The following is a 115343-nucleotide window of genomic DNA, read 5'->3' as shown; positions in this document are numbered from 1 at the left end:
CAAGCGTATGTTCCATGCATTCTGACTCCTATGACTTCCGATCCGGCCCTTACATTTCCGGATGCACACCGATTTTCCGTTTCATCACCACTTCCGTCCCCCATCCCGGATGCGACCTTACTTCCAGCTCATCCATAAACGCCTCCATAAACGAAAACCCCATCCCCGACCGCTCCAGCTCCGGGCAGGTCGTAAACATCGGCTCCATCGCCTTCTCCACATTTTCAATCCCGACGCCGGTATCTTTTACCGTCACCTGAAACACCTTCTCCTCCAGATCCAGCACACACTTCATCTGAATTTTACCTTTTTCCTGCCGGTATCCGTGAATCATCGCATTCGTAACCGCCTCCGAAATCGCCGTCTTGACATCCGCCACTTCCTCCACCGTCGGATTCAGCTGCGCCAGAAACGCCGCCGCAGACACCCGCGCAAAACTCTCATTGCAGGGACGGCTCTCAAATTCCAGCGTCATCGTATTCCACCGCATCTTCTCTTCTGTTTTCATCCTTTCTCGCATCATCCCATTCCCCTTTCTGCCCACTCCCCGTCCAAAACCTACTTCCACGTCTTCTCCTCTTCCACCTCAATCACCCGCGTCACCCCCGACATCACCAGAATCCTCCGCATCCGCTCTCCCACATGCACCGCTCTCACCTTCCCGCCAATCAGCTCCATCTCCCGAAACCTTCCCATCACCAGTCCAATCCCCGAACTGTCCATAAACACCGTCTTCCGAAAATCAAACACCACCTCCCTCACATTCCTCTCCACCAAAATCTCCCCCGCCTCCTCCCGAAGCCGGTCAGCCACAAAATGATCCACCTCTTCCGGAAGCCGAATCGTCATCACCGCATCCTTCACCCAAACACGATTATCCATTTCCCATCCTCCCTCTTTCCTGTCATAAAATAAAAAACACAAAAGATTTTTCGCCGTAAAGCGAATTTCATCTTTTGTGTTTTATCTTCTCACTTTTATACTTTTTTGCCCTTCGTCCCACGCACCCTCCGCGTAGTCAGTGGTATCAGCCCGACGAAACAGCGCCGCATCTCCTGCGGCATTCTGCCCCGTGGGCGTCCGTCCTCACTATTCCTCCGTCTTCACAGTCCCCCCCAGCGCCTCAATCTGCTGCTCGGCCTTAGTAGCCTTCTGGGTTCCCGGGAACTTATCGATGATCTCCTGGAACACCGAAATCGCATTATCGGTATCCCCACTCAGCCGATACGCATGCGCCAGATAGTTAAGCACCGTATAGTCACTGTCGTTGATATTCTTAGCCTTCGAAAGCTTATCAATCGCCTCAGTGTAATTCGCATCGTCAAATGCATTCACACCCGACTGCGAAAGCTCCTGGAACATAGACGACTGCATGCTCTTGTAAATAGTGTCATACACAGCCTTTGCGTCCACAGAAAGCACCTCCGGGTTGACCTCGGTCAGTGCGTTTGTTGCGTTGCTCGTGTTGCCCTGCTGCTGCGCTTCCACAGCCTTTAAAAGGTTCTCGTAGGAAGCCGCCGTATCCTGTGCCGTCTGGATCTGCTGCTGCGCAGAAGCCGTCGTTTCGTTCAGAGAATCCACCTGGCTCTGGAGCTGGTTCAGCTGGGCCTCCTGGCTCGCCATCTTGCCGCTGTATTCCACAACCTTCTCGTCCGCCTGCCGGTTAATTCGCTGCGTATTCGCCGGCCCGACGAGAAACCACACAACCAGTGCGCCGAGCACCAGTCCAATGCCGATATTCAGCATGGTAGCCGCCGTCGATGTCTCGCGGAACGTCGGCGGAATAATCACCGTATCGCCGCTTACTACCCGCTCTCTTTCGTCCTCCCGCTGCTCTTCCGTCCGCTCCCTGCGTCCGAACCGCCTCGGCTCCAGCGACGTCTGCGTACCCGTCTGGAAATCAACCTCCTTCAGGAAACGAAGCGTCGTCGAGTTCGTCTTGTCAATTTTCGCCGCCTTTTTCAGAATCTTCCGCGCTTTCTCATACTCACCCTTGTGAATATAAATCAGCGCCAGCAGATGATATCCCTTGATCAGCTTCGGATTCTGGTTCAGAATCTTGCGCAGCTGGATCGCAGCCACATCCTCATTGTTCTCGCGGCAGCATTTCAGCGCACTGTTGTATTTCTTGATCGTCTGATTGATCATATCCAGCTTCGCCTGCTCCGCCTGCAGCGTCGCAATATACTCCGTCGCCACATTATTCTCCGGCATAATATTCTTGCTGATGATCCACTCACTTAACGCCGCAACCGCTTCACCCGTCTCAAAATAGACAAGGCCTAACAAGTTCCGCGCATGGATATTGTATTTGTTAAACTTCAGGCTCCGCCGCAGCATATCGATCGCTCCGGAAAGATCCCGGATCTCCGCCTTGTCGAGGCCCAGATTGTAGTACATATTCGAAAGAGAAAAACATTTTCTCTGTACTCTCAGGTTAAAACCACAGTTGGGACAGATCTCCATTCCGACGTCCACAACCGATTTACAATTCATACAGTTCATTCCGGCACCTTACTCTTCCTTTTCCGCTTCTGTCTCGTTTTCCTGTTCCGGCTTGTCGTTTTTCATCATTTCTTTCAAAATGTCGATCACATCCGTCAGATCACGGCTGTAAATCGCATCCTCCACCTCATCCACATCGAGACACGGTTTAAACTTCTTCAGTTCTTCTTCGTAATTTAACATAAACAAAAAATTCCTTCCTGTATTCACTAACCATTCCGCTTTGCAAGATATGCTTTCAGTTCGCCCGCCAGATACAGAGAACCCACGCAGAACAGCATGCCGCTGCCCTTCTTTTCCAGTGCCTTCTCATACGCTGCCCCGATCTCCGGTTCCGCGCAGACATCCGTGCATCCTGCTTTTCTGAAGTCCTCTGCAAGCACTTCCGCCGGTACGACGCGGCTTCCGTCGATCTGCGTTGCAACAACATGGGACGGATGGATGCCCTCGCAGATTTCACCGATCATCTCATGATAGTGCTTGTCTGCAACTGCCGTGAACAGAATCGTGATCTCGTTTTCTTTCGCAAAATAGCCTGCCGTGCTGACAAACTGTGCAATGCCGTCCTCGTTGTGCGCGCCGTCGATGATGACGCCCGGCGCAGCCATTTCCATACGGCACGGCCATTTGATCTTCGAAAGGCCTTCCGCAAGCACGTTCTTAGGAATGTCGTGCACGTCCTGCAGAATATGCATCGTGTAGAACGCAAGGCTTGCATTCATCATCTGGTATTTTGCCACGTACGGAATCGCAAGCTCTGCTTTTTCGCCGCCTGGGTATGCAAAGGTAAAGGTGATGCCCTCGCGGCTCTGTGTTTTCATCTCATAGAACGACGGCTCCATCGGCCATGCCGGGCTTCCCATCTCTTTCGCCTTTGCGGCAATGACAGAAGCCGGACCTGGCTGGCTGGCGTCGTAGATTACCGGGACACCGGCTTTGATGATGCCGGCTTTCTCTCCCGCAATCGCCTCGAGGGTGTCGCCGAGATACTCGGTGTGGTCGCGGCTGATGGACGTGATGATGCATGCCAGCGGCTTTTCGACCACATTTGTCGCATCCAGCCGTCCGCCAAGGCCGGTCTCCATGACCAGGTATTCCACGCCGGCTTCTTTGAAAATCAGCATTCCCATCAGGAACAGCGTCTCAAAATAGCTCGGATGGCCTTCGCCCTCCGCCTCGTATTCTTTGGCTGCTTTTTCCACTTTGAGAAATGCGTCGAGAAACTGCTCATCCGACACATCTTCCCCGTTGATCTGGAACCGCTCGTTGATGCGTACAAGGTGCGGGGAGGTAAAAAGTCCTGTCTTTTTGCCGCCTGCAAGCAGCATCGCATTCAAGTACGCGCAGACGCTTCCCTTTCCGTTCGTGCCCGCCACATGGATAATTTTGATCCCTTCCTGCGGATTCCCAAGGCGCGAAAGAAGCTCCCTCGTATGTTCCGGCGGATGCTTCACCGTAAATTTCGGTATTGTTTCGATATAATCAACTGCTTCTGTATAATTCACTTTATTTCACCATTCTTCAGTATTTTAGGGCTGCTTTCAAACCCTAGTATCATTATAATCGAGTGACCGGATATGTCCATAGCAATTTTCAAAATTTTGTCCCGACTTTTCGACTTTCCCCGTAAAAAGATACAGTGGGACGTCAAAATCCGCCCCACTGTATGATCTTTCGGACACTCTTTTTAATTCTGCAGACCGCCGTCTTCGGCCGGTTTATCGCTGTTTTCTGTTTTTGACGGCTCAATCTTGTCGCCTTCGCCCTCCGGCGCACCGGACGGCGCTGCCGTCAGTTCATCCTGCGGCGCAGTGCTCGTATTGGCATTTTCCTGCGTCACATCCGTTTTCGTGCTGTCCGGGTTCGGCGTCGGTGTCGGTGTAGATACCGGTTTTGGTTCTTCATACGTCTTCGGTTCTGTCCTTGTCAGCACCTTTTTCGTCGAGCTGTTGCTCTGCTGCGCGATTGTAATCTGATCACCGTCTTCCAGGGTCAGACTATGCACCATCAGAATCGACGGGCTGACATAAACGGTATCCTGTATCTCCTCGTTGACTTCCACACGGCTCGACGCCGTAAAGTTTTCTCCGTAAAAATACCAGGTATCTTCTCCGGATTTTTCGATTCGTTCCAGCGTTACCGGCAGAACACCCATCTGCAGCTGCACACGCTCATACGGTGTCTCTCCGTCTTCTCCGTAAACGTACCGTTTTCCATACAGCATATCATACTGCAGCACCTCGAGATCCACCTGATAATTCTTCGTATTCCGTCTCGTCTGATGATACCGGAAAATGGTTCCGTCATGAATTCCCACACGGTTCATAACCTCTGCTGCAATCTGGTAGGAAGCAATGTTTTCCTGTTTTCTTTTCAGTCCCATATTATCCCAGATTACGTATTCGGTCTGATACAAATAGCGGTTCTCCAGATCTTCTACTTTCAGTCCCATCGTTGGCAGATGGTCCCCGTACATCACAAGTACCACCGGCTCCGGATAATCCGCAAGCTTTGTCGTCAGCTCTTTGACAAATTTGTCCATCTCATGAATCTGATTTACATAATATTCCCAGGAGTAATTATTTTTTTCCCGGTCTTCCGCGCCTGTCACTGTAATCTCCGGATCGTCAAGCACCGGCTCTGTCGGATAATCACCGTGGCCCTGTACCGAAATCGTATAGATATAATCCGGTTCGTCTGTCGCATCGAGCGTTTTTATGATCTCTTTTGTCAGAATATGGTCTTTTACCCATCCTGTCGCCGTCACATCCGAGATATCCGGCATATATTCCTCCGAGGTAAAGGTATCAAAACCAAGACGTGAGAATACACTTCTTCTGGAATAGAAGTTTGCTTCATTGTTGTGGATCGCATGGGTCGCATAGCCAAGATTCTTTAAAACATACGGCGCACTCTCACAGGTCTCCTCTGAAAGCACCGATTTGTACGGATACTCACCCGCTCCGAAATACCGGAGGCTCATGCCGGAAATAGTTTCAAACTCTGTGTTTGCTGTTCCGGCTCCCACCACCGGCACGCGGAGATAACCGGAAGAATAATCCTTCATCAGCTGCCGGTAATACGGGATCGGATCCTCGGAAATGTTGAGGAAATTAACCAGCTCCGGATCGAAAAAGGACTCCAGCTGCAAAAAGATAATATTCGGTTTTACCGTATCATCCTCTTTTTGTTCGCCTTCACTCGTCTCAATCTGTTTCACGAGCTGTTCGGAATAGCCGTTCGGCTCTGAAATTCCCGTATCAAACAGGGTGACTGCCAGACAGTACGGATAGCCGTAATCCTGGTAGGCAAATGCGATGTTGACGAAATAGCTGGAAAGCACACGCTTTGCAAGCGCCAGATTCGTTGCTCCCGTAAAGAGTACAATTACCAGAGCAATTAACGGCACATTCAGATACCAGCGGATTTTCCCCTGAAATTTCGGTCCTTTGATCCAGACCCATACAAAAAATGCCAATAATGCCACAAGGGCTGCTACGACGAGGATCATGGTACCTTTCGACAGATACTTCGTCACGACCTTTGCGCCGTCACTTAAATTCCGCAAGTCCGGTCCGGTAAACGGCGTGACGCGGTTTGCCAGAATCACACCGTTAATGATGCCGAGCAGCAGCCAGAAACAGCTCATCACCAGCCGTACCAGCACACGTCTGCGGAACAGATAAACTACCATAAAAGTAGTGAAGATCAAAAATGCATTGTACAAAAAGACCCATGGGCTTTCCACCATGTAGCTCCATGCAGATGCCAGCGAATGGCGGGAAAATGCTTCAATCACCAGATACAGAATACAGCATCCCAGGGCCTGCAGCGGCAAAGAGAGCCAGTTGCAGACTTTCACTACGGTTTCCTTGTTTCCATGCAGTTTTTTTCCTTTTTTCATTTATTTTTTCAGCTGCTCCAATCTTGTCTGAACCTGCTCCATCATCTGCTGATAGTTCGCCAGTTTTTCTTTCTCTGCCTGAACTTTTGCTTCCGGAGCTTTGTTGATAAAGTTCGGGTTGCCAAGCATGCCGTTGGAACGTGCGATCTCTTTTGTCAGACGCTCTTCCTCTTTCGTAAGGCGGGCGATCTCTTTTTCCAGGTCAACCAGCTCGGCAAACGGAATGTAGATCGTTGCCTGCGGGATCACTGCGGATACCGCATCGTCTGCGATGCCGGCTTTGTCTGCCTGTACGTGAACTTCGCTTGCTCCTGCCAGAGTTCCGAAGAATACAGCACCGTTTTTGAAGGTTTCCTGTACAGCAGCATCTTCCGTTACAACGAATACGCTTGCTTTCTTTGACGGCGGTACGTTCATACTGGTGCGGACACCACGGATGCTTCTTACCGCCTCTTTCATCATCTCAACGGCTGCCTCATCCTCTGCGTATGCAAAGTCTTCGGTCTCTTTCGGCCATGCGGCGATCATGATGGAATCCTCGTCCGGATTCAGTGTGCAGTAGATTTCCTCTGTGATGAACGGCATAAACGGATGCAGCAGCTTTAATGCATTGCCAAGAACGGTTTTTAAGGTCCACAGTGCAGCGCCCTTCGTCTCGTCGGTCTCGCTGTACAGACGCGGTTTTACCATCTCGATGTACCAGTCGCAGAACTCCTCCCAGATAAAGTCGTAAACCTTCTGTACGGCGATACCGAGCTCGTAGCGGTCCATGTTGTCCGTTACTTCCGTTGCCAGCGTGTTTACCTTAGAAAGAGTCCATTTATCTGCCAGTGTCAGTTTGTCTTTTGGCATTTCAGACGGAACTTCTGCTTTTTCCAGGTTCATCATGATGAACCTGGAAGCGTTCCATACTTTGTTTGCGAAGTTACGGCTGGCTTCTACACGCTCCCAGTAGAAACGCATATCGTTTCCAGGTGCATTACCGGTCATCAAAGTCAGACGGAGAGCATCTGCACCGTATTTGTCAATGACTTCGAGCGGATCGATACCGTTTCCGAGGGATTTACTCATCTTGCGTCCCTGGGAATCACGAACGAGTCCGTGGATCAGTACGTGGTGGAACGGAACCTGTTTAGTCTGCTCCAGTGCGGAGAATACCATACGGATAACCCAGAAGAAGATGATGTCGTATCCGGTTACGAGTACGTCAGTCGGATAGAAGTAATCAAATTCCGGTGTTTTCTCCGGCCATCCTAACGTGGAGAACGGCCACAGAGCGGAGCTGAACCAGGTATCCAGGGTATCCGGGTCCTGGGTGAGATGGGTGCTGCCGCATTTCGGGCATTTTTCCGGCATTCCACCTCTTACAACCGTGATCTCGCCACAGTCATCACAGGTATAGGCCGGGATACGATGACCCCACCAGAGCTGACGGGAAATACACCAGTCGTGGATATTGTTCAGCCAGTTCTGATAAATCTTGCTGAAACGATCCGGGATGAAGTTTACTTCCCCGTTCTTCTCTGCTTCGCTGGCAGCGGCAGCCATATCCGCCATTTTTACAAACCACTGTGGTTTGATCATCGGCTCTACGGTTGTCTTACATCTGTCGTGAGTTCCTACGTTATGAACGTGATCCTGAACCTTTACCAGAAGACCAAGCTTTTCGAGATCCTCTACCATGGCTTTTCTTGCCTCGTAGCGGTCCATGCCGGCGTATTTGCCGCACTTGTTGTTCATGGTTCCGTCATCGTTTAAGATGTTGATCTCTTCGAGGTTGTGGCGTTTTCCTACCTCAAAATCGTTCGGGTCGTGTGCCGGTGTAATTTTAACGCATCCAGTTCCGAACTCTTTGTCTACGTAAGCATCTGCGATAACCGGGATTTCACGGTCGGTCAGCGGCAGTTTCAGCATTTTTCCTACAATATCGGTGTATCTTTCATCCTCCGGATTGACAGCTACGGCAGTATCGCCGAGCAGAGTCTCCGGACGGGTGGTTGCGATTTCTACGAAGCGGCCTTCTTCTCCAACTACCGGGTAGTTGATGTGCCAGAAGTGGCCTGCCTGCTCCTGATATTCAACCTCTGCATCGGAGATGGAAGTCTGGCATACCGGGCACCAGTTGATGATGCGGCTTCCTTTGTAGATCCATCCTTTTTCATACAGACGGCAGAATACTTCTTCTACGGCTTTGGAGCATCCCTCGTCCATGGTGAAGCGTTCTCTCTCCCAGTCTGCGGAGGAGCCGATCTTTCTTAACTGGCTGTTGATGCGTCCGCCGTACTCTTTCTTCCACTCCCAGCAGTGCTCCAGGAATTTTTCGCGTCCGATTTCATCTTTGTCGATGCCCTGCTCTTTGAGCATATTGGTAACCTTTACCTCGGTTGCAATCGCCGCATGGTCGGTTCCCGGCTGCCAGAGGACTTCATATCCCTCCATCCGTTTGAAACGGCAGAGAATATCCTGCATGGTGTTGTCGAGTGCATGGCCCATGTGAAGCTGTCCGGTTACGTTCGGAGGCGGCATCATAATGGTAAACGGTTTTTTGTTCGGGTTTACAGTGGCGTGGAAATATCCTTTATCCAGCCATTTCTGATACAGTCTGTCCTCGAGTCCTTTCGGATCGTAGGTCTTTGCGAGTTCTTTGCTCATGAGATCCTCCTTTTATGTTTGGTGTATTGTGGTATTTATTCCCGCAGAGGCTTGTCTTAAATCAAAAACGCCCTTCACATACACATAACATGCATGCAAAGGGCGAAAATTCCGCGGTACCACCTTAATTTGTATCTCGTTTCGGAGTCTGTAACGTGACTCATGCGTGAGAACCTAATCATCACATCTTCTGTGCTTTTCAGCTCTCCGGTTCAGAAGCTACCTTCCATGACCACCTTCCCGGACAGCCTTTCAGCCGGTGAACCGTCCTCTCTTTTGGGGCCTGCCATGTACTCCTCTTCCTCATAACCTTTTCTTTTTCTGTTGGAATAGAAACTGCATTTATCATAATCGCGTTTTTTTATTTTGTCAAGCCGCCGCGGGCAAAAACCTTTCTTCTTATGGAAGTTTTAAGATTTCACGCGCTTATTTTCGGTGAATCCGCGATGCACAGTACTGCATTTCTGCGCGGCCGTACGACGCGTAGCGGACCTGTTCTTTCGAAAACGGCTTCGCATTGCTTGGCCGTCCCAGGTTTTCGCCGTGGATCACCTGATCCACAAGGTCGATGAGATCTGCGAGAACACCGAGGCTGAGCGGATTGTAAACCGGATGCGCCGTCGATTCAAACACCTGCGTGTGATGACCGCCGAAGAATTTCATGCGGCCGCCCTTTTTCACCAGCCACGCCATCAGACCAACCAGACCATCATAATACTCTTCCAGGCTCGTTCCGCCCGGCACCTGCATCCAGACACCGCAGCCGCTTCCGATCGCATCTCCGGTGAACAGGTAATTCTGTTTCGTCTCCAGCACAACAACGCTGCCCGGCGTATGGCCCGGTGTCTGACAGACGGCCAGCTCTGTGCCGCCGAGCGGAATCACGGAATCGGTACGGATGTCATGAATCTCCTCCCACGGTTTTAATTTTCCCGCTGTCAGCATCACAAGCGTCTCTGGATCCATCTTCTTTTCATCGTGGCACATGTACACCTCATCAAACTCATCCATGTGATACATGTGATCCGGATGCGCATGCGTGATGACCAGCAGAAGCGGCTTGTCCGTCAGCTCACGGATCACCGGCAGAATCTTTGTGCCTGCCGTAATGCCGGTATCAATGACAGCCGCTTTTTCTTCACCTTCTACTACATAGAACGATGAATTTCCTGCGTCCAAAATACAGTAAATTTTTTCCCCGATTTCTGTTACCTGAAAACCCTCCATGATGTAAAACCTCCTTAAAATAATAATGTACCCTCGGAGTCTTTCTGTGCTTGCTTTTTTCCTTTCGGCAATTCAGTGCCCCGCATTCTCTTCCCCGATGATAATCGAAAGCAGCGTATGATCCAGCATGATCGTGCGGTTCCACGGATTGAAAATCACACCGCTGATCTCCTTTGTTTCGGATGCCATGTGGATCAGCTGTTCCAGGCTCACGAGAAACGTGGATTTCACGCTGCCGGCGCCCTTTAATTCCTCATCAAAGCTCGTAAACGCGGCCCACCAGACTTTTCCGTCTGCGCTCTTTACCGTTCCGATCCGGATCTGATCGTCGCCGGATGGCGGTTCCACGGAAAGAATCGCCTGTCCGCCCTCTTTCATTCTGCGTCGGATCACCGTCAGCACGTGTGCCAGCAGTTCCGGCGTCGGCTCCTTTTGCAATTCCAGAATTGCTTCCTCTATCTTTTCATTCCCCTGCAGACCTTCGTCTTTTGGAGTATCTGTTTCTTTTGCCATTGCTCTTATCCTTTCTTTTTCGCTTTTCCCACACAGAATCTGTGTACCATCATCCCCGGCAGCTTCGGCACTTCCGATGACATTTACTCTGCGCCTACCCAGATGCCGTCTTTCCCGCAGAATCTGCGCTCTTTTGATAAATCCAAAACGTTTTCCATCCGCTTTAAGATCTGATCGTACTTCCCTTCCCGCATCAATGCAATCGTCACCTGATCCGTTCCGATCTGCAGATGGCGGAAGCCGCGTTTTCCTTCCTCCGTCCACGGCAGAGTCAGCTCCAGTTCAAAGCCGCCGCTGCTTCCGTACAGCTCACCCGGCTGTTCGTCCGCAAACAGCTCGAAAAGCGGCTGATAATATGCTTTGAAATAATTCTCCTCTGGAAACCAAAGTGTCCCGTCCCCGGTCCGCTCCGGCTCTTTTACAACGGCATTCAGATAGCCTCTCTCGTAATACGTCATGCACGCCGCGCTCTTCGCCAGCGGATTTTCATTGATCTTCTCGATCTCCGACGCCGCCCGGCATCCGTTTCCAAAGGCCGCCTGGCTGTTCTCGCTCCTGCCGACCGGCTCCCAGACGCTCCATGCGTTCTGCTTTCCGTATCCGATCAGATCCTGGCGGTATGCACCGTTGTATTTTACAAATTTTTTCTCCCCCGGCTGCTCGATCAGGTTCAGCGGTACCATACAGTCAATTCCGTACAGCTTCTGCGCAATCAGCCGCGTGTAGATGATGCCGAGATAATGACAGATTGCACTGCGCTCCGCCGTGTCGAGATACATAATCTGCTCCGCTTTTACCAGCTGGTCGCCGCGTGTTTCGAGCACACTCTCCACCATCGCAATCCGTGACTGCAGCTCCGCCTTCCGTTTTCCGCGGTAGCGCGCCGACAGACGGCCGTACGGCATCGTGCTTGCAAGAACCGCGTGCAGCAGCTCCAGATTCGTGTATTTGATCATAATATCTTTCTTATTTAAACCGAGCTCTGCGTCGGTATCGACTTCCGTCACATTGATGATATATGTTTTTTCTTCGGTCAGTATCATTTGTTTTGCCTCTCTTTTTCAGTACTCTCTTCCATGCTCCTTCAGCCAGCTCTGCCACACTTTGTAATCGGGAATCTGCTGTGCCACCACCGCGTAAAACCGCGCGGAATGGTTCATCTCTTTCTGGTGCGCCAGCTCGTGGATAACGACGTAATCCATCACGCGCTCCGGCATCAGCACCAGTTTCCAGTTGTAGTTCAGGTTTCCGGCGCTGCTGCAGCTGCCCCAGCGGGTTTTCTGCTCACGAATTGTGATTCTGCCATACGTTACGCCCATCTCTTTTGCAAAATGTGCCGTCTTTTCCGCCAGCATCTGCGCCGCACGTTTAACCGCCGCTTTTCGTTCTGCTTCCGTCAGACGGTTCGCTGCTTTCTGCTCTGCGGCCGCCAACGCTTTTTCCCGGTGTGTGTGAATCCAATCCTGTTTTTCTTTTAAGAATGCTTCGATTTTGTATTTTGCCATCCGTTTCGGTGCGCGCACCACCACGCTTCCACCCGCTTTGACCTGGACGGCGAGCGTTTTGCGGGCGGAATACACGATCTCATAGGGAATCTGTTTTAAAATCCGTTCTGCGCTGTCTTTCTGTTCCATTTATTTTTCCTCAAAAGCTGTCTGTTTTACCATTTTTTTACCTGTTTTTCATTATACCTTTTTCCCGGCGGAAACGCAATCGGATTGCTCACAGAAAAAAACGCGAGCAGAATCACCGTTTTTCTTCCGGCAATTCTGCTCACATTTTTCTTTCTCTTATTTCAGCTCAATTTTTTTCTGCTTTCTTCGGATGCACAGCCTCACAAATAAAATCGCCGCCTGCACACAGAGAATCATCACCAAAATTCCAATCATGGACAGCGCTGTTGCCCCCAGTCTGATCAGTTTTCCCATTCTTTTTTCCTCACTTTTCTTTCTATCGTGCCAGAACCGGATCGGCTGCCGCATCCCACAGCAGGCTGTCCGTCTCACTTTGTTCCAGGTATCCATATTTTACCATTGCCGCCAGCACCTGCTTTTCCCGCTGCAGCGCCAGATCCGCGTGGCGCGACGGCGCGTAGGCGGACGGTGCATTCGGGATTCCGGCGAGGAGAACGGCTTCGCTGTCGGTCAGCTCCTGCGGTTCTTTCCCGAAGTAGCCAAGCGATGCTTCTTTCAGTCCATAGTAGCCATCCCCGAAATAGATGGTATTGATGTACAATTCCAGAATTTCTTCTTTCGAGAGCTGCCGTTCCACATAGAGTGCCGTCCACGCCTCTGCCGCTTTCCTGGCAAATGTCTTATTCTGATCGTAATACATGTTTTTTACCAGCTGTTGTGTGATGGTACTGCCTCCCTGCTCCGGTTTCATCACGCGGATATCATGTACAACGGCCCGCGCCATGCTGATCCAGTCTATCCCGTGATGTGTGTAATACCGATGATCCTCAACAGCAAGCACCGCTTTTTTGTACAGATCCGGCACCTGTTCAAGAGAAGCCCACTGTGCTCCGCTTCTGGCTTCCTCTACTGCCTGCGCGAGCGGCTTTTCCTTCACTGCCTTCTGATAGGAAACATATCCCTGGATTGCCCAGAACATTCCGGCCGTCAGCAGGATCAGGCAGAAAAATGCCAGAAAACCTCCAACCATTTTTCCCGCTGTTCCCCGGTGTTTTCGTGTTCTTTTTCTCATGGTTTCAAACCCCTTTGTTGTTCTTTCCTGCTTTCTATCCTACCATATCTCCCTTAACGCCTTCTTGCCTCTTTCTTAGGAATTCATTAAAATTTTGAAACTGTATGAAATGCATTTTGCACGTTTTCAAATAACCGCTGCTGCTGCGGAATACTTTAACCGAATCAGGCAAGTAGCGAAGCGGATTGCGAATATCCGCTTGACAAAACAGAAAAAGACAGACACCTGGCAGATTGTCAGGATGCCTGTCTCTTGTTTTTATCTTTTGGTTTTTCAGAAACGCTCTGTGATTATGCTGCGGTTCCGTAGTTCATTACATGAGCTGCTGACAGTGCTTTTCGAACGGCTACACCGAGAATTTCAGCTACTACAACGGAAATCACATCTTTTACGATGTACGGAACGGAAACTGCAAGGAACGAAGCCGGGATCGTGTTTCCTGTTACAATGGAAAACTGTACCACACCGAATGCGTGACATACCGCAAGACCTGCGATTCCAAGAACGAATGGTTTGCCCGGGAAGCCTTTTTTAATTCCGGCACCGCAGAGCATTGCCATCGGAATAAATCCGAAAATAAAGCCGCCGGCCGGTCCGAGAAGAGCGCCGAAGCCACCGCTCATGCCGGCATAAACCGGAACGCCGATCGCGCCGAGGATCAGATAAAGAGCGGACGATGCACCTCCCAATTTCCAGCCAAGCACGTAGCCGCAAAATGCCATTGCAAAGGTCTGCAGCGTCACCGGAACGCCGGTCGGAAGCGGAATCGTCACAATGGACAGTACCGCAAGCACTGCCGTCATCATGCCGGTCAGTACAATCTGTTTTGTTGTAAGTTTTGATTTTTTCATGAATGTAAGTCCTCCTCGTAGGTTCTTGTATGCAATTCTTTCTGTCTTTGAATTGTTAACCTTGTTACAATATAGGTTAATATTTCATTTTTGTCAATCTCTTTTTTAAAAATGCAGAGAGTTCTGCTACGATTCTGTTACACTTCCTGAAAATAGCGGTCACCCTCTTGTTTTCTGTTTTCTTTCTATGGTATACTATATAGTCTCGGAGTTTTTCCGGGAATTTTCACCCGATACAAACGATGAACTTTTACCTCATTTGAAAGGAGATACCCTCTATGAAACCTTCCGAAAATCCTCTCGGCTCGGAACCGGTCAGCTCTCTTTTGCGGCGTTTTGCGATTCCGAGCGTCATCGCGATGCTCGTCAGCGCCCTCTATAACATGGTAGACCAGCTCTTTATCGGTCACAGCATCGGCGTGCTCGGAAACGCAGCGACCAACGTAGCGTTCCCACTCAGCATGGTCTGCACATCCATCGGTCTGCTCTGCGGCATCGGCGGTGCTGCAAACTTCAATCTCTGCATGGGCAGACGAGAGCCGGAGCACGCGAAATCTTATGTTGGAAGTGCCATCTCCATGCTGGCAATCCTCGGTGTGATTCTCTGCGTTGCCGTTCAGCTTTTTCTGCGCCCGATGATGCTTCTCTTTGGTGCAACACCGGACGTCATTGATTACGCCTGTACTTACACCAGAATCACCTCCATCGGCTTCCCGTTTCTGATCGTCACAATCGGCGGCTCCAACCTGATCCGCGCGGATGGCAGCCCGAAATTTTCCATGCTGTGCAACCTGGTCGGCGCGATCGTCAACACGATTCTCGACCCGCTGTTCATCTTCGTTTTCCACATGGGCATGGCAGGTGCAGCGCTCGCCACGATCACCGGACAGATTTTATCGTTCGCGCTCGTTGTCTTCTATCTGCGCGGTTTTAAGACGCTGCCGCTCTCTCTTTCCGATCTGAAACCGAACATGGCCTGCTGGGCACGGATTGCTGCGCTTGGTGCAACTCCTGCGTTCAACCAGGTGGCAATGATGGTCGTTCAGATCGTTATGAACAACACACTGACCCACTACGGTTCCAATTCCGTCTATGGAAGCGACATTCCGCTTGCATGCGCCGGCATTATTTCAAAGGTGAATATGCTGTTCTTCTCCTTTGTCATCGGCATTTCCCAGGGACTTCAGCCGATTGTCAGCTTCAACTTCGGTGCGCAGAAATATGACCGCGTGAAGGACGCCTATAAAAAAGCAGTTTTTGCGGCGACTGCCATTTCCATCGTCGCCTTCCTCTGCTTCCAGTTCTTTCCGCGCCAGATTATCGGCATTTTTGGTTCCGGTTCAGAAGAGTACCTGCATTTTGCAGAGCGGTACTTCCGCATTTTCCTGTTTTTCACATTCCTGAACGGTATCCAGCCGGTCAGCTCGAATTTCTTTACCTCAATCGGAGCACCGAAGAAGGGTATTTTTCTTTCGCTGACGAGACAGATTATTTTCCTGCTTCCGCTGCTGCTGATTTTTCCGTATCTCTTCGGCATTGACGGCGTGATGTACACTGCACCGATTGCAGACCTTGCAGCCGCATCAGTCAGCATCGTTATGGTCGTGCGGGAATTTAAGATTATGGCAGAACTACAGAAGGCTGCCGCCTGAAAACAGTTTTTTTCCTGTAGTTTCCGCTCGTTTTTACTGCGCTGCGGTCGCCAGAGTCTTGCTACAGATCATTGCCGTGTAAACAGGAAAGAATCCTGTCCGGAAAGTAAAAAATCGTATGCTGTTGCTTTTTCCACAACAGCATACGATTTTTTTATGTGTTATCCACACTTTTCTTTATTTATTCACATGCATCCACATCAGTCCATGCGAAGAATCATGGTCAGGATTCGTTTTGCACAAAGAGCGATTTCGTCGCGGGTGATGTATCCCTTCTCAAATGCCTCCTGTACGCGCTCCTCGTATCCGTTTGCCATCTTGATATCATTTCCGGCTTTTGTCTCGCGGTAATGCTCGCCGTGTGTCCACCAGTCGGTCGTTACCATTCCCTTAAAGTCCCACTCACCGCGCAGAATACCGGTCAAAAGATCCTTGTTCTCAGATGCCTGAACGCCGTTGATCAGGTTGTAGGACGACATGATTGTGTATGGATCTGCCTCTTTTACGATGATCTCGAAGGCTTTCAGGTAAATCTCACGCAACGCACGCTCGGAAACGCGGGAATCGCTGTCTTTTCGGTTTGTTTCTTTGTTGTTGCAGCAGAAGTGTTTCACACTTGCCCCGATATGCTCGGACTGCATACCGCGTACCATTGCCGCACCGGATTTTCCGGCCACAAGCGGATCCTCGGAATAATACTCGAAGTTTCTTCCGCAGAGCGGGCTTCTGTGAATGTTGACAGCCGGGGTTAGCCAGATGCCGATATTGTTTTCTTTGACTTCCTCTCCGCCGGCTTTACCGATCTCTTCGATCAGCTCCGGATCCCAGGTGCAGGCAAGCAATGTTGCACACGGCCATGCGGTCGTGTTGACGCCACACTGCGGCTGAATGCGAAGGCCTGCCGGTCCGTCTGCGGTCATGATATTCGGGATGCCGTACTCAGGCAGATTTCCCATGCCAAACGTGTTGGCAACTCCTGTGTTCGGCTGGCCGCCGAGCAGATGAATAAGTGCTTCTGTCGGAAGCTTATCTACAAACTCGTCGAGCGTTTCTTTTCCTTCGACCACATTCATCAGGTTCGGATTCGTCTTTGCTGCCTCCATAAGCTCGCCAAAACTCTTTCTCTCCTGTGCTTTGACTGCCGGGAGGAAACCCTCCAGAGTCAGCTTATCCTGACGCTCCAGTCCTTCTTCCTCGACAGGGCCGTTATCGGTCGGAAGCGCTTCGTAGGTTCCATCCGCAAGGAGACGTTTTTCCAGCTTATGCGGAGCGGCAAGGCTGGTGTACTGTGCAGTCACTTTTGCCTCTGCCAGATCGTAGGTGAAGTCCAGTTTCTTCGCATCTCTTACATTGTTTCCAACGTAGAAAACGTAGCTTCCTGCCTCAAGAACATAGGCAGATTTTGCAACCTTTCCAAGGTCATCAAAAGATGCCATATCTTCCACTGTAAAGGAAAGAACGACTCTCTGTGTCTCGCCTGGCTGCAGCAGTCTTGTTTTCCGGTAAGCGCCAAGCTCTTTGGCCGGTTTGCCAAGCTTGCCCTGCGGTGCGCCGTAGTAGAGCTGTACAACTTCTTTTCCGGCACGTTTTCCAGTGTTGGTAACAGATGCTTTTACAACAATCTTTCCGTCCTTCTCTTCTGCACCCAGAACCTCTGTCTCAAAGCTGGTGTAGGAAAGGCCGAAGCCGAACGGATAATTGACCTTCTCCGCTGCGCCAGGAATCGTCTCGAAATAACGGTAGCCAACGTAGATATCCTCGTTGTAATCCACGTAATAAACGGATTTATGGAAGTTCTCGGTGGATGGATAATCCTCGAGGGTTGCTGCGTAGGTATCAACCAGTTTACCGGATGGGTTGACGTCGCCTGTTACAACGTCCGCTGCCGCGAGGCCGCCTTCCATGCCGCCCTGCCATGCCATCAGCACCGCCGGAATCTCTTTGCAGTCTTTGAACCAGCTGGTATCAACCATACCGCCGACGTTCATGACAACGATGACATTTTTAAAGTTTGCTTTTACTTTTTCTACCATGGCTGCTTCGCCGTTTGTCAGGCAGAAGTCGCCGTTTTCGAAGATGCTGGCGCTCAGCTCGATCTGTTTTTTCTCATCCTCAAACAGCTCATAGCCTTCCTCGGTGATCTGGCATTTGCGGTCCCAGCCCTCGCCGGAGAAGCGGCAGATGGTGATGATTGCGGTATCGGTATATGCTTTTGCTTTCTGTACCAGCTCGTCCGGTACTTCCGGCTCTCTTGTCATGCCCGGTACCGCACCTGCAGCATACTGTTCTTTTACATTTTTCTCATAGAATTCCGGAAGTTCATGGAACAGAGAAACCTCCCCCTCGGCTTCTTTGATCTTCATGCCTTCGTAGAAGTTGCGGATATACTCGACCGTAACGTCACCGCTTCCGCCGCCGCCTTTTACGTAATCAATCGTTCCTTTTCCGAATAAGGCTACCTTTGTGCCTTTTGCGAGCGGCAGTGTGTCGTTCTCGTTTTTTACCAGAACCATACCCTCGCCTGCTGCTTTTCTGGAAAGTGCGATATGTTCAGCGCTTCCTGTTACCCTTTTTCCGTCTTTTCCCAGCGGCAGAACCGGCTGGTAAAGACTTCTCTGCCATTTACCCATTTTAAGTTTACCTCCTTATGATCTGGTGCGCCGATCGTTTCCCGAACGCGCCCCATTCTGTCTCTATGATACGAAGTTTTGGATGGGATGTCAATTTATTTTTCAGCATTTTATCCTGTTTTTTGTTTCTTTTTCTTTCAGTTTTATTCTATTTTACCAATTTTTTCAGGCACCAGTCGTTTTCCTTCCTTTCTCTCAAAATCTTGATCCGCAGGCGGATGCTCCGTCTGCGTCTCCCCGATATTTCTGCTGCCTGCCGCCTTCCTGTTATATCAGACACTTTTCTCCTTTTGTGGATTGCCCGAAATATAACAGCGTTCTATACTAGAGCGTGTCTGAAAAATCTCGTGATCCTGTTTCTTTCGGAGATACAACAAAAGAATGGAGTTTTTCTTATGAAGGTACTGATTTTATCCTGCAATACCGGCGGCGGCCACAATGCTGCGGCCTCTGCATTAAAAGAAAGTCTGAATTTCTATCACCACGAAGCCGAGGTTCTGGATCTGATGAGCCTCGGGCGAAAGCATACCTCCGCACTGGTCGGCGGAGCTTATGTGAAGCTTGTCTCCGTTTTTCCGGCCGGCTTCGGCGCACTCTATCAGCTTGGTGAGCTGGTACGGAAATTTCCCTGGAAATCCCCCGTTTACTATGCAAATGCGCGGCTTGGAAATGCACTTGCAGATTATATTGATCAAAACCATTTTAATGCCGTTGTCACCACACATCTTTATCCGGCGGAAACACTGACCTGGATGAAACAGAAAGGACGGCTGACGATTCCCTGCGTTGCCGTTGCCACCGATTACGCATGCATTCCGTTCTGGGAAGAGACGAACTGCGATTACTATGTGGTTCCGCACAAGGATCTGATCCCGGAGTTTGCATCCTGCGGTATCCCGGAAGAAAAACTGCTTCCTCTCGGTATTCCGGTGCGGCCCGCATTTGCGCGCCCTGCATCCAAAGAGGATGTGCGCCGCCATCTCGGTCTTCCCGAGAATGCTCCGCTGTTTCTCGTCATGAGCGGCAGTATGGGATTCGGCAAAGTGCATCTGCTCGCACATGAACTCGTTTCCCGGCTGGAAAACGGCGAACAGGCTGTGATCATCTGCGGAAATAATAAAAAACGGATGCGTTCGCTCCGGCTGCAGTTCCATAAGAACCCAAATGTACATATCATCGGTTTTACACGCCACGTTGCGGAATATATGGCCGCTGCCGATGTGCTGTTTACAAAGCCCGGGGGCTTAAGCAGTACCGAGGCCGCTGTGCGGCGCGTTCCGCTCGTCCACACTGATCCGATTCCGGGTTGCGAAACAAAAAACCGTGCTTTTTTTGTCTCACGCGGAATGTCCGTGACCGGCGCACATCAGAAAGAGCTGGCAGAGGCCGGTATTTCGCTTGCCTGCGATGATGCACGTCAGATTGCGATGCGCGATGCCCAGCATCAAAACAGCCATCCGCAGGCGGGAACGTCAATTACACACCTTTTGGAAAAATTAGTTTCGGAGTAACTGCTTATGATGCTTACTGCTTATCTGTTTTATAGTTTCTTCGGGTACCTCTCGGGCAGCGTACTGTATTCGTACCTGATTCCAAAATACTTCTGCCACGTGGATGTCCGAACTGTGAATGAAGATCAGAATCCAGGCGCCTTCAACGCCTTTTCAGTGGCTGGACTGCGGATTGGACTGCTCTGCGTCCTGTGCGATATCGGGAAGGGATTTCTGCCGGTGTTTCTGGCGGCGCACAGTTCCGCTGTTTCGATGGGTTCCTGGATTTTCGCCCTGATTCTGCTCGCCCCGGTGGCCGGACACGCATGGCCGTTTCTGCAGCCTGCGAAAGGCGGAAAGGCGATCTCTGTCTCGTTCGGCGTGCTGCTCGGCCTCCTGCCGGATCTGCGGCCGGCGCTTCTTCTGGCAGCGTTTTATCTGACGTTTTCGTTGATTCTCATTATCCAGCCACACAGTCTGCGCTCGATCGTTTCGTTCTCCGGGTTTGCCGTTGCCGCACAAATTTCCCGCTTTCTTCCGTCCGTGCGGCTCGGCAGTCTGCTGGTATCACTCGTAGTGTGCTTCCGCCATCTTTTCAGCCTGCGGGAGCATGAGACCGAAAATGCTGCATTTACAATTCAGTCTTTGTCTGCTAGAATAAGGAAAAAGCAGAAAAAAGAATAATATTTACAGTTCATTTAAAACAGCGGCAAACAATTTACTTCAGGAGGATTGACACATGATTTCAGAAAAAATGGTAACTCTCGGCACAAAAAAATCGGTAATCCGCGAGATTTTCGAATACAGTAAAAAACGCGCTGCCGAGATCGGCTCAGAAAACGTCTTTGATTTCAGTATCGGAAACCCAAACGTGCCGGCTCCGGCCTCCGTTCATGAGACCATCAAGGAGCTGCTCGATTCCAAAGACGATTACTATCTCTTCGGCTACACCTCCGCGCAGGGCGATGCCGATACCCGCGCCGCCGTTGCAGCCGACCTGAACAAACGCTTTGGTACCGCGTTCCATGCCGACAACTTCTATATGACCTGCGGTGCAGCCGCTTCGCTCCGCATCGTCCTTGGCGCTTTAACCGTTCCGGGCGACGAGTATATCGTATTTACCCCGTACTTTCCGGAATACCGTGTTTTCATCGAATCTGCAGGCGCAGCCATGATCGAAACGCCGGCTGATTCTTCCACGTTCCAGATCGACTTTGACCGCCTCTCGGCCGCTGTCACAGCGCACACCAAAGGTGTTTTCGTCAATTCCCCGAACAATCCGTCCGGCGTTGTCTACACCGAAGAAAACATTCAGAAGCTCGCTGCTTTTCTGGAAACAAAATCTGCCGAATACGGTCATCCGATTTATCTGATCGTTGATGAACCGTACCGCGAGCTTGTCTACGGAGACGTGGAAGTTCCGTATCTGACAAAATATTACAAAAACACGCTGGTCTGCTACTCCTACAGCAAATCCCTCTCCCTGCCTGGCGAGCGTATCGGCTACGTTCTCGTTCCGGATGAGGTCGATGATGCAAGAACCATCTACGCAGCCGTCTGCGGCTCCGGACGCGCCCTCGGCTTCGTCTGCGCACCAAGCCTGATCCAACACGTCATCGCCAAATGCGCAGGACAAGTTTCTGATCTTTCGGTCTACAAAAAAAACCGCGATCTGCTGTATGATTCATTAACCGCCTACGGCTTCACCTGCGTTCACCCGGACGGTGCTTTCTATCTCTTCATGAAAACTCCGGAACCGGACGCGTATGCATTCTGTGAGAAAGCGAAAAAATACGAACTTCTTCTTGTACCCGGCGATGACTTCGGTGCACCGGGATTCGTACGGATCGCGTACTGCGTTACCACTGCACAAATTGAGCGGGCACTGCCGGCGTTTAAGGAACTGGCGGGAGAGTATTTTGGATAATTTTTCAACTGTCAACTTTTCTTAAATAGATGTTGGGGTCAAAAGGCTTTTTGACCCCTTTGACCCCGGTATCTTACATATAGTAAAAAACGGACACTGCTTCATCTTTGAAACACAGCGTCCGTTTTTCTTTTATTCTCCTACATCCTGTTTTCCAATCACAACTTTACATCTTTTCTTCCACATCCCTGTTCTGACACACGCATACCGCTCGCTTTCGATGATCTGTTCCATCGCTGCCGCTCCTTTCTTTTGAGCTATCTCAATCGCATAAGGCGGGCAGGACTTGAACCTGCATTCTGTGCCTTATCCTCTACGAAAAATTTGCTGTACGTTCCACAAACATGAAACATTTTTCTGCACAGGTTTTGCCCGTTAAACTACCGCCTTATTTTCAGCCACATTTTTTGTGGATACTGATGTGTATCAAATGCTGTTCCACTCTGACTTGCTTTATATCATCGGTGGAGATGCTATTTTCCTGCCTCAGCCTTCTCTCTAAAGCTCAGGATTTCCTTCAGAGACCTTGGTTCATAATTCATCCATGGCTTCATACATCCCACATTGTATGCCTGCGGTCTGCACTCATAAATGTGTCTGCTGCATTCCTGCTTTCTGCACGTCTCTGTTCTTTTTGTGAATGTCCGTGCTTTGTTCTGTATATACTATATTACATATTTTCGATTTTTGCATTTAACTTCTGGTTTAATTTTTCATGTGATATGTTTTCTGGTTTTTCCCAGCTCCACACAGTACTGTCCAGACCTGATTTCCCTTTGGACAGTGCCTTTAGCTCTTCCACGCAGAATTCCGTCGCGCGTACGATGTACTCGTTGGCCATTTGTCTGGTAAGGATGGACAATTTCTCTTCTTTTCTCTGGACGAATTCCCCGCGGACTTCTTTTATAAGACCTTTCACATCGAATTCAGCAAGCTGTGCCAATGGCTCTTCTGTAAGATCCAGCTCCTGGATCATTTCCTGGGAAAGGCCATATTTTTTCGAAACATATTCATTTAATATCTCGTAGTCCCGATGCAGTTTTTCTACATTTCCAGGAACGCTCGAATTCCAGCCATGCTCCCCATACATAAATCTCCGATATAGCATATCCTGGATCAGATGAAGATAATAGCCGAGATATAAATCATCCTTCTCCATGTATTTCCCGTATCTGTCGCGGAAACATTCGAGATCGTATGTGTATCTGGTATTTTCGCAGATTTTCTTCTTTAAATGGCTATTTCCCGCCACCGCCCCATCCGGCAGAATCACCCCAAGAAACAGGCGGTTGATATCTCGAAACGAGACTTCCTTTCTCATCTCCTGTACAATTGCCAAGTGAATCATGCTTGATGCCATAGTGTCCTCTTTTCCTTTATTCTTCTACATTCTATTTTCCAATATCAGCTTTACATCTTTTGAAAGCTTTCTATCCATACTGCTAACTTTAACATTTTCATGCCGCATTTCCAGTTCTGACGCATGCGTACCGCTCGCTCTCAATCACTTTTTCCATCGATTTGACCGGTGTGCTGTCAATATTGTTCAGGAGATTCTGGAATGTCGTAACCGACTGGCCGCTGTATAGCTGGACACCTTTTCTCCGACTGTCGGCATGGAAAATATCGTTTCGGCTGTCTACATTCCAGAAAATAATATTCGGCAATTGGTAGCCGCAATACTCGTACTTTTCTTTCATATGATCATAAAACATCCAATTGCGGTCTCCGCATCTGTCGATCTCCATGTCAGATACAACGATCAGCGCTTTCGGCATTTCTTCCGGCGGTACATCGTGATCCATCGCTGTTTCCAGAACCCGCTCAAATGCAGCCTGAAGATTAGTATTCATCCCCCATTCCGTACGCTCGACGTATTTGATTTTCTGCAACAGGGTTTCCCCTCTCAGAGAAACAAATTCCGGCTTCTGGCTGAACGTCATGAAAAGATTGTGGTAAGCGCCCCGGTTCCGCTCTGCAAAGTAAATAGCAAGACCAATGGATGTCGCCAAGGGTCTTCCACTCATGGAACCGGAAACATCTGCAATGACAATTGCATTCGTTTCCTGCGCCACATAATCCGGCAGCTGCCTCCACTGCGCCTCCAATACCTGATTCCATTGACGTCCATACAGAACTTTTTCCACGAGATCGTACGGGTACAGCGTCTCCGCATGAATCTTTTCTTTTCCATCCAGTGCCTTCGCCAGATACTGGTTAAAACGCTTTTCATCATGTTTTCGAAATGCGTTCCTGTAAATCATCATGGCTCTTCCGGAGACCTCCGGGTAAACGATCTCCTCCCACTTTCCTTCTGACATTTTCACTTCCAGCACACCGATATATTTCCGCAGGGAACGGACGATTCTTTTGAAGTTGTAAACCGGATAGCCGAGTTTCTGCGCCGTCAGAATGCCGAGTTTTCTCGTCTCCGTATTTTTAGAGTCTGCCGTTTTGATCCATTTAGCAAGCAGGGAAACGCTTTTTCCCTCCTGGAAGTTTTTCAGATCTGCTTCCAGCTGCTGCTTCATGGCACTCCACATCTCGTCCTCAACGCCAGTTCCGATCAGGCAGTACCAGTCGTCAAAACGGCCGAAAACACCAATCAGGTCAAGGTTGGCAATGACTGCCTGCGGATGGTACTCGGCAAGATACTGTAGTAGAATCCGAAAGACACGTCTCTCGCCGAGACCTTCCCGGATATCACGCGCATAAAACAGGATTTTCAATGCGAACAGCGGGTCTGCCTGATATGCTTCCGCAAACAGAAGCTCAATTCTTTCCGGATCCGCTCTGCGCAGGGATCCAATTGTCGCAAACAGATCCAGCCGCGCATCGCCGGTTGTGTTCCGTGCTGCTGCTCCATTTTCTGTATAAGTTTTTGTCGCCTGCTCCCGTATCCATTCTGCAAAATCCATCGCTGCCGCTCCTTTCCTTCGTTCCACTGTTTTCTCCAGACATCCTTTTCTGGATCTATGGACTCCATTCTTTCTCGTTTGCTCTTCTGTTTTTTCTGAGTGAGGGCCGGATTTGAACCGGCATCTTCGCCATTACCACTGGAAAAAAGTTTGCCGTTACGGTCACGCACATGACCGTTTTTTCGCGCTCTTTCTTTTAAGCTACCTCACTCGCGTAAGGCGGGCAGGACTTGAACCTGCATTCTGTGCCTCCCTATTCTCCTAAAAAGTTGCTGTGTGTTCCACAAACATGAAACATTTTTTCTGCACAGGTTTTGCCCGTTAAACTACCGCCTTATTCTGTTATTTTAGTGTTTCTGTCTTCTGTCTCCAGCTCAGGATTTCCTTTCGGGATCTTGGTTCATAATTCATCCATGGTTTCATGCATCTTTTCCAGATCATTTTCTGTAATAGCATTTTTCCCATTGATTTTTTTCTTCCCGATTCGGATTCCAGGGTCTCTCACCGTAAAATTTCCAGTCGCAGATATCCCATATCTCAGAAATCTTTCGAAATGCTTTTGATTTTCCCCACAGTGTTTTCGCCCGTCGAACCCTCTTATTTGCCGCGTGCTTTGCCCAGCGGGAATTTTTGCATCGTCCTTTGCTGACAGACGTTTTTTTACGGCTCCGGCTCATCTGCTTACTCCCCATCCAGAATCCTCTGATAGAGAAGTCTGCCTTCCTCACCGGCAAGCCGTCCGCAGATTTCTGCCCGCTCGGCGATAACAGGGATCTGAATATGTGCTTTGGCATCTGCCGTCTGCAGCAGCATCAGGTTTTGAAACATCGCAAAGCTGGCCATTTTTGTGTGGCGTCTGACGTGCTTTAATTTCACACTGACATGATCATCGTGGTATTTCACGTAATAAAGAAGTTCCTGTACATCGAAACACGGAATCACATACCCCTGCCGGTCCAGCTCCGGGATCACGATATCGCGCACGATTTCCATGCTTTTTTCGGGATGACCGTAGTAATGCATGTCCGGATCACACTCGCGTTTTCCCCTGCACTGCGCTTCAGGCTTTCCGATATCGTGCAGCAGCGCCGCCAGATAGACCATATCATTTTCCATCCTCCGCGGAAGATTGCAGACCACATGGAGGGAATGCATCCATAAGTCATACTGATGTGCACTGTTCTTCTGATCATAGCCGAACATGGTTCGTACAGCCGGAATCAGTGCTGCGATTTCTTCTCGTCTCACATCCATCTCTTCCGCAGTTTCTGCTGTTTTCAACACATTCAACAGCTCGCTTAACTTCATGTGCTCATTCCCCCTTTCTGGTCTTTTTGTGAATATCTGTGTTTTGTTATGTATAGATGTTGGAGTCAAAAGGTTTTTTGACCCCTTTGATACCAGATTGCTACGTGCTTTGCACTCCCGCAATCTTCATGTATATACTGTATCACATGCTTTCGTTTTCTGCACTTAACCGCTGGTTTAATTTTTTTTTGCTGATTTTTTATGCTGTTCGCCCGGCACAGAATCCGATCTGCCGGCTCTGTGGTTTCTTTTTCAGGCCGATCATCTCGAAATCGTCCGCCGTCAGAAGACAGGCCTCCTCTTTTTCCAGCGTACCATTCTGATGTTCCCGAATCAGGCGGTCTGCCTGGCGCATGATAGCGTGATCCAGCAGGTTTCTGACAAACCGTCCATTACCGTAATTTTCTTCCCGGCATGCATCGGCGCAGATGGAAAAGCATTTTTCCCTTGTTCTTTCGTCCATCCGGTATTCCGATTTTTCCAGCATCAGATCCAGAATCTGCATCAGTTCTTCCGGTGAGTAATCCGGGAAATTCAGGTGAAAGGCAATGCGGCTTGCAAGACCTTCATTCTGCTCCAGAAACTCCTTCATCTTCTCCGGATATCCTGCAAAAATGACAATGACCTCATCCCGGTAATTCTCCATCTCCTGCACAATGGTATTGATTGCCTCGGCGCCATACGTGCGGTTGTCTTCTACAAGAGAATACGCCTCATCGATAAACAGAATGCCGCCACGCGCCGCCTGAAATTTACTCTCAACAATCTGTGCTGTCCAGCCGACGTACTTTCCGACCAGATCCTGCCTGCCGCACTCTACAATGTGGCCATATTTCAGCACTTCCTCTTCCTTCAAGACCTGGGATAGCAGACGCGCCACGGTTGTCTTTGCTGTCCCTGGATTTCCGGAAAACAGCATATGCATGGATGACTGAACCCCCGGAAGACCCATCTGTTTCCGCATCTTCTGCATCTTGGCCGCCGCCAGGATCTCATCTGTCACTTTCTTTACCTCCGACAGGCCTACCATTTTCTGCAGCTCCAAGTAAGGCTTATCTGTCTTCTTTTTCAGTTCAATTTTGACCAGGTCTTTTTCCTTATAGACCTTGTAGATATGGGTTTTCAATCCGCGGCCATACCAGCGGTTGTAAGCGTTATAAATATCCGAAACCGAATACAGCTTCTTCTCTTTCGGGAGATACTGCGTCAGCTCGTCTATCGTGTAATCGTGATACTCCGTTTTCTCCGCCAGACGTTTCAGATAAGCAGACGCCCGCTTCAGATCTCCCTGGCCTTCCTGAATCTGAATCAGATCCGCATTGGAAAGGATTTCCGCTATCGTATCATCCGATACACTGCGGTTTCCGGAAATATCTACAAAGATAAATAAGGTAGAATTTCCATACTCATTCAGCTTATTCCCAAGTGCTTTCGCCAGATCATAGTTGCCGGTGGCATACATTCCGGTACTCTTTTCGCCTTCCAGACTTAAGATCACCGTACCACCTTGGGCACCGGAGAAAATATTGTCAAAATTTCCTTCCCGTTCTGCTTTATGTGTCATCTTCTGTACATCATAAGCCCTGCCGCTCAGCAGTCTCTGATTCTCCAGAAGGGCTGGAATCAGAATATCAATCATATCATCCGCAGCCGCTTTGTCACCGGCTGTGATCAGATAATGCACGGGATGCCCAACAAAACGTTTTTCATTTTCCGGAGCATAAATCCGCTCCATCTCTTCATAGAAGCTCTCCGATGCCATAATTTCCTGCATCTGCTCCGCCTGCTTTTGTCTGGTTATGTTTTGAGCGGTATAAATCCGTTCACTTACCTGATACGCAACAGGTTCATAATAGCTGTGCTCCGGTTCCGTAGCAAGCTTTAAGTCCTCCTTCATTGACCGGATGTAGCACTCCGTCCAGTTATTCCGTTCTGTCCGGACCATTTCTTTGTAAAACTCATCACTTGTGATCTCCTCACATGCAAGCAGCTCCATTTCCGGCAGTATCTTCCGAATATAATCCACACATTCCCGCGGATCCACTTCCATTTCAAGTCCAGCTACAATCGTCATCTTATCCTTCCGAATATCACTGATCATAATGAAAAACTTCTTTTCTGTACGGTAGGCTGTGTAAAATTTACTGTTCCATTCCGCAATGTCACTTCGCCGGGGATAGAGGCCCTCATATCCTTCCTTCGTTGTACCTTCCTGGTCCAGATTCAGTTTTGAACAGTCTGCCGTGTATTTATAAAGAATCATTCGATGATACCTCCCTGGTCCTGTCCGGTTTTTTTGTATTCCTTGAGTATCTTATCTGCAAGTATTTTCTTACTGTTTCGTTTCCTGTTTTTCAGTCTCTGTCTTTTCCGTGTTCGGCTTTTCCAGCAGAAAATAATGCAATACCAGTGCACCGTCATACAATAATGCCGTTCCAATATAACCATCACGTGATAGAACATGCCCCCAGTCATGCCCTGTTCCGATCGCCATTACCAAAAATGAGTTCTTTTTCCCGCTGATCAAGCATTGTTCCTCCGCATCTGCCTGATACCACATACACGGAGTGCCATACTGCATGTCTATTTTTAAAACTGCTTTTCTTGCTGCTTCCACCGTTGAAAACGGCAGTTCCAGCAGCCGGACATCCATAGTATCTTCTGGTAATTGTTCTTTGTAAATCAGCATTTGCTTTCCTCCATCCCTACGAACTCCTATTGTTCCGATTCACTGTTTTTTGAAACCGGAACATTTTATTATCTTTTTCTATCTGTCATCTTACCACCAGCCGTATTCCGTATGTGGACAGGTTCTTGTCTATACGAAAACCAGACAATTTTCTGGTTTTTCTATTTCTCCATAACAGGTACTCACTTCTTTTTTCTTCTGCATTTCTGTACAGTATTTCGATACCGGAATAACAGCTACAATCACAACACGTTCTTTTTTCTCACATTTTTTCAGCAGACCAATCATATACCGCAGCTCTTCTTTTCTGTCGGTAAAGTTTTTCCTGCTCGTCATCATCGGCACTTCATCAATCACAAAAACAGAAATTGCTCCATTCTCTGCTTTCTGCGCTGTGATTTCTGCCATTCTCTCCACCATTATCGCTGGTGTATCATCAATTTCTATCTTGGAAAGCTCCTCCTGCCCGTACATGCTCTGTAGAATCTTCCACATCTCCTTCTTTTCATGCTGCAGTGAAAAAAGGAGAACTCCATCCTCGCTGGTTTTTCGCTCTTTCCAGCCATATGCAAACGCTTTTTTCGTTTTTCCGCTCGCCTCAGATCCCGCCAGGAAAATCATCCTTCTTTTCCCCCATCCTTTTTCTCTTATCTATGCTTCCGGATATAGTTCTCACTGAACTGCTTTTCCCGTTCAATCCATTCCTGCGTTCTCTTCTCGAGCACAAATGGAAGTTCTCTCCAGATTATCCTGAGCTGTTCTTCTGTGATTTCCGGTACTTTCTTTAAAATTGCATCCCGCAGATACACACCGCCTCCGCTGCAGGAATCCGGGAAACAGTTTTCTTCGCTGATAGCATCCAGAATTTCTTTATAATGCTTTCGATACATCTGATATGCCTCGTAATGCGCAATGCGGTTTGCATGGTCTTCCATTCTGGATTCCTCTTCCTGTTTCAGAATTGTTTTCCTGTTGATTCCGCCACTGTTCACGTTGGCATAATACATCGCGTATTCTTTGGCTTCTTCCAGACTCTGGAATGTGCGGAGAAATCTGCCGAAATTGTGAATATCACCATCCGAAAACGTGATCCAGTCATAATATGCCAGCTCTGGTGGGAAATGATTTTCTTTTCCGTAAAGCTCTGCACATTCCTGTCTGCTGACGGAATGATAGTCCCACGGACCGATGATATCATCGTAATCCTCACAGAAAAGAATATACGCTTCTATCTCTGCATCACTGTCAAACAGCATAGGACTGCTTTCCTCGTACTGATACAGAATTGAGTATTTTACACCCTTGATTTTTTCGTCATCCCTTCTCATCAGCAGTGCGTAAACACCCATCTCGGGATTGTCCGGAATATTGTTCATATGCATCGGTTTCCAGTCAAATTCGTTCTCCGTCAGCTTGTCTTTTTCCCATGTTTTCTGATGCTCCGCCATTTCCTGTTCTATTTTTTCCATGTAAAGAACGCTTCCAATATAATCATACCGTTCCAGATGATCCACACCAATTGCCAGTCCTGCCAGCTTGGGTCCATACAAATACCAGAACTTTTCATTTGTCTGTTTCTCCTCTGCAGCCGCTTTGCTGTAAGCATCCAGAATATCTTCCCGGATCAGTGCATTTTCTTTCTCCAGATATTTCCATCTGTGATCTTCTGCTTTGTATTTGTAATGCCAGCCAATTCTTTCATCGGTCGTCTCAAAGATCGGAAAAAGCTCGTCGCATTTGTAAAATGGTGTCTCTTCAAAACCGAAAAAGTATACTTTGCCGTCTTCGCTGACCAGCCATACACAGCCCGGGCCTCCCATTCCAGAAGGATGTTCCTTCTGTGCAAACACAACTGTTTTCCAGAAATCTTCTGTTAAATCCGGTAAATCAAAAGTATGATCTCTATCCATATGTCTAGCCTTCTTTCCTTTTTGTTGAATGAAAAATGTTTGACTACTCTGTTCCCAGCTCGTCCCAGTTCACTCGGCCCCAGCGAACTGGAACATTCACAGCTCTCATTTAAAATTTTGCTTCGCAAAGGGAGGGTTGCTCACATTTGAATCACATTCTTACGCATCGAAACAGTAAGTGTTTCACTGCTGTGTGAACAGTGACCTGAGATCTTCTCTCAGCTGATTAGAAAGCACAATTACCATCTGCTTTCTGCGAATAGTTTCATACTGAACATCCATCCACGTTTTTTCAGCATGCGGACACTCTTCCATTCCGATGCCGTACACATACATATCATCGTATTTCTCCGGTATCTCACTCCGATATTCATAGTATTCAGATGACCAGTCATTTCGATTTACGATAGAAAAATGTCTGCCGATCTGCAGATACGGTTTTAGGTCACGGAACAAAAGCTTCTGTTCCACACTCCGTTTGATATCCCGCGGTTCTTCCGAAATCATAAGTTCCATCGCAGGTTTCATTGTATCATCTTTGCTGCACCAGCATTCTCCTTCCGGTTCCGGCAAAGCCATATAGACATCTCTGGAAAATTCCACATCCACCATTCCGACTCCATAGATGTAAAAGCCAGCATATTTCTGTTCCGGAATGTCTGACATCATCAGATAATCGTGGTAATAACCATCCTCAAAACAGATGGATAAGCGGACATTGCGTGCAACATATTTTCTCAGTTCTTCAAATTTAATTGCCATCAGAAAACTCTTCCTTTGTCAGTACCAGTTTTACTACTTCGTGTGCGAAAAAATTATCTTCTTTTTCGAAAATGTTACCCAGCACAACCATGATCGGGCCGTCCTCTACTTCTCTGAATCCCAGCTTCCGCAGCAGGCTGATCGTTGGTTCATTTTCTGTCTGGGTCGTCACATACAGCTTATCGACGAAAAGATTCTTTCCGTTTGCAGAAACCCCATCACCAAAGAGCTGATTAATCAGCTCTCGGCTGGCTTCTTCACAGTAGCCGTTTCTTCGGTATTCTCTGGCGATATAAAATTCAATTTCGTATTCGTCTTCCATTTCTCTATGTACGCCTACGTAACCAATAAACTTGTCTTTCTGCTGTTTGGGAAAAATGGAATAGGTGCAAAGCTCATGATCGGTTCTCTCAAAGTAGTTGGCAAACCCCATCACATGTTTTTCGGATGGGCTGACTCCGCAGAATATGTAGAAGTCGCCATCATCCCGCAGCATTTGTAAAAATGCCTCGGAGTCTCTGTCCGTCCGGCTTGGGAGAAGGAATAATCTTTCAGTTTCGATTGCAGATCCTGTGTTCATTTGTGATCTCGTCTCCATTCTTTTGTACGTTGACTGTGAGTTTTCATGTTTCAGGAGTGAGGGCTGGAATCGAACCAGCGACAATAGATCTTTTGCTGTACCGACCACACCCATGATCGGCTTGGTTTCTCTGCTCTACCATGGCTGAGCTACCTCACTCATATTTCTCTTTTAACTTTTGTATTCCTTATGTGATTCCACTCCGTCAGGAACCAGCCTGCTCCGCCGGAATATCTCCGCCGGTTCTTCTGCGATCTCACTCCAGCCGGCTTTCAACAGGAATTCTTTTGTTACGTCTGCTTCCTGAATTGCGAAAAGTTCGTTCAACGTCATATCGAGTTGTTCCTCCTGATCTGTTCGGTATTCTGATGCATCCGCCGGTGTTCTGATGTACTCCTATTATTCCACTTCTCTCCGGCATTTGCATTGAACTTGTGGTTTACTTTCCGGGTATGCCTTATCTTATCATGGAACCGTTCCTGCATGTGGACACTCTTTTGGCCACTTCTTCTGTTGCCTTTCTTTTACATCGGGAAGTTTCTGTCCATTACCAGATTCTTGTTTTCTCAATTGCCGCAAGAAATGCCAGCATAGAAATTCTATTATTGGTCAGTGTACCGGATTCCGACAGAAAATCATAAATCACTGTGCATTCCTTTCTTTTCAGGACAGCTTCCGCCAAGGTATACAAAGCTTTCACAAATTCCTGCTCGGCACGATAATATTCTTCTAAGGCTTCTTTATCCTCACGTCCGTTAACCGGATCAAAACATGCCCTCACATACGCTGCTCTGGCTGCTTTCCGCTGCATCTCAAGATATTCTGCCTGCACCTGATCTGCGATTCCATCCAGTTCCTTTTGCAGCGTGTTGTAAATTTCATTCAGCTCCGTGCGTTCGTACTTCTCTTTCGTGTCGTAAGGCGGTACCTTTGTTTTCCATTGGGATGCCAGTTTGAAGCTTTTGTTTTTCAAATCGACAACATACGCATAGCGTGGACGCATGGTTCCACTCCACAATCCGGTTCGCAAAAACGGATGATTGGAATAGAAAAATTCGTAGGAACAGGCTGAAAAATCAGCCCCAGGTTTATCATATTTTTCCTGGTTGTATTTATGTTTAAACATAATAAGGGCTTTATCTTCTACCGTGGCGTCATACAGAAATCCGCCATATGGATCGTCTAATCTTTCCTCTCGCAGCCACCGGACATCAAACGGAGCGCGCGTCAGAAATTTCATTCCTACATCGCCCCACCACATCGTGTCGTTTGTATTGTGGAAGAAATGACCATAGATGCGGATGTCGCGGTAAAAATTGTCGGTTTGCGGTGTGATGATTGAAGAAACTTGTTTTGCCAGATCATTTACATTCATAAAAACCTCTTTTTTATTTTTTAAGCTATGCACTAATCCCACCATAATGTAATCCTCCCTGTTCTGCTGATTGTCTCGATCTGCTGATTTTCTTTTCCGTTTACAATTTCTGCACAAAGCTCCACCGTTTCTTCTGTAATCTCGACCGCCTCCTTTTTCGAAATCCGACGATCACTTTGAAAGGTCAGCGTATCATGCGAAAGCTCCACCAGCTTTAATCCATATTTTTCTTCCCATCTTTTTGCCACCCGTCCCATGGTTTCGCTGTCCGGGCAAGAATTGAAATCGCCCCAATACCTGCCCAGACAGCTGAATATCTCATATGCATGCGTCACATCAAAATTCACCCGGATGCCTTCCGGTTCTTTTTCTTTCTCCCGGAAAATCCATTCATCTCCGCTGCATGCCCTTTGCAGATGCTTTTCCTTCCAGACACACAACTCCATAGAATCCATCTCACAGATAATTGTCGTCATATCTTTCGCCTCCACCATATTTTTATTTGCATGTCCTTTTCTTATGCTTTTCGGCTCTGCATGCTCTTATTTCCTTCTTTTCCACCTTCCCACCGCTGTTCGCATTCTGGCGCACAGCCTCTTTCAGGATTGCCGCTTTAAAGGCTTTCGGTGTGCTTCCCATCCATTTGCTCATCTCTAATACGCAGTTATATTTTTTGTAATCCACTTTTTTAGCCATTTTTCTTTCTCCATTCTTTGTACTCATTTATTTCGCTGCATTTCCAAAACAGCTCTCAAATCACGCATCCGGAAACAGATCGTATTTTTCATTTTCGACGAAACCATTTTCTCTGAGTTCTTTGATAAACCGAATGGCTGTTTCAGCTCCCCATTTCCCCTGCAGAAGCATCATAAGCGGAATGTGAATATCCCGGAACTGTCCAAGCGGCCATTCGAACATATGCCGTTCTAATACATTCATCCCACTAAGCTGCAGCATTTCTTCTTCAAAACGCTCTTCATACGCAAAATCAAAATACTCCGTATCTACCCAGAAACGGCCGCCGTTGCCAAGCTCTCTGTTTACTTCATTGGCAAACAAAATGCAGTTCTCCATATTCCACTCATTGATCATGATGGGATGAATGAACCACAGCAGGCGGATCTGATCATTTTTCAGCACCTCCATCGTACCTTGGATTTCCAGCGGCGGAACCAGATTATTTTCATTCTCTAACAAGTAAAACATGTGCCATGCTTCCGGGTACATCTGACGCACTTTTGATGTGTTGTCCTTTTTTATTACACGAATGCCAAATAGCTCCCTCTCGCGTTTTACAATTCTTCCTACGACTTCCATGCTCTCTTTTTTCATATGTTCTTCCTCCTGTATTGATACTACATGTAGGTTCAGATACTGCACAGACTGAAGTTCTGTGCAGTATCGTATCATGATTCACTGTCCTTCTGGTGTCAGATTTTTGTCCGAACTGCCGCACTCTGAAATTTATGGCTCTTACATTGCCAGATATTGCTCTGCCATGCAGCACAGACTTTCCTCGTCAATGACCTCCAGGAAGGCATCTTCATCCCCGTATAACGCCTTGCCAATATGTTTGATCGCCTGAATTCCAACCATAAGCTCCTCTTCCTCCGGGTATTGACAATAGTTTAACAATCTCCGTATTGTCTTGAGGCTCACTGATTCATCCTCTTCAATATATTCTGATAATTCTATATCCCGCAGGATGCTGGAGGCTACAAAATTATATCTTCTTGCCGTTGTCATGAATCTTTCTGTATTGAACCAGAAACTGATACCATCCTTGTTATCCCGCAGGACATTCGAGAATTTCTTCAGCAGATGGGCTTTTTGAATGGTTGTAACTTTGATCCGCTCCCGTTTTGCCTTGCCCGGGGTATGATAAGCATCTTTCTTAGTAAATTGAATTTGTTTTCCCATTTTGTCCCTCCAACTTTTTTCTTCTGATCTTGTCTTTGTTGTGGGAGAGATATCCCGACCGAAATCGACAATATCTCTCCGCCCTGTTTCACGGCCTTATCGTTCGAGATAAGGCTTTAACTCACTCTCTGCAAACGTTTCGATCTTCGCATCCAGTTCTGACAGCTTCTCCATAAATCGAACCATCAGCTTTTGAAATGCCTGCTCCGACTTTATTTCCACAATTCCTTTCTCATTGCGCTTTGCTTCCTCTTCGGAAAAGATCTCCGTCGTATCTTCAAATACATATGGTTCAACGACCTGATCCATGAAGTTCATCATTGCCTTGTATACTGCTGTCGGCAATGCAATTTTCTTCACCTCGATCATATTGCGAATGTCGTAATATACGTTTTCATCCTCAATATCCATGTCGCTGACAAATTTTCTGAGTCTTTCATAGCACTCCATAATCTGCTGTTTCTGAAAATCAGTTGTTGTATTCATGATCTTTCTCTCCTCTTCATTCAGTTTAATTGGTTCAGCTGTTCTTTCCCGCAGTCCACCCTCCGGTAATTCCAGATATGCTTCCAGCTGTTCCAGCAAGCCTGGAATTCTCGGATCTGGCCCATTTGATGTTGCTCTTTCCCAGTCCTTTACCGTATTATGTGATATCCCAAGTGCGTCGCCAATCATCTCATGAAGCCTTGCCTTACTGGGTACTGCTTTCCCCTTGAATTCGCCCGTTTTCTTGATCAGATTGAGTACGGTTCTATATTTTGCATTATCAAATTTCATCATTTCGCTTCCTCCTTTTTCTTTAATCCGCGATTTTATCATACAATATTTGTTCCTTCTAAAAAGGGTAGGAACAGTGTGAGCAAAAAGGTAAGCAGTTTTCCTAACATTTTCATTCTCCTCCTTTCCTTTTGCCCCATAAAAAGTGTAACCGCTGCATCAGCAAACATCTTGCCACACAACGGTCACACTTTTCCGGGGGTGTTATTTTTATAGTCTACAGCTTCATCAGATTTACTTTTTCTGATCTTTCTCTGTACTAAGATATCCCTTTACGATCGCATGGTCCGGAAATCCAGGTTCCACGGATACTCTTCGGCGGTGTTCTTTATCATGGGTTTGAAAATCTTTCCCCCACGGATACGCAATCCGATCGCGCCTTACAAATTCTCTGTCATAATCTCCAAGCTCAACTACAATATCGCGTGTAATCAAATGATCTTCTGCAAATTCATATGCATATCCTCTGTCTGCGTGTTCCTCAAAGATGCTTTGACCGCATGGCGTGTGTCTCTCGAATCCACCCTGTGAAAGAATATGGTCAACCACTTGCAGATTCCAACTTGTCTCCGTTGTCTCCCGCCGCAGGTTATTGCAGTCTGCAATCATAAGCACTGGATTTTTCTTTTCCTTTGCCTTATTCACAACAATTTCCAGTTCTTCGGCACGCTGGCTGTAATCCACCATTCGAATCCGAAATCCGGCAACGGTAAGAAGCTGTCCGTTCTGGTCTTCCAGATCCACCAGCAAGAAGTTCGGATGATTGTTTTTCATCGTCGTAACCACCGAATCATCCACTGCAAGAAAAGTGTATACGTCCTTCTTCCAGAGAATTCCAACTTCATTTGTTCCATCATTCTGCGTGACTGCATGCTGATATCCGGCTCGCTCCATCTCAGCCCAGAAATAACCAATCGTGCTGTGTTGAAACAGTTCTGTTAACACAATAATGTCTGCATTCTGGTCGATCAGTTCATCGATCACAAACTGTGGAATCCCCTTTCCCATACCACTACGCTGATTGATGTTCCATCCAATTACTTTGCTCTTCATTTGCTTTTCCTCCATTTGGTTAAAATAATTTTACATAATCCAGAAATACCATCGTCTCCACAGCCGGCGTTCCGGCTGCGAACCGAGCATGCTCTATCCCCTCGGTAAGCAGCAGCCGCTCCCAAAGTTTTGGATAACTCTGGAAATCAAATCTGCAATCATCCAGAATCACATATTCTTTGATCTCTGGATGTTCTTCCAGGTATGCTGCAATTCCGGCACCTCTTTTGTACATCCTGTCCTGCGTGTGTCCCGATATAATCAGGCCATATCGGGCGAGCTTGGAAACCAGATATCTGTAATCTTCATCTGTGGGTTCTAGTTCCTTCCAGTCAGATGACAGAACGATATCCGCTCCGCCAAACTTGCTGATTGTCTTTGCCAGAACCTCCACGCGCGCATCGTCAATTCCCTGATATCCTTTTGGGGTTTGCTGGACGGTGGTCCTGGTATTCAGGACGCCATCGACATCCAGAAATACTACAAAGTTTTTATGTTTTTTGCCCATTTGTGTTCTCCTTTCCCTGCCCTTGCAAAAAAGCAGCCGAATAGATCAAATCTATCCGACTGCTTTTCCGGGGGTGTTGTTTTTATTGTTTTAATTATCTGGTGTTTTTATTACCATTCACTGCAGTCCTTATCGTATACTTCTTCTCGCTCTTCTTCTGTGTACGATGACAACCACTCACTCTCCACATCATTTCGATCAACAATTTCCTGATCAAAACTGCCTCGATGACCGCAGTTCAGGCATTCATATTTGTCGCAATCAGATTGACTCACGACCAGACCGCCTTTGAAACCGCAATTCGGGCACTCGTGTTCATCCGCATATCGCTGTGCCATTAAATACACATTCAGATTTAACTGCAGTTCTTCATATTCGGGATTTTCAAATAACTTAGAATTTGACATGTTGGATGTCCTCCATTTCTTTATTTTCCCCGAAAAATAGTCAGCATCAAATCCTCTGACAAAAATTCCGGGGGTATTATTTTTATTGTCTTGTATTATTTTTGTCTTCTTTTTCACACTGGACAGACAGTACACTGGCTGTATTCTGTTGTCTTTGCTTCTATTCTATTTTTCTACTGTCCACAATCATTTTCATGCACCTCTCTTTCCTGTAAGATTTTCAAAATAATACTCCATTGCACACTGCGTTAAATAGAAATGGTTGAATTCAGACATTCTTAACACGCACGATCAGAATGCATGCAGGCTCAAATTCGACAAGTTCTTATTTTGCTGAAAAATATTCGACAAATTTTGATTGTCGTCTTGTAATATTACTTTTCCGGGGGTATTATTTTTATAGGGTTTTCTGTATCAAGAAGGACTCTGTAACTTTAACAAAGCAGAATTTAGGGAGAAGCGAATATGAAAAAGATTTTTTCAGAGAATATTGAGTTAATAACCACCTTTTACAATTCGGATCTTTACAAAAAATTTTTATTTGGAAATACAAAGGCAATAAAAAGAACAATTGAAGCAATCTATAGAGATCCAGATATGCTTGATAAAGCGCTTATATGTAAGGCAGAAGAATATAATACTAAATTTAAGGACCGAAAAATAAATTTATGCTTCGCACCAGATGGAATTTGCGGTTGGAAAATATTATTTGATGTGTATAGTGTTAATGGTGATAATAGTTGGATTGAAAAATATGAGGCAATACGTGGTTCAAAATATGGAGAACTGTATTTTCCGTGTAAAATAGATCAAGAAGGACACAAGACAATAAACATTGAGAGAAATGTGTTATTAGGGGATAGGATAGATATGTTTTTGTATGATCTTAAGCTGAAGATTGACAATAAAGATCCCCAAAATTGTAAATTGAGTTATAAAAATCAATACAGCAAACAATTCCTAAAATATTATCAAGATCTAAAATACGGGTTCGAACAATATATAAATGATTTTGGTTTGGGCGAATTTGTAAAGAAAGATGAATTTAATAAAATCGCTATTACTAATCTGGCTACTGGAAATGCTGTTGCGCAAAAAGAATTTGATTCTTTTACTTGGTCAAATAGATATGGAATGACGAAAAAAAGAAAAAACATGAAATGTTATTTAGACAACTTAGTAAAAATATGTAATAATGCTCAAAATCAAAATTGATACCTATAAATGAGCAAATTTGAAAAATTGTACAAAACTATGCCACTGACTTTACAAAGGAATCAAAATCAAGGCATTCCTTTGCGCATTAGAAAAGATACCTATATTTTTCCATCTGGATAATATTGCTAATTTTGTGATATCCGCATTCAAAAGAACAGAATTTACCATTTCCTTCCACACACATATAATGTTCCAGCGACATCAGCAGCCAATACCTTCGGATTCCCTGTGCAGAACGGATCTGGTAACTGTCCAGTGCCAGTTTCGTCTTGCATTGACGGAAAATACTTCTATCGGCCACCGGCATACGTAATAAGCTAGAATCTCATCCGTTGATAAGGATGCATCCGTGCTGAGAAACACAGTCGAATTCAAGGTGTCTTTCTTTTATGCAAAATCACGAACTTGCTCATTTATAGTAAAAAATACAGTTTTGTACCAGCAAATGTTTTCCTATCCGAAAAAATGAAACAATAAATATTAAATTCCACTATCGCAACCGTTGATTGGACGCACTTTCCACCAAACACCTATAGACACTACAAAATTGAGGAGATAACATATGTCCGATACCAAGCAAATAATCATAACCCTCAACGCCAAATCTCTTTTTGATTATTTTCCCAAAAAGCCCGCTGAAAATGATCAATGTTTCAAACTGGATTTTTCCGACCCCGTTCACAGCTACGTGGTCACACAGGAAATCACGCGAGAAGATTGTCCTCTTTTTCATCAGATTTATGAAGTTTTGAAGAAAAGACAGGGCTCTTCCTTTCAGGTCACGGAGAAAACTTTATATGATAAATTCCTTATCGTTGATTTTCAGGATATCTTTCTTTCCTTTGAAAAATCTTCCGATCCCAAATGGAAACTAAAAGATCAGGAATTTCTTCAGAAAGATGCGCAGGATCTGATTGAGCATGGGTTTGATCTTTATTTTCCAGATTCTGACAACGCTGTCCATATGTCTGCATTTGATAAGAGTGGAAACATGACCCGTCACAGTAGGATTTCGTTCATTGATGAAACTCTCTACGACGAATTAAATTTCCGCCTCAATTTAGGAATTGATTTTTTCGGAAATAAAATCAAAATAACAGAAAGTAAATATTATGCCTACCGGGGATTGTATCTGTCTTCTTCCAAAAGAATTGATTCTGAAAAATTACGTCTTACTCCTGAGACATTTGTAGTTGTGCAGGACGAACGGATAGCCTCCGGTAAACGTGAAAACAAACCAGCGACTGGATATAATTATCAGCGGAATGTCCCCTTATTAACAGCAGAAAAAACAACGGATTCAGATGAAACAATAGATTACCAATTTTTAAAACCGAAAACGGAAGAGTTTTTCTATGTAGATACTCCTTTCGATGGTTCTGGCTTTATCACTCCAACCTATTCATGTTATGTCAATACTTCTCTTGGAACATCCGACGCAACCTCTTTTCAAATAAGGCTCCCCTTTATAAAAGGAATGCTTCATGAGGTTGATGTTCACGCATTTTTAAGGGAACATAACAGCGATAACGATTCACACACAAACTTGTATACTGATGCCTTTGGATTTAAACGTGACCTGTATAAAGCCCATGTTTTTGTTACCAAAAGTATGTTTAAGGCATATAGCTGGTTAAAGCAGTATTGTGAAGCTGCAAAAAAAGAGGGTAAAACCATTGATCCGATGGAATTTTATTGCAATGCATTAAAAAAATACGACCATGCATTATATATTTCGGGTACTAATTTACCTTATGGACAGTCAAAATATACGCATTTAAGCTATCAGATGATTAATACCCTTGATTTTTCTGAAACACAATTTGAGCATATTTTAAACAGCCATTGCTCCTTTATTAAAAATCCCATTAATTATTTAAAAAGTTGTGATGGTCTGCTGGATACTGAAAACATGGTCAGTGACGATGAGGCAAATGACACGGATGAATTAGAAAATATTTTTGCTGACACTGAATCGCCGGTATGGAAAAAGGCTCTCTTTAAGAATCCTGCTCTTGCAAATGATATCTATATAAAATCGCAATTGCAGAACATTCAAAAAGGGCTTTTAACAAAACTGGTGAGCGGAAAACTGCTTGTAGAAGGCCAAACACGGTATTTGTGCCGGGATCTGCTGCCATTGCTTGTAAGCCTGCTGGAAAAAGAGACCGATATGGGCGGCTTTTTCACATACTATTTATTTGATCGGTTCTATCTTCCTATGACCTCAAATCAACAGTTAGACAAAAAATGGGATTATCTTTCCTATTATGCCTTTTTCAGAAGCCCGCATCTTTCAAGAAATGAACAGTTTATTATGCGGCGTTTTACAAATACCGATGAAGTGCATTACACAAAAATAGGACATGTAAATTATAATTCCTTTAAAAAGCATCTTAAAGTTTATCAAAAATATTTCGGTAAATTAACTGGTATTGTTATGGTTCCACGAGGTTCCGTTGCTCCTTTATGTTTAGGCGGCGCTGATTTTGACGGCGATTTGGTTAACGTTATATTTGATCAGGATGTTGTAAACGCAGTTGCATCTGGATGCTACGATACAGAAACGTATCCATACCGTATTCTTCCCATTATCACAATTCCTGCTTTGGATTCTCCTGCTGTTGAATTAAAGGCACATGTTCCATTCGAACATATCAAAAATACCTTTTCCAACCGGATCGGACTGATTTCCAATGCATCCATTTCCATTGGGCAGACCGAGTATGGCAAACCGTTAAATTCATCATCAAATTCCACGAACCAGGTACTTGTGACAAAGCCAAATGCTTCATCAGCTCCTGTTCCTCCTTCGTGTGAACATTGTACCTTATTGACCGGTTTGGAAATTGATGCAGCCAAAAATGGAAAGCACCCTAATTTAGATCCCATTCTAAAGGAGCAAACGCATCAGAATTCCTATCTGACGTTTTTGAAAAAATGGAAACAGTTGCGCTCAGAAGAAAATTATTATTTCAGCAATTTGACTGTCAAAAACAGTAAATCTTCCAACGAAGAGAAGTTCACGATTTCCGCAAAGGATTGTCGGACAAACGCAACTTTTTCTGTTCCAGATTATGGAACCTGTATTAACAAATTGCCTGGCCGTTTTAGAGATGAATTGGAAAAATACAAAGCGAAAGAAAAAGTCCGCGATAATACCTTAAAGTTGTTCCTTGTGCCGAAAAGAACATCTGCTAAAAATAGTGCAGCGATCAAAATTTTTGAAACGCAATGCCGTGAGATTTTATCCACGCATTTCTTTTACATCCATTCTCTTCTTCCTATTATAAGAGAAGAAAAAAAAGAGGTTTTCTATGCACCGGAAAATCTTCAGAGAAATTTGTTTCAAATTTATGATGAAGAAACTGCGATTCAGCTTCAAAGAATTGCGGTTCCAGCCTTAAAAAGTAAAATACAAGAGCATATTACGGAAAGCAATTCCATTCAGGACATGCGCACGCGTCTTCTTCAGGAGCAATGGCTTCTTCAGCCTTCTGATCATCGTGGAAAGGCATTGGAGTACATCATTGGAAATGGATTCAAAGAAGCTTCCCTTGATGAAACGGAGCGAGAACTGCTGTTTCATTTTTATCAGCAGGGATACAAAACGTTATGGTTAATCCTTTCCTGTATAAAGGTGCCAACACAGGATGCCCCTTTTGATGTTCTAAAAGAAAAAGCGATAAAACAAATGGAAAAGTCAGAAGAGAAAAGAAAGGCAAAAAAGGCTCCTAAGGAAGAACTTCCGCCCATCTCTTCCTATGTGGCTTCAAATTCGGACTTCATCAGACACCTGGACAACGCTGCCCGTAATTTTTACGTGAATAATGATGCAAATGCACAACGCAAGCTCTACCGTATTTGTCTCCGCGAACTGGAAGAACTGATTGACCATTCATCTGTCGATATGGGACAGCTTATTACCACATTGCATAAGCTCACAAGAACAAGCTCTGAAAACCGGAATTTCTTCTGGGATGCATTTGTGTGGGAAGATATCGATTCTCATTTGAAAGGAAGTGATACTACATGTTGAATGAAAGAGCGGAATTCGAAGCATATATAACAAATCCCGAATCAAGCTCGCCAAGAATTCAGCCTAAATTACTTACTGGAAATTTCAGTACGGACTGCGGTTTATATGGAATTGAACAGATTCTGGTTGTACTTGCAAGAGGATATATTTTTGACACTTACCGTGAAGATGAAATTTATTCAGATGGGTTTGTTCGCCCTGAACTTTTGAGTGATGCAAAACTCTTTTTACAACGCTGGCTTGGCTTCCATTTTGATCATGCGGATTCTCCGGAAAGTAATCCCACTTCCCGCCGACAAACTTCAAATGGGACAGACTATTTTCGTGTGGCAGACGGATGGTTTAAAAAATATTGGATGGCACATTGTGAGAAAAACGAGAAGGAAAAAGAAATTCTTTGGAAGAACCTGGAGAGCAAATGGACCGAAACTTTGTCCGTCAACGATTATCGGGAAAATCAAATAACATTGAATTCCGTAATTGCCCAGGCACTCAATCGTGGGTCATTAAAAGAACAGTATTTGATCTTTCGGAAAGATCCTTCCGGCACTCCTGTGAAAAATAAAAAAGAACGTTTTTCTTATTTATACAGTCTGAAGGCTGGCAATGATGGTAAAATACACACGCTGTACGAAAAAACACGTGAACGCTTACTCAAAAATATAGCCGCGTATCTCTTAAGTCAAAAATACCATCCCAAAGGTCAAACATTTGTACTGCTCTATAGAGGTCAGCTCCTCAACTGGTATGGTATTGATGATGCGAAAGGGGCGCGAAGCATCTGGTATTTCCCACGCTGCGTATGGGGGCTGGAAACGAAGGAACAAATTATGGAAGCTTACAGCCGAGAAAGTCAATGGAACTTTATCAAATTTTCTGTCAACCAGGCATTTCTCTCCTATTTTGACTTTCACCTGATTGATCCATCACAGGCTTGTGATGTTGATACGTCTAAATATTGGATTCTCCAGGATATGGGGCATGGGAGCAAGAGTTTGAGATGCTTGAAAGAGTAATCGAGAAGGTGGCGGTATCTTGCCGCCACCCTTTGATTACGCGGCTGTGAAAAAAGTCTCGATTCAATGGCATCGGTAGTATAAATCACCGTTCTGACCGCCATTAAAAATCAAAAAATTTGGTAAACTGCGTCCTTGTTATCTTTCCAATATTCATGTTTGAGAACTTACGGAGGATTTCTCAGCAATGCTATCAATGTTAGACTTCAATAGCTCATTTAATTTATTAAGAATCAACTCATAAGATTTGAACTCGTCCTCTTTAATAATATTTTGTTTTTTTAAATTTTTAAGTCTAATTTCCCAGAACTCAGTTGCTAATAACAAAAAGTTGTAAAACTCTTTGTAAGTACGAATGGCACTTTTCCCACTATCAATTAATTTTGATACAAATTCCTTAGGTATTCCATAAAAAGTCAAACAAAATCTGTTTTCATCATCCATTTCATCTAAAAACTCTTGTAAAGATAATTGATTACAAATATATGCATTTTGAGTGCCTCTATTTACTATTGGAGCGGTTACACCTTCGTAATATTTACTAATAAGCCACACAAAAGAATCAAACCGATCATCTGCAAAATTTTTTTTAATAATATTCAAACCTCCTGTTTTGGGCAGAATACTTATATTCATTGGCGAATAAAGTAACTCTGATAACAATTCATTTAGTTTATTAAATTGTGGTTCTGGTTCTTTCTTAATTATACTTCCCAACATTGTAAAACGTTTATCATATTTCAACTTAACGTTAAAGCATACATCTCCGTTAACTAAAATTTTTGTGTTACCAACGGTATATTTTTTATCTTCATAAGAAAGGCTTTTTCCATAATATTTTTCATAAAATAACCATGCATTGGCATCTGAATCATTTTTAGGTTTATCCATAGAAATATCTCACTATTCTTTTCTTGCGTATTTAACAAGGTTCCGTAATTTTACTGACTTTATTGCATAATCAATACGTTACATACATTTTCAAAACAAAAGTAACTCTTTGACTTTCAGCCACTTTCATGGCAAAGCCGTGACTAATTCAAGTTATATGTATTCTTTATTTCCATCACAACAATTTTCCCCTCCACATCATAAACATAAAAATCATGCACAAATTTTGCCAATCCACATTCTTTCAATTCATCCGTAATTTGCTGCGCTTTCTCCTGTGTAATCTCTTCCTGATACAGATACCCAACATACTCTTCATACTCAAATCCTCTTTTTTCAAAGAACTCCAAAAGCTCTTTCTGCACTTCCTGCGGATTTTTTCCTGCCTGTCTGATTTTTGCTAGATCTGTATTTATTTTTATTCTGGATCTCTTTTGAATCATTTGTTTTCCTCTTTTCCTGGCTGTTTTACCTACTCTGCCGCAAAGGTTTCGTCCTTGAAAAGTTCTGCCCAGGCAACAACTTCATCTGTATCAACAATCATCCCACCTGAGCCAAGATTTGCGTAAAAATACTTCTCAGCTTCGTTGTATCCGCCAATGGTCCATTCATATTCATCTTTTGCACTTTTCCATACCAGAAAACACCATGTGCCATCCTTTGGTAATCCTTTTTCCGAAACAAGATGCCATTTTTGTACGCTCAAATTAAAATTCATTTTCTTCCCCTCCTCCGCGTATTGAAGCTTTCTTGAATAATAACCACGAAAAATATCTCCTTAGTCAAAGTGGATATTCTCAATCCGCTTCGCTACTTGCTTGATTCGGTTAAATGAGACTGTCGCGATCTGTATAAACACTAAGACAGTTTCTTTGTATCATCACAATGTTCTTACTCAAAGTATGTCGCACTTTCCGTTATTCTGCAAGCGAAAACAAGAAATTTCTCTACAACTTTATCACAATACTGTTCTCATATTTTCCATCATAAAGTATTTCTCTTCTGTCCGCCTAATTTGTTCTGATGCATTTTATTCTGCATAATATTCTTCCCCTGTATCCAGACAAATCACCGCCAGTCTTCCATTATTTTCGCCTGCTCCGCAGTCAATCGCAATGTGATTATTTTTCTTAAAGATATATCCGGGTCTGCTGTTTCCAAGAATATTCTGCGTAGGGGTGTGTCCGCTTACCACAGTAATGTTTTTGAAATATGTGATGTCAAAATCGGTTCTTTTCCACACAAGTTCTTCCACGGAATACTCCGCAAGCCGCCTTGATTCCGAAAAATGTTCCAGCCCTGCGTGAATCAGCCAATATTCCCCATTATTTATGATTTTCTTCCCATACAGACGAAATGATTCTATATACTCCACTACCTGTCGACGCTCTTCCTGCGGAAGTTTCAAGAACTCCTGAATTGTGCTGATTCCGCCGTTCAACGTCCATTCTGCAAAAGACTGACGTGCCTGTGATGACAGTTTATGAAGAAAGCCATTCGAAAGTTCCGGTACCAGAAGTTTCAGACACGGAAGAGCCATGAGCTCATGGTTGCCCATAATGGGAATGATATTAGGATTTGTCATCATATATTGCAAGATCTTCATGGAAGCCGATCCCCGGTCGACTACGTCACCCAGTACATAGAGTGTATCATCTTTTCCAAGGGGTATCTGCTCCATCAGGTTCCTGAACAGCTCATATTGTCCGTGAATATCACTCATCGCATAAATCATTTACTTTTTTCCATCTCTCTTACAAGATCACAAAGTTCTTCTTCCCAGTCGCTGATTTCCGAATACCAGATACATCCATACACACCTGGAAGTTTCATATTTCTTGAGGAACATACAATAATGTTGGTTTGATTTCCCTGCTCCTGCAGAATCTGAACTAATTTTTCTCCCGCTTCTGTGTCGCTGATGGCTCCTGACCTCATTGGAAAATGCATATCTGTGATGATCAGATTGAACGGCTCTCCTGCGTTTTCTGCATCTTTCAACATTTTCAGACCATCTTCCACATTAGCCACCTGTTCAACCGATGCCACACCACAGCGATTACCTAATATTTTTCGAATTGCATTTGCCTTATAAACACTGTCCTCGAAGTTCAGAACTTTCATATTCTACAGCCGTCCCTCTCATTTTTGTTGTTTGTGCTTTTCATACGCTCGTATCTTCTGTTCGTTTTTGTGTTCTTTCAGAACACCATTTAAATTCTATTTTCTACCTCCAAGCACCTGATTGAATGTATCATAATTCAACGTATCGTTTCTGCCGCAGAACACCGCATATTCTATCGTTTCAAAATAGGATGCATATTTTTCCTGTACGCTCCGAAATGCCCGTGCTACAATTCTCGGTGGGTTACAGAAAGCGCCACAGCCAAACGCGCCTAAAATCAGAACTTCCGCTCCGTTCGATGCTGCCGCCTGAAAAACACGTTCCAGTCTTTGCATCTGAAGTTCGTACAGTGCTTTCTCATTAATCTTAACCGGCGCATTTCCTGCAGACGGGTTCATGGCATTGCTTGGTTTCTTTCGGAGATTCGGGGCTGCGCAGGTAATGATGTCTACCTGATACCAGTCTTTTTCTTCCATTCGTTCCGGCGCAGAGGTGTCGGTCTTAAATACGACGACTCCCGGTGTATACAACAGATCATCATTATAAAGTGGATCGCCTGCTTTCCGATGCGGTTGATAGAACTGATGCCACATCGTTTTTGTATCCAGGCATGGATAAAGTGTGCTGCATCGGCAAAGGCATTCTTCCTGTGCTGTGCTTCCCCGTGTTACACCGCCGCCTGGGTTGGTTGCAGAGGCGAAATTCAGGACGCAAGCCTGCTTCCCGGCTTTTGCATATGCAGAGGCGGCTTCGAAGCTTCTTTTGGATGAAACAATCGTTTTGCAAGGTGATTTTCCAGGTTCTGGAAGCGTAATTGCCTGCGATGGAACATACAGCTTTTGGTTCTGAATCGAAAACTGAACTGCCTGCTGGAGCTTCTGGTTTGCTTTTATCAAATCCATAGAATCTTGAAATATCGCGATATTATTACTTCTTCTGTCCATTGCAATTCTCCTTCCGTATTCCAATCATACAATGCTGTTCTGCTGAAAATTATACACCTTATCCTCCAGCTTCGTCCAGGCTTTTACATAGTCCGCATCGATAAAGCAGCCCCTTGCCTGTCGGAATGCACCTGGCTGCTTGCCGCCTTCCGTGGCATATAATCCTGTATCCCAGCAGCCTGCTGATAAGCTGTTGTCTTTCAGGATCAGTAAGCATACCTCGAAGTCATTTGGATAATCGCCATCCTTTATGTAGTGGAATCCGGTGAATGTAACGCGAATATTCTCTGCCATGTTTGCTGTCTTTTCTTCCATTTTTTTCTCCTCATGATAGGCTTTTTCTTTTGAATATTGCCATTTTATCTCATATCGAACGGAAAATGTTGACAGAAACTTGTCTGTATATAAAATTCAGGGCAATATCTCTGCCCTGAATTTTATAACAAATTGTAACTATTCAGAGCCCCATCTCGATTCCACTTACGCTGCATCTCTTCTTCCATCACACAACACTGTTTTAAATGAAATGCAATTCCATACTGCACCATTTTTTTATAGCCCTCCTGCCACAGTGTCTGCGTATAATCTTTATCCCGAATCTGCTCCAATGCCTTCCGGCAATCTCTTTCCAGATCTTTTTTCTCATCTGTATACTTCACTTCTATCACAATTCCTGTTTCTGCATCTCCAGTTTCAATTACAATATCGCTGAATCCTTCTCCCGATTCTCGATTGGAAGATACACGCCAGTCATTTTTATAGCTTAAGATTCCAAGCAGAATTCCATGATAGAAATTTTCTTTCAGTGATTTCCGCACAAAGGTATCGCGTACGCTGACCGTCTTCTGCAAATACAAATTCAAAAGGCTTTCCACCTCTGCTGATTTTCCCCCAAGCAGTGCCTGGCAAAACTGTTCTGCCATTTTTCCGTCTTTTTTCACTTCCTGCTGAAACAGTGTAAGAATCCGTTCTGTTATGATATTTCGAATTTCCCGGTTTGGAATTGCAAGGCAATAGCGGCCATCGCTTTCTCTTCCGCGCTGTGTCAGGTATCCAGTCATGAAAAGTGTACTCCACAGATGATCCATGGTCGAATACAGGTCATTGTAGGTAACCATTTCATCGATTTGTTTGATCACTGTTTTTCCATTTATCAGCCATTCCAGTTCTGTTTTTGTGAGCATATCCGGTTCATTGATACTGTCGATAAAATGATGAATCACACTGTTCCCGCTTGTATTCATCCAGTAATTTTCCGGCTCGGCCTCTGGATTATGAATATGATCATTGCAGTAATTCACAACATCCCACGGACAGTACACATCTGCTTTTCCGAATCGGTATCCGTCATACCATTCTTTTACCTCGTCGTATCGGTTATCCATTTCATAGTCATGCAGCATGGTCTTTACTTCTTCATCTGTAAAACCGAAGGTTTCATCAAATTCTGTATTTGTAATCGAATATACTTTGAAATTGTTCAGTCCGGTAAAGATGCTTTCTTTTGCAATGCGCAGGCAGCCCGTCAAAACGGCAAAGGCAAGACTACTGTTTGTCTTTAAAACATTTCCGAACATATTTCGAAGCAGCAATACCATTTCATCATAATATCCATTTTCATGGGCTTTTGCCATCGGAACATCGTATTCGTCAATCAGTACAACCACTTGCTGTTCATAGTGAACTTCCAACAGTTCTGTCAGTTCCTGAAGACTGCTGGTAATGGTGTCTTCTTCCATATTTCTTGTCAGAAGTTCTAAAAAAAGTGCTTTATCAACCCGGCTCAATTTGTCGCTTTCCAGAAGAAATTGAAATCTTCTTGCCTCACGATTGATTGTTTTTATGAGCTGCGCACGGGCTTTTTCATAGGAATCGGCATCAATTCCTTTTAAGCTGATGGAAATAACGGGATATTTTCCCATATATTGTTCACAAATCTCTGTATTCTTAGAAATCTTCAAGCCGTCAAAAAGTGCTGGATCCGTTCCAATTTCAAAGAAATGCTGAATCATACTCATATTCAGGGATTTTCCAAAACGGCGTGGGCGCGTAAAAAGCGTGACCTCACTTCCGTTATTTAAAATCTGTTCTATGAGGGAAGTTTTATCTACATAATAGTAATTTCCATTGCGAATCTTTTTAAAGTTGTCAATCCCGGTCGGGAGTTTTGGATTTCTCATCTTGAAACCTTCCTTTCCAACTTTTGCGGCTTTTGACACCTGCGACTGTGCTTATGTTCTGATCTCTATTTTAGCTGGTTTTATTTGCTTTGGCAATGGTTCTTATCGGTTTCTAATCTATCCAATTTTTTATGATCTTATATTGGCTCCTGTCACTAAAAAGAGCTGAATAGGAAAGCAAAATAAAAGCATTAAACTTTTCCTATTTAAATAGTTTAATTAATATTTAATTTAAAATATTAATCCCAAAGCCAATCGTTCATATTTCCTTGATAATTTCCATTGGAATCATATGAATTTCCTGTATTTGGATCGTAATAATCATTATATTCATTGCCTTTTTCATCAGTCCATCCACCATACCATTCATTATGAATATCACTTGAGCTTCCGCCAGATGAGCTTGACCCACCACTGTAATCATTTCCAGAACTAGAAGATCCAGAATCACTATAGCTAGAACCACCTGAATAATCAGAGCTTGAACTTCCACTACTATAACTATAATCATTACTATCATCATAACTATAGCTAGAACCACCTGAAGATGATCCAGAACTCTGTTCAGCAGCTTTTCTTTCTGCTTCTTCCTGTGCAGCTTTAGCAGCAGCCTCTTCCTCAGCCTTTTTCCTTGCTGCTTCTTCTTCAGCCTTCTTTTTAGCCTCTTCTTCAGCTTTCTTACGAGCTTCTTCCTCGGCTTTTTCAATAGCAGTTACTCTATCATTGTATTTTGTTACATAATCATCAATCGTACTGTTATATTTGTCAAAGCTGTCCTGCTCAACGGTATTATAATTTTCGAAGTCATTTTTCAAGATATCTTTGAATGTCGTAAATTCGCTGGTAGCGTTTTTGAGTGCTTCCTTATCGTCCACTTTTTCAACATCATCACCAATTTTATCCGCAATTATTTTGATCGTGTCGTCATATTCGGAGACAAAGGAATTCTTCATCTGCGCAATAATTTTTTCATAGTGTGCAGAACATTCCTCATAATCGCCTTCTGTCTTTTTATACTTTTCCGCACTCTCCATCTCTTGTTTCAATGCTTCCAGTTTTTTATTTCTGTCTTCTTCTTTTTCAAATCTCTGATATTCCCCATCAATCTCACTGTTTTTTGTCTCAATTGCCTGTAAGCGAAGCTCCTCCTGATGACGGTCATACGCTTTCTTTGCAAAAACTCCAATGACACAAATGCAGACAATCGCAATACCAATTACAGCAAGCATGATGACTGTCTTTTTGTTTTTGTTCTTTGTTTCCATCTCGAAACACTCCTCCTTTTTCTTTCTGTTTCCCGAAAAATCCATGTTTTCTATGTTCTTTTCCATATTTTTATTGATTTTTCGTTACTCATTTTTTCATCACATTCATTATATCGCAGCTCGTTTTTCTTTACTATTTCTTTTTATGTAATTTCCAAAAAATCCTCACTCTTTGATCTCACAAGATTTTAAAATAACACTTTCCTTCCATCTTATCTTACGTGATGTTGAAATACCCCGGAACACAGTTCATCTCTTCCTGCCCTCCGGGGTATTGCTTAATCTAATTCAGCCACTTTAAAGCTCTTCAAAATGCGAATCACCTGTTCTTCTTCTTTTTCTGTAAATGTACCGTCTGGTGCTTCTGCGATAAATGCAACTGGTGTCGGATAGTCAAAAGAAAATTCGTCTACGTCCCCAGCCTGACCTGCAAATTCAATCTCGCCAAGACGGGATGTCGGTATCACTGCGAACAACGTGCTGTCTACAGGAACATAATCATCATCAATGCCAGCCATCATCTCGCCTGTGATATGTACTCGTGCTACCATAAATTCGCCAAGATCTGAACAGTCACGATCGGTTCCCCATGGATATCCAGGCACAAAATTAGAAGTGTCTGCCTGTGAAACCTGTGCCTTCAGCATATCACGCGAATAGCCGCCAAGCGCGCCTTGGCAGTACCAAAATGAAACGGTAACACCTCTCTCGTTTGTCAGAACAACGTTTTCTCTGACCGCATCCATGGGACCGCCAACTTCCTCCGTCTGAATTTCCCAGCCTTTTGGGATTTCAAACTGGAATGCCGTGCTGTCACACTGATTTACTTCTCCATACCGTGTAACATAGATATCTCCCTGCTCCCCAGTTTCCGTCCATTCCATATCCTTCTGCCAGTCTGCACTTGACTCCCAGTGTTTTGACCAGATTGGATCAAAGGTCCGGTCAAAAAGATCTGTTTCCTGCATTTTTTTATCAATGACCGGGATATCAACCACTGCTTTTCCTTTGATTCTCGGGCTGATGGAAAGCTCCAGTGAGCCCGCATATCCACCCAGGTCGTCCTTCATGGATACCTTTGCCTGGCCTTCTGCTTTTCCAACTGCTCCGCCGGAAAGACTCAGGCCAGCGCTGTCATATAATTTTGCGCTCAGCCGGATGTCAATGTATGCTTCCAGCCTTCCGTTCACCTCAACCGTACTCCACTCAAGTCCGTCTGAATTCAGATTTCCTTCTTTGACTTCTTCTACTTTGCCTGTTCTGCTGTCATACTGGAATCCCTGGGTGCTGTCGGCTGTTGCACCGTAAGAGCTGTGAATACCGCCCTCCAGACTTCCCGCTGCCCCGACAACGGCTTCCAGATGATTTGTAATAACAATCGGTACAATACCGGCGTTGAACTCGATATTCGGCAGTTTTCGTTCGTAAACGGTTTTTTCCTTTTCAAATTCTTTCTCGCTGTTTGCGCCGCATTCCAGGGAAATACCGGCTTTGCTCCTTACTGCAATTCCACACTGGACTTCACCGTCTTCGATATCAATCTGAAGTTCCAGCCAGCATCCCCATCCTGCCTCTCCTGAAAACTGAACGGGTTCTTCTTCAACATTGATTGAGACACTGTAATCGTAATCACTGTTTTCTTCCTCTGTCTCTTCTTCCGATTCATCTTCGGACAGTCTTTTAATAATATAAGCGCTGTTATTTCCTGTTTCACTTGCACCATCCTCCGTCAGCCGGAACTGTTTGATAATATGTGCCTTTTCGAATACATCCAGCAGGGTCGCCGGCTCTGTTTCTACCCGGTAACCCTGATTCGTTTTTTCTATCTGCACTACTTTTCGAATAAATCCAGAAGGCGCTGCACTGATTTCTCCCGCAACAAGAACATCTCCGGTCTGGTAACCAGGATCTTTTTCAAAGGTGAGACTGTTGTCAGAAACTTCCGTTGGCTGATCTTCTGATTTCATCTCATTGGTAATCACCTTTACATTGTCTTTTACAATGATGTCAGGATCATCCGTACTGTTTTCTGCTGTGCTCTCATCCGATGTGCTGTTTTCCGATACACTTGTATTCTGTTCTTCCGGATTCTGTTCCGGCTTTGTACTCTTCTGTGTATTTTGAGCTGCAAAAATTCCAAACAGAATCAATGCCAGAATGATTGTGCCTGCCAATACTGCGCGGATCCATTTTTTCATCTGTACCTGCTCCTTATTCTGCCTGTCAAAGCGGATATTCGCAATCCGCTTCGCCACTTACTTGATTCGTTTAAAATGTGGTGCATCAGATTTACTGATTCACCACATTTTAAACTTCTTTGTATTACGGAGTTACCGTTTCATCTTCTGCCACGTTTTCATCATCTGGCTCTGATTCTGATTTGGATACTGCTTCACCAGGTTCTGCTACTTCCGACTCCGAAATCACGCTCTCTGCAGTTGTTTCCGGTAATGGAGTTTCCTCAACAACCACTTTCTGCTCTGGCTGTTTTTTGTTTCGTACCTTTCCAGCGTACATTTCAATCTCTTCTGTGTCATCCACATCATCCATTTCCTGATCAATTCCACCGATGGTGTATGGGTCATTCTGATATTCAAGCGTGTTTACAGATTTAATGGTTTTGGTCGCTCCATCGAAATCGAAAACATGCCATAAGGTTCCTGGCTGATTTGTCGGAATCGTGTATGTTGCAATGTTTTTGCCTTCGAGGTAAACCTGAACTTTTGCTCCGGAAAGAGACATTTCATTGGCCACTTCACTGTAACTGTTGGTATAATCGTGTACGAAATAGCTGAACTTTTCGTCTGCTTTTACGTTACGTACTGTAATGGTTTCCGGACCATAACTACTTGTATCATCTACGTCTAAGTTTCCAACAGAATTTCCTTCGAAATCTGTCTGTCCGAACCAGATATGATACGGTTTGTCCGACGAGTAGCATGCAAGATGAGAATCCAGATCCCACGGCTCTTCGCCCCAGGTTAATACGATGCGGAGTTCTCCTGCGGTTTCACCGTCCCCATCTCCCGGTACAAGAACAATATTTGCTGTTTCAATCTGGTCTCCCGCTACTGTGATATTTTTGTAATTCGTCACATAGCCTTCTTTGCTGATTTCAAGCGTATAATTTCCATTTTCCATTGAAAGAGTATAGTCTGCATTTTCAAATACTCCTTCTGTCACAGCATCACCCGTTTGATTGTTCCAGCCTTTGCGTACAATGTAGGCTGTTTCTGTAATACCATCTCCCGTGACTGCATCGGTTATCGTTCCCTCTACAGAACCTGTATTAAAATCATCATGGCGCTCCACCATATAGATATCTTCTACATATCTGATTTCACTTTTCTGAACCAGAACTTCCGCAACCTTGTACGTCTGATAAGACGTTGCGGATACTGTAATTTCATAAGTTCCATCCTGCAGATTTTTGGTGCTGTACTTGCCAAACACATCGGTATAGAGAATTCTTTCTGTTTCTGTTCCTTCCTCTCTCCAGGCTCCAGCTCCTCCTGAAAAAACAGCAATTTCATTTTCCTCTGTTTCAAGGTTCCAGGCTCCATGGCTTCCGCCTCCACTGCCGCCTCCGGCTACGCTGTTTCCACCATTGCCGCTGCCTGCTCTGACTTTTCTGGAAATTCTGACTCTCGCGTTTTCTATCGGCAAACGTGTTTTGCTCGAGTAAACATATCCTGTGATACCGCCGCTGGCGTACGTACATTTTTCAACGCGGACTCCATTTTCCTTATGCATTTTTATTCTCAAGTTGTTGTTTTCATCATTTTGAAGCGGTTTGAATTCCAGATCAAAATCGAAATATTTCTTCAATACATCTCCAAGCAGGGAATCTGTATCGAGTCCATTTGTTGAGTATGGATATACCTTGATATCCTCGCATGCGAGACTTCCATTTTCTAAATCATGGTATGCAAATTCTGCCTCAACGCCTAAGCCTAAATCTGCATAATAGCCTGCTAAATCAAAAACACTGTACAAAGTCAACAGACCTTTTATGCCAATACCGCCTTCCATATTTCCCTTTACCTCAAGGGTATCAACACCATGATGAAAATCGAAAATGCCTCTCCATGTTCCATCTTTATATTCAAATCCCTGTGTTGATTCAACGCTATATGAAATATGTAAGGATCCATCTGCTTTGTATGAACAGAAAAGTACAACATCAAAGGTAAAACCGGTAGCCCCTATTGTAATTGGAAAACGCATTAATTCTACCTGACCACTGTCAGCAAATTCTTTTTCCGCCGTAATATCTTCATTTGCATTTTCCGTGACAGCAAGTTTAAGTTCATTTACCGAAACACCATTTACTCCAACGTCAACATTTACAACGCACAGAATTTCAGGAATTTCAAAATCAATTTTTCCTTTTCCTTCATCATTCGAACCAATATTAAATTCAAAATTCTTTTCGTAGCCAACATCAATAACACCACCTGCTCCTATATTAGCCTGTGTTGCAATTCCGTATTCATCCGTGTCGGCAGCTCCTCCGATAAGTGCTGTACCGCCTCCGACAAAATCAATTTTGCTGACCACTTCCCATAATTCTGGCTTTATGCATGTCAGAATCAGTTTCTCGCCATCCTCTGTTACCGTAGTTGCTTTGAGCGCGATACCTGAAATATAAACTTCATTCGCAGGAAGGATCATAACACTTCCTTCTCCGATTTTTTCTGTCTCGGTTGTTTTCGGAAGTGTAACTGTATAGGTTCCATCCGCATTCTCTACAACTGTATAATCTGTGATATTTTCCAGTTCTTTTTTCAATACACCATCTACGTACTGTGTATTATCATGCGGCTCTTCACCAATTGTTGTGTCTTCCTGTCTGATTTCATCAATTTCACAGAAAATCGATTTAACATCTTTCTTGGAAAGCAACGCATGCGGCTGGAACTGGTTTTCTGTATTTAATTCCAGAAATCCTTTCCCTACTGCAATTGCTGCTTCATTTTGATATGTAATACTATCCCAATCCGTCCAACTGTTCGTATCATACGAATGTATTCCATTGAATCCCATTGCATGTACTGCCGTATAAGCCGCAAATTCACGTGTTGCCGGTTCATCTGGATAGAAAAACGGGATATCCTGCTCCAGATCTTCGATATCCGGTGGCGGCAGGATTCCATATTTCTCTGCGATTTCGATTGCTGCTTCATACGCATTTCCTGCCGTATCCGCATAATAATGGTTTAAGGAATCCGGATCTGTATCCAGGTTCATTTCAACCTTTTCAGCGAGCATCTGCACCCACTCACCGCGTGTATATGTTTTGGTGTCGTCCGATGGATCATCTGACTTCACGTAGGTATATTCAACTTTTGCTTTCAGCTCCACGGTAGTCTGATCCACAAGAATATTCTTGGAAAGCTCCATGACCTTTCCTATGTTTACACTTTGTGCTTCTGCTCTTGCCCGTTCCGGAAATACGCCTGCAACGGTGCTTCCCGTCATAATCAGGCACAGAAACCACGCCAACATTTTATTTCTTCTGTTTTTTTTCTTCAGTGCAACAACAATGGCTGCTCCTGCCAGCACCAGCAGTACAACCCAAACAATAATTTTGGTGTTGTCACCCATTTTCGGTGCAGATTTCAATTTCTCAGCCCTTAAGGACTGGCCATTTTGCTTTGCGTTTCCAGTTCCCTGATCTTTTGTTAATGTCGTTCCGGAATCCTTGCTGCCCGTTGTCGTACCAGGATTCTTCGTGTCATTTGCTACGTTTCCATTTCCTGGCTTTTCATTATCTGTCGGATTCTTTTTGTCATCTCCAGAAGGATTTTCCTTATTTTCATCATCCTTCTTGTCATCTGATGCTTTTACCGTACAAACCGTTGTCAACGTAACGGTTTCTCCAGCCTGCAGAGATTCCATCTTTTTTGTTGTCTCCGCATTTTCGGCCAGCACAAAATTTTCCGGCAAAATATTTTCCAGTGACAGATTCGTTACTGCTGTATCATTTGTATTGGTTACAGTTAAAGTAACTTTGATTTCTTCACCCTGCTGGTAAGTTTCTTTGTCTGTTGTCAAGGCTGCTTCGATTCCATCCTGAAGCAGCGATGCTGCAAGAGCAGGCTGTGTCATCATTCCGGTGCATAAAAGCAGTGCCAGAAAGACAACTTGTAATTTCTTCCACACTTTCATACGTCTTCTCCCTCGTAAATGTAAAATTTCGATCCTTTTTCTCTGAATATCTGCCGCTTATGCTGTCTTCAGGATCCCTGGCGCCTTCCGTCAATGGAAAGGCGGCTTTTCTTGCTCTGCATCCAATCATTAGCTGAGCAGAGCAATGAATAGTTCATTTTCCTCCTTCTTCTGTTGTATTTCTTTTAGTGTAATACATCCTCCCTTTATTTGCAATATATTTTGTCATGCATTTTGCAATGCATATTTCAAGCAAGTTATGCAATACAATAAAACAGACTGGGCTTCCAGTACTCTTTAAAATCAGAATACAGCCAGAAAAAAGCGCACTGAAATAAGCTGTCCCCAAAACAGCTTTTTCTTCATTTTTCGATTTCGCAGATTCGAAAAATTTATTTTTTGTCGAACCTTTTTTGAAACACCTTTGTTATGTTTTATGCTGCCCGTAGTTTCCACATAAGATCCGGAAGCATGCTCCGTTCTTATATTCTCCGGCAGCAGAATGGAGTTTGATATGGCATTTCAGTTAAAAGGCAACCGCAAGGAAACGGAAAACAAAACCATCCGTTTCCCCATTCACCTGATCGATCAGATCGAACAGGCAATTTCCGATTCTGACCAGGACATTACCTTTTCCAGTTTTGTGATTCAGGCGTGTGAGTATGCGCTGGATCACATGGACGCCCCGTCAGAAGAACACAATTAACTTTTATTTTTTTCAAAGCAGATTTTTATGGTTCGACGTGCATTTTCTGGCTGTTCTCTGCTTCTATTTTATCTTACCATGCTTCTTATTTTTTCAGGACAAGATCCTGTCCTAACTCAACTCCACAACCTCATCATACAGACACACAAACACCTCTTCCACTTCCGCATCTTCATGAAAGTGTCCGAAATACCATTTCTGAAATTCTGTCTCATCCGCCACGCGCTGCAGGTACTGGCGAAGTTCCACCTCATCGTCAGACAGCTCTCCATACCCCATTGCCGCGGCCACATCTCTTGGGGCTGTGTGGGTCAGTATGTAGTCCACCTGAAAATCTTCTTTTTCCATATTTTTCCATCCTTCTTCGTACTCTTCCCGTGACGGAATTTCTTCCGGGAACCACGAAATTCCCTCCGCGCGGGACATTTTGTCGATGCTGTAAGCACCTCCGAAGGTAAAGAATTTCAGCCCGTCAATCGTAAAGATCTGGCCGCGCATCAGATGGATCATGTTGTCCTCAATGATATGCACCTTTCCGCCGTTCCACTGCTCCACGGCGTAGGAGTTCAGCTGTTCGAAGTTCTCATGATTTCCGTCGATAAACAGTGTCGTCACCGGCAGACTTCGGAAAACGGCTCTCGTATTCGCTTCGTATGCTGCAGAAAAGCCGCAGATGCCGACATCTCCGCAGATGATCAGATAGTCATCCCGGGTGTACTCGTCTTCGTGCTCGTTAAAATAGCGTACAACTTTTCCAATATCAAAGGTGCCATGGGTATCGCCTGTAATGACAATGCTCATTCTCAGCGTCTCCTCTCGTGTTCTCTGTTTCTGTTCTCTAAAGTATCGCAAAACATCATCCGCAAATTCTGTCCGCTTTCTCTGCCGCTGCTATCGCTTCTTGCAGAGACACAGACTACGCCGCACTATTCCCGAAAATAAAACACTTCTCCCCGTGCCCGGAACGGCAGCCGGTTTCCTCTCGGAAGCAGAAATGCATGCTCTCGTCTTACCTTCAGGTCATTCTCAATCTCCCCGTCCGTAATAATCAGAATCGGCCCGTCCTTTGGAAAATCGTTCGCCTGTTCCAGACAATCCACGCCCGGCTGCAGTATGGTTCCTCCTCGTCCCGTGACTTTTACCCGTCCGGCAATATCTTCCGGTGCCAGATATCCCGCATCCGTCGCTTTGGCATCACAGAAAATGATTCTCACGAACGGAACATCTTTCGCCGCGGCATAGCTGGCGATGGAGCCAAGTGCCATACCGATCTGTTTTGCACTCATGGAACCGGACGTGTCCACGACCACACCGAAGGTCCGGCTCTCCAGATCCTGCTCGTAATACGCATATCCTGGTCTTGGAATGTCCGGCGTGGCACCCTGCCGTCTGCTCGGCCGCGCATAGGTACGGTGTTTTTCCAGCGGTGGAAACTGTACGTCAAACCACTTCGTCAGCGCGGCATCCCAGGGAATGACCGGCATCGCAAGCGCCCTGATTTCCTGCACCAGCCCGGCCGGCAGGAAACCACGATTGTGCTCCTGATGGTAATCCAATCCCTCCCGCAGTGCATTTTTCAGCAGTTCATCCAGGCTGACCCCGTTTTCTCTTCCAGTAAAATGCGGTCTGTTTCCGTTAAACATATCACCTCTGCCAAAGCCCCGGAAGGTGTTTAGCTTTTTGTACTTTCGGATCTCTTTCACGATCAGATCATAGATACTTTCTGCCGATTTGTTGTGAAGTGTTTCATCATACAACAGCCCATCCGGCGGCATTCTGCCGATCTCCATTTCGTGCAGCCAGTCGTTGATGACGTAGTCGCAGGCGATGTTCCACAGAAAGAAGTCACGCCCATTGCACCGTTTCTGGTGCTGCAGTCCGGCATGGAGATATTCATGCGCGAGAACAAAAATCCACTCTTCCTCCGAAAATCCGCACGACGGATTGGCATAAATGATTCCCTGCTCTGCGTCAACCGCTGCAATATGGATTTCATACCGATGGCACATTTCAATGTCCTCCACAATTTTAAATGTAGCTGCAAGACCTCCAAGCAGCGGATAATGGGACAGGAACCATTCTGCTGCTCTGGAAATGACGGTATTCTTTTTCGTTTTAAGATCGTATCCTCCCGCATCGCAGAGTGCAGATTTGATGGAATGAGTGACTGCATAGGAAAATTTTTCAGCATATGCATTTCTTTCTCCCTTTTTATAAACGATCGGCCGTTCTACCCCGATCATATCCTTTAATTTTTCAGAGTTTGTCCCGCAGATCTGCGCACCATTATCCTGGTGCTTCAACAGATATTCATAAATTTTCTGCTCGCTGTTCAGTTTGATCGGATATGCTTCCGCCGGATCTGCGCAGATCGGCTCGCCGAGGCGGATGTCATAAAGGAATCTGGTGATGTAGATATCACAGGCTTTGTTCCAGAGTGCCGGGACAAATTCGCAGTCGGAAGGGATGCTCGCTTTGTCAAAGTGGCCGAACGCCAGGTGCAGAAGGTTGTGTGCCATCACATAGCACCATTGTTCCGGCGACAGGTTCGCCCGCATGTTGACGTAGATATCTCCATCTTTCGTAACACAGGCCAGACTTCCTTTTGCATTCAGATGGGAGGGCTTTGCAGTGATGTACCCATCCAGTTGATGGAACAGTGTATTTTTTTCCAGCAAACCAAAGCCGGCCTCCACTCTGCGGTACCCGGCCGGCTTTTCTTCTTCGCGGTAATACCTGCTTCGAACGTATGGCATCCTTTTCTCCTTCCTTTTTCATCCGACGAGCCGCGGCAGATCACGGATGATTTCCATCATAAACCAGTCCGGCAGTGCCTCCGCCCCATCAGCTGCGACGGTCATCTGGGCGATTTCGAAATTGATGACTGCGAGTTCTTTGATCATGCCCTTGGCGCGGTACGCAAAGGAAAGCATGCCGCCGGAAATTCCCTGCTTGCTTTTCGGCAGTTCTGCAAGCAGTCTGGCGCGGAAGGACTGTGCGAGAAAATACAGCACATCCCGATTTTCCGGCTTGTCCGGCCATTTTGCTTTCTGCGCGATAATGTCATCCAGGAGATGTGTGTTGCGCAGTGTTTTTGTGTAAGCAAGAAACATACCCGCATGCTGTTCCAAGAGGCAGGCGTACGCCATCATTTTTAATGTTTCCTGCGAAATATCCTGCTCCCCGGCCCGGTATTCCTTCAACGCATCGCTCAGCATGTGCCAGGAACGCGGGGTGGAAAACGGTTCTTCGGTTTTCGACGGTTCGGAAAAGAGGTGATCCGGCCGCTGGATGATATAGTCAATGACCCACGGATGGAGTCCTTCTGCCTGCGCCCACTTGATCCACTGTCCCACATCCGCTTTCAGCTGCACATGGAACATACGGTTTAAAAGGGCGGACGACATCGTTTTTACGATCGCGCTGTCCTCGGCACGGTTTCCTGCTCCGATCACAATGCTTCCCTCCGGAAGATGGTATTCTCCGATCCGCCGCTCATGGATCAGAGAATAGAAGGCTTTCTGCACTTCCTGCGTACAGGCGTTGAGTTCGTCCAGGAACAGGACATATGGCTCTTTTCTGGCGATCATTTTCGGCGGAAGGAATTCCGATGTCTCGCCCCGGATCTGCGGAATGCCAATGATATCCTCTGGCGCGAGCTGGCTTCCGAGGAGCGACACGCACGGCAGGCCGACTTCGTCTGCGAATTTTTCCACTAACGCGGATTTTCCGATGCCGGGCGCACCCCAGATAAAGACCGGCCGTACCGGCGCAACCTGAAGCAAAACTTCTAATAATTCATCCTGTGTTACACTAACTGGTAAATGCATCTGATGTACTCCCTTCTGTTTCGATCCTGTATCTTTTCAAAGCGGATATTCGCAATCCACTTTACCACTTGCTTGATTTGACTAAATCATTTTTCTGCCCTGCCGTGATCTTACTGTGCTGCATTACAACGTGTCTCACCATATTTCTCTGTATTTTCCAGTTTCACTGTCATATTCCAGCACCGGAATTTTTCCACTCCGCCAGGTGGTTCCGTCGAGATAATAATGACTCTGACCATCATGCCAGATACCGTCATATATTCTGTTTCCACTGATTTTTGCCGTGGAGATATGACCTGCAATCACATCCTTATAGAATGCTCCGCGGCTTACCGTTCTTTTCCCCACCATCAGCTCCCTGCTGGTCACGCACAGCCAGTCTTTACCGCCCCATTCGGCAATTCCGGCGTGCACCAGAATCTGGCGTTCTGTTTCATAAAAGTAAGGAAAATGGCGCATCCAGGTGATCAGATCCCCCGCATCTTCGAACATCAGCCGTACTGCTTCTGCATTTCTGGAATCCTCTGAGAGGTGTACTTCTTTTTCCAGAAATTCTCGAAAATGTTCTTCTTTCAGAAAGCTGTGCAGTGTTTCATAATCTCCATCTGCATCCGATGCCAGCCATTCCCGGCTGCGATATTGCTCCACACTGCCGATATGCCGGTTGACATCCGCATATTCTTCCAGCCAGTCCAGCAGTGCTTTTTCATGGTTTCCCATCAGGGCAATGACTTTTTCCGAACCATATTTTTCCTGCAATGCCCTGACTTTTTCCAGCACCGCCCGGCCATCTGGCCCATAATCTATGTAATCGCCCAGCAGAATCAGCTGGTTCTTCCCCGAAAGGTCTGTCTTTTTCAGAGCTGCCTCGAACGCCTCCAGAAATCCGTGAATATCCGACATCATATATCGCTTCATTGCTTTTCCTCTGTTTGTTTATACATAGAAAGTTTCTTTCGTTTCCAGGCAAAGGCATCCCAGTCTTCCATTCTCAAAGCCGCAGCCACAATCACACAGATAGACGTTTCCTTTTCTATTTTTCCAGATGGATCCATTTCCCATATTCTGATGGCCGCAAACGGAAATATATCCATGCACTCCCTCATGAAGAAAAACCTTGTACCACAAATCCCCCATCAGATAATAGTTGTCCAGTTTCCATTTTCCCGGTTCTGCCGTACAGGCATGGGCAAGCAGATACGGCTGACTGTCTACCTCGATTTCCACCTGTACCGGCCAGGAAAGGATGCGCTCTGCGAGCTGCTTTAAATCAACTTCCGTCAGGCGTTCCTGTAAAAGATGGAAGGAATTGTACGGATACGGCTGCAGGAGGGCGCGGTCTCTCTCATCCATCCCGTAATAGCGGAAAATGTAATTGGCAAGCCAATGATCGTGGTTGCCGCGGATCACAGTACATTTTTTCCCCAGCTTCAATACCTGAAAATACACGCCCGCCGGGTCTGGATGATCCATGCAGCGGTCAAACAAATCACCAAGCAGATACAGGTGATCGTCCTCTTTGAGATCCATTTTTTCCAGCAATTTCATGAACCGCCAGCTGTCGTTATGTATATCAGTAATAATATAGTGCATCCAAAATCTCCTTTTCTTTCGCAGCTTTCGTGTCTGTTCCTGTAATCATCAAAGCTTCCGTAATCCGCTCATTTTTTCCAAAACGGCTTTCCTGCTTGTGTTTTGGCATATCCTGTTTCAAAAAGCTTCCCGCTTGTTCTGCTGGTTCCGGATTTCGGTCTTCTGATACTGGCATCATGGAACGTCTAAAATCTTTCACCCATTGTTGTCCGAACTGTAAAACTCTTCCCCCGTTTCCAGACAGATTGCCGCCAGCCTCCCTCCCGGGAAGCATGCGCCGCAGTCGATGGCGATGTGGTGATATTTTTTATAAATATACCCGGGATTATCATTTTCCGGAATCGTCTGCGTCGGTGTATGTCCTGTTACCAGATTTGTATCCGCAAAGTATTCCTTCTGATAATCTGGTCTGGCCCATACAAGATCGTGCAGGGAATATTCCTCGATCCTCTTTTCCGGTGTGAATCCACCCAGCCCTCCATGCACCAGCAGATACTGTTTTTCTCCCACTGTAAGCTCCTCATACAGACTGAAATCCTCCAGAAAATTCAGTACTTCCTCCCGCATCTCGGGATCCAGCGCCCGAAATTCCCGGATCGTAGCATCACCGCCGTTATACTTCCAGAGAACAAGATTGTCCAGCAGTTCAGCATCCACTTCCTCGATGGCAAGATCTGTGATTTCCTGACAGAGAAACCGCAGACATTCCAGCGCCATCACCTCATGGTTCCCCACGATACAGAACGCATTCGGCATTTCCATCAGTTTCAATATCACCTTAATCGGATGCTCACCCCGGTCTAAAACATCACCCAGAACATAGAGCGTATCTGTATCTTTCAACTCGATTTCTTCCAGCAGCTCCATGAATCTCTCATACTCACCGTGAATATCAGAAATAACGTAAGTAGCCATAAACAGAATCCTCCCTTTTTCATCCATACGAATCTGCATACGTTCTCCATTACCAGCTTATCTTACCATACTTCCTGTTTTTTACCGGACAAACTCTTGTCCCTCCTTTTTTTGCATAATGTACACTCTAGAGCGTGTCTGAAAAAGGCTTTTCGCAAGCTGCGAGTCCCAGTTTGCGGAAATGATTTTTCAGACACGCTCTAATACATCTTCTATTGAAATTTCCTTCATGCGAAATCCCTTTTTCTTGATACTATACCACATCTATTTTTTTCTTCATTGAACTACAAGTTTAATCCTCTTTTTCTTGCTGTTTTCTCGCATTCTATCAGCATTACGCGCTGTTTATACAGCGCCTTTTATTTCTGTACAATTTATTCTCTATATGCAAAAAAGGAACGTTCTATCCAAATCGTTCCTTTTTGTTTGTAGATTATTTTATTTTTCAAATTTCTCAATCACGCACGTATGCGTCTTCGTTTTCTTATCATAAACGCGTATTTGCCGAGTGCACAGTAATGCCCGCGTCCCCTATTTACTTAATACCCCGTCGACAGCCTTTTTCCATCCGGCATATTTTTTCTCCCGGATTTCATCGTCCATCTTCGGTTCATACACACTTCGTTTCATATTTCCCGCGAGTTTTTCCAGATCGTAGACCCCAGCCGAAATACCCGCCATATAAGCCGCCCCGATGCCGGAAAGCTCCTCCGCATCCGGAATATTCACGCGTTTATTCGTAATATCACTCTGGAACTGCATCAGATATCCGTTTCGTGTCGGGCCGCCGTCTACACGGAGTTCCTCGATCCGCATGCCGGTATCCTGCTCCATCGCACGGACAAGGTCGGTGATCTGGTAGGCAATGCAATCGAGTGCCGCTTTTACCACCTCAGCTTTTCCTGTGGTGCGGGTAATTCCGCTGATCGATGCCGTTGCTTTCTCGTCCCAGTACGGCGCCCCAAGCCCGGTAAACGCCGGAACCAGATAGGTGCGGTCCGCCGGATTTGCCTCCCTTGCCAGTCCTTCCGTCTCTTTTGCCGAAGAAATCAGCTTCAGATCATCCTTCAGCCAGGTAATCACAGCTCCGGTGTAGTTCAGATTGCCCTCCAGCACATAGTCTGCCTTGCCGCCTCTTCCCCACGCAAGAGATGTCACAACGCCGTGGCTGCTCTGAATCGGCTTGTCTCCAATGTTCATCATCAGCGAAGAACCCGTTCCGTAAGTTGCCTTGATCATCCCCGGTTTTAAACAGCCCTGTCCGAACAGCGCCGCATGCGAGTCACCTAATACACCACAGATCGGAACCGGCTCGCAAAACAATCCTTCCAGCGTCGTGGTTCCATACACCGCATCGGAATCACACACCCTGGCCAGCGCACAGGCCGGAATCCCGAACATCTCGCAGATCTTCTCATCCCACGCCAGTGTTTTCAGATTAAACAACTGCGTTCTCGACGCATTTGAAAAATCCGTCTTAAATGCATGATCCCCCGTCAGCTTGTAAACCAGCCAGCTGTCAATCGTACCCAGGCAGAGCTCCCCGTCTGCAGCACGTTTCTGTCTTTCTTCTCCGCCGTTTCGAAGCAGCCACGCCATCTTTGCAGCAGGAAAATAAGCCGAAAGCTGCAGACCCGTCGCCTCGCGGATCTCCTCTGCGTGCCCCTGCTCCGCAATCTCCTGCGCAATCCCGCTTGCGCGGCCGCATTGCCATACAATGGCCTCTTCCAGTGGTTCCCCGGTCGCCTTATCCCAGATCGCCGTCGTCTCACGCTGATTGCTGATGCCGATTCCGGCGATTGTTTCCGGTGCAACACCGGACTCTGCCACCAGCGTTTTTACCGTCTGTACTGTATTTCGGTAAATCTCATTCAGATCATGGGACACCCATCCCTTTTCATTGACGATCTGCCGGTGCGGCAGGTCGGTACGGCGGAGTAAATGTCCCTCCCCATCAAAGAGCAGCGCTTTCGTTCCCTGCGTGCTCTGGTCAATCCCGATGATATACCTTTTCTCCATTTTTCCAGCTCCGTTCCTAAAATTTTATAAATATCCAGATCCCCTTCTCGAATAACGCTGAATACACCCTGTTTTTCAACACACCATGCGTCATTGTTTATTATCGCAGCGTTCACCCTGCCCATACAGGTAAGATCTTTGGCGATTACCACACATTCCAACATCTTCCGCAGAACGATTTGTTCCTGATTATATAGAAAAAGTTCCTGCGTTCCCGGATTTTCTTCCGCCCGGGCACGCAGGAACATGGCATACGCAGACCTGCGGCAGTTTACAGTTCCCTGCGGGCTATCACATTCACCGCTGATTCCATTTCTGGTTAAGCCAGTAATTCTTTCGCTTTTTTTGCAATGCCCTCGGCATTCAGTCCATAATAGTCAAAGACTTCTTTGGAAGTTCCCGTGATCACCGGCGCATCCGGCAGAGACATAGAAACGACTTTGCGCGGGCACTCCGCACCGACCACCTGGCTCACCATCGATCCAAGACCGCCGAATGGAGCGTGCTCTTCGATCGAAATGACAACTTTTGCCTTCTTTGCAGCCTCTACCAGGCCCTCTTTGTCCAGCGGTTTCACACAGTACATATCGAGCAGTCCTGCGCTGATTCCCTCTTCTTTCAGCATAGCAGCTGCATCGAGCGCCGGGCGGACCATCTCACCGCAGGCTACCAGTAAAACATCGGTGCCTTCCGAGAGAGCCGTTGCCTTATCCATCTCAAACGGGGTATTTTCTTCGCTGTAAATATCCGCAACGGCATTTCTTCCCACTCGGATATAAGCCGGTTTTTCATCGGTAAGGAGCGCCTCAACCAGTTTTGCTGTCTGGAAGCGGTCGCTCGGCAGATAAACGCGCATGTTCGGAATAGCTGCCATTGCTGCGATGTCCTGTGCAGAATGATGGCTCATGCCGAGTGCGCCGTAGCTCACACCGCCGCTGATACCGATCAGCTTTACATTGGTGTTGGAGTATGCACAGTCAATCTTCGCCTGCTCATAGCTTCTTGTAGAAAGGAAGCACGCCGGAGATGCCGCAAATGCTTTCTTGCCGCATTTTGCAAGACCGGCAGAAACGCTGACCAGATCCTGCTCCGCGATACCCATCTCCACAAACTGCTCCGGATACGCATTTGCAAACGGTGTCAGGGAAGCACTTCCCCTGGAATCGCTGCAGAGCACTACGATATCTTTATCCGTCTCGGCATGTTTCATTAAAACCTCGCAAATGGCCTGTCTGTTTGGAATCTTATTCATGACAGTGCCTCCTTTCTCTCATCCAGATCCTTCATGATCTGTTCTACTTCCTCCGGTGTCGGCACTTTATGATGCCACTCCGCCTTATTTTCCATCACGGAAGAACCACAGCCCTTCGTTGTATTTGCAATAATAACCGTCGGTTTTCCCTTACAGTGTTTCGCCAGCTCAAACGCATGAACGAGCGCGTCCATATCGTTGCCCGGTACGGAAAGAACATTCCATCCGAACGCTGCCCATCTCTCCTCCTGGCTGTCCTGTTTCATGACATCCTCGGTATTTCCGGAGATCTGCAGACGGTTGCGGTCTACGATCGCACAGAGGTTGTCCAGCTTGTAGTTTCCTGCGGACATTGCGCCCTCCCAGACAGAGCCTTCTGCCAGCTCGCCGTCACCCATAACGGTGTAGACACGGTAATCTTTTTTATCCATTTTTCCTGCCAGCGCCATTCCCACGCAGACCGGAAGTCCGTGGCCGAGAGAACCGGAATTCATCTCGATGCCCGGCAGTTTATTGTTCGGATGGCCGATGTACGGACTGCCGAATTTGGAGAATTTTTCGATGACCTCTTCCATCGGGAAGAATCCCTTTGCCGCAAGTACTGCATAATATGCCTCAACGGAATGACCTTTACTCATTACAAAACGGTCGCGGTCCGGGTCGTCCACATTCTCAGGGCTGATGTTCATCTCTTTAAAATACAGCGCTACAAGCACATCAATGACACTCATGTCACCGCCGATGTGGCCGCCCTTGCCGGAAACTACCATTTCCACTACTTTCTTCCGAAGATCATACGCCAGACAACTCAATTCCTTGTATTCACTCATGATTTTCATTCTCCTCTTAAATATGCTTTGACATCTTCCTCGATCGGATCATATAAATCCGGGGCAATACCGATGTATTTGCATGCTTCATACAGAACCGGCACAACGTTCTCGTGGATACCGACACAGTGGTGGATGTACGGTCCTTCCACGATTTTTGCCTCGAGGCGTTTCAGGTTCTGTACCTCAACCCATACGTAGGTTCCCTTCGTATAAGGTCCCTTGACACCTTTTGCATTTCCAAGCAGCAGGGAGTACTCTCCGTTGTCTCCGTCAAAACGCGCCAGTGTCATTTCGCCTAATTTTGCCTGTGCCTCTACAGCTCCCGGATGACTGAATGCCAGAGGATAACCGATGGTCGGTTTTTCCTGTGCTACCGAGATTGGCCACGGTCCGCAGTGCTGCAGCAGCTCGCCGTTCTCGTTGTCCGGGTGGCGTACCGTCCAGTCTGCAAAGAAGCTTCTCTTATCGTTCAGGCCGGCAGCCTCTACCATCAGCGCCGTGATGGCTCCATGGATATCCGTCTCACAGACAACCGGAATTCCCTCTTCGTTCAGCAGAGAGTTTGCCGCACACGGCATGATGCCAATCTCACCCTGCAGTGCGTTCCAGCACTGGATCGCGATAGCATTGCAGGAATATTTTGCAGCCAGATTCTTCATCGCAACCTTCAGAGCTGCTACATTTTCCAGCTCTTCCGGTTTGATCTTTACACACATATTGGTGTCGCAGTAAGCAACGACTTTTTCCACCTCGCTGCCCTCTGCTTTTACTTTTTTCATCTCCGCAGTCAGTTCCGGAAGCGGAATCGGGGAAAGCTGAATGTTGAATTTTTCCAGCAGCTCGCCCTCGTTGCACATGGTGGACCAGAAATCGAACGGACGCGGTCCGATCTGAAGGATTCTGGTGTGGCGGAAGGTATCTACCACATTACATACAGCAAGGAAATCCTTGATGCCGCGCTCAAATTCCGGATCGGTCAGACGGCAGTTCGTCATGTAGGTGAACGGAACACCAAAACGGCGCAGCACTTTTCCAGTTGCAAACAGGCCGCACTGGCTGTCGCGGAGACGCACACCGTTCTCATCCGGTCTCTCATCGCGCGGTCCCCAGAGGAGTACCGGAAGCCCCATTTCCTTTGCCAGTCTTGCACAGACATATTCCGTTCCGAAGTTTCCGTGCGGGAAGAAAATTCCCTTTACGTTTTCACGGCGGAATTTCTCCTGGATTTTCTCACGGTCCGCCTCATCGTAAAACAGACCCTCCTCATTGATGTCTGTGATATCGACAAATTCAACGCCGAGCTCTTTTAAACGCTCTCTCGTCAGGTTGGCGTATTTTACGGCATCCGGGGCACTGAAAATGCTTCTTCTCGTAGGTGCAAATCCGATCTTAATTGATTTCATATTCATTTCCTCCACTTAATTTTCTTTAAACTCTGCTAAATTATGTCTTGAATTTCCCTGTTCTTTATGGCTCTTATATTACTAAATTCTTTTGAACTTGTCAACATCTATTCAGCTTTATTAAATCTTTTTTAGTAATTTATACAAAAAAGAATGGCTGTTTTTATGCATTTCTTCATATTTCATTTTTTTACAGTTCAGAAGTTGACTTCTTTTTTAATTCATATTAAAATCAATGCATAAGTTTAATATTTTTCAGATAAATACTGAAATAAATTTCAACATCCCGCATGCACAAAACAAACGAAAGCACCATGCGGGCTGATTTTATCGAACAGGAGCTGAACTCTTATGAATATTTCTGCGAAAGAACTGGCAAAGCTGATCAACGTATCGCCTGCCACGGTTTCTATGGTTTTCAATAACAAACCCGGCATCAGCGATGCCACAAGAGAGCTGGTTTTAAAAACCGCAGCCGAGTATGGCTATGCGCCGAAAAAAACTGAAGCCTCCGGCGCTTCCTCCCGCATTATTCAGCTGGTCAATTATAAAAAGCACGGAAAGGTCGCTGCCGACACGCCGTTTTTCTCCCAGCTGACCGAAGGAATCTCCACCGAATGCACCCGCCAGGGCTGTGCGCTTCATATCTCCTATTTTTATGAGACCATGGATATTGACAGCCAGCTCGATGCACTCCGCGCTGTGGACTGTGAGGGCATTCTTCTTCTTGCAACCGAAATGGCTCCGTCCGATTTCCGCAAGTTCCGCGATTTTTCTGTTCCGATCGTTGTCGTGGACTGCTATTACGATGAGCTCGATTACGACTGCGTTCTGATCAACAACATTCAGGGGGCGTTCAACGCCACGAATTATCTGATTCAGTGCGGACACAAAAACGTGGGCTACTTTCACTCGAGCCTCGACATCAGCAACTTCTCCGAACGCGCCGACGGCTACTACAAAGCGCTCCGTGCAAACGGCATCAGCACCTCGCATCCATATGTTCACCTGGTTTCCCCGACCTCGGACGAAGGCTACCGCGACATGCTGCGCCTTCTCGAATCGAAAGCTCCGATCGCGGATGCCTACTTTGCCGATAATGACATCATCGCGGCGGCCGCCATGCGTGCACTGCGTGAAAACGGCTACCGCATCCCGGAGGATGTCTCCATCATCGGCTTTGATGACGTTCCGATGTGCGATATGATGGTTCCGCCGCTTTCCACCATGAAGGTCAGAAAACGCGAGCTTGGCGCCACTGCCGTCCAGCGCCTGCTTGACCGCGTGGCCGATCCGAAACGCGAATGTCTGAAAATGTGCATGGCAACCAAGCTGGTGAAGCGCCAGAGTGTTTCCAGACGTTAAAGCTTTTTGGATGAGGCTGTCGTCCAGCGCGTGTCTGAAAAATCATTTCCGCAAACCGGAACTCGCAGCTTGCGAAAAGCCTTTCTCAGACACGCTCTGTACGGCAGCCTCACCTTTTTATTTTGAAAGGAGTTTTTTTCATGCAATCTGCAAATGACCTGAAACAGCTTTTATTCAGTATCAATCACAAAAGCTATCCCGCCTATAAATCTACCCGCGGTGCCTATCAATTTCCGCGCTACACACTCTCCATCGACCACGTGCAGGGCGATCCGTTCGCCGCTCCATCGCGCGTCAGCGTTCATGTGAATGGAAGAACTGCCGCTTTCCCGGCATCACTCTATGATACGTATGAAAAGCGCGTCGCCCTCCAGGATTACCTGCTGCGCCAGTTTGCGCGCGCTATCGCACCGTATTCGTTCCGCGCAAAGGGCTCCGGCAAAAGTGGTCTGCTTGGGATAAGCCGCTGCGGGCAGGAAATTCTTGAGCGTACTGCCTGTGTTCTGAATCCTTCCGACGGCAGTCTTATCGTCAACATGGAAATCGGCTTTCCGGCTAACGGCCGCACCATCGCCTCGCAGGAGCTGATCCGCATTCTTTTCGACTTTCTTCCCGGCTGCGTAGAAAAATCACTGTTCTACCGTGCTCTGGATCCAAAAGCATGTGCCAATGTCGCCTATCTCTGTGAGGATCAGCAGGCGATCCGTTCCGCATTAAAAGAAAAAGGGCTTACTGCCTTCATCGCCGACGGCTCCATTCTCCCGCGCGAGACCGGTGTTTCCGATCTGCCGATGAATCACGCCGTTCCGTTTACCTCACCGGAATCCTTACGCATTACCCTTGATCTTCCGAACCGCGGACCTGTTTCCGGCATGGGAATTCCACTCGGTGTCACACTGATCGTAGGCGGAGGCTTCCACGGAAAATCCACCCTGCTGCAGGCGCTTGAGCGCGGCGTATACAACCACATCGCCGGGGACGGCCGTGAATATGTCATCACCGATGCAAGTGCCGGAAAGCTCCGCTCCGAGGACTCCAGAAGCATCCGCAACGTCGATATCTCCCTCTTTATCCACGATCTTCCCGGAAAGAGCGACACCACCTCATTTTCGACTGCAGATGCCAGCGGAAGCACCTCACAGGCCGCCAACGTGATCGAGGGCATCGAATCCGGCACGAGCCTCTTTCTGATCGACGAGGACACGTCCGCCACCAACTTTATGGTGCGCGATGAGCTGATGCAGCGCGTCGTTGCCGACAGCGAGGAACCGATCACACCGTTTATCAGCCGCGTGCGGGATCTGTATGAGAAGATCGGCATCTCGTCGATTCTCGTTGCCGGAAGCTCCGGTTCTTACTTCCACGTGGCAGACACTGTCATTCAGATGAAAGAATACGTTCCTTATGACATTACGGATCGCGCGAAAACCACAGCCGCAGAATTTCCGCCGTTTACTGCCTCCGTGCGCCCCTTTTCCGTTCCAGCCTTCCATCGCTGCCCGCAGCCGGGTAAAGGCCTGACGGGAAGTGACCGCACGAAAGTCAAAGTGCTGGGACGGGAATCCATCCTCATCAACAAATCTCTGACGGATCTGCGCGCCGTGGAACAGCTCACGGACAGTGAACAGCTGAACGGGCTGGCTGCGCTTCTTTTAGAAGCAGCGGAGCACAAGATGGACGGTAAGAAAACACTGGTGCAGGTGGTGGATCTGCTGGAAAAACAGATGGATGAAAAAGGTCTTGCTTCTCTTCTCGCCCCGGGAAGGCCAGGCGATCTGGCACGGCCGAGACGGCAGGAAATCTTTGCATGCCTGAACCGGTGCAGGGAACTGCGGTTCTGAGAAAATTTGTAACAATTCAGAGCCATAAAAAATCTTCAGGCAAACCTTGTTCTTTTCAGAATCTATCGGTTTGGCTGAAGATCTTTTTTATCTTTTATTTTTCAATTATTTATTCCCCGCAGATCCGCAGAATCGCCTCCGCGAAGATCACAACGCATTCTTTCAGGCATTCGATTTCCACGAACTCGTCTGCTCCGTGCATACGGTTGTCGACTTCAAGGTCTGCGCATCCAAACGCAACACCGTTTTTCAGATGATGCACATACGTTCCGCCGCCGATCGCAAATGGTTTGCCTGGTTTTCCAGTGACATCCGTGTAGCACTGCAGCAGGGTCTGGACAAACGGGCTGTCGGCCGGGACGTGGTGTGGTGGGAACATTCCGCTGCCTTCCATGGAGAAGCCGCCTTTTTTCATGTTCTGCCCGGCGGTATCGTACAGGTTTTCTTTTGTCGCGCAGATCGGGGCGCGGCAGTCGTAGGAACCGGTCAGGGTTTTGCCGTCGTAGTTCATGAGGTCGAGGCTTAAGGTGAGCTCGCCGGACTCTTCATCTGACATGGCGACACCGAGGCCTGCGCCTTTGCCGTCGCCGTGCGGGTAAACTTTTGCAAGGAAACTGATGTCGTTTTTCAGTTCACTCTCTTCCATTCCAACGGATGCGAGAAGCTGCAGCAGTGCGGTCAGTGCGTTGTTACCCATTTCCGGGGTGGATGCGTGGGCAAAGGCACCGCAGGCGGTGATTTTTATATTGCCGTTTTCGGTGTCTTCCAGAACGAAGGAAACGCCGGTCTTCTGCTCAGTCTCGTCAGCGCAGGTTTTCAGGTCTTCTTTTGCCATGCCGGCAAGCTCTGCATATGCTTTGCCTGGTACAACGTTCAGTTTGGTGCCGGCCTGTAAGGATACGAGGCGCACGCCTGTCGTTCCGGCATCGGATGTTTTTTCGAAGTGGCCGCGCATGCCGCCTTTTTCAATGTTGATGACCGGGAATTCGGCATCCGGTGAGAAGGTGCATGGTGCTTCCACTTCTTTCTTATAATAATATTCGAGGTCAGAGCTTCCACACTCCTCGTCGGAACCGAGGACAAGACGGACATTTTTCTTTAATGGGTAACCGAGTTCTTTGACAGCGCGCATTGCGTAGATAGCTGCGATCGCCGGTCCTTTGTCGTCTGCGGTTCCGCGGCCGAACATTTTTCCTTCTTTGATGAGCGGGGTGAATGGATCGGTCTCCTGCCAGCCTTCGCCTGCCGGTACGACATCGAGATGGGCGAGAATATCAAGGCCCTTTTCTTCCTGATTAAAGTCAGCTGCAATCGCGTAGTTGTCGTAGTTGGTTACGGCAAAGCCGTATTTTTCCAGAATTTCGATTCCCTGCGCCAGTGCTTCTGCCGCCGGTGCGCCGAATGGTTTGCCTGGCTCTACCGCCTGTTTTTCGCTTGGAATCCGGATCAGGCTTTTCAGGTCTTCGATCATTTCGGATTCGTGGTTTTCAATATATGTTCTTAATTCTTCTTTCCGCATCGTAACTTCTCCTTTTCTCTTCTCTGGCACCGTCGCAGTGCCGTTCTTTTCCTATCATAGCGCAAAAAGAGCAGAAAATCCACATTTTCTGCTCTTTTTCCAAATAATCATTTGTTTTTGTCCAAATTGACTGTAATTTCATAATAATCACACGGATGCGCCGTAAGCCCCGTCACGCCCTCGCCGGATACCATCGACATTTTGAGGTGTGATGTGAAGAAAAACATGTGGTCATCCAGCAGCGTCTGCGTCATCTCGATGGCTAGTTCGGTTCGTTTTTCGGTATCAAACTCGCCGCTTAACTGCTGCTCCAGCATCTCGAGTGTCTCACTGTAATAACCGCCGCGGTTCTTAGAGGAATCCTGCAGGCAGTGCGTTGTAAAGAAATACTCGGGATCGCCCGTCGGTGCGCTGACAAATGCGCTGACATAAACATCCCAGTTTCCTTTTTTCAGCAGTTCCAGATGATTTGCCGTGCACTGGATCTGTACTTCGATTCCGATTTTCTTCAGCGATGCCTGTGCACTCTCCGCGAGAAGCGGCAGTTCCTGGCGGCTCGGATACGTGAGCCAGCAGATGGTCAGGCGTTTTCCGTCTTTTTCCACGTAGCCGTCGCCGTCCTCATCGGTCCAGCCTGCTTCAGCCAGCAGTTCTCTGGAATACTCAAGATCATAGGACTCTTCCTGCACTTTGCTGTCGCCGAATGCAAAGTAAGAGGGGAACGGGCCTTCCGCCACGCTTCCGTTTCCTTCCATCAGCGTATTCACAAAGCCCTCCCGGTCGATCGCTCCGATGACTGCCTCGCGCACGCGGTCGTCCTGCAGCACCTCGGATGATCCGTTGAACTGTCCGAAGAAGGTACGCGACGTATCCGCCGAAGAAATCGTGTATGGTTCATCGCGGAACAGGATCAGATTGGAATATGGCAGGCCGTACGCCGCGTCGAGCTCGCCTGACTGTAACGCCATCGTCATCGTATCGCCGTCGCGGATCGTTTTTACTTCGATCCGGTCGAGCTTTGGCGTTCCGTTCCAGTAATTGTCATTTTTCACGAGCGTCAGTCCCTGATCCGTCTCCACCTGTACTGCGCGGTACGGGCCGGTTCCGGCGACATTGCCGTCATCCGTCACACCTGCCTGCATATCAATGATGCATCCATATGGGTCAGACAGATAATTCAGAAGCGCCGGGACAGGCTGTTCGGTGTGAATCGTTACGATCAGGCCGTCTGCCTCGATGCTCTCAATTTTCAGATCCCCGCGTGCACGGTCATGTACTGCGATCAGATCCTCGAGACATTCTTTGACCGCCTCCGCGTCGAGAGTGCGCCCACTTGTAAAGGAGATGCCTTCATGCAGTGTAATCCGCCATGTTGTATCGTCCACAAGCTCATAGCTTTCTGCCAGCCATGGCTCGATCTCCATAGAATCGGAATAATGAAACAGCGTCTCACCGATCCCATAGCGGATACACGCCCAGCCGGAATAGCCGTTGTGCGGGTTGACATCGGACTCGTCGTTTTCGGCGTTGAATGTCGTGTCGCCGTATACGAAAACTTTTTCATCTGTACCATCTGCCGCTGTGCTCTGACAACCGGAAAACAGTACCACCGCCAGAATGCCGCACAAAACATATGCAATTTTTTTCCTTCTGCCGTTCTTTCTCTGCATTCTGTACTTCTCCTGTTTTCGCAAATGGCACCACCATTTCCGCTGTCTAATTTTCTGTTTCAACAGTTTTCTCACAGACTATACTCCATCAACAGTTTCGTGTATTCCTCTTTCGGGTACTCCAATACCTCCCGCGTCTCCCCCTGCTCCACGATTTTTCCCTGCCGCATGACAATCACACGGCTGCAGAGTTCCCGCACCAGCGCAAGGTCGTGGCCGATCCACAGCATCGCAAGTCCTTCTTCCCGCTGCAGTTTTTTCAGCAGTTGAACGATCTGCGCCTGTACCGCCGCATCGAGCGCACTCGTTGCCTCGTCGCAGATCAGAAGAGACGGCTGCACAGCAAGAGCCCGCGCAATTGCGGCTCTCTGGCACTCTCCGCCGCTCGTCTCGCGGGGATAACGTTTCGCCGTTTCCGGGGCAAGCTCCACTTTTTCCAGCAGTTCCGGCAGACGAAGACAGGCTTCTTTCCGGCTCATTCCCTGATTCCGAAAAGCTTCCAGAATCCCGGTTTCGAGCGTCTGCATTGGATCGAAGGAATCCTGCGGGGTCTGGAAGACCATCTGTATTTTCCGGTAAACTTCGCGCTGCCGCCTGCCTTTTCTTCCGAGGATTTCCTCGCCTTCCAACAGAACGCTGCCTGCATCCGCCTGGACCAATCCGGTGATCAGACGGGCCGTCGTGCTTTTTCCGCATCCGCTCTCACCGATCAGGCCAAGACATTCCCCCGCATCCAGTGTGAAGCTGATGCCGTCCACGGCGGCAAATTCCGTTTCCCGGCCGGTTCCAGCAAAGTTTTTGCTTAAGTTGTTTACTTCCAGCATGTTATGATTATGCATCGTTCTTCCCTCTTCCCGGCACAGCCGCAAGGAGATTTTTTGTATATTCGTCCTTTGGGTGATCGAAAACCGTCCTTGTCTCCCCCTGCTCCACGATGTTTCCATCCTTCAAAACAGCAACCCGGTCTGCCATCTGCTCGAGAACCGCAAGATTGTGCGTCACCAGCACCATCCCCGTCTGCTCTTTCTGCTGCAACGCCTGAAGCTCCCGCAGCACCTGCGCCTGCGAAACCACATCGAGTGCACTCGTCGGCTCGTCCGCCAGAAGAAGCGACGGATGCAGCAGCATTGCGAGCGCAATCCCGACGCGCTGGTTCATGCCGCCGGAGAGCGACGATGGATAGCTGTTCCAGATCGTCTCGCCATCCGAAAGCCCCATATCCGCAAATCGCTGGAGCGTCATATCTTTGATTTCTCTGCGGCTTTTTCTGCCAGACATTCCCCCAGAAATCGGGGTGATGAATCCGCAGCGTTTCTCATGGGCGCGCACGCTTTCACAGATCTGTGCTCCGATTTTCCGGGTCGGACAGAGTGATGCCCCTGTATTCTGGAAAATCATACCAATTTCTGAACCGCACAGACTCCGCAGCTTCTTTTCGGACATGCCCGTCAGCTCCTCTCCGCGAAATGTGATCTGCCCGCCGGTGATGGAGCTATTCTTTCCCATCAGCCGCAGGATCGCTCGCAGCAAGGTACTTTTTCCACTGCCCGACTCCCCGGCGATGCCGACGGTTTCTCCTTTTTCGACGGAAAAACAGATGTTATTTAAAATTTGCTCCCCCTCATAACAGACAGAAAGGCCGCTGATTTCCAGCAGTTTTTCGCTCATGTTTTTGCTCCCTTTGTTTCCATTTTCGTTTGCCCCTTATCCCTGATCCACCGTTTTCCGTACCGCCTCACCAAGCAGATTGCAGACAAGAACGGTCAGAAAAATCGCCAGTCCCGGCGCCAGAATGACCCAGGGCGCGGTCTGCAGCATACTTCTTCCGTTGCTCATCATCGCTCCCCACTCCGCCGACGGCGCTTCCGCACCAAGGCCGAGGAAGGACAGACCCGCGATTTCCAGCATCATCGTTCCGATATCAAGCACCGCTGTGACAATCGTCTGCCCCGCAAGATTCGGCAGAATATGGCGTCTGATCATCTTCCATGTTCCGTTTCCTGTAAGGCGCGCCGCCGCGATGAACGGCATGTGTTTCAATGCCAGCACACGGTTCCGTGCAAGCCGTGCATATTTCGGCCAGGAAACAAGGATCAGCGACACAACGGCTCCCGTCATGCCGCTCTGCAGAACGCCGGAAAATGCGATTGCAAATACCATACCCGGAAAGGCCAAAAAAATATCGGAGATCTGCATCAGAACCGTATCCGTTTTACCTTCCAGCCAGCCGCTGAAAATTCCGGCGAGTGTTCCGATCAGAGCGCTTGCCGCAACGACAAGAAGTGCTGAAAAAATGCTGACCCGCGCGCCGGAGAGAATCCTTGAAAACAGATCTCTTCCATAGCGGTCCGTCCCCATCCAGTGCGCCGCGGACGGCGGAAGAAGGGACAGTTCCAGATTCTGCTCATACGGATCGTACGGTGCCAGATGGGCCGCACACGCGGCAAACAACAGCAGCGCACCGGCGAGGATGCCATAAAAAAGGATCTTTCTTTTCTGTTCTTTTTTCATCGCATTCCCTCCAGCTTCGCCCGCGGGTCCAGTGCACCCATCATCAGATCAGCAATGAGATGCAGCAGCAGATAGATCGCCGCCATCCACACCAGATATGCCTGAATCACGGGAATATCGTGCATGGAAACGGCATCCACGGCCATTTTTCCGACACCATTCCACATGAAAATCGTCTCAACGATGGCGGTTCCTCCAAGCAGCGAACCGGCGGATAAGAATAGCAGCGTGACCATCCGAAGCAGCACGGATTTTAATACATTTCCAAACAGAATCCGGTTTTCACTTAACCCACGTGCCCGTGCACCCGCCACGTACTCCTGCTCCAGCTCTGCAAGCACGGCAGAACGCACCTGACGGGTGTATTTTGCCGTCATCGAAACCGCAAGCGTCGCCGCCGGAAGCACACAGCTTTTCCATCCCTTTCCCATACTGAGAACCGGAAAAAGATTCCATTTCAGCGAAAAGAAATACAAGAGAAGAAGTGCAGTGAAAAACCCCGGAAACGAATTACCTGCAAAGCAGAACAGGCTGATACTGCGGTCCGCCCATGTATTCTGATATTTTGCACTTAAGATACCGAGCGGAAACGAAAGACAGACCGTCATGGCAAGCGCCAGCGCCGCAAGTGCAATCGTTGCGGGCAGTTTTTCGCAGAAGCTTACAAGCACCGGTTTGCCGGAAACGTACGACTCCCCGAAGTCACCGCGCAGGGCGTTTTTCAGCCATTGCAGGTACTGGACAGCTTTCGGCTCATTCAGTCCCAGCTCCTCCCGCATCGCTTCTTTTTCCGCCTCCGACATCACGCCGCCGCTGCTGCTCTCTTTTAAATCCACCGCATCGACCGAGGAAAGTCCCGTCAGCAGAAAAGCGAGAATCGTCACGCCGAGGAATACCGGAATCAGGCGAAGCAGTCGTTTTAACAGATATTTTTTCACAAATACTCCTTTACTGCTTCACGGCACAAATCGAAAACATCGGTGCCGGGTTATAGAACTCGTCTTTTTCCAGATAAATGCGTTTTCCAAGGCTCGTATCAATGCGGATTTCTCCCTCTGTGTTTTCGCACAGCACCGCCACATCGTACGCCGGCCGGTTTTTGCGGCTGATCGGGAGCTGTGATTTGATCCGTTCGCACTCTTCTAGCATCTCGTTTCCAACCTTGAAATGGGCATGCGCCTCCGGAAGTCCCTTCGTATCGGCAACATCTTCTTTTCCGTAATTGGCATCGAAGTTCAGCAGCACACCGCCCGTTTTCAGCACACGCATCCACTCGCCGTAAGCATGCTCCGCATTCGGCAGCGTCCACGTCAGGTTTCGGGAAATGACAACATCGAACGTTTCATCCGCAAACATCGGATTTTCCGCGTCCATGACCTGGAAGCAGCAGTCGGCATTCTCTTCTTCGGCAAGCTGGATTGCATTCTCAATCATCTCCGGTGTCAGGTCGATGCCGAAGACCTCGTGGCCCTCTTTTGCCAGCAGGATCGAGAAAAATCCGGCTCCGCAGCCCACATCAAGGATCTTTAACCGTCTTCCCGCCGGGATCTGTTTTTCAATCTCTTTCATCCAGCGCTTCGCAATCGGGTTCGCAAGTTCGGAGCGTCTCTGCTCTAAAAAGCTCTCGCTCCGCTTCTCCCAGTAATGGACAATCTGCTCTTTGCGGTCGTCGTACTCCGGCTCGCGCACAATTCTTCCGTAAGCAACGACAGGGCCACCTTCTGTTACCATATCGCCCGGTTTTGCCGCCGGATACCAGAGACCGTCTTCGGAAGCCGCCTGATATTTTTCGCCGCGGCGGACGGTCACATCACCAAGCTGGAAGGACTGCTCTGCGCTTTTTTCCGCGCGCACCAGAAACATCGGTGTCGATGCATAGTTCAGTCTCTCTTCCTCGCTCCAGACGCGCTTCCAGATTTCGGAATCGGTCTGAATGGAACAAACGCCGAGGGATTCGAGCACCTTCGTATCCCACGCCGGCCGTTCCATCGCAGAGAGCGGCACCTGGCGCGCAATGTTTTCCATGCGGTCAATGTCCGTGCACAGATAATGGTCGTCGAGCTGCTGCTCTTCCACTTTCTTCCGGTCTGCCTCGTACGCTTCTTTTTTCTCCTCGTCATAGAGATAACCGTACCAGTTCGCATCAAAATTGAGCAACACGCCGCCCGGTTTCAGGACACGCATCCACTCTTGGTATGCCTGCTCCGGCTTTTCCAGATTCCAGGTCAGATTTCTGGAAATGACAACATCAAAGGTCTCATCCGCAAACTCCAGATTCTGTGCATCCATCCGCTGCAGCGTCACGCGCTCCAGACCGTATTTCGTATATTTTCCCAGATTCTCTTTCGCCTTTTCCAGCATCTCCTCCGTGTAGTCAACAGCCGTCACCGTATAACCTGCCTCCGACAAAATCATCGGGAAGAATCCCGGGCCGGTTCCGATATCGAGAATCTTCATCTCTTCTTTCTTTTTCTCTGGAAACTGCTCCTCTAATACATGCAGCCACGCTTCTCTCTGGCTTCCCGCCAGTTCTTTTTCATTGACCTCAGAATACCCCTCCGCACGGGTTCCCCAGTAGGAGGCAATTTCCTGTAATAATTCCTGTTCCATATCTTCCGCTTCTTTCTTCTTTTTCTTAACTTTCCCGGCGCGGCCGTTTTCCAACCGCTCAAATATCCCTTTACTTTACCAAAAATCGGCCTTTTTCACAAGCCCCCACGGGGGATATTCTTAACGCCGGCGCAGGGTATTCAGGTGATCGGCAGCGCGGATCTGATTATCTGCGGACGTCAGACAACTGACGGCGATACCGCGCAGGTCGGCCCTTCGATTGCGGAACATCTGACGATCCCGCATGCCGCCTGGGTCGCAGAGGTTACCGATGTCACGGATCATTCCATCACCGTCCGTCAGGATCTTGTGAGTGTTTCCCAGGTTTCCGAACTCCCTTATTCGTGCCTGATTACCATCGAGTTTCTCGAGCGCGAGCTGATCGACATTTTGTTTCCGGATATTTTTAAAGGAGAACCGTCATTCACTCGGTTCTCCTTTATATTGCCAGAATACCATCAGCTTTCTTGTCGCCGTATCCTCGCTGTATGTATATTTTACGGACCCGAGTCCGTAATAGCTGCAAAGATAGCCGGAAGCCTTATCGAGAAGCTCCGGTCGGGCTTCCATGACCTGTGCCATCAAATCATCGGTGGCAAATTTAAATTCGGAATACTCTTTTGTCTCTTCAATATCCGTCTCCATTTCCCACAGAATCTGCGTCGCATCAAATGTATCCATGTACCGGCCGATCTGGCGGTAATACTCGAGGTCATCTGCATTGCACGCCGGGAGCGGCAGATTCGCATCCGCCTGATGCGTGTCCGAAAATTCCGCATCGGAAACGCAGAGAAAATCGTAGTAGATCAGGTCGTCCGGCAGATTGTACTCGCCGCTCTCGCCCTCTGCGAATACCGGATCGCCCCAGGTTACATCGACGTTGTAATAATTGTCTCCGCACTTTACGATATTCCAGCCGTGCGCCTCGCCGGTGTCTGTCGTTCCCGTCACATAAATGACCGGGATGTCCAGGCGGTTCATCAGATACTGGAACGTTCTGGCATAGCCTGCGCAGACCGTCTGTCCGTTCACAAGTCCGCTGTAGAGTGTCTGATTCTCCGGCGCATCTTTCACATAATCAATCTGCCGGATACATTTTTCAAAGACAGCCTTGATCTTCCCATAGTCATCCATCGAACGGTCGATATCACTTAAGAAATCATTTCCCGCCCCTTTGACCTGGGTCTGGCGGCCTGTGATCTCCTCCGCAGGAATCGTGTATTCCGGAACTACCTCGCAGTAGTTCTTCGGCTCGCCGTATCCCGTGACATGTGATGCTCCGTTGATCCAGCAGTACTCCGGGTAATCCATATAGACCCATCCGTAAACCTCCGCCGTCACATCGGGATCGCCGCCTTTTGTGATGATGGTTTCCTGGTGTTCCGCGATTCCCTGCACCAGTTCGCGGTAAATCATCTGTCTGTTTTCATCGAGCTGGCTGTAATAATACCGCTTCGCCAGCTCCTCCTCATCTGTATTTTCCGCCTGAAACTGTGTTGCGCCATTCTCTGACAGACCATTGTTTTCGTCTGCCGTCTGTGAAGCAGTGCTGCTGTCCGCTCCGCTTCCGTTCTGCGCGGGATCGCTCTCATCAAATTCTCCGAATACCAGATAAGCCGCCAGCAGGACAAGCATAAGCGGAAGCAGCGCCCGCAGCGGTCTCTTCCGTCTTCGTCTGTGTCTTCTCTTTGCCATTCTTCTTTTCTCCCAGATACGTTAAAACGCCGTCACACAGTGCATCCGCCACCTTTTTCTGGTACTCCTTTGTGTTCAGGAGCGCTTCCTCCTCCGGATTTGAGAGGAATCCGCACTCGCAGATCACCAGCACTGCGTCTGTCTTCTTCAGCATGTAATACGTTTTGTTTCCCTTGGCTTTCCTGTGATTCGCCGGATCGAGCCCCGCGACCAGTGCAGCCTGCATGCAGAGCGCCAGTTTTTCGCCTTCTTTTGAATCCGTATAATAAAACACCTGCGCCCCTTTGACCGCCGCATCCGGGTAGCTGTTCTGGTGAATGCTGATCACACAGTCCGGCTTTTTTTCATGAATCAGCTGCACGCGCCGCTGCAGATCCTGCACTTTCGCATTCACGGCTCCCGGATCGGAGAGATCATCCTCCCCTTCCCGCGTCATCACCACAAGGATTCCCTGCTTTTCCAGCTTCTTTTTCAGCAGACGGGCAATCGCAAGGTTGATGTCCTTTTCTTTGACACCGTTTGCCCCGATTTTGCCGGGATCGTCGCCGCCGTGGCCGCTGTCCAGCACCACTACTTTTGTGGCTGCCTTCTGTGCTGCCACCAGCCGTGCGCCCTCGCGGGACAGAACATACGCCGCCGAAAGCAGAATCACCGCCATCAGCCATTCCAGTTTTTTCCCTTTTTCCAAATGAAAAGCCCCCTGCTGCAAATTTCCTTTCTTGGTCATTTTATGCAGCAGCGGGGCAGGTTACAACTCTTATTGCTTCCGGTTACTCTTCCTCATCTTCTTCATCATGCGCGCGATTCGGGATTTCATCCTCTTCTTCGTCGTTGTCATCATCGAGATAATCCGGCTCATTTTCGAAATCGATGACTGCGGAATTTTCGACGATTTCGTCTTCTTCCTCTGCTTCTTCTGCGGTATCTTCACTGCCTGGCTCTGCGGCTGTTTCTTTTGCCTCTCCGGGAAAGATACTTTTTACCGGATCTTTCATGAAGGTTTCCACTTCCGACGCAGAACGTTTCATCTCCTCACGCATTTTTTCGATGCCGGCAAAAGTCTCCTCAAAAATTCTGCGGTTCTTCTCGAGTACACTTGTCATGGTTTCCATCTCGGCGTAAATCTTCTGGTATCTGGTGTTGGCTTTCTGCAGTTCCGCGTCCATATGGCTCTGGATTTCTTCTGCTTCGGCCTGCAGTTTTTCTTCATAAACAGCAGCCAGTTCCTCGCCCTTCTGACGTGCGCTCTCTACCATGTATTCGCACTGTTCCTTCGTCTCGCGGCGCTGCTTTGCACAGGATTCCTTTGTCTCCTCCCTCTGTTTCCGGCAGGACTCGTTTGTCTCCTCTCTCTTTTTGCAGCACGCCTCATCCGTTTCCTCCGTTTTCTCGCGGCAGGACTCGTCCGTTTCTTCGGTTTTCCGGCGGCAGGCTTCCTCGGTCTCTTCTTTTAGCTTTCTGCAGCTCTCCTCTGTTTCCTGTGTCAGTTTTTTCGCTTTCACCTGTGCCTCAAACACAAGGCCGCTGATGCTGTCATAATTGTCGATATAGCTCTGGTATTTCTCATGAATGTTTTTTTCGAGCTCCTCGATTTTATCCTCACGCTCGCGGATCTTGCGGTTCAGCTTCTCGATTTCCTGCTCTTTTTCCTCGATCTTCGCTTCCAGTTTCTTCTGAGCGGCATACGCCTGATCTTTCAGGTTCTGCACTTTCGTCATAACATCGTCCTTATCGAAACCGCCCATCAGCGTTGTTTTAAATAATTCTTCGTGATTGTTTTCTGACATGTATACTCCTCCTTCGTGCCCGGGCTTTTATCATTCCCCTTATCCTTCCCGGACTCCTCGTCAACTGTTTGTTTCAATATATTTTGAAATCAGACTCCAGACGTCTGCGCACTCGAATCCGAGCTTCCACTCTGCCACTCCGGCGAGATCGGCACTTTGGATCACTTTCAGTTTTTCCTCCATGGACTGCTCATCCTCCATCCAGATCGTGTATCTGGCATCGGAAGTTTCTACCGTTGCCACATTCTGGCCAAGGGATGCATCCCAGGTTTCTGTCATCTGATTCTCTTTGGCATAGTTTTTGGCGCCATCCATGCCCAGCACCTCGCTGGTAATGGCGCTCTGTCCGAACTTTTCCGTCCAGACACGGGTATAAAACGGGATTCCGCAGATCACCTGATCGGCAGGCATCACCCGCGTCATCTCCTCCACGGCCTGCTGTACGAACGGGAGGGATGAAACAGAGCCTGCCTCCTCGCTTCCCGCGAAATGCTCGTCATAGGCCATGACAATCATATAGTCCACAAATCTTGCCTGCTCGCCGCGCTGATAATACATCGTGTAAGCCTGCGGTACCGGCGTATCGACCGACACCACAAGATTCTGTGCATGCGCCGCGCTCGTCAGTTCCCGCAGAAACTGCAGGTAATGCGGGATTCCGGCCTCTTTCAGATTCTCGAAATCCACGTTGATGCCGTCCATGCCGCACGATGCTGCCTCGGCGAGCAGCTGCTCAATGATTCTACTGCGCACGGATGCGTAGGCAAGATCGGTTGTTTCGTCAAATGCTTCATTAAAGTTATCAATCAATCCCCAGACTTCCCGTCCCGCTTCATGCGCCAGTTTCACGTAATCGGCGCTCGCAAGGCTGGAAATCGTACCGGTTTCGTCTGTCACGGAAAACCAGGTCGGTGAAATCACGTTCACGCCGGTCATTTCTGCTGTCATCTCTGCCATCGCGTCGTTCGACTCGGTCGATGTGCTCTGATGCCAGACCAGATTGATTTTGTGATCCCGTGTAATTCTTTCATAGGAATCTTTCTTTGCCGTCCGCGCTTCGATGGCCTCCGGCTCGGAGATATCCTCTGTCTGGATGTAGCCGGTATAGCCGTCCGCCGTCATGACTTTGCACCAGTTGTCCAGATTTTCCAGATACAGCAGGGTGTCACCCTTCTGTACATCCGCAAGAATCAGACTCTTGATGCCGCCTTTCTGGCGCACCTGCGCGGTGTCTGACTGTACCGTCGCCTGCTCCACTCCGTCCCATTCATTCCGGATTACAACACGGTTGGGATCGCTGTAATATGCATAGTCGAGATCTGTGTATTCTTTTACGACATCCAGCGAAATGTAAACCGTTCCGTCGCTCTCCTGCTGTACGGCAGGCTGTCCGCCCGGTGTTTTGGCAACGGCCGCATCGCCCGGAAGCAGTGTCTGCACGCCGCCGCTCGTTGTAAGCAGGATTCCTTTTGTTTCTTCATCCCAGTAGAAGCAGCTGTTCAGCTGGGATTCTACATATGTGTACGCCGCATACGGCTCTCCTCCGATAAGGACGGCCTGCTCTTCCAGAAGTTCTCCGTTCTGGATCAGCGCAACGCTGTTTTCGTCTGTCAGGTTAAAATATTCGTTCCCGGCCATGTATTCGGTTCCGGGTTTATATCGGTTTATCAAAAATGAAACAATGCCTGCTGCACCGACTAGCACGATCAGAATCAGTACGACCAGTACCGGCGCTGCTTTTTTCTTCTGTTGCTCCTTCATGTGTTCTTTTCCCCTTTTCTTCGCTCTGAAGATCTCCCCACTTGCGCCCATTATAACAAAAAAAATACCCAATAGCAACCGTTATGCGCAAGGGAACCGCATGCGAGTCAGAAAGTATCGTTACAGTTCACTGGTTCCCAGCGAACTGTAACATTCGCAGCCCTCATTTAAAGTTTTGCTTCGCAAAAGGAGGGCTGCTCACACCTGAATCATGTTCTTACGCAGCGAAACAGCAGGTGTTTCACTGCTGATTGAACAGTAACGAACGTATCGTTGCTTTTTGCTATTGGGTATTTTTCAGAAAATCTGTTTAAAAAGTTTTGTCGATTGTTTGTTTCATGGCTTATTTGCAGTTGTGACGTACAAAAAAGAAAGCCCCATCGATCCGTATGAAATACTTTTGTTTTTAGTTTCAATGATCATGTTTCGCGGGGACGCCTTCTTATCCGATCCGTTTTTTCTGTGCCTGCTTCCGGCCGGAGTATGCACCCTCCGGGCAGAAGCAAAGGTTTCCCCAACTCCTATTATACTTCAAACCGGGGGAATTACAAATAAAGTTTGTCCCTTCATTTCTGAAAAAATTATGCGAAATGTAAAAAAAATCTTAAGTTCTTTACTTCTTTCCGTGATGTGTTATACTATATCGTAAGCAGCCCTATTTATATAAGTAAAGAGTAATTAAGGACGTGAGAGTTATGAAAATAGAAAAAATCAATGATAACAAGATCCGCTGCACACTGACCAGCGCCGATCTTGCCGAAAGAAATTTAAAGCTCAGCGAACTGGCTTACGGCACGGAAAAGGCCCGCAGCCTGTTTCAGGATATGATGCTTGAAGCCAACCAGCAGTTCGGCTTCAATGTGGATAATGCCCCGCTCATGGTCGAGGCCGTTCCGGTGGCTCCGGACAGCATTGTCCTCATTATCACCAGAGTCGAGGATCCACAGGAGCTCGACACCCGCTTCGCCAAATTTGCTCCATCCGGCGACGATACGGACGGACCGGAACCGGTACAGTATTCCGGCGCGGACGACATCATTGACCTGTTCCACAAGCTCTGCGATGTGAAGAACAAGGCACAGGAAATCGCAAAGAAAGCGGCACAGAAGGAAAACGAAAAAGAGCCTGCAGCATCCGAGGAAAAGAATGTGGATCTGGTACGCACCTTCCACTTCTCAACCCTCGACGATGTCATCAGCTCCGCAAAAGCGCTGAACCAGTATTTTACCGGCAGCAATTCCCTCTATAAGAACACGGCAGATGCCAACTATCAGCTCGTTCTGCACCAGTCCGGCTGCAAACCGGAGGAATTCAACAAGGTCTGCAACATTCTTTCCGAGTACGGCAGACAGGAATCCTTCTCCCTGGCCGCTGAAGCATTTCTGCTGGAACATGGAAATGCAATGGTAAAAGAGAATGCTCTGCAGGAGCTGGCTTCTCTGTAAGTTTTGAAACGTATGTATAAAAAAAGGAAGTCCGCGAAGGACTTCCTTTTTTGTACGTTCCGTACAAATTACTCTTCTGTGATAGCCTCGGTTGGACATACGCTTGCGCATGTTCCGCACTCAACGCATACATCCGGGTTGATTTCGTAATGGGAATCTCCCTCAGCGATAGCCTCTACTGGACATTCTCCAGCGCAGGTTCCGCAGCTTACACATTCGTCTGTGATTACATATGCCATGATCTTATCCTCCTTGTAGATTTTTTGGCCCTTTCGGTACTATCCACATTGTAAACGATTGCCCCCTGAAATACAAGTACAAAATTATAAACATTCTATAATCTTATGAATTTGTTCTTGCATTCCCCCCGGGGGTACGCTATAATCAAAATAGCCGTCAAAATCGGAACGACGGGTATATACACATTTAAAGGAGGAACTTTAAGATGGCAAAGATCTCGAAAGACATGACAATCGGCGAGTTAATCGCAATGGATACAAATATCATCGGAATCCTGATGGGAGCCGGCATGCACTGCATCGGCTGCCCTTCTGCACAGGGTGAGTCCCTGGAAGAAGCAGCTATGGTTCACGGCCTGGACGCTCAGGTTCTGGAAGACCAGATCAACGATTATCTGGCTGCAAAATAAGTCGGATTTCCGCGTGGATCCAAAAAGAACGCCTCTCGCAGGCGTTCTTTTTTTCTGTCCGATTTACCCATTGTTCCGATGGCCCCGTTTTGCTTTCGTCCGTTTTCCTTTCTGCTCCAGCGTCGCCGCTGCTTCTCTCCGGCTCTGCTGGTGGCGGCGGATCGCCTCATCCACACGGCGGCTCCGCTCTTCCTGGCGCCGCTTCTGTATCATCTGATCGAGCAGACGGCCGAGCACGCGGTAAAACTCCGTCTGACGCTCCTCCTCTTCCTGCCGTATCACAGTGTCCGCCAGCTGTTCTGCTTCCCGCTCGGGCAGAAGATCGACAACCACCTCCGGGACTTCGTCCGCTTTTCCCGGTATTGCCGGATCCGGCTTCTCCTTTGCCGTCTCTGCCGCTTCCGCCGGAAACGCTTTGATCTCCGCCGTTGCCTGCACCAGCTTCGGCATCAGCTCGCGGATTGCTTTCAGGTGAAGCCCCTTTTTCTTCAGTTCCCGGATTCCCAGAAAAATCTGAATGTCCTGCGCAGTATAGCAGCGGTGTCCCAGCGAATTGCGGTGGATTTCCATGCCGAGCTCGTCCTCCCAGTACCGGAGCACATGCGCTTTCTCCCCGGTCAGCTTCTCCGCCTCCGTGACCAGATACGTTCTATTTTCCATACGGCAGCCACTCCCTTCTTCCCTTTATTATAAGAGCGTCCCCACCCCGCCGCAAGAAAATCTCATCGTAATATTCCGACAATTTTATACAATTATACACAAAAAACGTGCCGCAGGACTATCCCACGACACGTTCTGACACATAAAATATTTTCTTTTATCTCTCTGCATTCGCAAATTTCGTATAATCCGGCAGCCAGACCAGATTGACGGTTCCGATCGGGCCGTTTCGCTGTTTGGCGATGATGATTTCCGCGATTCCCTTATTCTCGGAATCCTTATTATAGTAATCATCTCGATAGATAAACATAACAACGTCGGCATCCTGCTCGATCGCTCCCGACTCACGCAGGTCGGAAAGCATCGGACGGTGGTCGGTACGCTGCTCAACAGCCCGGGAAAGCTGGGACAGCGCAACAACCGGCACATTCAGCTCTCTCGCGAGTGCTTTTAAGGAACGGCTGATATCCGAAATCTCCTGCTGACGCGATTCCGAGGAGCTCTTTCCGCTTCCCGACATCAGCTGCAGGTAGTCAATGATGATAATATCAAGACCGTGCTCCAGCTTGTATTTGCGGCATTTCGACCGCATCTCTCCGATCGAGATACCAGGTGTATCGTCGATCATCAGTCGGGATTCACCGATCATGCCGGCGCTCTCGATCAGCTTGCTCCATTCGTCGTCTTTCAGGTTTCCGGTTCTCAGATGCTGGGAATCTACTTTCGACTCCATCGAGAGCAGACGGTTCATCAGCTGCTCCCGCGACATCTCGAGACTGAAAATCGCAACGGCTTTGTCTTTCTTAAACGCCATATACTGCGCAATATTGAGGACAAACGCCGTTTTACCCATAGACGGACGTGCCGCAATCAGGATAAAGTCAGAGTTCTGCAGACCCGATGTCTTGTAGTCCAGATCCGTGAATCCGGTCGGAATACCCGTGACATTTCCCTTCGTCTTCGATGCACGCTCGATGTTCTCCAGCGTATTGATGACAACCTGGCGGATCGGCATGAAGTCTCCGGAATTCCGCTGGCCCAATAACTGGAACATCTTCTTTTCCGTCTCCTCCATGATGACTTCCACCGGCTCTTTGTTCAGATAGCAGTCATTCTCAATCTCTTCTGTCAGCTTAATGAGACGGCGCAGCACCGCTTTCTCGCTGACGATGTTCGCATAATGGCGCACATTCGCCGAAGTCGGCACCGCATTTAAAAGATCGCGGACAAACTCCATCGAACTGATCTCCGGCGGAACATCCTTTTCACGCAGGCGGTTCTGCAGGGTGACCAGATCGACCGGTTTTCCCTCATTGAACAGCTCCACCATGGCATCAAAAATGACGCCGTACTGGTGCTGGTAAAAATCGTCGCTCGTCAGGATTTCCGATGCCGCCATGATGGCTTCGCGCCCCATCAGCATGGAACCGATGACCGACTGCTCCGCCTCGATGCTGTGCGGAAGGATTCGTTTAATCAGTGCTTCTTCCATAGAATTATGCTTCTTTTACGATAACTTTCAGCTTTGCAGTTACTTTGGTATGCAGGCGGATCGGCACTTCTGTCGTTCCAAGAACCTTGATCGGGTTCGGAAGCTGCATTTTCTTTTTGTCGATGTCGTATCCGAGCTGCTCTTTTGCTGCCTCAGCGATCTCTTTTGCCGATACGCTTCCGAATACTTTTCCGCCCTCGCCGACTTTGATTGCTACGGTAACCTGTTTGTCCTCAATCTCTTTCGCGAAAGCCTGTGCCTCAGCGAGCTGCTCTGCTGCCACTTTGTCCTCGTGTGCTTTCTGGAGTTTCAGCTCATTCAGGTTTTTTGCGGTTGCCTCGATGCCGAGTTTTTTCGGCAGAAGCATGTTTCTTGCATATCCGTCACTTACGTTTACAGTCTGTCCTTTTTTACCAAGTGCTTTTACGTCTTCCAGTAAGATAACTTTCATATCAGATTTCTCCTCCATCCTGCATTTCTGTTAAGGTTGATTTTAGGAGGCTGCGCGCCCCCTCCAGATCGACGGTCTCAAGCTGGCATCCTGCCATATTCAGATGACCGCCGCCGCCCATCCGCTCCATGATGATCTGTACATTGACCTCATCGATCGCGCGGGCGCTGATATAGATCACGCCTTTATACTCGGTCAGTACAAAGGACGCCTTGACACCGACAATGTTCAGCAGCTCGTTCGCCGCTTGTGCTCCGACCACCGTCGGGCTGTCCACATAGTCGCTCGGGCATTCGGAAATCGCGAACTGGCCGCGGAACAGCTCCGCATTGCGGATCGTCTCTCCTCTTGCCTTGTAATCGTTCATATCCTCACGGAACAGCTTGCGCACACGCGTCACATCCGCACCGCAGCGGCGCAGGAAAGCTGCCGCCTCGAACGTGCGGACACCTGTTTTCTGCATAAAGTTGTCGGTATCGATCATGATGCCGGCATAGATGCTGTCCGCCTCCACGTTCCGGATGCGGATTCCCTCGGTAAAATACTGGAGAATCTCGGCAACCATCTCGCTCGCGGATGATGCATACGGCTCAATATAGGAAAGCACCGAGTTGCGGATCGTATCGCTTCCCTGCCGGTGATGATCCAGCACGACGATCATTTTCGCCATGTACAGCAGATCCTCACACTGTGTGATGCTCGGCTTGTTCGTATCGACCACAACGAGCAGCGTGTTGTCGTCCATGATCTCTTTCGCCTCATGGTTGTTGACAAACATGTCCGCCTCATAATCCTGGTTGTCGCTGAACGTATTCATCAGCGGAATGATCGAGCTGGTCGGGTTGTCGATGACGATGTACGCTTTTTTATTCAGCGTTTTCGCCGCACGGTAGATACCGATGGCCGCACCGAACGAATCGGCATCCGGCAGGCGGTGTCCCATGACAACGACCTTCTCTTTCGTGTTCATAAACTCTTTCAGCGCGTGCGCCTTGACGCGGGCTTTGACTCTCGTATTCTTTTCCACAGCCTGCGTTTTTCCGCCGAAATACTGAATCTTCGAACCGTCCTTTAAAACGACCTGATCGCCGCCCCGGCCAAGAGCCAGGTCGATCGCGATTTTCGCATACTCGGAGTTTTTCGCAAACGATCCAGCATCTGCTCCGATACCCATACTGATTGTGACCGCCATCTCGTTTCCGATGTTGATGGTCTTGACGTCCTCGAGGATATCGAACTTTTTCTCTTTCAGTTCATTTAACGAACTCCGGCGCATGACCACGATGTATTTGTCGTTCTCATACCGCTTCACCAGTCCGTCGAGATCGTTGAAATATTTGTTGATCTTTCGCTCGACCAGTGCGGTCAGAAGGGAACGGCGGACCTCCTCGACGCTCTCCAGCGCCTCGTCGTAGTTGTCCAGATACAGAAGACCGGTGACCATCGTTTCGTCCTCGAATTTCCGCATATACTCGCGGAGCTCCGTCTCATCGAACAGATACAGTGCCTGAATAAAATAGCCTTTGATATCTGTGTTGATCATCTCCGAATTCTGGATCAGCTCGTCGATGCAGACGCTTTTTACATGGGCACGGAAATTCTTTTCGCCGTAAGCCACGTTGATGTCGGTCTCCTCCTCATTTTTCGGTAGCCGCTCGACCGTCAGCTCCGGAAAAATGGTGGCGATACATTTATGATACTGTGTATCCTTCCCTGTGATTTTTGTAAACTCTTTGTTGACCCAGAGAAGTTTTCCCTGCGAATCCATAACGGCATAGGGCAGCGCCAGTTCCTGGATCAGATGCTTCTGAACCTGGCCGTATTCGGTCGCAAAGGTAATCAGCTCGTTGATCACCTGCGGACGCTGTCTGTAATAGAGAACTGCGGCTGCGATCACATAGACTGCAAAAAACAGCGTGAACCACATTCCTGCCATCACATCCACAAAATACATGCCGATATTCATCACAAGCATCAGGATGGACAAAATCAGCGGCCATCGAAGATAGCTCCGCAATTGGCCGCTCAACTTCATTTTGCTTTTCATTTCCTAACACCTTTCCAACGTTGCGTGTTGTATTTCGCTCCTGTCCTTCCGATTATACCACTTTGACCTGTACTTTGGCAACAAGATACTTCTGGATACAAAAAAGGTACCCGCCCTTTTCGGGCAGATACCTCCATTTATTTACCGATTCAAAATGAACGTTCGGACAGTGCTTAGCGCAAGTCAGAATCAATCATCTACGTACGGCATAATAGCCATATGTCTTGCTCTCTTAACGGCTACTGTTACTGCTCTCTGATGTTTTGCGCAGGTTCCAGTTACACGTCTCGGCAGGATTTTACCACGCTCGGATACATATTTTTTCAGTTTAGCTGCATCCTTGTAGCTGATCTCTTCTCCACCACAGAAAACACAAACTTTTCTTCTTCTGCGGGCCGGTCTTCTGGAAGCTGGTCTTTCACTATTATTATAAGCCATGATCAATCTCTCCTTTTCTATCAATTAAATGGCAATTCTTCGTCAATGCCATCGGGAATATTCATAAAACCATCGGCGCTGCCCAGGTCAGATGTATTCGCGGACGGAGCCGGATTGTTATGCTGCGGTGCGGAGTATCCTCCGTTGTTTCCACCTGCATTTTTGCTCTCTGCAAACTCCTGCTCTTCTACAACTACGTCTGTCGTGTAGACCTTCTGGCCTTCACGGTTGGTGTAGCTTCCGGTCTGAATGCGGCCGGTGATGGCGATCTTCGTTCCCTGACGCAGGTATTTCTCTGCAAATTCTGCCTGGCGGCCGAAAGCAACGCATCCGATAAAGTCTGCGGTTGCGGAATCGCCGTCTCTGCGGAATCTGCGGTCAACAGCCAGTGTATAACGGGCTACCGCTGTGGAGTTCTCTCCAGCAGAGTATCTGACATCGGGATCTCTGGTCAATCTTCCCATCAATATAACTTTATTCATTCGCTTACCTCTTAAGCTTCCTTTTTAACGACTAAGTATCTCAGTACGTTATCCATAATACGCATATGGCTCTCGATCTCTGCCGGAGCTGTTGCGTCTGCTTCAAACTGAATAAAGTAGTAATATGCTTCACGCATATGCTGAATTTCGTATGCAAGGCGTTTTTTGCCCCACTCTTCTACTTCGCCAACTGTTCCGCCGTAACGGGTTACATAACCTTTGGCTTTCTCAACTACAGCTGCGCGTTCCTCTTCTTCAAGTTTTGCATTCACAACCAGTGCTAATTCGTACTTGTTCATGCTTTACCTCCTTTTGGACTTTTTGGCACCCCATTTTCATTATGGGGAGCAAGGAATTATTTTTATACGTCACAATTTGTTATTTTAACATAAAAAAGGGCTTATAGCAAGCCCTTTTTCGCGTGTTTTCTTGTTTTTTTCACGATATTACGCATCTTTTTTTCGTAATCCGCGGGTGTTTTTCTCGACCAGCTTGCGTGCTACCATGATCTGGTGGCCGCAGCCGGTGCATTTGAGACGGAAATCTGCGCCGACACGCAGGATTTCCCACTCGCTGCTGCCGCACGGATGCGGCTTTTTCAGTTTTACAATATCGCCTACTTCGTAATGTTCTGCCATGTTTTTCCGCCTTATTTTTATATTTCCTGACACTTTCCGAGATTTTTTCTCAAGGTTCTCTCTGTATCATCAGAGCCGCACCTCCATTTTTCACAGCTCTGAAGTTTCACACCCGGATACTGCCGAGCACCTGTCCGATCGGCTGCTGGATCAGAAGATCTGCGTTGTTGTCCATCGGTGTTGCACCTTTATTAATCAGGACCAGTGCATCGCCCCGAAAATACTGGAGAAGACCTGCTGCCGGATACACAGCAAGCGACGTTCCGCCGACGATCAGAAGATCGGCGGCCGCAATCGCGCGGATCGCACCGTCGAGCACTTTCTCATTCAGACTCTCCTCGTAGAGTACGACATCCGGTTTGATCATGCCTCCGCATTTTTCACATCTTGGAACGCCGCTGCTCTTTCTCACCAGCTCTGTATCGCAGGCTGCCCCGCATTTCATGCAGTAATTGCGGTGTGTGCTTCCGTGCAGTTCATACACTACTTTACTTCCCGCCGCCTGATGCAGTCCGTCAATGTTCTGCGTCACAATCGCTTTTAATTTTCCCGCCGCTTCCAGCTCTGCAAGCTTTTTGTGCGCCGCATTCGGTTCTGCGCCGACCGGAAGCATTTTGTCGCGGTAAAAGGCATAAAACTTTTCCGGGTACCGCAGGAAATAGCTGTGGCTTAAAATTGTCTCCGGCGGAACGTCATACTTCTGATGATAAAGGCCATCCACGCTCCGGAAATCCGGAATCCCGCTCTCCGTGGACACGCCCGCGCCGCCGAAGAATACGATATTTTCATGCGTATCAATCAATCTCTGCAGTTCTTCGATTTTTCTTTCCTCTTCCATCTGTCATTCCTCCTCCTGACCAATCATTACCGGTTCCGCCGCACGCCCAGAACGACGAACCGTCCAGTCGTATCGCTCGCCGCACAGGTGGACAGCACAATAATATGGCTGTTTTCATCCATCTCCGGCTGCTCCACCGGGATCTCTGACCGCGCCGCCATGGTATTCAGATACTGTACAAACGCTTCACCCCCGCCGGAATACAGCGTGTAGACATCACTGTCTGCCTCCGTATAAAAGGCAGAAAAAATCTGGTACACATCGTTTGATTCCGGCGTCAGCATCCAGAAATAGACGCTGTCCCTATATTTTTCCTGCTCCTTCATCTGTTTCAATTTTCCGAACATGGAGAGATTCTTCATATTATGACCGTAAACGATTGTGTTTCCATCACTGAAATCACCCTGATTCTGGTAATCGAGGAAAATGGAACCCGCAAAGTTGCTCGTTCCCTCATACGTCGTATGAAGATACGCATCGTTGTCCGGCCCCTGTACGACCGGGTAACTGATGTCAAGAGCTTCGATATAAAGCCATCCCTTCACATCCGGGTTAATCGCTTTTAGGGATTCAAAATCGACGGCAAGCGGCGGTTCTGTCGGATACGACAGTGGTTCCGGCTCCGGTTCGGAAGGCTCCGCCGGTTTGGATTCCGCCTGCGGCTCCTCTGTTTTCTTTGGTGCCGGTGTCTCCGGTGTTTTTGTAATTTCCGTCGTATACTGCTGCAGATCCCGGTATTCATCCGTGCCGGTCTTGTAATCCAGGTAAATGCCGATCAGCTTGTACCCGGAAAAGCAGAAAACAGCAAGTGCCGCTAAAAATACCAGAGTCCAAAGCGGATTGCCGCGTTTTTTCTGTTTCTTTTTCTGTTTTCCCATGCGTCTCCTTTATCACTTTTTTACTGTCTGCGCTGTTTTCTGGAAGCGCTCTGAATTTGTCTCAATTATAAGCGTGCCCCTTTCTTTTGTCAACTTATGCCCCCGGAAAAGGATTGCACCCGCCCCCATCTTATGATAGACTAAAAGTCGACTGACAAGTCACTTGTGAATACAGTAACACACCACATACATGAGGAGGAATTCCATATGCGAACAATCAAAAAAGTCGCCTCGCACATCTTCATTGATGGCTTCGGCGGCATGACGCAGGGTCTTTTTGCAACCCTGATTATCGGTACGATGATTCAGCAGATCGGTCTTCTGATCGGCGGTTCGACCGGAAATGTGATCTATCTGCTTGGAAAAGCTGCCGCAGCCCTGACAAGTGCCGGTATCGGTGTCGGCGTGGCAGTGAAATATGGGGAAAGCCCGCTTGTCACGGTTTCTGCAGCCGTCGCCGCCATGGTCGGCGGTTATGCCGGCAAGATCACCGGCGGCACATTCTTTGTGGACGGAAATGCCGTTCTGGCAGGACCTGGCGAACCGCTCGGCGCTTTCATTGCAGCTTTCGCAGGCATCACCTGCGGCCATCTGGTTTCCGGCAAGACCAAGGTTGATATCATCGTGACACCGGTCATCACCATCGGAGCCGGTTCCGTTGTCGGACTGCTCGTCGGACCGCCGATCTCCCAGATGATGACAGGCCTTGGAAGCATCATCAACTGGGCAACGGAACAGCGGCCGTTCATCATGGGCATCGTTGTTTCGGTCGTCATGGGTATGGTTCTGACACTGCCGATCAGCTCCGCTGCACTCGGCATCATTCTGAATCTTTCCGGTCTTGCCGCCGGTGCCGCAACGATCGGCTGCTGCTGCAACATGGTCGGATTCGCGGTTGCAAGTTATCGGGAAAACAAATTCGGCGGCCTTGTCGCACAGGGTCTTGGAACCTCGATGCTCCAGGTGCCGAACATCATGCGTCATCCACTGATCTGGCTGCCCGTCATCTTCTCGAGTGCGATTTTAGGACCCGTCTCCACAATCCTCGCCAATATGCAGAATAATGCAACGGGAAGCGGCATGGGTTCCGCAGGTCTTGTCGGACAGATCACAACGTATCAGACGATGATCACTTACGATGATCCGAAGCTCGTTATCATCAAAATTATTCTGCTCCACTTCGTGCTTCCGGCTGTGATCACCTTGTTCTTCTCAGAGGTATTCCGCAAGGCAAACCTGATCAAATCCGGCGATATGGCTTTGAATCTGTAATCTGTATTTTTAAAAGGGAATGGAACTGCGCATCCGGCAGCTCCATTCCCTTTTTTATCCACATTTCTCTTCTGATTTTTTTCTGTTTTTACACCGTTTCTTCTGCGTTTTCCGCATTTTCCACTGCCGCGGCCGATTCAGCTTCCGCTGCCGCTTCTTCTGTCCCCGTTTCTTCCCCCGGCCGCACACGGTGTGCCTCTACCATTGGCTCAATGGTCTGTGCCATCAGCAGATGGATCATGTCAAGGCTCCGCTCGCGGAACCGCGACGGCAGAAGCGGTGCGATCGCCACATCCGTCACGAGGGATTCAAGGCCCTCGATAATCAGATCCTTGCCCGGCGTCTCATTCCACTCCAGTCTGATCCGCTCGAAATCACGCTGGAAAATGATTTTGACCCTCCGTCTTGCGGCCTCTTCCAGAAATGCAAACTCAAGCTTCAGCACCAGTTCGCCGTCTTCATTCTCCGCAAACTGTCCCGTCGTTCCGAGCAGATACGATTCCTCGTTTTCCACCCATTCTACAACTTTGGACCCCGTAAGACCGATCGCAATGCGCTGTGTTTTTTCTCCCTCGGTCAGCTCGACAAAGAAACGGCCTTTTTCATAGAAGAAACCGATGCGGCGGATGCCGTCGGAAAAGTTGTTGTGGAAGACCTGCAGCGTCAGCGGAAACATGCCGACATGCGTGTCCTCCATTTTATATTCTTTTCCGTGCAGAAGCTGCGCCATGTCGATCTGACGCGGTGTTCCGCTGTTCCGCGGCCCCGGTGTTCTCCGCTTCCAGCCGCCGCGCAGGATTCTTCCCGGTGTCTCTTTCGCGCCCTCCAGATCACGGCAGGTCTGCACCAGCTTCTGATATGCCATCGGGCTTTCCGCCTCGCCGGATTTCAGCTCTGCACCAAATTCCGCGCCGAAATACTTCCGCACAATGTCGAGCATCTCACACGTCTGGAACAGCTCGTTGCTGCCCGCATTCGTCACAATCACCACGCCGGTATCCGGATAACCGAGCACGTTCTGCCCCAGCATGCCATTGAACGCAAAGCTGCCCGGCCGCTCCTCCATCCAGACCTGGTAACCATAGCCATATTTTCCCATCTTTTCCGGCGGTGTCGCATGAACGGAGGTGGACGCTGCGACCCATTCCGCCGGGACGATCTGTTTTCCTTCGAATTTTCCGCCGTTCACGTACATCACCCCGAGCTTGGCCGCGTCCTCCGGGCACAGGAAGAGGCCCCAGCCGCCTTTCGTAATCCCTGCCGGGCAGCTCTCCCAGAAAACTTTCCGGATGCCGAGAGGCTCAAACAGACGCGGCCGCAGGTAATCTACCATTTTCATGCCGGTGCGCTCCTGTATGATTGCAGACAGCAGATACGTGTTCATACTGTTGTACTCAAACGCTTCGCCCGGTGTTCCCTTGACCGGCGCATTTAAGAAGCTGTCCACCCAGTCGTTGCCGGAAACAACGCCCATCTCGTTGAACTGTACGCCGCTCTTCATCGTCAGAAGATGCTTCACGGTCAGATTCGGGCGCAGGATCTTCTGCAGCAGACCGTTTCGTTTTTCAAAAATATCATAGACGTTCTCGTCCAGGGAAAGTTTTCCTTCACTGATCAGAAAACCAGCCGCCATGCCAGTGATGCTCTTACACATAGAATACGTCGCATGCCAGATGCCGCTGCGGTATGGGGCGAAATTGCATTCGCAGATGACATGTCCATTCCGCAGGACCAGCAGATGATGCATGTCCGTATGGCGCGCAGCGGCGAGCTCACGAAGCATCTGCGTCAGCTTTTCCGATGAGATGCCTTCGCTCTCCGGCACCACGCGCGGAAAATACGTTTCCGGAGATGCAAAATCCCCGAACGCTTCCTTCTGCGGCGCAAAGTCCGTCTTTCCCATATGTCCTGTCGTCCCACTCATAAATCCCCAGATCATTTCCATTGCGGTTAACTGTTCTTTCGCTGCCATGTACGATGCCTCCTGTCTCATGCGGTTGGATTTCCCTGTTTTTCCAGTTTTCCTCATTATATCCAGATTCCTTGAAAATCGCAATGCTTCTTCTGATAAAAAAGAACCGACATAGAAATCTGTATTTCAATTTCTGCCGGTTCTTTTCCGTGTGTGATTTTTTTATTTTACTTTAGCTTACTCATTCCAGAGTTTCATACGCTCCTGATAATTCTGTGTGATAACTTTTTCTACATCTTCCAGTCCTGCGTCATTCATTTCGGAAATCATCTTGTCGTACTCTTCCATTGCCGCATCGTGGCTGTCTGCATTCACAATCTTCGGATATTCCTGATCGTAGATATCCTGGATTTTCTGCCATTTCAAGCCATCCGGAGTGCTTCCTGCCGGGGTAAGGCCTGTAAACTCTGCGGTATCCCATCTGTCGTTCTCACCAAAGTGATTCATAGCCACCTGCCGGGTCTCTTTTACTTTATACTGTGTTACATCGTATGGAGTTCCGTCTGTACCATTTCCGTTCTTTACAAACCAGGTCCATTTGCGGACGCCGGTATCCAGTTTTGTTTTGTCAAAATCCGTCTGGAATCCTTCAATCAGATCATCGTTCGGAACGTGTTTTCCATCTTCCATATTCCAGTTGGTTCCCTCAATACCCCACATCAGAAGATACTGTCCTTCTTCGCTTGCAAGGTAGTTGATCATCTTCATGGCTGCTTCCGGATTTTTACAATTCTTGGTGATCGCGATTGCATCCCAGCCAAGTGTACTTCTTCCGCAGTAAGTAGTTTCATCTGCACTGATTCCGTTTCCAAGGATTTTATAGGAATAGAATTTTGCATCTTCTCCTACAGAAGAAGCAAGTGCTGTATTTGCTGCATCGGTATCCCAATAGGAAGCAAAGGTACTGAATACGTTGCCTGCAGACAGTTTCTGCGTCCACTGATTTTTCTTGTTGACAACCCACTCTTTGTCCAGAAGGCCTTCGGTATACAGTTCATTGGCAAAGGACATCATCTCTTTGAAGTTTGGTGCTTTGGCAACATGTTCCAGATTGTCCCCATCCTGATAATATGTTTTCAGACCATACATTCCTTTTAATGTTCCATCGTAGTTTTTGGATTCTGCATCAAAGGTAATGGCAATACTCTCTTTTCCGTCAATGGTCGGATGAAGTTCTTTGAATTTCTTACAAATGTCAATATACTCTTCCTGTGTAAATGGCTCATCGCTGTCTGCGCGGTCTTTTCCAACGATTTCGCACAGATAATCATAGCGCATCAGAACACCGGCTACCGGATCCGGATCTTCTCCGTACCAGTTATTCAGATAGTAATTTTTTCCATCGGTATAACGACTCTTGTTTAAGGTTTCCCCGTACATCTCTTTTACATCCGGGCCATACTCATCGATCAGATCATTCAACGGAAGCAGTGCGCCTGCCTCAATGTAACGGTTTACAATATCATTTCCACGATCCATCAGGACGATATCCGGGTAATTCTGACCGGTCAGCATCAGGTTCAATTTTTCCAGCGGATCTCCGGTTGGATTTTCTACCTGAATTTTGACACCTGTTTTTTCCTCAATTGCTTTTGCAACTGGATCATCAAAGGTATTGCTTCCGGAGTTTTTGTCAAAGATAGAAATCGTAACTCCGTCTGTTGATACCTCGCCCGATGCAGATGATGCACTGCCGGATGCAGTACTTGATGATGTACTGCCATTTGATCCGCATCCTGCAAGCATTCCCGCTACCATCAGGACACTCATCGCCATTGCGATACTTTTTTTGAACTTCATTTTCTTTTCCTCCTTCTATCATCAGCTCTTTACAGATCCGAGCATGATTCCTTTAACAAAATATTTCTGAATAAACGGATAAACCATGATAATCGGAATGGTCGCAATCATCGTAGCAGCCATTCGAATGCTGTCCGGTGTAATGGTCTGTGACGCCTGATTTGCCGCCTGGTTCGCTGATGAAGTCTGATACTGATTCAGAATTTCAACCAAAATGGACTGCATTGTTTTTAAAGACTGTGCATTCGTAAACAAATATGCATCGAACCAAGAATTCCAATGTGTAATTGCAACAAACAGTGCAATGGTCATAATAATCGGCTTGGACAATGGAATTACCATTTTAAAGAAAACTGTCAGATCATTTGCTCCGTCAATTTTCGCCGATTCAAAAATCTCTGCCGGCATTCCCTCTATATAATTCTTTACCAGAATCATATTATAAACACTTACCAGGTTCGGGAAAATAAATACAATGAAATTATTCAGCATTCCAAGGCTCTTTAATACCATATAATACGGAACCATTCCGCCGCCAAAATACATGGTGAAGATAAAGAACAGGTTCAGCTGTTTCCGGAACAGCAGCTCTTTTCTGGAAAGCACATAGGCAAGTGCTGTCGTGACAAGGACCGCCAGCGGTGTACCAATTGCAGTACGAAGTACAGTGATCAGAATGCCATGCAAAAATGTGGCACGTCCCAGAATATCTTTATAACTTGCCAGACTCAGTTTTCTCGGCAGAAAGTAGAGCCCGCCGCGCAGTGCATCGGTTGCATCGTTAATGGATACCACAAAAATGTTCCAGAACGGATACACACAGATCACAGTAACTAACACCAGAAAAACCACTTTGAAAATATCAAGAAACCAGTCACTGGCACAACGTTTTCTTTTGATTTTAATTGCTTTTTCTCTCATTTTCCTTCCTCCTAAAACAGTGCCGTATTATCATCACTGAATTTCTTCGAAAGTGCATTTGCACTGATGACCAGAATGAAGGAGACTGCGGATTTAAAGAATCCTACTGCAGTACCGTAAGAATACATTCCGTTTTTCAGACCATAGCGGTATGCATACGTATCAAGTACATCAGAATAATTTAAAATAGCATCATTAGACATCAACAGCTGCTGCTCATATCCTGTATTCAGAACACCTCCGATTGCCAGAATCAGAAGAATCATAATGGTCGGCTTTAATGCCGGAAGTGTGATATGCAGAATCTTCTGCATTCTCGTCGCACCATCCACATCCGCTGCTTCATACATATCCTGGCTGATGCCGGAGATTGCCGCCATATAGATAATCGCATTGTATCCAAGTACCTTCCACGCATTTGCGATCGCGATGATCCACCAGAAATATGGTCCTTTCTGGAAAAACAGAATCGACTCATCGGTTAATCCGAAGAATTTTAACAGATTGTTGATGACGCCGTCTGAAGAAAGGAATGTAAGGAAAATGTTTGCCGCAATAACCCAGGAAATAAAATAGGGAATATAAGATGCGGTCTGTACAAATTTCTTTGCCTTCTGGTTTCGAACTTCATTCAGGCAAAGCGCCAGAATGATTGGCAGCGGGAATGAGAATAACAGTGTCAGTAAGCTGGTTGCCATTGTGTTTCTCATGATTTTTGTGAAATCTGTGGAAAAGAAATACTTGAACCAGTCAAGACCGACAAACTGCGAATTCGCCATATCCGCAAAATAGCCGCTACCCTGCGGCGTGTAGTTGATGAAGGACATATACAGTCCTGTCATTGGTGCATAGCAGATCAGAATGACCCATACCAACGATGGAATCAGCAGTAAAAACAGATATTTCTGTTTCCAGAACCGTTCCGCGAGGCTTTTTTTGTGCTTTGCATGCACGTTTTCTTTTTTCATGCCTTCTCCTTCTTTCTTCTTTTTGTTCATCTTGTACACTCTTGCTGTCTATGTTTCCATTCTAATGGATAGTCTGTCCTGCAACAATCTCACTTTTTTATGATTTCTATCTCGATTTAACGGAGTTTTATAATTCTCTTTTTTATTCTGTTGTTTTCTTACGATTTCTGTCAATATCTAACGAAACAGAAACCGGCTGACGGGCAAAATCACCTTTATCAGCCGGTTTCTGTTTCCTCTTTTATGCAAACAATACGAAGTTATTTCTGCTTTGTTTGATTTTTTATTCGTTTACTGGAATTCTGACAGAAACTGTCGTTCCATATCCTTCCTGGCTTTCTATTCGGACACCATAATTCTCTCCATAAGCCAGACGAACCCTGTTTGCAACATTTCTCAGTCCATATCCTTCCTCTGAGCGCCGCAGAGAACTTCGCAGTTTAATCAGTTTTTCCGCCTCGATTCCACATCCATCATCTGTCACCTGGAATACCACATCCCTTTCTTCTTTTTGAATTCTGACCGCAATGTGGAGAACTTCTTCCTCTTTTCTCGCATGGTGAATGGCATTTTCAACCAGCGGCTGCAGAAGAAGTTTAATGGTTCGATATGTCAGTACTTCTCTTGCAATCTCATACTCCACCTGTACGCTGTCCCGAAAACGCATCTGCTGGATTTTCAGATAGCTCTGCAGCAGTTCCACTTCTTCCTGGATGGAAAGCACCTGTTTTCCCTTATTCAGGGAAATCCGGTAGAAGCTGGACAAATTTTTGACCGCCTGCATCGTCTGTTTTCCACCTTCCCGCATCGCCAGTGCTGAAATAACCGCAAGTGCATTGTAAAGAAAGTGCGGATTGATCTGTTCCTGCAGCAAATTCAGTTCGCTCGTCTGAATCCGGATTTTCTTTTCGTAATTTTCCCGAATTAGCTCCTGAATCTGATCACTGAGCTGATTAAACGCCAGCCCGATCTGTCCGATCTCATCTTCTCCCATATTTTCCAGACGGTAATCAAATTCTCCCTGTCCCATCCGTTTTGCTGCATACACCACTTTCTGCACCCGCGTGGAAAGCCATCTTGTGTAACAGATAATGCAGAGAAATACCATAGCCGCGCTGCAGAGGATCAGGAACATCATCCTTCTTGAAACAGCTTTTGCGTCTTTTAAAACCGTCTCCTTATCCGAAATCACAAGAATTTTTGTTCCGAAAACTCCGCTCTGGATATTTCCGATTTTTGAAATGCCGTCACGCTCAAACTCAATCTGCGCTTTCTGCTCCAGATCCTCTTCTGGCATTCTGGTCCGGATCGGAAGGCCTGCCATTTCCGGTTCGGAAGCAGCCAGAATATATCCTTTTTGATCCACCAGATAAATTTCATCGGTGGAATTTATTGTTTCGAGGAGGGGCTGTATCTGCTGATTTTCAATCTGTAACGACAGTACGCTCTTCATCCCGCCCTGTGGATAAAAATTCATCAGACGATTCATATGAAATGCTTTTCCGTCTCCAGATGTCCCACAGAATACCGTTTCCCCTATCGCATCAAATGTCAGCACACGTTCCCTCCGATCTAGATCCTGCATGGAATAAAAATAATAATTATCCTGCGGAAGCGTTTCATTGTTGCTGTAAAAACAGATTTTGTAAATTCCTGCATTCATCAGACAGATTTCGCTGAGCTTCTTATCAATATAGTAAAACATATCTTCATAAGAATCGTTGCTGTAATCCTGAAACAAATATCCGCTCAGCATCTGATCCACATACAGCACCTCCAGAATTGTTTCGTAAGGCTCGACCATCGTAGAAAAATTTTTTTCAATTCGTTCTGCTTCCTGTTCTGCACTCTGATATGCTTCAGTAAGAAGCACATTCCTTGTTTTTCCATAACTGTACCAGGTAACACACAGCATTGGAATCAGTGCCAGTACCAGATAGCCGATCACCAGTTTAAACTGAAAACTCCGATTTTTATACCATTTTACGATATTCATTTGGTGTCACTCCAAATCTTTTCTGAAAAACAACGCCAAAGTAAGAAACATTTTCATATCCAACCGCCAGACTCACTTCCCGTACTTTATTTTTCTTATTCTTTAACAGTTCCGCCGCCCTCTGCAGACGCATTTCCGTATTGTATTCCAAAATCGTTTTTCCTGTTGCCTCTTTAAACAGGCTCCTCAGATAATTCGGAGACAAACCGACCTCCGCGGCCAGCTTTTCGATATCTGCGCTTTCCGAGCAGTGCTCCTGAAGATATGTTTTTACCTGATAAACGGCATAGTAATTTGGATTTTGATTCTGTTCTTCAAAAAATGCCAACATCCGTTCCAGATACTGCTTCATCTTTTCCCGCATCTGATAACTGTTGTTTGCTTCAAAAATTTCATTTTCTCTCAAAATTTTTTCTGCTTCCATCCAGTTTTCCAGCAGTTCATCGCTCAAAACAAGACGGTTCCATAGATACATATAGAGATTGTAAACTTCTCCCGCAAATGTTTTCGGCGCAAGCCCCTTTAGCTGTTGAAAATAATCTTTCATGGTCTGCAGCGTTTCCTGCTTTTTCCCGCTGCTGACCAGACGACAGATTTCTTCTCTCCGCTCCTTCTGTTCCCGGAAATGATATGCTTTTTCCTCTTCCGTTTCTTTTTCATCTGCACAGAAAAGTTCCGGTGGATCCATATGAAATGCCGGAACACAACAGTTCCGAAGTTTTTCCGCCTTTTCGTACAGGCAGTCAGCTGTCCATGCTCCACTGCACCATCCAACGGCTCTCGGTGCGTCTTCTTTCAAATCATTCCAGATCTGAAATGCCGTATCTTTCACCGACAGATACCCCGCCAGCAGCAGAATGCTGATCCGTTCCGTTTTGCTGATGTAACGGATGCCCTTGTATTTTTCCTGAATTTTGCTACAGATGTTTTCTTCCGTTTTTCCATAAACCGCTATGATTCCAAACCTGCACTCTTCCAGTTCTTCTCCAAATACACCACGGAAATTTTTCCGTAAAAGCTCTGTTTCCTGTTTTTCCCGCAAAGCCATTTCCAGCAACTGCTTCGCCGCCGTTTTCCGCGACCAGTCTGCTATCTCACTTTTCTCCAGTTCACTTCTCACTTTTTTCAGACATGCTTCTACTTCTTCAATCGTAAATGGCTTTAAAAGGTAATCCACGGCATTCACCTGAAAAGCGGAATGGATATAGGAAAAATCATCATATCCTGTCAGAAAAACAATTTTGCATGGATACCCCCGGCGTACGATCGTCTCTGCCAGTTCAATTCCACTCATTCCTGGCATCTGAATATCCGTAATCACAATATCTGCCATATTTTCTTCCAGGCACTCCAGTGCCCTTCTGCCATTGCGCGCGGTAAATACTCTGGAAATCCCGTTCTTTTTCCAGTCAATATAATCCCGCAATGTCTCCAGTTCAATTTCTTCATCTTCTACAAGAAGAACGCGATACATTTTCTCCCTCCTGTTTCCAGTTGCTCCTGCAGTTTTCTTCTCCTGCTGCTTTTCATTTCTGTCTTTTTACTGCAGAAGTTCAATCATATACGCCTCATACGGCTGTAACTTCCACACTTCTTTTGTGAGACTTTCTGTATCATTATGAATCAGAACCGTTCCTTTTGTCAAATCATATCGGGCTTTCATCTCTGCCGCGGTATCCCGGAAATTGCAGAGCACAATCAGCTTTTTCTCTCCCATATTTCTCTCATAAGCAAAAATATCCGGATTTTCTTCCTCAATCAGACGGAAATCCCCATAAACAAGAGTGTCATTTTTCCTACGCAACGCAATTAGTTTTTGATAGAAATAGAAGAGGGAATCCGGATTTTTTCTGCTGTTTTCCACATTGATCTCCTCGTAATTCTGATTTTCCGCCATCCACGGTGTTCCCGCTGTAAATCCGGCGTGTTTTTCCGCATTCCACTGCATTGGCGTCCGCGCATGGTCCCGGCTGTTCCGTGCAAGATAGGTACGAATTTTTTCTTCCTCCCAGCCTTCTTTTTTACGGTCTTCGGCAAAATTTACAGACTCGATATCCTGATAGTCCTCGATCCGAAGCCCTGACACATTTGTCATACCGATTTCTTCCCCCTGGTAAATATAAGGAGTTCCTTTCATCCCATGGAGAAGGACAGCCAACATTTTTGCTGATTTTTCCCGATACGGTTCCCTGTCATTTCCAAAGCGCGATACGACACGCGGAAAATCATGGTTTCCCCAGAACAGACTGTTCCATCCTTTTTCTTCCAGTCCCGTCTGCCATTTTTCAAAGATCTGCTTCAGTTGCGGCAGCGTATACGGTTTCGGATCCCAGTTTCCACTTCGGATGCCGTCGATTCCCATCAGTTCAAACTGAAAAATCATACTGAGTTCCTGGCTTTCCGGATCAGAATACTGCTGTGCCATTTCTACCGTAGCACCTCCGGTTTCCCCCACTGTCAGGATCTGTTCTGATTTTCCATACGTATTCTGATTCATTTCCATTAAGTATGTATGAATCTGCTCCGAATGAGTATCATTTCCTCCATGTCCATCTTTTACAATATTGTCAATTGCATCCAGCCGGAAACCACGGATCCCTTTATCCATCCAGAACTGGATCATCCGGTACAGCTCTTTCCGAAGCGACGGATTTTTCCAGTTCAGATCCGGCTGCATTACACTGAAACTGTGATAATAATATTCCTGAACCTCCGGCACCCATTCCCAGGTGCTTCCTCCAAAGAATGCTCCGCCGCCTTCTGGCGGCTGCTCCTTCGTTCCTTCCTTCCAGATGTAAAAATCATGGTATTTACTGTTTCGATCCTTTCTGGCTTCCAGGAACCATGGGTGCAGATGGGAACTATGATTTAAAACAAGATCCATCATGACCACAATTTCCCGCTTTTCACAGGCTGCGATCAGTTCTTCCAGCTCTTCCATTGTGCCCGCTTCTTCCATTACTTTATAATAGTCACTGACATCATATCCATTGTCGTAATTAGGAGAATCGTTAAAAGGCGAAAGCCAGATGGCTCCAACACCAAGCTCCTGCAGATAGTCCAGCTTCTGCAGAATCCCTCCAAAATCGCCGATGCCGTCTCCGTTGCTGTCACAGAAGCTTCTGGTGTAAATCTGATATACGGTTAAGCTATGCCACCACTCTCTTTTCATTTTCTGTCCTCTCTTTCTTTTTTCCTATAAGAGCAGTATAATGATATTATCTTATATTTTCTAACCTGATTTTCGTATTTAATGAAAGGATTTTGACTTTTATGAAAAAAGAACGTTCAAAAGAGCTCTTTTCTCCTGAATCTTGTTCCCCTGTTCTTTCTGGCGGAATCCGGGATTTTACCGTGCATGGAACCGAACCTGTTCCGCTCCATATCTATCATCAGGATTATGCGCATGGCGGGCTCTCTGTTCCTTTTCACTGGCATAAAGAATTAGAATGGATCTGGGTTGAAAAAGGTACTCTCACTCTGACACTGAAAACTGAAACCCGGACAATTTCCGAAGGTACTTTTCTTTTCATCAACAGTCACGAACTGCATCAGCTCTGCAGCATTGGAACTACCCCTTCGGTTCACCATGCCCTTGTATTTCTTCCAGAAATTCTCTCATGTGCCTATCTGGATTCCTGTGAAGCAGACTGGATTCGTCCGCTGCTCTCTCATCAACTGCTTCTTCCGGCTTTTCCATTGGAAGAGCTTTCTGCTGCTGAAGCCTCCTCTCAGACACAGAAAACATTTGTACTGACATTATCTGAGCTTTTCCAGGAAATCCTGTATGCATACGATACCAAACCCATCGGCTGGTTTCTTCTGATCAAAAGTGACATGTATCGGATTCTTGCACTTCTGGCGCAATACCAGCTTTTTCTTCATCCGGAACCCCTCTGCACTCGTAAAAAAGAAAGATCTGATCAGTGTAAAAAACTCTTACGTTATATTCAGGATAACTATGATTCTAAAATCCGTCTTTCAGATCTTGCTGCTATACTCAATATGAATCCACAATATTTTTGTCGTTTCTTCAAAACGCACTTTCACACAACGCCTATTTCCTATATCAACCAGTACCGCGTAACCCAAGCCGCAGATCTTCTTACCGGCAGCTCGCTTTCTATCTTGGAAATTGCTCTGCATACCGGATTTGAAAGCCCCAGCTATTTTGCCAGCATTTTCCGCCGGACTTTTGGTATGTCACCGGAAGAATATCGAAAAGCCATGCCCTGACCCGACAAATTTTTTCCTTCTGAATGCACGGCAACACAAATCTCAAAAATTTTTGATTTTTTTTCAAAAAACACTTGCCAAACTCGTTTTCTTATGATAATATACTACTTGTCGCTGAGCAAAAATCACGGCAGACAAAACAAAAACTTCGGCTCCGTGGTCAAGCGGTTAAGACATCGCCCTTTCACGGCGGTAACACGGGTTCGATTCCCGTCGGAGTCATATGGCGTCGTAGCCAAGTGGTAAGGCAATGGTCTGCAACACCAGTATCCACCGGTTCAAATCCGGTCGACGCCTCTATTTTCCCGGAAACAGATGGTTTCCGGGATTTTTCTTTTTCAAAATTATTTCAAAAAAGCTGCCGGTTCTGTTTGCTTCGGCAGCTTTTTTGAAAATATCATTTTTTTAATTTTCTTTTTCTTTCACATAGTCTTCATACACATACGCCGTTTTTCCCTCATACGAAATCTTGTACCATCCGTTCTCTTTTCCGAGCATTTCCACTTCTTCCCCTGTCGTCAGAGCTCCGATAACCTGGCTTGTGCTGACGTTGGGTTCTGTACGTACATTGACCGGTGAAATACAGGTGACGGTTTTCTTACCCTTCTGCTTTTTCACGCCATCCGAATTATTTTCTACTTCCAGCGCTCTTTTCTGCTCCTTGCAGGCCGTCTGAAATGTTTCTGTCAGCAGCTCATTGTCCGGGAACTGCAGAGGCTCCAGTATTTCCGGCACGATTTGCCGTGTATCGTTGCTGCCGCTTCCTTTTTTCCATATGATCTGATACCCTTCATTCTCCGTTTTCACCCCGCAGAAAAATGCAATCGGAATCTGCAGGGAATTTTTTACCTGGAAACGATAAAAGGAACTCTCGTTATCTTTTCCTTCGTTAGCTGTTTTCACCATAAAATCGCTGATGCTGTTTTCCCCTGTTATTTCATTCGGATAGAGCAAATTTTCAGCGCTCTCTTCGTCCTCCGGAAAATCCATAAGCGCTACTTTTGCCATTCCTTCTCGATACGATATCTCAAGACTTTCTCCCTCTTCTGATATGAAACTGCATTGGATTTTCTCATCTCTCATTACATTCCAGCCTTCTGGAAGTGTGATTATAATATTCTGGTATGTAGAAAGAAACTCTTTTTCACCATCTTCTGACTCATCCTGGACACTGGATGCTCTTTCGGAGACAACCGATGGATTCTCCTTTTCCACCTGCTGATTTCCACATCCCATTACCACAATAGTTGTCATCAAAAGAACAGCTAAACAGTTTTTTCTGTTTCTCATGTACAATTTCCTTTCTTGACAGTTCCGTCTTTATTTTCTGTCAGAAAATTTCTTTTGCTTATTGTATCACAACTATTTTTGCACTGTAAAGAGTACGTTCCTTCCCTCCTGCTTTGATTTTCTTTATGCAAAAAAAATCTCCAACCAGATTGAGGTTCCCTCCCCCTCAAATCCAGTTGAAGATTTTTCTTATCTTTTTTATTTTACTTCTGTAAATTCGACCCGGATACTCTCATACTCTCCCAGCACCTGATGCAGGGTCAGCCCCGCACGGTTCCAGGTACGGCCAAGGCGAACTTCCTGGTCCAGGCTACAGCGGTACAGCTTATCCTCTGCAAGACCGCACACTTTCGTGTGAACCGGAAGCATATTTCCTTCTGCGTCAGTCTTTACGATCGTAAGCAGTGCGCGGCTCTGATCCTCTGCCACGAACTCCCATGCCATGAAATCCTGTTTTTTCAGTCCGGTCAGACGGTAATACAGGCCTTCGTGTGTGAGCTCGTAATATTCATGCATCGCAGCAACCTGCTCTTTTACCATCTCTTTCTCTTCATCCGAAATCTTATTCAGATCCATCTCATAGCCGAAGCTTCCTGCCAGCGCCACATCGCCTCTTGTCCGGAACGGTGTCACACGGCCGGTCTGATGGTTCGGGCATACCGAAACGTGGGAACCAACGGTACTGATCGGATAGAAGAACGAGCTTCCGTACTGGATGGAAAGACGGTTGATCGCATCGGTATTATCGCTGCACCAGATCTGCGGGGAATAATACATCATACCGGCATCATATCTTCCGCCTCCTCCGCTGCAGCCCTCGAGCAGCAGATTCGGGCATGCGGCAAGGAATCTTTCCATCAAATCGTAAACACCGAGCACATAGCGGTGATACAGCTCTCCGTTCCGGCTCTGTGCTGCCACATGGCTGTAAACATCGCAGACGCTGCGGTTCATATCCCATTTGACATAATCAATCTTTGCATCATGAACGATGGTTGTCAGACGCTCCAGCAGATACTCACGCACATCCTCACGCGTCATATCAAGTACAAGCTGATTTCTGCTGTGGTTCGGCACACGGCCAGGAATTGCAAATGCCCAATCCGGATGTGCACGGTAAAGATCACTGTCCTCGGAAATCATCTCCGGCTCAAACCAGAGACCGAATTTCATGCCCATCTTGTGAATTTTTTCTGCAAGCTGCGCCATGGAGCCGTTCATCTTTTTCTCGTTGACGAACCAGTCACCGAGACCACTGTTATCATCCTCTCGTTTTCCAAACCAGCCATCGTCAAGCACCAGCATCTCAATGCCAAGCTTTTGCGCCTGCTCTGCAATTTTCAGAATTTTTTCTTCGTTGAAATCAAAATAGGTTGCTTCCCAGTTGTTGATCAGAATCGGTCGTTTGGCATGCTTGTATGCGCCGCGGCAGATATGCTCGCGGATGATCTCATGATACTGCTGTGACAGTTTGGTAAGACCGGTTCCGGAATAGCTTAAGATTGCCTGCGGGGTATCGAACGCCTCTCCTTTTTCCAGATGGAAGCAGAAATTGGTCGGATGAATGCCCATCTGAAAACGGGTCTGATTTTTCTGATCCTTCTGTGCTGCCGCAACAAAGTTTCCGCTGTAAACGAGGCATGCGCCGATGCAGGAACCGTGTGTCTCACCCGCACCCTCCTCGCAGAGGATCACAGCCGGATTGTAATGATGGCTCGATGTACCACGGGTGCTGCCGATCTCGACTTTTGCATGCTGCACCGGAATCCGCTCCGCCGTACGCTCCATCGCATGACGACCCGAGAAATAGATCATCTCATAATTTTCATACATCAGATCCATGCTGAAAGACAGCATTTTTTCCAGCTCAATCGCCGTTTCTCCGTGATTTTCGAGTCTTGCCGCTCTCGTAATCACATTTTCCTTTTCAAATACACCGTAAAACAGCTTCAGAACAATATCGGAAGCCTTCTCCGTCATTGTAATAACAAGAGTCTCACCTTTTTCTTCCTCTGTATCGTACAACGCCGGCATTCCCGGAATGGCATAGGAATGATCCAGAATTTCGTACGAATCGAAACGGAAATCTGCTGCAAAGCTGCCGTCCGCGTGGCGGATCTCAATCATATCATCACGGAAATCACCGACACCACTTCCCGGAATTTCCTGCGGAAATGCATCAAGAGAATATTTCCGGTTAGGGCCTGCTTCCTCCGGATTTCCTGCAAATCCCATATCTGTACAGAAAATCAGACCGGAAAGATTTTCCTCACCGATTTTTTCTCCATAGTAGAGATGCAGAAGCACATTTTTGTCATCTGCGAACATCTGGTAACTGCTGTCTTTTGTCTGGAGGGTAAATAACCGTCCATTTTCACTTACTTTGATTGCCATGATTTCCTCCTCCTGCGGCATCTTGCAGTATCCTGCAAAACACGATATAATTTTACTGATATTTCGGAATCTCATCCTTTGTGACATTCCAGCTTTTCTGATGATTCATTTTGTGAGGTATACTTATGGAAACTTCCTGGACACTTCCTGTCCCAAAGCATAAATTTTCGGATCTTTATCTCTGCTTCTGCGGCTACGAAGCCTGCCAGCCGTTCCACAGCTATGGCCCTGCTGTCCGCCCCAATTACGTGATCCACTATATTATTTCCGGAAAAGGCACTTTTACCATCGGAAACCGCACTTACCGCCTAACCGCCGGACAGGGCTTTTTCCTGATGCCAAATGTCCGCACCTACTATGAAGCCGATGCGGATGATCCCTGGACATATCTCTGGATCGGTTTTGACGGCGAAAAAGCTGCCTCTTATGTGCAGGAACTCGGTCTTTCCGAGGAGCACCCTGTCTACCAGTGCAACTTTTCCGGTGAACTGCAGTCCCTCTTGTTTCAGATGCAGAAGCACAATACCTATGACACCTCGGACCAGTATCTTCTGGAAGGCTGTCTGTACCAGTTTTTCTCAATTCTTTCCCGCGAAATCACGCTTGCCGATCCTTCTGCACGGGAGAGCGGCAATCTTTACGTGGAAAAAGCCGTTGAGTTTATCCGAAATAATTATTCCAATGAAATCCTTGTCTCGGATATTGCCAGATATGTCTGCATCAACCGGAGTTACCTTTATACCCTGTTTCAGAAATATCTCCATACCTCACCGCAGGACTATCTTTCTTCCTGCCGGATCACGCGTGCGCTCGAGCTTTTATCATATACGGATCTCTCCATCGAAACGGTCGCTTTTTCCTGTGGTTACCGGAATGCCGAAGTTTTTACCAAAGCCTTCCGCCAGAAGCAGGGCATGACGCCAAGCGCCTATCGGAAAAAGTTCCGCCTTGACACGACTCCTGACTCTGCACATGTTCCGTGATCTGTCTGATTTTATTAGTAAACGGTAGAATACGAATACCTTGACAAATAGCAGACCGCTTTTGCGGTCT

Annotated in this window: 103 protein-coding genes, 5 tRNA genes, 1 pseudogene and 1 other annotated feature (1 of these 110 running past the window's edge); of the genes and pseudogenes, 18 read left to right on the top strand and 91 right to left on the bottom strand. The window is 47.2% G+C overall.

Translation table 11 applies throughout. The features are described from left to right. From DXB83_RS10610 to DXB83_RS10550, 15 genes are all read right to left on the bottom strand, one after another. Positions 1 to 16, bottom strand: the start of a protein-coding gene (locus tag DXB83_RS10610; protein ID WP_055220004.1) for a SigB/SigF/SigG family RNA polymerase sigma factor. Its footprint begins 701 nt before the window's first position; 16 of the gene's 717 nt are visible here — the first part of the coding sequence; its start codon is at positions 14 to 16; the stop codon falls past the left edge of the window. Between the two features lie 33 nt (positions 17 to 49). Continuing rightward, the gene (gene spoIIAB / locus DXB83_RS10605) at positions 50 to 520 is read right to left on the bottom strand and encodes an anti-sigma F factor (RefSeq protein ID WP_270423031.1); all 471 of its coding nucleotides are present in this window, start codon (positions 518 to 520) and stop codon (positions 50 to 52) included. A gap of 38 nt (positions 521 to 558) precedes the next feature. Further along, positions 559 to 882, bottom strand: a complete 324-nt coding sequence (locus DXB83_RS10600; protein ID WP_022461763.1) for an anti-sigma factor antagonist — start codon at positions 880 to 882, stop codon at positions 559 to 561. Between the two features lie 207 nt (positions 883 to 1089). Continuing rightward, on the bottom strand, positions 1090 to 2505 hold the full coding sequence (locus DXB83_RS10595) for a tetratricopeptide repeat protein (RefSeq protein ID WP_118697586.1): 1416 nt from the start codon (positions 2503 to 2505) through the stop codon (positions 1090 to 1092). Positions 2506 to 2514: 9 nt separating this feature from the next. Continuing rightward, on the bottom strand, positions 2515 to 2688 hold the full coding sequence (locus DXB83_RS16680) for a hypothetical protein (RefSeq protein WP_022461761.1): 174 nt from the start codon (positions 2686 to 2688) through the stop codon (positions 2515 to 2517). Positions 2689 to 2714: 26 nt separating this feature from the next. Next, a complete protein-coding gene (locus DXB83_RS10590) occupies positions 2715 to 4010 on the bottom strand; it encodes a bifunctional folylpolyglutamate synthase/dihydrofolate synthase (RefSeq protein WP_118697585.1) in 1296 nt (431 codons plus the stop codon). 182 nt (positions 4011 to 4192) lie between these two features. After that, a complete protein-coding gene (locus DXB83_RS10585) occupies positions 4193 to 6409 on the bottom strand; it encodes an LTA synthase family protein (protein WP_118697584.1) in 2217 nt (738 codons plus the stop codon). Continuing rightward, on the bottom strand, positions 6410 to 9061 hold the full coding sequence (locus DXB83_RS10580) for a valine--tRNA ligase (protein WP_118697583.1): 2652 nt from the start codon (positions 9059 to 9061) through the stop codon (positions 6410 to 6412). Positions 9062 to 9156: 95 nt separating this feature from the next. Next, positions 9157 to 9377 (bottom strand) — a binding site (T-box leader). A gap of 110 nt (positions 9378 to 9487) precedes the next feature. Then, the gene (locus DXB83_RS10575; protein WP_055266294.1) at positions 9488 to 10288 is read right to left on the bottom strand and encodes an MBL fold metallo-hydrolase; all 801 of its coding nucleotides are present in this window, start codon (positions 10286 to 10288) and stop codon (positions 9488 to 9490) included. A 72-nt stretch (positions 10289 to 10360) separates the two neighbouring features. Beyond that, positions 10361 to 10801, bottom strand: a complete 441-nt coding sequence (locus tag DXB83_RS10570) for an SseB family protein (RefSeq protein ID WP_118697582.1) — start codon at positions 10799 to 10801, stop codon at positions 10361 to 10363. 83 nt (positions 10802 to 10884) lie between these two features. Continuing rightward, the gene (locus DXB83_RS10565) at positions 10885 to 11844 is read right to left on the bottom strand and encodes a hypothetical protein (protein ID WP_118697581.1); all 960 of its coding nucleotides are present in this window, start codon (positions 11842 to 11844) and stop codon (positions 10885 to 10887) included. An 18-nt stretch (positions 11845 to 11862) separates the two neighbouring features. Further along, on the bottom strand, positions 11863 to 12435 hold the full coding sequence (locus tag DXB83_RS10560) for a M48 family metallopeptidase (RefSeq protein ID WP_118697580.1): 573 nt from the start codon (positions 12433 to 12435) through the stop codon (positions 11863 to 11865). A gap of 156 nt (positions 12436 to 12591) precedes the next feature. Continuing rightward, entirely contained in the window at positions 12592 to 12729 is a 138-nt protein-coding gene (locus tag DXB83_RS16480) for a hypothetical protein (RefSeq protein WP_156327580.1), read from the bottom strand. A gap of 22 nt (positions 12730 to 12751) precedes the next feature. After that, complete coding sequence (locus DXB83_RS10555; RefSeq protein WP_070103231.1) at positions 12752 to 13507, bottom strand: transglycosylase domain-containing protein; 756 nt, start codon at positions 13505 to 13507, stop codon at positions 12752 to 12754. A gap of 290 nt (positions 13508 to 13797) precedes the next feature. Next, positions 13798 to 14358 (bottom strand): biotin transporter BioY, encoded by a 561-nt coding sequence (locus tag DXB83_RS10550; protein WP_022461328.1) that lies wholly within the window; start codon positions 14356 to 14358, stop codon positions 13798 to 13800. Between the two features lie 278 nt (positions 14359 to 14636). Here DXB83_RS10550 and DXB83_RS10545 point away from each other — a divergent pair, with 278 nt between their 5' ends. Continuing rightward, positions 14637 to 16010 (top strand): MATE family efflux transporter, encoded by a 1374-nt coding sequence (locus tag DXB83_RS10545; protein WP_055220022.1) that lies wholly within the window; start codon positions 14637 to 14639, stop codon positions 16008 to 16010. Between the two features lie 200 nt (positions 16011 to 16210). Here DXB83_RS10545 and DXB83_RS10540 read toward each other — a convergent pair whose 3' ends face one another. After that, positions 16211 to 18640 carry a glycoside hydrolase family 3 protein gene (locus DXB83_RS10540; protein ID WP_118697579.1) on the bottom strand — a complete coding sequence of 810 codons (2430 nt, stop codon included), beginning with the start codon at positions 18638 to 18640 and terminating at the stop codon, positions 16211 to 16213. A 395-nt stretch (positions 18641 to 19035) separates the two neighbouring features. Here DXB83_RS10540 and DXB83_RS10535 point away from each other — a divergent pair, with 395 nt between their 5' ends. Genes DXB83_RS10535 through DXB83_RS10525 form a run of 3 tightly spaced genes read left to right on the top strand, consistent with a single transcriptional unit; the run spans position 19036 to position 22057 of the window. Further along, the gene (locus tag DXB83_RS10535; protein ID WP_118697578.1) at positions 19036 to 20151 is read left to right on the top strand and encodes an MGDG synthase family glycosyltransferase; all 1116 of its coding nucleotides are present in this window, start codon (positions 19036 to 19038) and stop codon (positions 20149 to 20151) included. Positions 20152 to 20157: 6 nt separating this feature from the next. Further along, positions 20158 to 20814 (top strand): glycerol-3-phosphate acyltransferase, encoded by a 657-nt coding sequence (locus DXB83_RS10530; RefSeq protein ID WP_243108911.1) that lies wholly within the window; start codon positions 20158 to 20160, stop codon positions 20812 to 20814. 55 nt (positions 20815 to 20869) lie between these two features. After that, positions 20870 to 22057 carry a pyridoxal phosphate-dependent aminotransferase gene (locus tag DXB83_RS10525; RefSeq protein WP_118697577.1) on the top strand — a complete coding sequence of 396 codons (1188 nt, stop codon included), beginning with the start codon at positions 20870 to 20872 and terminating at the stop codon, positions 22055 to 22057. Positions 22058 to 22328: 271 nt separating this feature from the next. On the opposite strand, the gene DXB83_RS16475 is transcribed toward DXB83_RS10525, so the two are convergent. The 22 genes from DXB83_RS16475 to DXB83_RS10430 form a co-directional block, all read right to left on the bottom strand. Beyond that, positions 22329 to 22447 (bottom strand) — tRNA-Phe (locus tag DXB83_RS16475). Between the two features lie 280 nt (positions 22448 to 22727). Further along, positions 22728 to 23417 carry a hypothetical protein gene (locus DXB83_RS10520; protein WP_118697576.1) on the bottom strand — a complete coding sequence of 230 codons (690 nt, stop codon included), beginning with the start codon at positions 23415 to 23417 and terminating at the stop codon, positions 22728 to 22730. 97 nt (positions 23418 to 23514) lie between these two features. Further along, positions 23515 to 25002, bottom strand: coding sequence for a DUF2828 family protein (locus DXB83_RS10515; protein WP_243108908.1), 1488 nt, complete (start codon positions 25000 to 25002; stop codon positions 23515 to 23517). Between the two features lie 188 nt (positions 25003 to 25190). Continuing rightward, positions 25191 to 25311 (bottom strand) — tRNA-Phe (locus DXB83_RS16470). 345 nt (positions 25312 to 25656) lie between these two features. Then, entirely contained in the window at positions 25657 to 26283 is a 627-nt protein-coding gene (locus DXB83_RS10505) for an HD domain-containing protein (RefSeq protein WP_118697574.1), read from the bottom strand. A gap of 199 nt (positions 26284 to 26482) precedes the next feature. Then, positions 26483 to 28546: an AAA family ATPase gene (locus tag DXB83_RS10500; protein WP_118697573.1), complete on the bottom strand. Its 2064-nt coding sequence runs from the start codon at positions 28544 to 28546 to the stop codon at positions 26483 to 26485. A gap of 69 nt (positions 28547 to 28615) precedes the next feature. Then, entirely contained in the window at positions 28616 to 28972 is a 357-nt protein-coding gene (locus tag DXB83_RS10495; RefSeq protein ID WP_055220036.1) for a DUF7352 domain-containing protein, read from the bottom strand. Between the two features lie 129 nt (positions 28973 to 29101). Continuing rightward, positions 29102 to 29593, bottom strand: coding sequence for a DnaB-like helicase C-terminal domain-containing protein (locus DXB83_RS10490; protein WP_118697572.1), 492 nt, complete (start codon positions 29591 to 29593; stop codon positions 29102 to 29104). Between the two features lie 26 nt (positions 29594 to 29619). Continuing rightward, complete coding sequence (locus tag DXB83_RS10485; protein ID WP_118697571.1) at positions 29620 to 30882, bottom strand: hypothetical protein; 1263 nt, start codon at positions 30880 to 30882, stop codon at positions 29620 to 29622. 183 nt (positions 30883 to 31065) lie between these two features. After that, a complete protein-coding gene (locus tag DXB83_RS10480; protein WP_118666534.1) occupies positions 31066 to 31644 on the bottom strand; it encodes a hypothetical protein in 579 nt (192 codons plus the stop codon). Further along, positions 31634 to 32224: a GNAT family N-acetyltransferase gene (locus DXB83_RS10475; RefSeq protein ID WP_158576296.1), complete on the bottom strand. Its 591-nt coding sequence runs from the start codon at positions 32222 to 32224 to the stop codon at positions 31634 to 31636. Before DXB83_RS10475 ends, DXB83_RS10480 begins: the two co-directional genes overlap by 11 nt. A 54-nt stretch (positions 32225 to 32278) precedes the next feature. Further along, positions 32279 to 32383: transfer RNA gene (locus tag DXB83_RS16465), tRNA-OTHER, on the bottom strand. 12 nt (positions 32384 to 32395) lie between these two features. Continuing rightward, positions 32396 to 32557: a hypothetical protein gene (locus tag DXB83_RS16460; protein ID WP_158578767.1), complete on the bottom strand. Its 162-nt coding sequence runs from the start codon at positions 32555 to 32557 to the stop codon at positions 32396 to 32398. Positions 32558 to 32771: 214 nt separating this feature from the next. Then, positions 32772 to 33599: a hypothetical protein gene (locus DXB83_RS10470; protein ID WP_147398240.1), complete on the bottom strand. Its 828-nt coding sequence runs from the start codon at positions 33597 to 33599 to the stop codon at positions 32772 to 32774. Between the two features lie 32 nt (positions 33600 to 33631). Then, a complete protein-coding gene (locus DXB83_RS10465; RefSeq protein WP_055220049.1) occupies positions 33632 to 34075 on the bottom strand; it encodes a DUF4253 domain-containing protein in 444 nt (147 codons plus the stop codon). A gap of 22 nt (positions 34076 to 34097) precedes the next feature. Continuing rightward, entirely contained in the window at positions 34098 to 34295 is a 198-nt protein-coding gene (locus DXB83_RS10460) for a hypothetical protein (RefSeq protein ID WP_055228065.1), read from the bottom strand. Between the two features lie 60 nt (positions 34296 to 34355). Further along, positions 34356 to 34931, bottom strand: coding sequence for a hypothetical protein (locus DXB83_RS10455; RefSeq protein ID WP_055228066.1), 576 nt, complete (start codon positions 34929 to 34931; stop codon positions 34356 to 34358). Positions 34932 to 35072: 141 nt separating this feature from the next. Then, on the bottom strand, positions 35073 to 35519 hold the full coding sequence (locus DXB83_RS10450; protein WP_055228067.1) for a hypothetical protein: 447 nt from the start codon (positions 35517 to 35519) through the stop codon (positions 35073 to 35075). 96 nt (positions 35520 to 35615) lie between these two features. After that, entirely contained in the window at positions 35616 to 36299 is a 684-nt protein-coding gene (locus DXB83_RS10445; RefSeq protein ID WP_147398239.1) for a hypothetical protein, read from the bottom strand. A gap of 231 nt (positions 36300 to 36530) precedes the next feature. Then, positions 36531 to 37349: an endonuclease/exonuclease/phosphatase family protein gene (locus tag DXB83_RS10440; protein ID WP_118697570.1), complete on the bottom strand. Its 819-nt coding sequence runs from the start codon at positions 37347 to 37349 to the stop codon at positions 36531 to 36533. Between the two features lie 19 nt (positions 37350 to 37368). Next, a complete protein-coding gene (locus DXB83_RS10435) occupies positions 37369 to 37857 on the bottom strand; it encodes an HAD domain-containing protein (protein WP_055220061.1) in 489 nt (162 codons plus the stop codon). A 110-nt stretch (positions 37858 to 37967) separates the two neighbouring features. Then, positions 37968 to 38264 (bottom strand): hypothetical protein, encoded by a 297-nt coding sequence (locus DXB83_RS10430; RefSeq protein ID WP_055266273.1) that lies wholly within the window; start codon positions 38262 to 38264, stop codon positions 37968 to 37970. 465 nt (positions 38265 to 38729) lie between these two features. Between DXB83_RS10430 and DXB83_RS10425 the strand changes: the two genes are divergently transcribed. The 3 genes from DXB83_RS10425 (at position 38730) to DXB83_RS10410 (ending at position 44537) form a co-directional block, all read left to right on the top strand. Next, a complete protein-coding gene (locus tag DXB83_RS10425; RefSeq protein WP_118697569.1) occupies positions 38730 to 39479 on the top strand; it encodes a hypothetical protein in 750 nt (249 codons plus the stop codon). Between the two features lie 565 nt (positions 39480 to 40044). After that, positions 40045 to 43521 (top strand): RNA dependent RNA polymerase, encoded by a 3477-nt coding sequence (locus DXB83_RS10415; protein WP_118697567.1) that lies wholly within the window; start codon positions 40045 to 40047, stop codon positions 43519 to 43521. Further along, positions 43515 to 44537: a hypothetical protein gene (locus DXB83_RS10410; RefSeq protein WP_118697566.1), complete on the top strand. Its 1023-nt coding sequence runs from the start codon at positions 43515 to 43517 to the stop codon at positions 44535 to 44537. The genes DXB83_RS10415 and DXB83_RS10410 overlap by 7 nt, the downstream gene beginning before the upstream one ends. Before the next feature lie 153 nt (positions 44538 to 44690). Here DXB83_RS10410 and DXB83_RS10405 read toward each other — a convergent pair whose 3' ends face one another. From DXB83_RS10405 to DXB83_RS10355, 11 genes are all read right to left on the bottom strand, one after another. After that, the gene (locus DXB83_RS10405; RefSeq protein ID WP_118697565.1) at positions 44691 to 45428 is read right to left on the bottom strand and encodes a hypothetical protein; all 738 of its coding nucleotides are present in this window, start codon (positions 45426 to 45428) and stop codon (positions 44691 to 44693) included. Between the two features lie 143 nt (positions 45429 to 45571). Beyond that, positions 45572 to 45871 carry a hypothetical protein gene (locus DXB83_RS10400; RefSeq protein WP_118697564.1) on the bottom strand — a complete coding sequence of 100 codons (300 nt, stop codon included), beginning with the start codon at positions 45869 to 45871 and terminating at the stop codon, positions 45572 to 45574. A gap of 29 nt (positions 45872 to 45900) precedes the next feature. After that, positions 45901 to 46146: a hypothetical protein gene (locus tag DXB83_RS10395; protein WP_118697563.1), complete on the bottom strand. Its 246-nt coding sequence runs from the start codon at positions 46144 to 46146 to the stop codon at positions 45901 to 45903. A 312-nt stretch (positions 46147 to 46458) separates the two neighbouring features. Then, positions 46459 to 47163 (bottom strand): metallophosphoesterase, encoded by a 705-nt coding sequence (locus DXB83_RS10390; protein WP_118697562.1) that lies wholly within the window; start codon positions 47161 to 47163, stop codon positions 46459 to 46461. Then, positions 47160 to 47552, bottom strand: a complete 393-nt coding sequence (locus DXB83_RS10385) for a response regulator (RefSeq protein WP_118697561.1) — start codon at positions 47550 to 47552, stop codon at positions 47160 to 47162. The genes DXB83_RS10390 and DXB83_RS10385 overlap by 4 nt, the downstream gene beginning before the upstream one ends. 96 nt (positions 47553 to 47648) lie before the next feature. Continuing rightward, the gene (locus DXB83_RS10380) at positions 47649 to 48497 is read right to left on the bottom strand and encodes a TIGR02452 family protein (RefSeq protein ID WP_118697560.1); all 849 of its coding nucleotides are present in this window, start codon (positions 48495 to 48497) and stop codon (positions 47649 to 47651) included. 24 nt (positions 48498 to 48521) lie between these two features. Further along, a complete protein-coding gene (locus tag DXB83_RS10375) occupies positions 48522 to 48812 on the bottom strand; it encodes a hypothetical protein (protein ID WP_117804901.1) in 291 nt (96 codons plus the stop codon). A gap of 122 nt (positions 48813 to 48934) precedes the next feature. Continuing rightward, on the bottom strand, positions 48935 to 50677 hold the full coding sequence (locus tag DXB83_RS10370) for an AAA family ATPase (protein WP_118697559.1): 1743 nt from the start codon (positions 50675 to 50677) through the stop codon (positions 48935 to 48937). A gap of 239 nt (positions 50678 to 50916) precedes the next feature. Then, positions 50917 to 51942 carry a hypothetical protein gene (locus tag DXB83_RS10365; RefSeq protein ID WP_147399376.1) on the bottom strand — a complete coding sequence of 342 codons (1026 nt, stop codon included), beginning with the start codon at positions 51940 to 51942 and terminating at the stop codon, positions 50917 to 50919. Between the two features lie 278 nt (positions 51943 to 52220). After that, complete coding sequence (locus tag DXB83_RS10360; RefSeq protein ID WP_118697557.1) at positions 52221 to 54140, bottom strand: hypothetical protein; 1920 nt, start codon at positions 54138 to 54140, stop codon at positions 52221 to 52223. Positions 54141 to 54264: 124 nt separating this feature from the next. Further along, positions 54265 to 58113: a PEGA domain-containing protein gene (locus DXB83_RS10355; RefSeq protein WP_118697556.1), complete on the bottom strand. Its 3849-nt coding sequence runs from the start codon at positions 58111 to 58113 to the stop codon at positions 54265 to 54267. A gap of 514 nt (positions 58114 to 58627) precedes the next feature. On the opposite strand from DXB83_RS10355, the gene DXB83_RS10350 reads away from it, so the two are divergent. Continuing rightward, positions 58628 to 58819, top strand: coding sequence for a YlcI/YnfO family protein (locus DXB83_RS10350; protein WP_055220177.1), 192 nt, complete (start codon positions 58628 to 58630; stop codon positions 58817 to 58819). A 111-nt stretch (positions 58820 to 58930) separates the two neighbouring features. Here the strand turns inward: DXB83_RS10350 and DXB83_RS10345 are convergent, their stop codons facing one another. The 11 genes from DXB83_RS10345 to DXB83_RS10295 form a co-directional block, all read right to left on the bottom strand. After that, positions 58931 to 59620: a metallophosphoesterase family protein gene (locus tag DXB83_RS10345; protein WP_118697555.1), complete on the bottom strand. Its 690-nt coding sequence runs from the start codon at positions 59618 to 59620 to the stop codon at positions 58931 to 58933. A 125-nt stretch (positions 59621 to 59745) separates the two neighbouring features. Next, positions 59746 to 61575 (bottom strand): vWA domain-containing protein, encoded by a 1830-nt coding sequence (locus DXB83_RS10340; RefSeq protein WP_118640461.1) that lies wholly within the window; start codon positions 61573 to 61575, stop codon positions 59746 to 59748. An 18-nt stretch (positions 61576 to 61593) separates the two neighbouring features. Beyond that, on the bottom strand, positions 61594 to 62649 hold the full coding sequence (locus DXB83_RS10335; RefSeq protein ID WP_118697554.1) for an AAA family ATPase: 1056 nt from the start codon (positions 62647 to 62649) through the stop codon (positions 61594 to 61596). A 135-nt stretch (positions 62650 to 62784) separates the two neighbouring features. Then, entirely contained in the window at positions 62785 to 63567 is a 783-nt protein-coding gene (locus DXB83_RS10330; RefSeq protein ID WP_118697553.1) for a metallophosphoesterase, read from the bottom strand. 18 nt (positions 63568 to 63585) lie between these two features. Then, complete coding sequence (locus DXB83_RS10325; RefSeq protein ID WP_118697552.1) at positions 63586 to 64242, bottom strand: metallophosphoesterase; 657 nt, start codon at positions 64240 to 64242, stop codon at positions 63586 to 63588. Between the two features lie 195 nt (positions 64243 to 64437). Continuing rightward, on the bottom strand, positions 64438 to 65157 hold the full coding sequence (locus DXB83_RS10315) for a metallophosphoesterase (protein WP_055220179.1): 720 nt from the start codon (positions 65155 to 65157) through the stop codon (positions 64438 to 64440). Between the two features lie 81 nt (positions 65158 to 65238). Next, a complete protein-coding gene (locus tag DXB83_RS17385; RefSeq protein ID WP_416388273.1) occupies positions 65239 to 65340 on the bottom strand; it encodes a DUF6783 domain-containing protein in 102 nt (33 codons plus the stop codon). 348 nt (positions 65341 to 65688) lie between these two features. Then, a complete protein-coding gene (locus DXB83_RS10310) occupies positions 65689 to 67176 on the bottom strand; it encodes an FGGY-family carbohydrate kinase (RefSeq protein WP_118697550.1) in 1488 nt (495 codons plus the stop codon). A gap of 319 nt (positions 67177 to 67495) precedes the next feature. Beyond that, positions 67496 to 68428 (bottom strand): transketolase family protein, encoded by a 933-nt coding sequence (locus tag DXB83_RS10305; protein WP_118697549.1) that lies wholly within the window; start codon positions 68426 to 68428, stop codon positions 67496 to 67498. Then, positions 68425 to 69258 carry a transketolase gene (locus DXB83_RS10300; RefSeq protein ID WP_117802340.1) on the bottom strand — a complete coding sequence of 278 codons (834 nt, stop codon included), beginning with the start codon at positions 69256 to 69258 and terminating at the stop codon, positions 68425 to 68427. The genes DXB83_RS10305 and DXB83_RS10300 overlap by 4 nt, the downstream gene beginning before the upstream one ends. A gap of 5 nt (positions 69259 to 69263) precedes the next feature. Then, on the bottom strand, positions 69264 to 70664 hold the full coding sequence (locus tag DXB83_RS10295; RefSeq protein ID WP_118697548.1) for an L-fucose/L-arabinose isomerase family protein: 1401 nt from the start codon (positions 70662 to 70664) through the stop codon (positions 69264 to 69266). A gap of 351 nt (positions 70665 to 71015) precedes the next feature. On the opposite strand from DXB83_RS10295, the gene DXB83_RS10290 reads away from it, so the two are divergent. Then, the gene (locus DXB83_RS10290; RefSeq protein ID WP_117509779.1) at positions 71016 to 72029 is read left to right on the top strand and encodes a LacI family DNA-binding transcriptional regulator; all 1014 of its coding nucleotides are present in this window, start codon (positions 71016 to 71018) and stop codon (positions 72027 to 72029) included. Positions 72030 to 72169: 140 nt separating this feature from the next. After that, positions 72170 to 73870 carry an ABC-ATPase domain-containing protein gene (locus DXB83_RS10285; protein ID WP_118697547.1) on the top strand — a complete coding sequence of 567 codons (1701 nt, stop codon included), beginning with the start codon at positions 72170 to 72172 and terminating at the stop codon, positions 73868 to 73870. A 109-nt stretch (positions 73871 to 73979) separates the two neighbouring features. Here the strand turns inward: DXB83_RS10285 and DXB83_RS10280 are convergent, their stop codons facing one another. The 7 genes from DXB83_RS10280 to DXB83_RS10250 form a co-directional block, all read right to left on the bottom strand. After that, a complete protein-coding gene (locus tag DXB83_RS10280; protein ID WP_022461629.1) occupies positions 73980 to 75389 on the bottom strand; it encodes a Sapep family Mn(2+)-dependent dipeptidase in 1410 nt (469 codons plus the stop codon). A gap of 107 nt (positions 75390 to 75496) precedes the next feature. Then, positions 75497 to 77059, bottom strand: a complete 1563-nt coding sequence (locus DXB83_RS10275) for an ABC transporter substrate-binding protein (protein WP_118697546.1) — start codon at positions 77057 to 77059, stop codon at positions 75497 to 75499. 71 nt (positions 77060 to 77130) lie between these two features. Beyond that, positions 77131 to 77898: an ABC transporter ATP-binding protein gene (locus DXB83_RS10270; RefSeq protein WP_243108905.1), complete on the bottom strand. Its 768-nt coding sequence runs from the start codon at positions 77896 to 77898 to the stop codon at positions 77131 to 77133. Further along, positions 77891 to 78727, bottom strand: coding sequence for an ABC transporter ATP-binding protein (locus DXB83_RS10265; RefSeq protein WP_118659363.1), 837 nt, complete (start codon positions 78725 to 78727; stop codon positions 77891 to 77893). Before DXB83_RS10265 ends, DXB83_RS10270 begins: the two co-directional genes overlap by 8 nt. Positions 78728 to 78763: 36 nt before the next feature. Then, positions 78764 to 79570, bottom strand: a complete 807-nt coding sequence (gene nikC / locus DXB83_RS10260) for a nickel transporter permease (protein WP_117761943.1) — start codon at positions 79568 to 79570, stop codon at positions 78764 to 78766. Then, positions 79567 to 80508, bottom strand: coding sequence for an ABC transporter permease (locus DXB83_RS10255; protein ID WP_118697545.1), 942 nt, complete (start codon positions 80506 to 80508; stop codon positions 79567 to 79569). Before DXB83_RS10255 ends, nikC begins: the two co-directional genes overlap by 4 nt. A 10-nt stretch (positions 80509 to 80518) precedes the next feature. Then, a complete protein-coding gene (locus tag DXB83_RS10250; RefSeq protein ID WP_118697615.1) occupies positions 80519 to 82180 on the bottom strand; it encodes a class I SAM-dependent methyltransferase in 1662 nt (553 codons plus the stop codon). 144 nt (positions 82181 to 82324) lie between these two features. Here DXB83_RS10250 and DXB83_RS10245 point away from each other — a divergent pair. Continuing rightward, positions 82325 to 82480: pseudogene (locus tag DXB83_RS10245) on the top strand (electron transfer flavoprotein subunit beta); the annotation flags it as partial. A gap of 120 nt (positions 82481 to 82600) precedes the next feature. Here the strand turns inward: DXB83_RS10245 and DXB83_RS10240 are convergent. The 4 genes from DXB83_RS10240 to DXB83_RS10225 all read right to left on the bottom strand — a co-directional run bounded on the left by DXB83_RS10240 (position 82601) and on the right by DXB83_RS10225 (position 87423). Then, positions 82601 to 83875, bottom strand: a complete 1275-nt coding sequence (locus DXB83_RS10240; RefSeq protein WP_118697544.1) for a transglutaminase domain-containing protein — start codon at positions 83873 to 83875, stop codon at positions 82601 to 82603. Then, a complete protein-coding gene (locus DXB83_RS10235) occupies positions 83772 to 84563 on the bottom strand; it encodes an N-acetylmuramoyl-L-alanine amidase (RefSeq protein ID WP_022461620.1) in 792 nt (263 codons plus the stop codon). Before DXB83_RS10235 ends, DXB83_RS10240 begins: the two co-directional genes overlap by 104 nt. A gap of 82 nt (positions 84564 to 84645) precedes the next feature. Then, on the bottom strand, positions 84646 to 85662 hold the full coding sequence (locus DXB83_RS10230) for a hypothetical protein (protein ID WP_118697543.1): 1017 nt from the start codon (positions 85660 to 85662) through the stop codon (positions 84646 to 84648). 60 nt (positions 85663 to 85722) lie between these two features. Continuing rightward, positions 85723 to 87423, bottom strand: coding sequence for a glycosyl hydrolase family 18 protein (locus DXB83_RS10225; protein WP_055220131.1), 1701 nt, complete (start codon positions 87421 to 87423; stop codon positions 85723 to 85725). A 695-nt stretch (positions 87424 to 88118) separates the two neighbouring features. Between DXB83_RS10225 and DXB83_RS10220 the strand changes: the two genes are divergently transcribed. Beyond that, the gene (locus DXB83_RS10220) at positions 88119 to 88868 is read left to right on the top strand and encodes an adaptor protein MecA (RefSeq protein ID WP_022461617.1); all 750 of its coding nucleotides are present in this window, start codon (positions 88119 to 88121) and stop codon (positions 88866 to 88868) included. A 68-nt stretch (positions 88869 to 88936) separates the two neighbouring features. Here DXB83_RS10220 and DXB83_RS10215 read toward each other — a convergent pair whose 3' ends face one another. Further along, a complete protein-coding gene (locus DXB83_RS10215; protein ID WP_022461616.1) occupies positions 88937 to 89107 on the bottom strand; it encodes a DUF362 domain-containing protein in 171 nt (56 codons plus the stop codon). Between the two features lie 206 nt (positions 89108 to 89313). Between DXB83_RS10215 and DXB83_RS10210 the strand changes: the two genes are divergently transcribed. Continuing rightward, the gene (locus tag DXB83_RS10210; protein WP_022461615.1) at positions 89314 to 89517 is read left to right on the top strand and encodes a DUF1858 domain-containing protein; all 204 of its coding nucleotides are present in this window, start codon (positions 89314 to 89316) and stop codon (positions 89515 to 89517) included. 63 nt (positions 89518 to 89580) lie between these two features. Here DXB83_RS10210 and DXB83_RS10205 read toward each other — a convergent pair whose 3' ends face one another. From DXB83_RS10205 to srtB, 10 genes are all read right to left on the bottom strand, one after another. After that, a complete protein-coding gene (locus DXB83_RS10205; protein ID WP_118697542.1) occupies positions 89581 to 90177 on the bottom strand; it encodes a MerR family transcriptional regulator in 597 nt (198 codons plus the stop codon). A 157-nt stretch (positions 90178 to 90334) separates the two neighbouring features. Further along, positions 90335 to 91669 carry a replicative DNA helicase gene (gene dnaB / locus DXB83_RS10200; RefSeq protein WP_022461614.1) on the bottom strand — a complete coding sequence of 445 codons (1335 nt, stop codon included), beginning with the start codon at positions 91667 to 91669 and terminating at the stop codon, positions 90335 to 90337. A gap of 4 nt (positions 91670 to 91673) precedes the next feature. After that, positions 91674 to 92120, bottom strand: a complete 447-nt coding sequence (gene rplI / locus DXB83_RS10195; RefSeq protein WP_022461613.1) for a 50S ribosomal protein L9 — start codon at positions 92118 to 92120, stop codon at positions 91674 to 91676. A gap of 1 nt (position 92121) precedes the next feature. Then, positions 92122 to 94167 (bottom strand): DHH family phosphoesterase, encoded by a 2046-nt coding sequence (locus tag DXB83_RS10190; RefSeq protein WP_055228105.1) that lies wholly within the window; start codon positions 94165 to 94167, stop codon positions 92122 to 92124. 189 nt (positions 94168 to 94356) lie between these two features. Beyond that, positions 94357 to 94605, bottom strand: a complete 249-nt coding sequence (rpsR, locus tag DXB83_RS10185) for a 30S ribosomal protein S18 (RefSeq protein WP_022461611.1) — start codon at positions 94603 to 94605, stop codon at positions 94357 to 94359. 20 nt (positions 94606 to 94625) lie between these two features. Next, positions 94626 to 95087, bottom strand: coding sequence for a single-stranded DNA-binding protein (locus DXB83_RS10180; RefSeq protein ID WP_055220137.1), 462 nt, complete (start codon positions 95085 to 95087; stop codon positions 94626 to 94628). 11 nt (positions 95088 to 95098) lie between these two features. Further along, positions 95099 to 95386 (bottom strand): 30S ribosomal protein S6, encoded by a 288-nt coding sequence (rpsF, locus tag DXB83_RS10175; RefSeq protein WP_022461610.1) that lies wholly within the window; start codon positions 95384 to 95386, stop codon positions 95099 to 95101. 147 nt (positions 95387 to 95533) lie between these two features. Next, positions 95534 to 95725, bottom strand: a complete 192-nt coding sequence (locus DXB83_RS10170; RefSeq protein ID WP_022461609.1) for a DUF951 domain-containing protein — start codon at positions 95723 to 95725, stop codon at positions 95534 to 95536. 106 nt (positions 95726 to 95831) lie between these two features. Next, positions 95832 to 96563 carry an NAD-dependent protein deacylase gene (locus tag DXB83_RS10165; protein ID WP_118666499.1) on the bottom strand — a complete coding sequence of 244 codons (732 nt, stop codon included), beginning with the start codon at positions 96561 to 96563 and terminating at the stop codon, positions 95832 to 95834. Between the two features lie 26 nt (positions 96564 to 96589). Then, on the bottom strand, positions 96590 to 97441 hold the full coding sequence (gene srtB, locus DXB83_RS10160; protein WP_055220142.1) for a class B sortase: 852 nt from the start codon (positions 97439 to 97441) through the stop codon (positions 96590 to 96592). A 207-nt stretch (positions 97442 to 97648) separates the two neighbouring features. On the opposite strand from srtB, the gene DXB83_RS10155 reads away from it, so the two are divergent. Further along, positions 97649 to 98713, top strand: coding sequence for a PTS transporter subunit IIC (locus tag DXB83_RS10155; protein ID WP_117804871.1), 1065 nt, complete (start codon positions 97649 to 97651; stop codon positions 98711 to 98713). Between the two features lie 88 nt (positions 98714 to 98801). Here DXB83_RS10155 and DXB83_RS10150 read toward each other — a convergent pair whose 3' ends face one another. The 7 genes from DXB83_RS10150 to DXB83_RS10120 all read right to left on the bottom strand — a co-directional run bounded on the left by DXB83_RS10150 (position 98802) and on the right by DXB83_RS10120 (position 109542). Beyond that, the gene (locus DXB83_RS10150; protein WP_158580156.1) at positions 98802 to 100685 is read right to left on the bottom strand and encodes a serine hydrolase domain-containing protein; all 1884 of its coding nucleotides are present in this window, start codon (positions 100683 to 100685) and stop codon (positions 98802 to 98804) included. Positions 100686 to 100862: 177 nt separating this feature from the next. Next, entirely contained in the window at positions 100863 to 102485 is a 1623-nt protein-coding gene (locus DXB83_RS10145; protein WP_118697541.1) for an extracellular solute-binding protein, read from the bottom strand. A 21-nt stretch (positions 102486 to 102506) separates the two neighbouring features. Next, positions 102507 to 103406: a carbohydrate ABC transporter permease gene (locus DXB83_RS10140; RefSeq protein WP_022461726.1), complete on the bottom strand. Its 900-nt coding sequence runs from the start codon at positions 103404 to 103406 to the stop codon at positions 102507 to 102509. 11 nt (positions 103407 to 103417) lie between these two features. Next, positions 103418 to 104404: an ABC transporter permease gene (locus tag DXB83_RS10135; RefSeq protein ID WP_243108903.1), complete on the bottom strand. Its 987-nt coding sequence runs from the start codon at positions 104402 to 104404 to the stop codon at positions 103418 to 103420. 253 nt (positions 104405 to 104657) lie between these two features. Then, on the bottom strand, positions 104658 to 106370 hold the full coding sequence (locus tag DXB83_RS10130; RefSeq protein WP_117509764.1) for a sensor histidine kinase: 1713 nt from the start codon (positions 106368 to 106370) through the stop codon (positions 104658 to 104660). Beyond that, positions 106348 to 107844, bottom strand: coding sequence for a response regulator transcription factor (locus DXB83_RS10125; protein ID WP_118697540.1), 1497 nt, complete (start codon positions 107842 to 107844; stop codon positions 106348 to 106350). Before DXB83_RS10125 ends, DXB83_RS10130 begins: the two co-directional genes overlap by 23 nt. A gap of 66 nt (positions 107845 to 107910) precedes the next feature. After that, the gene (locus DXB83_RS10120; protein WP_118666495.1) at positions 107911 to 109542 is read right to left on the bottom strand and encodes a glycoside hydrolase family 13 protein; all 1632 of its coding nucleotides are present in this window, start codon (positions 109540 to 109542) and stop codon (positions 107911 to 107913) included. A gap of 101 nt (positions 109543 to 109643) precedes the next feature. Here DXB83_RS10120 and DXB83_RS10115 point away from each other — a divergent pair, with 101 nt between their 5' ends. The 3 genes from DXB83_RS10115 to DXB83_RS10105 all read left to right on the top strand — a co-directional run bounded on the left by DXB83_RS10115 (position 109644) and on the right by DXB83_RS10105 (position 110903). After that, positions 109644 to 110606 (top strand): AraC family transcriptional regulator, encoded by a 963-nt coding sequence (locus DXB83_RS10115; RefSeq protein WP_055220149.1) that lies wholly within the window; start codon positions 109644 to 109646, stop codon positions 110604 to 110606. Between the two features lie 150 nt (positions 110607 to 110756). After that, positions 110757 to 110828 (top strand) — tRNA-Glu (locus DXB83_RS10110). A gap of 3 nt (positions 110829 to 110831) precedes the next feature. Beyond that, positions 110832 to 110903: transfer RNA gene (locus DXB83_RS10105), tRNA-Cys, on the top strand. Between the two features lie 108 nt (positions 110904 to 111011). Here DXB83_RS10105 and DXB83_RS10100 read toward each other — a convergent pair. After that, complete coding sequence (locus DXB83_RS10100; RefSeq protein WP_118697539.1) at positions 111012 to 111896, bottom strand: SH3 domain-containing protein; 885 nt, start codon at positions 111894 to 111896, stop codon at positions 111012 to 111014. Between the two features lie 198 nt (positions 111897 to 112094). Beyond that, positions 112095 to 114290, bottom strand: coding sequence for an alpha-galactosidase (locus DXB83_RS10095; RefSeq protein WP_117509884.1), 2196 nt, complete (start codon positions 114288 to 114290; stop codon positions 112095 to 112097). Positions 114291 to 114415: 125 nt separating this feature from the next. Between DXB83_RS10095 and DXB83_RS10090 the strand changes: the two genes are divergently transcribed. Beyond that, positions 114416 to 115273 (top strand): AraC family transcriptional regulator, encoded by an 858-nt coding sequence (locus DXB83_RS10090; protein ID WP_117509761.1) that lies wholly within the window; start codon positions 114416 to 114418, stop codon positions 115271 to 115273. The last annotated feature ends 70 nt before the right edge of the window (positions 115274 to 115343 follow it).

This window comes from Blautia sp. OM06-15AC (assembly GCF_003481425.1).
GTDB lineage: Bacteria > Bacillota > Clostridia > Lachnospirales > Lachnospiraceae > Fusicatenibacter > Fusicatenibacter saccharivorans.
This window is presented reverse-complemented; position numbering and strand designations above follow the sequence as displayed.

Bases quoted from the DNA above. Each gene is read 5' to 3' on its own strand.
- spoIIAB (WP_270423031.1), bottom strand. From the start codon at position 520: ATGCGAGAAAGGATGAAAACAGAAGAGAAGATGCGGTGGAATACGATG.
- DXB83_RS10600 (WP_022461763.1), bottom strand. From the start codon at position 882: ATGGATAATCGTGTTTGGGTGAAGGATGCGGTGATGACGATTCGGCTT.
- DXB83_RS10595 (WP_118697586.1), bottom strand. From the start codon at position 2,505: ATGAACTGTATGAATTGTAAATCGGTTGTGGACGTCGGAATGGAGATC.
- DXB83_RS16680 (WP_022461761.1), bottom strand. From the start codon at position 2,688: ATGTTAAATTACGAAGAAGAACTGAAGAAGTTTAAACCGTGTCTCGAT.
- DXB83_RS10585 (WP_118697584.1), bottom strand. From the start codon at position 6,409: ATGAAAAAAGGAAAAAAACTGCATGGAAACAAGGAAACCGTAGTGAAA.
- DXB83_RS10580 (WP_118697583.1), bottom strand. From the start codon at position 9,061: ATGAGCAAAGAACTCGCAAAGACCTACGATCCGAAAGGACTCGAGGAC.
- DXB83_RS10575 (WP_055266294.1), bottom strand. From the start codon at position 10,288: ATGGAGGGTTTTCAGGTAACAGAAATCGGGGAAAAAATTTACTGTATT.
- DXB83_RS10570 (WP_118697582.1), bottom strand. From the start codon at position 10,801: ATGGCAAAAGAAACAGATACTCCAAAAGACGAAGGTCTGCAGGGGAAT.
- DXB83_RS10565 (WP_118697581.1), bottom strand. From the start codon at position 11,844: ATGATACTGACCGAAGAAAAAACATATATCATCAATGTGACGGAAGTC.
- DXB83_RS10560 (WP_118697580.1), bottom strand. From the start codon at position 12,435: ATGGAACAGAAAGACAGCGCAGAACGGATTTTAAAACAGATTCCCTAT.
- DXB83_RS16480 (WP_156327580.1), bottom strand. From the start codon at position 12,729: ATGGGAAAACTGATCAGACTGGGGGCAACAGCGCTGTCCATGATTGGA.
- DXB83_RS10555 (WP_070103231.1), bottom strand. From the start codon at position 13,507: ATGAGAAAAAGAACACGAAAACACCGGGGAACAGCGGGAAAAATGGTT.
- DXB83_RS10550 (WP_022461328.1), bottom strand. From the start codon at position 14,358: ATGAAAAAATCAAAACTTACAACAAAACAGATTGTACTGACCGGCATG.
- DXB83_RS10545 (WP_055220022.1), top strand. From the start codon at position 14,637: ATGAAACCTTCCGAAAATCCTCTCGGCTCGGAACCGGTCAGCTCTCTT.
- DXB83_RS10540 (WP_118697579.1), bottom strand. From the start codon at position 18,640: ATGGGTAAATGGCAGAGAAGTCTTTACCAGCCGGTTCTGCCGCTGGGA.
- DXB83_RS10535 (WP_118697578.1), top strand. From the start codon at position 19,036: ATGAAGGTACTGATTTTATCCTGCAATACCGGCGGCGGCCACAATGCT.
- DXB83_RS10530 (WP_243108911.1), top strand. From the start codon at position 20,158: ATGATGCTTACTGCTTATCTGTTTTATAGTTTCTTCGGGTACCTCTCG.
- DXB83_RS10525 (WP_118697577.1), top strand. From the start codon at position 20,870: ATGATTTCAGAAAAAATGGTAACTCTCGGCACAAAAAAATCGGTAATC.
- DXB83_RS10520 (WP_118697576.1), bottom strand. From the start codon at position 23,417: ATGGCATCAAGCATGATTCACTTGGCAATTGTACAGGAGATGAGAAAG.
- DXB83_RS10505 (WP_118697574.1), bottom strand. From the start codon at position 26,283: ATGAAGTTAAGCGAGCTGTTGAATGTGTTGAAAACAGCAGAAACTGCG.
- DXB83_RS10500 (WP_118697573.1), bottom strand. From the start codon at position 28,546: ATGATTCTTTATAAATACACGGCAGACTGTTCAAAACTGAATCTGGAC.
- DXB83_RS10495 (WP_055220036.1), bottom strand. From the start codon at position 28,972: ATGCTGATTTACAAAGAACAATTACCAGAAGATACTATGGATGTCCGG.
- DXB83_RS10490 (WP_118697572.1), bottom strand. From the start codon at position 29,593: ATGATTTTCCTGGCGGGATCTGAGGCGAGCGGAAAAACGAAAAAAGCG.
- DXB83_RS10485 (WP_118697571.1), bottom strand. From the start codon at position 30,882: ATGGATAGAGATCATACTTTTGATTTACCGGATTTAACAGAAGATTTC.
- DXB83_RS10480 (WP_118666534.1), bottom strand. From the start codon at position 31,644: ATGGCAATTAAATTTGAAGAACTGAGAAAATATGTTGCACGCAATGTC.
- DXB83_RS10475 (WP_158576296.1), bottom strand. From the start codon at position 32,224: ATGAACACAGGATCTGCAATCGAAACTGAAAGATTATTCCTTCTCCCA.
- DXB83_RS16460 (WP_158578767.1), bottom strand. From the start codon at position 32,557: ATGACGTTGAACGAACTTTTCGCAATTCAGGAAGCAGACGTAACAAAA.
- DXB83_RS10470 (WP_147398240.1), bottom strand. From the start codon at position 33,599: ATGAATGTAAATGATCTGGCAAAACAAGTTTCTTCAATCATCACACCG.
- DXB83_RS10465 (WP_055220049.1), bottom strand. From the start codon at position 34,075: ATGACGACAATTATCTGTGAGATGGATTCTATGGAGTTGTGTGTCTGG.
- DXB83_RS10460 (WP_055228065.1), bottom strand. From the start codon at position 34,295: ATGGCTAAAAAAGTGGATTACAAAAAATATAACTGCGTATTAGAGATG.
- DXB83_RS10455 (WP_055228066.1), bottom strand. From the start codon at position 34,931: ATGAAAAAAGAGAGCATGGAAGTCGTAGGAAGAATTGTAAAACGCGAG.
- DXB83_RS10450 (WP_055228067.1), bottom strand. From the start codon at position 35,519: ATGGGAAAACAAATTCAATTTACTAAGAAAGATGCTTATCATACCCCG.
- DXB83_RS10445 (WP_147398239.1), bottom strand. From the start codon at position 36,299: ATGATGAAATTTGATAATGCAAAATATAGAACCGTACTCAATCTGATC.
- DXB83_RS10440 (WP_118697570.1), bottom strand. From the start codon at position 37,349: ATGAAGAGCAAAGTAATTGGATGGAACATCAATCAGCGTAGTGGTATG.
- DXB83_RS10435 (WP_055220061.1), bottom strand. From the start codon at position 37,857: ATGGGCAAAAAACATAAAAACTTTGTAGTATTTCTGGATGTCGATGGC.
- DXB83_RS10430 (WP_055266273.1), bottom strand. From the start codon at position 38,264: ATGTCAAATTCTAAGTTATTTGAAAATCCCGAATATGAAGAACTGCAG.
- DXB83_RS10425 (WP_118697569.1), top strand. From the start codon at position 38,730: ATGAAAAAGATTTTTTCAGAGAATATTGAGTTAATAACCACCTTTTAC.
- DXB83_RS10415 (WP_118697567.1), top strand. From the start codon at position 40,045: ATGTCCGATACCAAGCAAATAATCATAACCCTCAACGCCAAATCTCTT.
- DXB83_RS10410 (WP_118697566.1), top strand. From the start codon at position 43,515: ATGTTGAATGAAAGAGCGGAATTCGAAGCATATATAACAAATCCCGAA.
- DXB83_RS10405 (WP_118697565.1), bottom strand. From the start codon at position 45,428: ATGGATAAACCTAAAAATGATTCAGATGCCAATGCATGGTTATTTTAT.
- DXB83_RS10400 (WP_118697564.1), bottom strand. From the start codon at position 45,871: ATGATTCAAAAGAGATCCAGAATAAAAATAAATACAGATCTAGCAAAA.
- DXB83_RS10395 (WP_118697563.1), bottom strand. From the start codon at position 46,146: ATGAATTTTAATTTGAGCGTACAAAAATGGCATCTTGTTTCGGAAAAA.
- DXB83_RS10390 (WP_118697562.1), bottom strand. From the start codon at position 47,163: ATGATTTATGCGATGAGTGATATTCACGGACAATATGAGCTGTTCAGG.
- DXB83_RS10385 (WP_118697561.1), bottom strand. From the start codon at position 47,552: ATGAAAGTTCTGAACTTCGAGGACAGTGTTTATAAGGCAAATGCAATT.
- DXB83_RS10380 (WP_118697560.1), bottom strand. From the start codon at position 48,497: ATGGACAGAAGAAGTAATAATATCGCGATATTTCAAGATTCTATGGAT.
- DXB83_RS10375 (WP_117804901.1), bottom strand. From the start codon at position 48,812: ATGGAAGAAAAGACAGCAAACATGGCAGAGAATATTCGCGTTACATTC.
- DXB83_RS10370 (WP_118697559.1), bottom strand. From the start codon at position 50,677: ATGAGAAATCCAAAACTCCCGACCGGGATTGACAACTTTAAAAAGATT.
- DXB83_RS10365 (WP_147399376.1), bottom strand. From the start codon at position 51,942: ATGGAAACAAAGAACAAAAACAAAAAGACAGTCATCATGCTTGCTGTA.
- DXB83_RS10360 (WP_118697557.1), bottom strand. From the start codon at position 54,140: ATGAAAAAATGGATCCGCGCAGTATTGGCAGGCACAATCATTCTGGCA.
- DXB83_RS10355 (WP_118697556.1), bottom strand. From the start codon at position 58,113: ATGAAAGTGTGGAAGAAATTACAAGTTGTCTTTCTGGCACTGCTTTTA.
- DXB83_RS10350 (WP_055220177.1), top strand. From the start codon at position 58,628: ATGGCATTTCAGTTAAAAGGCAACCGCAAGGAAACGGAAAACAAAACC.
- DXB83_RS10345 (WP_118697555.1), bottom strand. From the start codon at position 59,620: ATGAGCATTGTCATTACAGGCGATACCCATGGCACCTTTGATATTGGA.
- DXB83_RS10340 (WP_118640461.1), bottom strand. From the start codon at position 61,575: ATGCCATACGTTCGAAGCAGGTATTACCGCGAAGAAGAAAAGCCGGCC.
- DXB83_RS10335 (WP_118697554.1), bottom strand. From the start codon at position 62,649: ATGCATTTACCAGTTAGTGTAACACAGGATGAATTATTAGAAGTTTTG.
- DXB83_RS10330 (WP_118697553.1), bottom strand. From the start codon at position 63,567: ATGAAGCGATATATGATGTCGGATATTCACGGATTTCTGGAGGCGTTC.
- DXB83_RS10325 (WP_118697552.1), bottom strand. From the start codon at position 64,242: ATGCACTATATTATTACTGATATACATAACGACAGCTGGCGGTTCATG.
- DXB83_RS10315 (WP_055220179.1), bottom strand. From the start codon at position 65,157: ATGGCTACTTACGTTATTTCTGATATTCACGGTGAGTATGAGAGATTC.
- DXB83_RS10310 (WP_118697550.1), bottom strand. From the start codon at position 67,176: ATGGAGAAAAGGTATATCATCGGGATTGACCAGAGCACGCAGGGAACG.
- DXB83_RS10305 (WP_118697549.1), bottom strand. From the start codon at position 68,428: ATGAATAAGATTCCAAACAGACAGGCCATTTGCGAGGTTTTAATGAAA.
- DXB83_RS10300 (WP_117802340.1), bottom strand. From the start codon at position 69,258: ATGAGTGAATACAAGGAATTGAGTTGTCTGGCGTATGATCTTCGGAAG.
- DXB83_RS10295 (WP_118697548.1), bottom strand. From the start codon at position 70,664: ATGAAATCAATTAAGATCGGATTTGCACCTACGAGAAGAAGCATTTTC.
- DXB83_RS10290 (WP_117509779.1), top strand. From the start codon at position 71,016: ATGAATATTTCTGCGAAAGAACTGGCAAAGCTGATCAACGTATCGCCT.
- DXB83_RS10285 (WP_118697547.1), top strand. From the start codon at position 72,170: ATGCAATCTGCAAATGACCTGAAACAGCTTTTATTCAGTATCAATCAC.
- DXB83_RS10280 (WP_022461629.1), bottom strand. From the start codon at position 75,389: ATGCGGAAAGAAGAATTAAGAACATATATTGAAAACCACGAATCCGAA.
- DXB83_RS10275 (WP_118697546.1), bottom strand. From the start codon at position 77,059: ATGCAGAGAAAGAACGGCAGAAGGAAAAAAATTGCATATGTTTTGTGC.
- DXB83_RS10270 (WP_243108905.1), bottom strand. From the start codon at position 77,898: ATGCATAATCATAACATGCTGGAAGTAAACAACTTAAGCAAAAACTTT.
- DXB83_RS10265 (WP_118659363.1), bottom strand. From the start codon at position 78,727: ATGAGCGAAAAACTGCTGGAAATCAGCGGCCTTTCTGTCTGTTATGAG.
- nikC (WP_117761943.1), bottom strand. From the start codon at position 79,570: ATGAAAAAAGAACAGAAAAGAAAGATCCTTTTTTATGGCATCCTCGCC.
- DXB83_RS10250 (WP_118697615.1), bottom strand. From the start codon at position 82,180: ATGGAACAGGAATTATTACAGGAAATTGCCTCCTACTGGGGAACCCGT.
- DXB83_RS10240 (WP_118697544.1), bottom strand. From the start codon at position 83,875: ATGGCAAAGAGAAGACACAGACGAAGACGGAAGAGACCGCTGCGGGCG.
- DXB83_RS10230 (WP_118697543.1), bottom strand. From the start codon at position 85,662: ATGTCAGAAAACAATCACGAAGAATTATTTAAAACAACGCTGATGGGC.
- DXB83_RS10225 (WP_055220131.1), bottom strand. From the start codon at position 87,423: ATGAAGGAGCAACAGAAGAAAAAAGCAGCGCCGGTACTGGTCGTACTG.
- DXB83_RS10220 (WP_022461617.1), top strand. From the start codon at position 88,119: ATGAAAATAGAAAAAATCAATGATAACAAGATCCGCTGCACACTGACC.
- DXB83_RS10215 (WP_022461616.1), bottom strand. From the start codon at position 89,107: ATGGCATATGTAATCACAGACGAATGTGTAAGCTGCGGAACCTGCGCT.
- DXB83_RS10210 (WP_022461615.1), top strand. From the start codon at position 89,314: ATGGCAAAGATCTCGAAAGACATGACAATCGGCGAGTTAATCGCAATG.
- DXB83_RS10205 (WP_118697542.1), bottom strand. From the start codon at position 90,177: ATGGAAAATAGAACGTATCTGGTCACGGAGGCGGAGAAGCTGACCGGG.
- dnaB (WP_022461614.1), bottom strand. From the start codon at position 91,669: ATGGAAGAAGCACTGATTAAACGAATCCTTCCGCACAGCATCGAGGCG.
- rplI (WP_022461613.1), bottom strand. From the start codon at position 92,120: ATGAAAGTTATCTTACTGGAAGACGTAAAAGCACTTGGTAAAAAAGGA.
- DXB83_RS10190 (WP_055228105.1), bottom strand. From the start codon at position 94,167: ATGAAAAGCAAAATGAAGTTGAGCGGCCAATTGCGGAGCTATCTTCGA.
- rpsR (WP_022461611.1), bottom strand. From the start codon at position 94,605: ATGGCTTATAATAATAGTGAAAGACCAGCTTCCAGAAGACCGGCCCGC.
- DXB83_RS10180 (WP_055220137.1), bottom strand. From the start codon at position 95,087: ATGAATAAAGTTATATTGATGGGAAGATTGACCAGAGATCCCGATGTC.
- rpsF (WP_022461610.1), bottom strand. From the start codon at position 95,386: ATGAACAAGTACGAATTAGCACTGGTTGTGAATGCAAAACTTGAAGAA.
- DXB83_RS10170 (WP_022461609.1), bottom strand. From the start codon at position 95,725: ATGGCAGAACATTACGAAGTAGGCGATATTGTAAAACTGAAAAAGCCG.
- DXB83_RS10165 (WP_118666499.1), bottom strand. From the start codon at position 96,563: ATGGAAGAGGAAAGAAAAATCGAAGAACTGCAGAGATTGATTGATACG.
- srtB (WP_055220142.1), bottom strand. From the start codon at position 97,441: ATGGGAAAACAGAAAAAGAAACAGAAAAAACGCGGCAATCCGCTTTGG.
- DXB83_RS10155 (WP_117804871.1), top strand. From the start codon at position 97,649: ATGCGAACAATCAAAAAAGTCGCCTCGCACATCTTCATTGATGGCTTC.
- DXB83_RS10150 (WP_158580156.1), bottom strand. From the start codon at position 100,685: ATGGCAGCGAAAGAACAGTTAACCGCAATGGAAATGATCTGGGGATTT.
- DXB83_RS10145 (WP_118697541.1), bottom strand. From the start codon at position 102,485: ATGAAGTTCAAAAAAAGTATCGCAATGGCGATGAGTGTCCTGATGGTA.
- DXB83_RS10140 (WP_022461726.1), bottom strand. From the start codon at position 103,406: ATGAGAGAAAAAGCAATTAAAATCAAAAGAAAACGTTGTGCCAGTGAC.
- DXB83_RS10135 (WP_243108903.1), bottom strand. From the start codon at position 104,404: ATGAACAAAAAGAAGAAAGAAGGAGAAGGCATGAAAAAAGAAAACGTG.
- DXB83_RS10130 (WP_117509764.1), bottom strand. From the start codon at position 106,370: ATGAATATCGTAAAATGGTATAAAAATCGGAGTTTTCAGTTTAAACTG.
- DXB83_RS10125 (WP_118697540.1), bottom strand. From the start codon at position 107,844: ATGTATCGCGTTCTTCTTGTAGAAGATGAAGAAATTGAACTGGAGACA.
- DXB83_RS10120 (WP_118666495.1), bottom strand. From the start codon at position 109,542: ATGAAAAGAGAGTGGTGGCATAGCTTAACCGTATATCAGATTTACACC.
- DXB83_RS10115 (WP_055220149.1), top strand. From the start codon at position 109,644: ATGAAAAAAGAACGTTCAAAAGAGCTCTTTTCTCCTGAATCTTGTTCC.
- DXB83_RS10100 (WP_118697539.1), bottom strand. From the start codon at position 111,896: ATGAGAAACAGAAAAAACTGTTTAGCTGTTCTTTTGATGACAACTATT.
- DXB83_RS10095 (WP_117509884.1), bottom strand. From the start codon at position 114,290: ATGGCAATCAAAGTAAGTGAAAATGGACGGTTATTTACCCTCCAGACA.
- DXB83_RS10090 (WP_117509761.1), top strand. From the start codon at position 114,416: ATGGAAACTTCCTGGACACTTCCTGTCCCAAAGCATAAATTTTCGGAT.